This is a genomic window from Lentzea kristufekii (assembly GCF_033949925.1).
GTDB lineage: Bacteria > Actinomycetota > Actinomycetes > Mycobacteriales > Pseudonocardiaceae > Lentzea > Lentzea kristufekii.
The window spans coordinates 1-110,028 of record NZ_JAXAVV010000029.1 but is presented as its reverse complement, the minus strand read 5'-3'; the positions used below and the strand labels follow the sequence as shown (position 1 = coordinate 110,028).

General features: G+C 69.6%; 104 protein-coding genes. 38 read left to right on the top strand and 66 right to left on the bottom strand.

Annotation, left to right across the window (positions count from 1 at the left end; genetic code table 11):
* Positions 1-92 precede the first annotated feature (92 nt).
* Both SK571_RS39880 and SK571_RS39875 read left to right on the top strand, forming a co-directional pair.
* On the top strand, positions 93-1,706 hold the full coding sequence (locus tag SK571_RS39880) for a thiamine pyrophosphate-binding protein (RefSeq protein ID WP_319989303.1): 1,614 nt from the start codon (positions 93-95) through the stop codon (positions 1,704-1,706).
* Positions 1,703-3,091, top strand: coding sequence for an aminobutyraldehyde dehydrogenase (locus SK571_RS39875; RefSeq protein ID WP_319989302.1), 1,389 nt, complete (start codon positions 1,703-1,705; stop codon positions 3,089-3,091). Before SK571_RS39880 ends, SK571_RS39875 begins: the two co-directional genes overlap by 4 nt.
* Here the strand turns inward: SK571_RS39875 and SK571_RS39870 are convergent.
* Positions 3,066-3,854 (bottom strand): oxygenase MpaB family protein, encoded by a 789-nt coding sequence (locus tag SK571_RS39870; protein ID WP_319989301.1) that lies wholly within the window; start codon positions 3,852-3,854, stop codon positions 3,066-3,068. The two genes, SK571_RS39875 and SK571_RS39870, sit on opposite strands and share 26 nt — an antisense overlap.
* Positions 3,855-4,006: 152 nt before the next feature.
* Here SK571_RS39870 and SK571_RS39865 point away from each other — a divergent pair, with 152 nt between their 5' ends.
* Complete coding sequence (locus SK571_RS39865; protein ID WP_319989300.1) at positions 4,007-4,951, top strand: zinc-binding dehydrogenase; 945 nt, start codon at positions 4,007-4,009, stop codon at positions 4,949-4,951.
* Positions 4,952-4,999: 48 nt separating this feature from the next.
* Here the strand turns inward: SK571_RS39865 and SK571_RS39860 are convergent, their stop codons facing one another.
* The 4 genes from SK571_RS39860 to SK571_RS39845 all read right to left on the bottom strand — a co-directional run bounded on the left by SK571_RS39860 (position 5,000) and on the right by SK571_RS39845 (position 8,024).
* Entirely contained in the window at positions 5,000-5,704 is a 705-nt protein-coding gene (locus SK571_RS39860) for an anti-sigma factor family protein (RefSeq protein ID WP_319989299.1), read from the bottom strand.
* Positions 5,701-6,252 (bottom strand): sigma-70 family RNA polymerase sigma factor, encoded by a 552-nt coding sequence (locus SK571_RS39855; protein ID WP_089953784.1) that lies wholly within the window; start codon positions 6,250-6,252, stop codon positions 5,701-5,703. The genes SK571_RS39860 and SK571_RS39855 overlap by 4 nt, the downstream gene beginning before the upstream one ends.
* Before the next feature lie 124 nt (positions 6,253-6,376).
* A complete protein-coding gene (locus tag SK571_RS39850; RefSeq protein ID WP_319989298.1) occupies positions 6,377-7,312 on the bottom strand; it encodes a DUF1996 domain-containing protein in 936 nt (311 codons plus the stop codon).
* A 157-nt stretch (positions 7,313-7,469) separates the two neighbouring features.
* Entirely contained in the window at positions 7,470-8,024 is a 555-nt protein-coding gene (locus SK571_RS39845) for an anti-sigma factor (protein ID WP_319989297.1), read from the bottom strand.
* Between the two features lie 199 nt (positions 8,025-8,223).
* Here SK571_RS39845 and SK571_RS39840 point away from each other — a divergent pair, with 199 nt between their 5' ends.
* The 3 genes from SK571_RS39840 to araD are packed head-to-tail and all read left to right on the top strand — an operon-like array spanning position 8,224 to position 11,496.
* On the top strand, positions 8,224-8,886 hold the full coding sequence (locus SK571_RS39840) for a GntR family transcriptional regulator (protein WP_319989296.1): 663 nt from the start codon (positions 8,224-8,226) through the stop codon (positions 8,884-8,886).
* Positions 8,873-9,778 (top strand): dihydrodipicolinate synthase family protein, encoded by a 906-nt coding sequence (locus SK571_RS39835; RefSeq protein ID WP_319989295.1) that lies wholly within the window; start codon positions 8,873-8,875, stop codon positions 9,776-9,778. Before SK571_RS39840 ends, SK571_RS39835 begins: the two co-directional genes overlap by 14 nt.
* Entirely contained in the window at positions 9,775-11,496 is a 1,722-nt protein-coding gene (gene araD / locus SK571_RS39830) for an L-arabinonate dehydratase (RefSeq protein ID WP_319989294.1), read from the top strand. The genes SK571_RS39835 and araD overlap by 4 nt, the downstream gene beginning before the upstream one ends.
* A 3-nt stretch (positions 11,497-11,499) precedes the next feature.
* Here araD and SK571_RS39825 read toward each other — a convergent pair whose 3' ends face one another.
* On the bottom strand, positions 11,500-12,372 hold the full coding sequence (locus SK571_RS39825) for an alpha/beta hydrolase family protein (protein ID WP_319989293.1): 873 nt from the start codon (positions 12,370-12,372) through the stop codon (positions 11,500-11,502).
* A 101-nt stretch (positions 12,373-12,473) separates the two neighbouring features.
* On the opposite strand from SK571_RS39825, the gene SK571_RS39820 reads away from it, so the two are divergent.
* A complete protein-coding gene (locus SK571_RS39820) occupies positions 12,474-13,034 on the top strand; it encodes a TetR/AcrR family transcriptional regulator (protein WP_319989292.1) in 561 nt (186 codons plus the stop codon).
* Here SK571_RS39820 and SK571_RS39815 read toward each other — a convergent pair.
* Positions 13,005-14,210 carry a glycosyltransferase gene (locus SK571_RS39815; protein ID WP_319989291.1) on the bottom strand — a complete coding sequence of 402 codons (1,206 nt, stop codon included), beginning with the start codon at positions 14,208-14,210 and terminating at the stop codon, positions 13,005-13,007. The two genes, SK571_RS39820 and SK571_RS39815, sit on opposite strands and share 30 nt — an antisense overlap.
* Positions 14,211-14,372: 162 nt before the next feature.
* Positions 14,373-16,445 (bottom strand): PQQ-dependent sugar dehydrogenase, encoded by a 2,073-nt coding sequence (locus tag SK571_RS39810; protein WP_319989290.1) that lies wholly within the window; start codon positions 16,443-16,445, stop codon positions 14,373-14,375.
* A 139-nt stretch (positions 16,446-16,584) separates the two neighbouring features.
* Between SK571_RS39810 and SK571_RS39805 the strand changes: the two genes are divergently transcribed.
* Genes SK571_RS39805 through SK571_RS39785 form a run of 5 tightly spaced genes read left to right on the top strand, consistent with a single transcriptional unit; the run spans position 16,585 to position 21,547 of the window.
* Entirely contained in the window at positions 16,585-17,778 is a 1,194-nt protein-coding gene (locus SK571_RS39805; protein WP_319989289.1) for an extracellular solute-binding protein, read from the top strand.
* Positions 17,775-18,821, top strand: coding sequence for an ABC transporter ATP-binding protein (locus tag SK571_RS39800; RefSeq protein ID WP_319989288.1), 1,047 nt, complete (start codon positions 17,775-17,777; stop codon positions 18,819-18,821). The genes SK571_RS39805 and SK571_RS39800 overlap by 4 nt, the downstream gene beginning before the upstream one ends.
* Positions 18,818-19,693 (top strand): ABC transporter permease, encoded by an 876-nt coding sequence (locus SK571_RS39795; protein WP_319989287.1) that lies wholly within the window; start codon positions 18,818-18,820, stop codon positions 19,691-19,693. The genes SK571_RS39800 and SK571_RS39795 overlap by 4 nt, the downstream gene beginning before the upstream one ends.
* Positions 19,690-20,520: an ABC transporter permease gene (locus SK571_RS39790; protein ID WP_319989286.1), complete on the top strand. Its 831-nt coding sequence runs from the start codon at positions 19,690-19,692 to the stop codon at positions 20,518-20,520. The genes SK571_RS39795 and SK571_RS39790 overlap by 4 nt, the downstream gene beginning before the upstream one ends.
* 43 nt (positions 20,521-20,563) lie before the next feature.
* Positions 20,564-21,547 (top strand): LacI family DNA-binding transcriptional regulator, encoded by a 984-nt coding sequence (locus tag SK571_RS39785; RefSeq protein ID WP_319989285.1) that lies wholly within the window; start codon positions 20,564-20,566, stop codon positions 21,545-21,547.
* Positions 21,548-21,764: 217 nt separating this feature from the next.
* Here the strand turns inward: SK571_RS39785 and SK571_RS39780 are convergent, their stop codons facing one another.
* From SK571_RS39780 to SK571_RS39770, 3 genes are read right to left on the bottom strand one after another with little or no spacing between them, the layout of a single operon-like run.
* Positions 21,765-23,546 carry an AMP-dependent synthetase/ligase gene (locus tag SK571_RS39780; RefSeq protein ID WP_319989284.1) on the bottom strand — a complete coding sequence of 594 codons (1,782 nt, stop codon included), beginning with the start codon at positions 23,544-23,546 and terminating at the stop codon, positions 21,765-21,767.
* Between the two features lie 47 nt (positions 23,547-23,593).
* A complete protein-coding gene (locus SK571_RS39775; RefSeq protein ID WP_319989283.1) occupies positions 23,594-25,732 on the bottom strand; it encodes a molybdopterin oxidoreductase family protein in 2,139 nt (712 codons plus the stop codon).
* Between the two features lie 33 nt (positions 25,733-25,765).
* On the bottom strand, positions 25,766-26,413 hold the full coding sequence (locus tag SK571_RS39770; RefSeq protein WP_319989282.1) for a zinc-binding dehydrogenase: 648 nt from the start codon (positions 26,411-26,413) through the stop codon (positions 25,766-25,768).
* A gap of 168 nt (positions 26,414-26,581) precedes the next feature.
* On the opposite strand from SK571_RS39770, the gene SK571_RS39765 reads away from it, so the two are divergent.
* Complete coding sequence (locus SK571_RS39765) at positions 26,582-27,529, top strand: MASE1 domain-containing protein (protein WP_319989281.1); 948 nt, start codon at positions 26,582-26,584, stop codon at positions 27,527-27,529.
* On the opposite strand, the gene SK571_RS39760 is transcribed toward SK571_RS39765, so the two are convergent.
* Positions 27,526-28,746 carry a serine hydrolase domain-containing protein gene (locus SK571_RS39760; protein WP_319989280.1) on the bottom strand — a complete coding sequence of 407 codons (1,221 nt, stop codon included), beginning with the start codon at positions 28,744-28,746 and terminating at the stop codon, positions 27,526-27,528. The two genes, SK571_RS39765 and SK571_RS39760, sit on opposite strands and share 4 nt — an antisense overlap.
* A gap of 146 nt (positions 28,747-28,892) precedes the next feature.
* On the opposite strand from SK571_RS39760, the gene SK571_RS39755 reads away from it, so the two are divergent.
* Positions 28,893-31,619 (top strand): ATP-binding protein, encoded by a 2,727-nt coding sequence (locus SK571_RS39755; RefSeq protein WP_319989279.1) that lies wholly within the window; start codon positions 28,893-28,895, stop codon positions 31,617-31,619.
* 113 nt (positions 31,620-31,732) lie between these two features.
* Here the strand turns inward: SK571_RS39755 and SK571_RS39750 are convergent, their stop codons facing one another.
* The gene (locus tag SK571_RS39750; protein ID WP_319989278.1) at positions 31,733-33,304 is read right to left on the bottom strand and encodes an alpha/beta fold hydrolase; all 1,572 of its coding nucleotides are present in this window, start codon (positions 33,302-33,304) and stop codon (positions 31,733-31,735) included.
* Between the two features lie 84 nt (positions 33,305-33,388).
* Positions 33,389-33,802 carry a DUF3237 domain-containing protein gene (locus SK571_RS39745; protein ID WP_319989277.1) on the bottom strand — a complete coding sequence of 138 codons (414 nt, stop codon included), beginning with the start codon at positions 33,800-33,802 and terminating at the stop codon, positions 33,389-33,391.
* Positions 33,803-33,909: 107 nt separating this feature from the next.
* On the opposite strand from SK571_RS39745, the gene SK571_RS39740 reads away from it, so the two are divergent.
* Positions 33,910-34,896 (top strand): PHP domain-containing protein, encoded by a 987-nt coding sequence (locus tag SK571_RS39740; protein WP_319989276.1) that lies wholly within the window; start codon positions 33,910-33,912, stop codon positions 34,894-34,896.
* On the opposite strand, the gene SK571_RS39735 is transcribed toward SK571_RS39740, so the two are convergent.
* Positions 34,859-35,437, bottom strand: coding sequence for a hypothetical protein (locus tag SK571_RS39735; protein WP_319989275.1), 579 nt, complete (start codon positions 35,435-35,437; stop codon positions 34,859-34,861). The genes SK571_RS39740 and SK571_RS39735 overlap by 38 nt on opposite strands.
* A 173-nt stretch (positions 35,438-35,610) precedes the next feature.
* Here SK571_RS39735 and SK571_RS39730 point away from each other — a divergent pair, with 173 nt between their 5' ends.
* From SK571_RS39730 to SK571_RS39710, 5 genes are all read left to right on the top strand, one after another.
* Positions 35,611-36,969: a CBM96 family carbohydrate-binding protein gene (locus tag SK571_RS39730; RefSeq protein ID WP_319989274.1), complete on the top strand. Its 1,359-nt coding sequence runs from the start codon at positions 35,611-35,613 to the stop codon at positions 36,967-36,969.
* A gap of 20 nt (positions 36,970-36,989) precedes the next feature.
* Positions 36,990-38,192, top strand: a complete 1,203-nt coding sequence (locus SK571_RS39725) for an MFS transporter (protein WP_319989306.1) — start codon at positions 36,990-36,992, stop codon at positions 38,190-38,192.
* The gene (locus SK571_RS39720) at positions 38,189-39,145 is read left to right on the top strand and encodes a hypothetical protein (protein ID WP_319989273.1); all 957 of its coding nucleotides are present in this window, start codon (positions 38,189-38,191) and stop codon (positions 39,143-39,145) included. Before SK571_RS39725 ends, SK571_RS39720 begins: the two co-directional genes overlap by 4 nt.
* A gap of 111 nt (positions 39,146-39,256) precedes the next feature.
* A complete protein-coding gene (locus SK571_RS39715) occupies positions 39,257-39,562 on the top strand; it encodes a putative quinol monooxygenase (RefSeq protein ID WP_319989272.1) in 306 nt (101 codons plus the stop codon).
* Positions 39,562-40,461: an alpha/beta hydrolase gene (locus tag SK571_RS39710; protein WP_319989271.1), complete on the top strand. Its 900-nt coding sequence runs from the start codon at positions 39,562-39,564 to the stop codon at positions 40,459-40,461. Before SK571_RS39715 ends, SK571_RS39710 begins: the two co-directional genes overlap by 1 nt.
* Here SK571_RS39710 and SK571_RS39705 read toward each other — a convergent pair.
* The 7 genes from SK571_RS39705 to SK571_RS39675 all read right to left on the bottom strand — a co-directional run bounded on the left by SK571_RS39705 (position 40,458) and on the right by SK571_RS39675 (position 47,548).
* Positions 40,458-40,772: a hypothetical protein gene (locus SK571_RS39705; protein WP_319989270.1), complete on the bottom strand. Its 315-nt coding sequence runs from the start codon at positions 40,770-40,772 to the stop codon at positions 40,458-40,460. The genes SK571_RS39710 and SK571_RS39705 overlap by 4 nt on opposite strands.
* Positions 40,773-40,847: 75 nt before the next feature.
* The gene (locus SK571_RS39700) at positions 40,848-42,134 is read right to left on the bottom strand and encodes an ABC transporter substrate-binding protein (protein ID WP_319989269.1); all 1,287 of its coding nucleotides are present in this window, start codon (positions 42,132-42,134) and stop codon (positions 40,848-40,850) included.
* A gap of 13 nt (positions 42,135-42,147) precedes the next feature.
* Positions 42,148-43,248 carry a branched-chain amino acid ABC transporter permease gene (locus SK571_RS39695; protein WP_319989268.1) on the bottom strand — a complete coding sequence of 367 codons (1,101 nt, stop codon included), beginning with the start codon at positions 43,246-43,248 and terminating at the stop codon, positions 42,148-42,150.
* Complete coding sequence (locus SK571_RS39690; RefSeq protein ID WP_319989267.1) at positions 43,245-44,132, bottom strand: branched-chain amino acid ABC transporter permease; 888 nt, start codon at positions 44,130-44,132, stop codon at positions 43,245-43,247. Before SK571_RS39690 ends, SK571_RS39695 begins: the two co-directional genes overlap by 4 nt.
* Positions 44,125-45,960, bottom strand: coding sequence for an AMP-dependent synthetase/ligase (locus SK571_RS39685; protein ID WP_319989266.1), 1,836 nt, complete (start codon positions 45,958-45,960; stop codon positions 44,125-44,127). Before SK571_RS39685 ends, SK571_RS39690 begins: the two co-directional genes overlap by 8 nt.
* Positions 45,957-46,775: an ABC transporter ATP-binding protein gene (locus SK571_RS39680; RefSeq protein WP_319989265.1), complete on the bottom strand. Its 819-nt coding sequence runs from the start codon at positions 46,773-46,775 to the stop codon at positions 45,957-45,959. The genes SK571_RS39685 and SK571_RS39680 overlap by 4 nt, the downstream gene beginning before the upstream one ends.
* Positions 46,772-47,548, bottom strand: coding sequence for an ATP-binding cassette domain-containing protein (locus tag SK571_RS39675; protein WP_442916867.1), 777 nt, complete (start codon positions 47,546-47,548; stop codon positions 46,772-46,774). Before SK571_RS39675 ends, SK571_RS39680 begins: the two co-directional genes overlap by 4 nt.
* 211 nt (positions 47,549-47,759) lie before the next feature.
* Here SK571_RS39675 and SK571_RS39670 point away from each other — a divergent pair, with 211 nt between their 5' ends.
* The 3 genes from SK571_RS39670 to SK571_RS39660 are packed head-to-tail and all read left to right on the top strand — an operon-like array spanning position 47,760 to position 49,428.
* Positions 47,760-48,224: an SRPBCC family protein gene (locus tag SK571_RS39670; RefSeq protein WP_319989264.1), complete on the top strand. Its 465-nt coding sequence runs from the start codon at positions 47,760-47,762 to the stop codon at positions 48,222-48,224.
* Positions 48,225-48,234: 10 nt separating this feature from the next.
* Entirely contained in the window at positions 48,235-48,954 is a 720-nt protein-coding gene (locus SK571_RS39665) for a SigB/SigF/SigG family RNA polymerase sigma factor (RefSeq protein ID WP_319989263.1), read from the top strand.
* Between the two features lie 42 nt (positions 48,955-48,996).
* The gene (locus SK571_RS39660) at positions 48,997-49,428 is read left to right on the top strand and encodes a DUF4383 domain-containing protein (protein ID WP_319989262.1); all 432 of its coding nucleotides are present in this window, start codon (positions 48,997-48,999) and stop codon (positions 49,426-49,428) included.
* Here the strand turns inward: SK571_RS39660 and SK571_RS39655 are convergent.
* On the bottom strand, positions 49,415-50,338 hold the full coding sequence (locus tag SK571_RS39655; RefSeq protein ID WP_319989261.1) for a DNA topoisomerase IB: 924 nt from the start codon (positions 50,336-50,338) through the stop codon (positions 49,415-49,417). The genes SK571_RS39660 and SK571_RS39655 overlap by 14 nt on opposite strands.
* A gap of 49 nt (positions 50,339-50,387) precedes the next feature.
* On the opposite strand from SK571_RS39655, the gene SK571_RS39650 reads away from it, so the two are divergent.
* Genes SK571_RS39650 through SK571_RS39640 form a run of 3 tightly spaced genes read left to right on the top strand, consistent with a single transcriptional unit; the run spans position 50,388 to position 52,605 of the window.
* A complete protein-coding gene (locus SK571_RS39650) occupies positions 50,388-51,455 on the top strand; it encodes a carboxylate-amine ligase (protein WP_319989260.1) in 1,068 nt (355 codons plus the stop codon).
* The gene (locus tag SK571_RS39645) at positions 51,455-52,222 is read left to right on the top strand and encodes an iron-containing redox enzyme family protein (protein ID WP_319989259.1); all 768 of its coding nucleotides are present in this window, start codon (positions 51,455-51,457) and stop codon (positions 52,220-52,222) included. The genes SK571_RS39650 and SK571_RS39645 overlap by 1 nt, the downstream gene beginning before the upstream one ends.
* 20 nt (positions 52,223-52,242) lie before the next feature.
* Entirely contained in the window at positions 52,243-52,605 is a 363-nt protein-coding gene (locus SK571_RS39640; protein WP_319989258.1) for an STAS domain-containing protein, read from the top strand.
* On the opposite strand, the gene SK571_RS39635 is transcribed toward SK571_RS39640, so the two are convergent.
* The 4 genes from SK571_RS39635 to SK571_RS39620 form a co-directional block, all read right to left on the bottom strand.
* Positions 52,606-53,049, bottom strand: a complete 444-nt coding sequence (locus tag SK571_RS39635; protein WP_319989257.1) for a Rossmann-fold NAD(P)-binding domain-containing protein — start codon at positions 53,047-53,049, stop codon at positions 52,606-52,608.
* Positions 53,050-53,071: 22 nt separating this feature from the next.
* Positions 53,072-53,515: a nucleoside deaminase gene (locus tag SK571_RS39630; RefSeq protein WP_319989256.1), complete on the bottom strand. Its 444-nt coding sequence runs from the start codon at positions 53,513-53,515 to the stop codon at positions 53,072-53,074.
* A gap of 136 nt (positions 53,516-53,651) precedes the next feature.
* Positions 53,652-54,476, bottom strand: a complete 825-nt coding sequence (locus SK571_RS39625; protein WP_319989255.1) for a hypothetical protein — start codon at positions 54,474-54,476, stop codon at positions 53,652-53,654.
* Positions 54,473-54,802, bottom strand: coding sequence for a TfoX/Sxy family protein (locus SK571_RS39620; RefSeq protein ID WP_319989254.1), 330 nt, complete (start codon positions 54,800-54,802; stop codon positions 54,473-54,475). Before SK571_RS39620 ends, SK571_RS39625 begins: the two co-directional genes overlap by 4 nt.
* A gap of 83 nt (positions 54,803-54,885) precedes the next feature.
* Between SK571_RS39620 and SK571_RS39615 the strand changes: the two genes are divergently transcribed.
* Positions 54,886-55,158 carry a YggT family protein gene (locus SK571_RS39615; RefSeq protein ID WP_319989253.1) on the top strand — a complete coding sequence of 91 codons (273 nt, stop codon included), beginning with the start codon at positions 54,886-54,888 and terminating at the stop codon, positions 55,156-55,158.
* Here SK571_RS39615 and SK571_RS39610 read toward each other — a convergent pair.
* Positions 55,139-56,674, bottom strand: coding sequence for an FAD-binding oxidoreductase (locus SK571_RS39610; RefSeq protein ID WP_319989252.1), 1,536 nt, complete (start codon positions 56,672-56,674; stop codon positions 55,139-55,141). The genes SK571_RS39615 and SK571_RS39610 overlap by 20 nt on opposite strands.
* 95 nt (positions 56,675-56,769) lie before the next feature.
* Between SK571_RS39610 and SK571_RS39605 the strand changes: the two genes are divergently transcribed.
* Complete coding sequence (locus SK571_RS39605; RefSeq protein ID WP_319989251.1) at positions 56,770-57,555, top strand: hypothetical protein; 786 nt, start codon at positions 56,770-56,772, stop codon at positions 57,553-57,555.
* 5 nt (positions 57,556-57,560) lie between these two features.
* Here SK571_RS39605 and SK571_RS39600 read toward each other — a convergent pair whose 3' ends face one another.
* Both SK571_RS39600 and SK571_RS39595 read right to left on the bottom strand, forming a co-directional pair.
* Positions 57,561-60,149 (bottom strand): CHAT domain-containing protein, encoded by a 2,589-nt coding sequence (locus SK571_RS39600; RefSeq protein ID WP_319989250.1) that lies wholly within the window; start codon positions 60,147-60,149, stop codon positions 57,561-57,563.
* Positions 60,146-60,568, bottom strand: coding sequence for a hypothetical protein (locus SK571_RS39595; protein WP_319989249.1), 423 nt, complete (start codon positions 60,566-60,568; stop codon positions 60,146-60,148). The genes SK571_RS39600 and SK571_RS39595 overlap by 4 nt, the downstream gene beginning before the upstream one ends.
* Here SK571_RS39595 and SK571_RS39590 point away from each other — a divergent pair.
* The 5 genes from SK571_RS39590 to SK571_RS39570 all read left to right on the top strand — a co-directional run bounded on the left by SK571_RS39590 (position 60,530) and on the right by SK571_RS39570 (position 65,251).
* On the top strand, positions 60,530-61,426 hold the full coding sequence (locus SK571_RS39590; RefSeq protein ID WP_319989248.1) for a S8 family peptidase: 897 nt from the start codon (positions 60,530-60,532) through the stop codon (positions 61,424-61,426). The two genes, SK571_RS39595 and SK571_RS39590, sit on opposite strands and share 39 nt — an antisense overlap.
* Before the next feature lie 54 nt (positions 61,427-61,480).
* Complete coding sequence (locus SK571_RS39585) at positions 61,481-62,098, top strand: RNA polymerase sigma factor (RefSeq protein WP_319989247.1); 618 nt, start codon at positions 61,481-61,483, stop codon at positions 62,096-62,098.
* Positions 62,076-62,519, top strand: coding sequence for a hypothetical protein (locus SK571_RS39580; RefSeq protein WP_319989246.1), 444 nt, complete (start codon positions 62,076-62,078; stop codon positions 62,517-62,519). The genes SK571_RS39585 and SK571_RS39580 overlap by 23 nt, the downstream gene beginning before the upstream one ends.
* A 99-nt stretch (positions 62,520-62,618) precedes the next feature.
* On the top strand, positions 62,619-63,419 hold the full coding sequence (locus SK571_RS39575; RefSeq protein ID WP_319989245.1) for an SAM-dependent methyltransferase: 801 nt from the start codon (positions 62,619-62,621) through the stop codon (positions 63,417-63,419).
* The gene (locus SK571_RS39570; protein WP_319989244.1) at positions 63,419-65,251 is read left to right on the top strand and encodes a diguanylate cyclase domain-containing protein; all 1,833 of its coding nucleotides are present in this window, start codon (positions 63,419-63,421) and stop codon (positions 65,249-65,251) included. Before SK571_RS39575 ends, SK571_RS39570 begins: the two co-directional genes overlap by 1 nt.
* A gap of 43 nt (positions 65,252-65,294) precedes the next feature.
* On the opposite strand, the gene SK571_RS39565 is transcribed toward SK571_RS39570, so the two are convergent.
* The 7 genes from SK571_RS39565 to SK571_RS39535 all read right to left on the bottom strand — a co-directional run bounded on the left by SK571_RS39565 (position 65,295) and on the right by SK571_RS39535 (position 72,847).
* Complete coding sequence (locus SK571_RS39565) at positions 65,295-65,810, bottom strand: snapalysin family zinc-dependent metalloprotease (RefSeq protein WP_319989243.1); 516 nt, start codon at positions 65,808-65,810, stop codon at positions 65,295-65,297.
* A gap of 282 nt (positions 65,811-66,092) precedes the next feature.
* Positions 66,093-66,803: a hypothetical protein gene (locus tag SK571_RS39560; protein WP_319989242.1), complete on the bottom strand. Its 711-nt coding sequence runs from the start codon at positions 66,801-66,803 to the stop codon at positions 66,093-66,095.
* Between the two features lie 17 nt (positions 66,804-66,820).
* A complete protein-coding gene (locus tag SK571_RS39555; RefSeq protein ID WP_319989241.1) occupies positions 66,821-67,684 on the bottom strand; it encodes a hypothetical protein in 864 nt (287 codons plus the stop codon).
* Between the two features lie 144 nt (positions 67,685-67,828).
* Positions 67,829-68,425, bottom strand: a complete 597-nt coding sequence (locus SK571_RS39550) for a GTP-binding protein (protein ID WP_319989240.1) — start codon at positions 68,423-68,425, stop codon at positions 67,829-67,831.
* A gap of 16 nt (positions 68,426-68,441) precedes the next feature.
* Entirely contained in the window at positions 68,442-68,864 is a 423-nt protein-coding gene (locus tag SK571_RS39545; protein WP_030468876.1) for a roadblock/LC7 domain-containing protein, read from the bottom strand.
* Positions 68,861-71,632, bottom strand: coding sequence for a sensor histidine kinase (locus SK571_RS39540; RefSeq protein ID WP_319989239.1), 2,772 nt, complete (start codon positions 71,630-71,632; stop codon positions 68,861-68,863). Before SK571_RS39540 ends, SK571_RS39545 begins: the two co-directional genes overlap by 4 nt.
* Positions 71,633-71,851: 219 nt before the next feature.
* Entirely contained in the window at positions 71,852-72,847 is a 996-nt protein-coding gene (locus SK571_RS39535; protein ID WP_319989238.1) for an ABC transporter substrate-binding protein, read from the bottom strand.
* 198 nt (positions 72,848-73,045) lie between these two features.
* Between SK571_RS39535 and SK571_RS39530 the strand changes: the two genes are divergently transcribed.
* Both SK571_RS39530 and SK571_RS39525 read left to right on the top strand, forming a co-directional pair.
* Positions 73,046-74,215, top strand: a complete 1,170-nt coding sequence (locus SK571_RS39530) for a 4-hydroxybenzoate 3-monooxygenase (protein WP_319989237.1) — start codon at positions 73,046-73,048, stop codon at positions 74,213-74,215.
* Between the two features lie 174 nt (positions 74,216-74,389).
* The gene (locus tag SK571_RS39525; RefSeq protein ID WP_319989236.1) at positions 74,390-75,085 is read left to right on the top strand and encodes an IniB N-terminal domain-containing protein; all 696 of its coding nucleotides are present in this window, start codon (positions 74,390-74,392) and stop codon (positions 75,083-75,085) included.
* 211 nt (positions 75,086-75,296) lie between these two features.
* On the opposite strand, the gene SK571_RS39520 is transcribed toward SK571_RS39525, so the two are convergent.
* From SK571_RS39520 to scpB, 8 genes are all read right to left on the bottom strand, one after another.
* Positions 75,297-76,097 carry an ABC transporter ATP-binding protein gene (locus SK571_RS39520; RefSeq protein WP_266040813.1) on the bottom strand — a complete coding sequence of 267 codons (801 nt, stop codon included), beginning with the start codon at positions 76,095-76,097 and terminating at the stop codon, positions 75,297-75,299.
* Positions 76,081-76,848: an ABC transporter permease gene (locus tag SK571_RS39515; protein ID WP_319989235.1), complete on the bottom strand. Its 768-nt coding sequence runs from the start codon at positions 76,846-76,848 to the stop codon at positions 76,081-76,083. Before SK571_RS39515 ends, SK571_RS39520 begins: the two co-directional genes overlap by 17 nt.
* The gene (locus SK571_RS39510) at positions 76,845-77,588 is read right to left on the bottom strand and encodes an ABC transporter permease (RefSeq protein ID WP_319989234.1); all 744 of its coding nucleotides are present in this window, start codon (positions 77,586-77,588) and stop codon (positions 76,845-76,847) included. The genes SK571_RS39515 and SK571_RS39510 overlap by 4 nt, the downstream gene beginning before the upstream one ends.
* 81 nt (positions 77,589-77,669) lie before the next feature.
* A complete protein-coding gene (locus SK571_RS39505; RefSeq protein WP_319989233.1) occupies positions 77,670-80,402 on the bottom strand; it encodes an nSTAND1 domain-containing NTPase in 2,733 nt (910 codons plus the stop codon).
* 115 nt (positions 80,403-80,517) lie between these two features.
* Positions 80,518-83,232 (bottom strand): nSTAND1 domain-containing NTPase, encoded by a 2,715-nt coding sequence (locus tag SK571_RS39500; RefSeq protein ID WP_319989232.1) that lies wholly within the window; start codon positions 83,230-83,232, stop codon positions 80,518-80,520.
* A gap of 172 nt (positions 83,233-83,404) precedes the next feature.
* A complete protein-coding gene (locus SK571_RS39495; protein ID WP_319989231.1) occupies positions 83,405-86,146 on the bottom strand; it encodes a helix-turn-helix transcriptional regulator in 2,742 nt (913 codons plus the stop codon).
* Positions 86,147-86,313: 167 nt separating this feature from the next.
* Positions 86,314-87,048, bottom strand: coding sequence for a pseudouridine synthase (locus tag SK571_RS39490; RefSeq protein WP_319989230.1), 735 nt, complete (start codon positions 87,046-87,048; stop codon positions 86,314-86,316).
* Positions 87,041-87,937, bottom strand: a complete 897-nt coding sequence (gene scpB / locus SK571_RS39485; RefSeq protein ID WP_319989229.1) for an SMC-Scp complex subunit ScpB — start codon at positions 87,935-87,937, stop codon at positions 87,041-87,043. The genes SK571_RS39490 and scpB overlap by 8 nt, the downstream gene beginning before the upstream one ends.
* Positions 87,938-88,032: 95 nt before the next feature.
* On the opposite strand from scpB, the gene SK571_RS39480 reads away from it, so the two are divergent.
* Positions 88,033-89,211 (top strand): RNA-guided endonuclease InsQ/TnpB family protein, encoded by a 1,179-nt coding sequence (locus SK571_RS39480; RefSeq protein WP_319989228.1) that lies wholly within the window; start codon positions 88,033-88,035, stop codon positions 89,209-89,211.
* Between the two features lie 63 nt (positions 89,212-89,274).
* Here SK571_RS39480 and SK571_RS39475 read toward each other — a convergent pair whose 3' ends face one another.
* The 6 genes from SK571_RS39475 to ald all read right to left on the bottom strand — a co-directional run bounded on the left by SK571_RS39475 (position 89,275) and on the right by ald (position 93,755).
* Positions 89,275-90,105, bottom strand: a complete 831-nt coding sequence (locus SK571_RS39475) for a segregation and condensation protein A (protein ID WP_319989227.1) — start codon at positions 90,103-90,105, stop codon at positions 89,275-89,277.
* Positions 90,102-90,425, bottom strand: a complete 324-nt coding sequence (locus tag SK571_RS39470; RefSeq protein ID WP_319989226.1) for a hypothetical protein — start codon at positions 90,423-90,425, stop codon at positions 90,102-90,104. The genes SK571_RS39475 and SK571_RS39470 overlap by 4 nt, the downstream gene beginning before the upstream one ends.
* A complete protein-coding gene (locus SK571_RS39465; protein ID WP_406602101.1) occupies positions 90,422-91,345 on the bottom strand; it encodes a ParA family protein in 924 nt (307 codons plus the stop codon). The genes SK571_RS39470 and SK571_RS39465 overlap by 4 nt, the downstream gene beginning before the upstream one ends.
* Positions 91,346-91,446: 101 nt before the next feature.
* Complete coding sequence (locus SK571_RS39460) at positions 91,447-91,776, bottom strand: ArsR/SmtB family transcription factor (RefSeq protein WP_036014240.1); 330 nt, start codon at positions 91,774-91,776, stop codon at positions 91,447-91,449.
* A gap of 24 nt (positions 91,777-91,800) precedes the next feature.
* On the bottom strand, positions 91,801-92,676 hold the full coding sequence (xerD, locus tag SK571_RS39455) for a site-specific tyrosine recombinase XerD (protein ID WP_454780193.1): 876 nt from the start codon (positions 92,674-92,676) through the stop codon (positions 91,801-91,803).
* Between the two features lie 8 nt (positions 92,677-92,684).
* The gene (gene ald / locus SK571_RS39450) at positions 92,685-93,755 is read right to left on the bottom strand and encodes an alanine dehydrogenase (RefSeq protein WP_319989225.1); all 1,071 of its coding nucleotides are present in this window, start codon (positions 93,753-93,755) and stop codon (positions 92,685-92,687) included.
* Between the two features lie 52 nt (positions 93,756-93,807).
* Between ald and SK571_RS39445 the strand changes: the two genes are divergently transcribed.
* Positions 93,808-94,416, top strand: a complete 609-nt coding sequence (locus SK571_RS39445; RefSeq protein ID WP_319989224.1) for an NINE protein — start codon at positions 93,808-93,810, stop codon at positions 94,414-94,416.
* A gap of 415 nt (positions 94,417-94,831) precedes the next feature.
* On the opposite strand, the gene SK571_RS39440 is transcribed toward SK571_RS39445, so the two are convergent.
* The 3 genes from SK571_RS39440 to SK571_RS39430 are packed head-to-tail and all read right to left on the bottom strand — an operon-like array spanning position 94,832 to position 97,533.
* Complete coding sequence (locus tag SK571_RS39440; RefSeq protein ID WP_319989223.1) at positions 94,832-95,227, bottom strand: DUF2752 domain-containing protein; 396 nt, start codon at positions 95,225-95,227, stop codon at positions 94,832-94,834.
* A gap of 9 nt (positions 95,228-95,236) precedes the next feature.
* Positions 95,237-95,854, bottom strand: a complete 618-nt coding sequence (locus SK571_RS39435) for an NUDIX hydrolase (protein WP_319989222.1) — start codon at positions 95,852-95,854, stop codon at positions 95,237-95,239.
* Entirely contained in the window at positions 95,851-97,533 is a 1,683-nt protein-coding gene (locus tag SK571_RS39430) for a CTP synthase (protein ID WP_406602099.1), read from the bottom strand. Before SK571_RS39430 ends, SK571_RS39435 begins: the two co-directional genes overlap by 4 nt.
* Before the next feature lie 178 nt (positions 97,534-97,711).
* Between SK571_RS39430 and SK571_RS39425 the strand changes: the two genes are divergently transcribed.
* Positions 97,712-98,395 (top strand): hypothetical protein, encoded by a 684-nt coding sequence (locus SK571_RS39425; RefSeq protein ID WP_319989220.1) that lies wholly within the window; start codon positions 97,712-97,714, stop codon positions 98,393-98,395.
* Here SK571_RS39425 and SK571_RS39420 read toward each other — a convergent pair.
* The 12 genes from SK571_RS39420 to SK571_RS39365 form a co-directional block, all read right to left on the bottom strand.
* Positions 98,392-99,330, bottom strand: coding sequence for a copper transporter (locus tag SK571_RS39420; RefSeq protein WP_319989219.1), 939 nt, complete (start codon positions 99,328-99,330; stop codon positions 98,392-98,394). The two genes, SK571_RS39425 and SK571_RS39420, sit on opposite strands and share 4 nt — an antisense overlap.
* Positions 99,327-100,511 (bottom strand): putative cytokinetic ring protein SteA, encoded by a 1,185-nt coding sequence (steA, locus tag SK571_RS39415; protein WP_319989218.1) that lies wholly within the window; start codon positions 100,509-100,511, stop codon positions 99,327-99,329. The genes SK571_RS39420 and steA overlap by 4 nt, the downstream gene beginning before the upstream one ends.
* A gap of 62 nt (positions 100,512-100,573) precedes the next feature.
* Complete coding sequence (locus tag SK571_RS39410; protein ID WP_319989217.1) at positions 100,574-101,014, bottom strand: hypothetical protein; 441 nt, start codon at positions 101,012-101,014, stop codon at positions 100,574-100,576.
* A complete protein-coding gene (locus SK571_RS39405) occupies positions 101,011-101,442 on the bottom strand; it encodes a hypothetical protein (protein ID WP_319989216.1) in 432 nt (143 codons plus the stop codon). Before SK571_RS39405 ends, SK571_RS39410 begins: the two co-directional genes overlap by 4 nt.
* Positions 101,439-102,050 (bottom strand): hypothetical protein, encoded by a 612-nt coding sequence (locus SK571_RS39400; RefSeq protein WP_319989215.1) that lies wholly within the window; start codon positions 102,048-102,050, stop codon positions 101,439-101,441. The genes SK571_RS39405 and SK571_RS39400 overlap by 4 nt, the downstream gene beginning before the upstream one ends.
* Entirely contained in the window at positions 102,043-102,642 is a 600-nt protein-coding gene (locus tag SK571_RS39395) for a hypothetical protein (RefSeq protein WP_319989214.1), read from the bottom strand. The genes SK571_RS39400 and SK571_RS39395 overlap by 8 nt, the downstream gene beginning before the upstream one ends.
* Positions 102,643-102,707: 65 nt before the next feature.
* Complete coding sequence (recN, locus tag SK571_RS39390) at positions 102,708-104,489, bottom strand: DNA repair protein RecN (RefSeq protein WP_319989213.1); 1,782 nt, start codon at positions 104,487-104,489, stop codon at positions 102,708-102,710.
* A gap of 80 nt (positions 104,490-104,569) precedes the next feature.
* On the bottom strand, positions 104,570-105,460 hold the full coding sequence (locus tag SK571_RS39385) for an NAD kinase (protein ID WP_319989212.1): 891 nt from the start codon (positions 105,458-105,460) through the stop codon (positions 104,570-104,572).
* Positions 105,457-106,269, bottom strand: coding sequence for a TlyA family RNA methyltransferase (locus SK571_RS39380; protein ID WP_319989211.1), 813 nt, complete (start codon positions 106,267-106,269; stop codon positions 105,457-105,459). The genes SK571_RS39385 and SK571_RS39380 overlap by 4 nt, the downstream gene beginning before the upstream one ends.
* 6 nt (positions 106,270-106,275) lie before the next feature.
* On the bottom strand, positions 106,276-106,443 hold the full coding sequence (locus SK571_RS39375) for a hypothetical protein (RefSeq protein ID WP_189159503.1): 168 nt from the start codon (positions 106,441-106,443) through the stop codon (positions 106,276-106,278).
* Positions 106,444-106,447: 4 nt separating this feature from the next.
* Positions 106,448-107,242, bottom strand: coding sequence for an HAD-IIA family hydrolase (locus SK571_RS39370; protein ID WP_319989209.1), 795 nt, complete (start codon positions 107,240-107,242; stop codon positions 106,448-106,450).
* The gene (locus tag SK571_RS39365) at positions 107,239-109,938 is read right to left on the bottom strand and encodes a hypothetical protein (RefSeq protein ID WP_319989208.1); all 2,700 of its coding nucleotides are present in this window, start codon (positions 109,936-109,938) and stop codon (positions 107,239-107,241) included. The genes SK571_RS39370 and SK571_RS39365 overlap by 4 nt, the downstream gene beginning before the upstream one ends.
* Positions 109,939-110,028: the final 90 nt, after the last annotated feature.

The following is a 110,028-nucleotide window of genomic DNA, read 5'->3' as shown; positions in this document are numbered from 1 at the left end:
CGTGTGACCATCGAGCGACCATCACTTCTGTGGCAGACAGCGCACATGGTGGCCTACGACCTCGTGAGCCTGCTGGCACTGAAGGAGGGGCAGTGACGCGCAACGGTGGCGATGTCGTCGTCGAGACGCTGGAGGCGCTCGGCGCGCACACGGTGTTCGGCATCCCCGGCCAGCACGCGCTCGGGCTCTTCGACGCGTTGCGCCGGTCCGAGTTGCGGTACGTGGGTTCGCGGACCGAGGTCAACGCCGCCTTCGCCGCCGACGGTCACGCGCGGATCACCGGCTCGGTGACGCCGCTGCTGGTGTCGACCGGTCCTGGTGCGCTGCAGACCCTTGCGGGGCTTCAAGAATCGGCCGCCGCGTCGGCGCCGGTGCTGGGCATCTCGTCCCAGATCCCGGCCGCCGGCCTCGGTGGCGTGCGGGGCGGGTACCTGCACGAGCTGACCGATCAGCTGGCCTCGTTCCGCGACGTGGTCAAGCACGCGCGGGTCGTCCGGCACGCGTCGCAGATCCCGTCGGCATTGGCGGAGGCGTGGGAGATCGCGCTGACCGTGCCGTTCGGGCCGGTGTGGGTGGAGATCCCGCAGGACGTGCTGCTCGGGCCCGCCTCCGTGCCGTCCGTGACGTCCGTGGTCTGGTCGCCGCGTGAACTGCACCCGCGGGCCGAACTCGTCGACGAGGCCGTGCGGTTGCTCAACGGCGCCGACCGGCCCGTGATCCTGGCCGGGGGCGGTGCCCTCGGTGCGTCGGCCGAACTGCTGGAACTGGCGGAGAAGCTGCGGGCGCCGGTCGTGTCGACGTTCGGTGGCAAGGGCAACTTCCCCTGGGAGCACCCGCTTTCCGCGCAGTCGTGGCTGGAGGACTGGCACACCACCGAGTTCCTGGCCGACGCGGACGTGCTGCTCGTCGTCGGGTCGGGGCTGGGTGAGCTGTCGAGCAACTACCGGACGTTCCGGCCGCGCGGCGCCGTGGTCCAGATCGAGGCAGACCTCGGCAAGCTGGAGTCCAACTACCCCGCGCTCGGCATCCACGCCGACGCCCGGCACACCTTGCGCGCGTTGGCCTCCGGCGTGACGGCCCGCGCCGTGGACGGTGCCGCAGAAGAACGGGTGCTGGGGCTGCTGGCGAGTGTCCGGGAACGGTTCTCGGAGCAGGAGCTCGACCTGGAGTGGCAGGTGCTCACCGCGCTGCGGGAGGCGGTGCCGGACGGCACGCCGACCTGCTGGGACATGACGATCCTGGCGTACTGGGCCTGGTCGGCGTGGGATCCGCGCGGTGGTGCGCAGTTCTCCGCCCAGGGTGCCGGCGGGCTCGGCTACGGCTTCCCGGCCGCGCTCGGGGTCGCGGCGGCCGTCGACGGGCCGGTGCTCGCGGTGTCCGGTGACGGCGGCGCGATGTACGGGATCTCGGAGCTCGCGACGGCCGCGCAGCACGGGTCTCGGGTCGTGTGGCTGATCGTCGACGACGGCGGCTACGGCATCCTGCGCGAGTACATGACCGACGCGTTCGGCCAGGCCACCGCCACCGAACTGACCCGCCCGGACTTCGTGGCGCTCGCCGGGGCGTTCGGGGTGCCCGCCACCCGCAGCACCCCCGAGTCGCTGCGCGAGGACCTCGCCAAGGCGTTCGCCGGGGACGGCCCGCACGTGGTCGTGCTGCCCGCGCTGCTGCGCATGTTCGCCCCCACGCACCTGGAGCACACGTGATCGTCGCGAACTTCGTCAACGGCACCTCCGCCACCGCGGAGGAGACCTCACCGCTCGTCGACCCCGCCACCGGCGAGGAGTTCGGCCGTGCGGTCGTCTCCCGGGCAGCCGAGGTCGACGCGGCGGTGCGGGCCGCCGAGGCGGCCTTCCCCGCCTGGTCGCGCACCACGCCCGGCGAACGTCAGCTGACGTTGCTGAAGCTCGCGGACCTCCTGGAGGCGAACGCCTCGGAGATCGCCGACGCGGAGGTCCGCGAGACCGGCAAGATCCGCTCGGTCCTGCTGGACGAGGAGATCCCGCAGTGCGCGGACCAGATCCGGTTCTTCGCCGGTGCGGCACGGGCTCTGGGCACCGCCGCCGCGGGTGAGTACGTGCCCGGCCACACCTCCTACCAGCGGCGCGAGGCGGTCGGGGTGATCGCGCAGATCACGCCGTGGAACTACCCGCTGATGATGGCGGTGTGGAAGATCGCCCCGGCCCTGGCCGCGGGCAACACGGTGGTGCTCAAGCCCGCCGACACCACGCCGTCGTCCACGGTGCTGCTCGCGTCGCTGGCCGCCTCCGTCCTGCCCGCGGGCGTGTTCAACGTCGTGCTGGGCGACCGCGACACCGGCCGGTTGCTGGTCGAGCACCCCGTGCCCGCCATGGTGTCGCTGACCGGCTCCACCCGCGCCGGCGTCGAGGTCGCCCGCGGTGCCGCCGCGACGGTCAAGCGCACGCACCTCGAACTCGGTGGCAACGCGCCGGTCCTGGTGTTCGACGACGTCGACGTGACCGCCGCGGCGGAAGGCGTCGTGGGCGCCGCGTTCTACAACGCGGGGCAGGACTGCACGGCCGCGTCCCGGGTGCTGGTGCACTCGGCCGTGCACGACGAGTTCGTGGCCTCACTGGTGAAAGCCGCGTCGGCGCAGGTTCCCGGCACCGACTTCGGGCCGTTGAACAGCCAGGCCCAGCTGGACCGCGTGCTCGGCCTGCTGTCCCGCACGTCCGGCGTCGTCCACTGTGGAGGGAAGCGGCACGGGTCCTCCGGGTTCTTCCTGGAGCCCACGGTCGTCTCCGGCCTCGGCCAGGACGACGAGCTGGTCCAGGAGGAGGCGTTCGCGCCGCTGATCACCGTGCAGGCGTTCGGTTCCGACGACGAGGCGATCGCTCTGGCCAACGGGGTTCCGCAGGGACTCGCGTCCTCGATCTGGACCCGCGACACCGGCCGGGCAGCGGCACTGACCGCGCGGCTCGACTTCGGCATCGTCTGGGTCAACACGCACGGCCTCGTCGCGGCGGAGATGCCGCACGGCGGGTTCGGCGCCTCGGGTTACGGCAAGGACCTGTCGATGCACGGCCTGGAGGACTACACGCGCGTCAAGCACGTGATGATCGCGCACTGAGCATCGCCCGGTACGGCATCGGGTAGTGCAGCAGGCTCGCCGGGAGGAACGCGGACACCACCCGGATCATCCGGATCCACCGGCGCAGCCTGCGCCCGTCGCGGTCCGTCCACTCCAGACCGAGCTTGGCCCGCAACGCCTCCGGCAGCGTGCCGACGGCGAAGTCCGGCAGCACCTGCGCCGCCACGGGCCGCACCAACGGCCAGAGCGCGCTCGGCACGTGTTCGGCACCCGGCGCCTTGCCGGTCCGCAGCTGGAACGCCTCCAGCAGACCGTCCACCCCGTCGGTGGGCTTCAGCTGGGTGGCGACCACGTCGTCGAGGTACTCCCGCAACGCGGTGAGGTCGCCCGGCATCGTCCTGATGCCGAGCGACTCCCCCGTTTCCCGCCACTCCCGGTACAGCCGTTCCTCGTGGATGGCGGGCAGCCGGGGCCGCAGCAACCGGTACGCCGTGAGCAGCGAGTCGAAGCTGGTGGCGTGCACCCAGCGGAACAACTCCTCGTCCGCGCCGGGAATCCTGGCGTGGGCGCGCACCAGCCGTTCCGCCTCCTGCCCGGCCTGCTCACCACCGAACAACCGCAGCTGCGACGAGGTGATGGTCCTCGTCAGCCGCGCGAACGGATCGGCGCGGTAGCCGTCGCGCACCGCGGCGGCGATGACGGGATGAGCGACCTGCATGAGCACCCCGCGCCCCAGCACCACCAGCTCGAACCGCGTGTACCAGCCCAGCCGCCACGTCACCGACTCAGGTCCCAGCGTCACACCATGATCATTCCCCGAGTCCGGCCACCTCATGAAGATCATCACTCCAAAGAATTACCGGCACTCGTCCGGGATCCGCTCCGGCGGCGGCACGAGTGGAAACCGTTCCGGCACTTGACCTCCAGCTAAGTCGAGCTCCTAGCGTCGGCGGCATGTTCGCGATTCGGCAGTACGAGTTCGGCCCGGCGGAGAACCTGCGCTTCGAGGAGGTCCCCGACCCGGAGCCCGCCGCGGGGCAGGTCCGCGTCACCGTGGCGGCCGCCGGCGTCCACCTGGTCGACACCACGATCCGCAAGGGCGGGTTCGGGCCCGTCGGCTTTCCGATGACGCCGGGGCGTGAGGTCGCGGGAGTCGTGACGGCGCTCGGGGACGGGGTCGAGGCCGAGTGGCTGGGGCGGCGGGTGGTCGTGCACCTCGGCCAGGCGAGCGGCGGCTACGCCGAACTCGCGGTCGCCGGGGTCGGCGCGCTGCACGGTCTGCCCGACGACGTGTCGTTCGAGGCGGCCGTCGCGATGATCGGCACCGGCCGCACGGCCGTCGGGGTGCTCGACGCCGCGAAGCTCACGAAGGACGACGTGGTGCTCGTGACGTCGGCGGCCGGTGGCATGGGCGCGTTGTTCGTGCAGGAGGCGCGCAACGTCGGCGCGCAGGTCATCGGGCTCGCGAGCGGAGAGAAGCTCGACCTCGTCATGGACAACGGCGCGGACGCCGCCATCGACTACACCCGGCCCGGCTGGGCGGACGGCCTCAAGGACATGACCGTGGTGCTGGACGGCGTCGGCGGTGAGGCCGGGGCGCAGGCGCTGAAGACGCTGGGACCTGGTGGGCGGCAGATCATCTACGGGTGGGCGTCCGGGACCGCGACCCCGATCAGCACGGAGACGTTGTTCGCCAACAGTCTCACCGCGACCGTCGCGCTCGGGCCCGGCCTGATGCGGCGCGGGCTGCGGGTGCTGGAGGACGAGGCGATGGCCGGGCTGGCCAGCGGGCGGTTCGCGCCGCTGGTGCACCCGCAGTTCGCGCTGGAGGACGCGGCCGCGGCGCACGTGGCGCTGGAAACCCGTGCCACGGCGGGAAAAGTCGTGCTCAAGCCGTGAGAAAAGGGGCCACGTCCGTCCAGCGGAAGTGGCCCCTCGTCTCCTCGGTCACGCCTGTACCGGCACCTCGACGAACTTCTTGCCCGCGAAGTTCTCGACCACCACGGACTTCACGTCCTTGGGGTCGACCAGCGCGGAACCGTCCAGGTTCGTGCCCTCGGCGGCGCCCTTCTTGGACACCACCCAGGAGCCCGCCTCCTGGCGGCTGCCGTCCTTCGAGACGACGAAGATCCGGCACTTCTCGCCTTCGGGAATGCCGTTGATCGCCATGTTCGTGCGGACCCATCCGGCGGCGGGGACGACCTTCACGGTCATCGACGCCTTGGTCGCCGGGTCGGTGAACGTGGCGAGCCTGGTGCCCGCCGGGTCCGGTGCCACCGTCGGGGTGGGAAGGGCCGTCACATCGGGTGACGTGGCCTTACCGACGAAGACACCGGCACCGAGCACCACCGCGGCCACGACGGCCGCCGCGGCACCGAGCGCGAACTGACGACGCCGTGCGACGCCGCCGCGTTCGGAACGCACCTGGCGCAGGGTGCGCTGCAACAACAGATCGCCGCCCTCGGGCGGCCCGTCCAGCATGGCCTCCGGCGGCACCTCGCCGAGGAAGGCCTCCATGTCGCGGAGCTCTTCGAGTTCACGCGCGCACTCGGGGCAGGACGCCAGGTGCTCGTCCATCTCACGCACCTCCTGCTCGTCCAGTGCCCCTAGAACGTAGGCACCGAGCAGTTGCGGGTCGTGCTGCGTGGTCATCCAGCCACCCCCTTCAGTGCGACCTTCTGACCTCCGAAGGTCTCCCTCAAGGCTCGCAACGCGTAATACGATCTGGATTTCACTGTGCCAGGTGGCACCCCGAGCGCTTCCGCCGCCTCCGTCACGCTGCGGCCGCGGAAGTAGATCTCCATCAGCACGTCGCGGTGGTCGGAGGACAGCCTGTCGAGCGCTTCGAGCACCACCACCGAGTCGACGACCTGGTCAGCGTGGTCGCGCTCGATCGGTGGCGTCGCCGGAGACTCCGCCACCTCCTGAGGACGCGCGGCCTTCGCACGAACCCTGTCGGTGACGATGTTGCGCGCCACCGTCAGCAACCAGCCACGCACCGATCCCTTGCCGTTCACGAGGGCGTCGGGATGGCGCCACGCTCGGACCAAGGTCTCCTGGACCACGTCCTCGGCAGCCGCCCGATCGCCGGTCAGCCGCGTCGCGTACGCCAGAAGCGCCCGGCCGTGCTCCTCGTAGAGCGATCGGATCAGTGCCTCGTCGGCCGCGGTCTCCCGTTTGCGGGAGAACAAAGCCGCCATCCACCCACTCCTCCCCGCCCGCGAACACCTCTGCGGGCGTCCTGTTCAAGACCTCAGCCGACACACGAGCGACAGAGAGCTTCGGTTCAACGGCTTTCCACTGAAAAATTTGGAATGCCGGATGTTAGCGGGAACGGTTGAGGTGTCCGACCAGCTCCGCCATCTGGTCCTGCGACATCGCGTTGATGTACATCCCGTGGTCGGTCGCCGGATCACGCAGCTCCTCCTCGAAGCTGTCGATCGCGAACGGGCGGCCTTCGGGGATGTCGTAGCCCACGGTGATGTGCAGGCGCGGGATCGGGAACGTCTTGGCCGGGCACATGCCGCCGGCCAGCGGGAACACCACGTGCGTGCGGTGCGAGGCGCTGTCGGTGTTGTTGCCGTCCCAGCAGCTGCCGAAGTCGAAGCTGCGCAACGTGGTCGCGCTTCCGCACAGCGGGTACTTCGTCGTGTAGCGGTCCGGCCGGTCCGAGCAGCTCCACCGGGCGCGCGTGTTCGGGCCGTGGCCGTTGGACAACGCCGACGGATCGCCGGTGATCAGGCGCAGGAACCGGGGCATCGGCAGGACGTCGCTCACGGGGTTGCCGCCGTACCGGATCTCCACGCTCTTCGGCCGGAGCACCTCGCCGGTGTTGCCGTGCAGGCCGCCACCGTCCGCGTGCTCGTCGTGCCCCACGCCGTCGGTGAGGCGCAGCACGGGCCAGTAGTAGGTCGAGAGATCGTTCTTCTCGCACGTGGTGGTCGCGGCCGCGAGGGACTCGTCGGTCGACTGGGCGTCGGCCGACCTGTTGCCGACGTACTCGTGCGTGTGGTGGGCGCCGAACGGGATGCCGGGCGAGACGACGGGGTTGTCCGCGTTGAGGTGGCGGTCCTCGTTCGCACCACACCGGATGACGACGTTCGGCGTCTTCGGGTCGGTGAGCACCTGGTCGAGTTCGCTGACGTACTGGTCGGCGGACGGCGCGCCGCTGGACGTGCCGCGCAGCAGCACCGCGGATCCCGTGACGACGAGGAGCGCGACCACCGCGACCGCGAAGGTCACCGGCTTGTTCCGGGCCACGTCCACAGCCTGCCAATCCGTCCGGGCAAACCAAAGTGTGCCGTCTCAGTACGACCGGCACTTCCGGGCACGACGATAGCCCGGCACGTCACGTGGCCGACGCGGGCGGGGACTCGGGGCCGTGGCGTTGCTCCGCGACCCGAGTCCCGCTCCTGCGCTAACTGGCGGTCACCAGCGGCCGGCGGTCGTGGTCGACCACGCTGACCCCGGTCACGTCCCCCGCCCGCACCAGCGCGGACCCGGCCAAGGTCACCTCACCGCCGTGCGCCCTCCACGAGCCGGCGGTGAACGTCCGTCCGTCCTTCGTGTGCACGACCAGCCAGCAGGCTTCCCCGTCCTGCATGCCGTCGACGGTCGCGACCAGCTTCAAGCCACCTTCGGTGTCGGTGACCTGCACGGCCATCCGCGCACCCGCCGGCGAGGTCCCCTGCAGGAGCGCGTCGGCGTTCCCGGTGCCACCGACCCCCATTCCCTGACCCAGCCAGACGCCCCCAGCGAGCACTCCGGCGACAACAAGGGTCGACGACAAGGCCGTGATGCGCCCACGGCGGCGCACGGCCTGATCTCTCTCTTCGCGGACCGTGCCCAGCGTGCGCTGGAGCAGGTGGTCCATGTCCGGCGGAGGCCCGTCGAGCGCGGCCTCCGGTGGCAGTTCTTCCATCAGCATGTCGTTCTCGTTCAACTCGTTGGTGCCCAGGACGTTCGGTGCCATGCGCTGGCGGACGCGGCAATGGACACGGTTACGCGGAACGATGCACTCAAATTTCTCCTTCTCCAGCCCCGCTTGCGGCGGTGACCAACACCCTCAGAACGAGCCTGCGAGGAAGTTGGTTCAACGCAGATACAACGACGTTGTGCAGCCCACACGAAATGGTTGACCTGGGGCTCTACCAGCTCCTAGGCTCTCATATATGATGTATGACCGGCCGGGAGTCCTTCCGGCGTCCCGGACGGACTTCGTTCTGGAATCGATCAAAGAAGCGATTCTTTATGGAAAGCTGAAACCCGGTCAGGCGCTCGTCGAAACCGATCTCGCCGCGACGCTCAACGTCTCGAAGACGCCCGTGCGCGAGGCGCTCAAGACTCTCGCCGGGTCGGGGCTCGTGGTGATGAGCCCGTACAAGGGCGCCACGGTCCGCACGGTCGACGCGGAGATGGCCGCGTCCGTCTACGACGTGCGGCTGTTGCTGGAACCGGAGGCGCTGCGCCGTTCCGTCGAGCTGGGAGCGGACTTCACCGAGGCGAGGTCAGCCCTGGAGGAGGTCCTCGACCTGGCCCAACGGAGTTTGACTCAGCGCAGCCTGGCCAACCGCCGTTTCCACCGCGCGCTCTACGCCGGGTGCGGCAACCCGTTGCTGGTCGGGATCCTCGACGGGCTGCGCGACCAGGCCGCGCTGATCACCGTCGCCGGCTGGGGCATCCGTCCCACCTGGGACGCCGAGGCGGCCGAGCACCGGGCGATCCTCGTCGCCGCCGAGGAGGGCTTCGGCGACGCCGCGGCCGATCTGTTGCGCCGCCACATCCAGACTTTCGCCGATCGAGTGGTCGAGGAGCTTCCCGATGTCGTTCGATGACCTGTCCGAACAGCTGGCTTCCGTGGTGGCGATCACCGTCACACCGTTCGGCGCGGACGGGGCGATCGACGAGAAGAACTACGCCGCGGTCGTGGACCGGATGGTCGAGGGCGGGATCTCGGTCGTGACGCCGAACGGCAACACGAGCGAGTTCTACACGTTGTCCTCCGCCGAGACCGAGCGCGCGCTGCAGATCACCGTGGACGCCGTCGGGGACCGCGCGGCGATCGTCGCCGGGGTCGGGCACGACGTGTCGTCCGCCGTGGCCGCCGCCCGGTTCGCAGACCGGGCCGGTGCTCGCGGGATCATGATCCACCAGCCGGTGCACCCGTACGTCTCGCTGGACGGGTGGGTCGACTACCACCGGGCGATCGCCTCGGCGGTGCCCGAGCTGAGCGTGGTCCTGTACGTGCGGAACCCGCGCATCGGCGGTGCGCAGATCGCGGCACTGGCGGACGCGTGCCCGAACGTCGTCGGCGTGAAGTACGCGGTGCCGGATCCGGTGCGGTTCGCCTCGGTCGCCCGGGACGCCGGGCTCGAGCGGCTGACGTGGATCGCGGGGCTGGCCGAGCTGTCGGCGCCGGGGTACTTCGCGGTCGGGGCCACCGGGTTCACGTCCGGGCTGGCGAACGTCGCGCCGGAGCTGTCGGTGCAGATGTTCCGGTGCCTGCGGGCACGCGAGTTCGGTGCGGCGATGGAGTTCTGGGAGTTCATCCGGAAGTTCGAGGAGCTGCGGGCGGACGGTGAGTCGGCGAACAACGTGTCCGTGGTCAAGGAAGCGCTGGCACAGCTCGGTTTGTGCCGCCGGGACGTGCGTCCGCCCGCTTCGGTGTTGCCGGAGGCCGATCGTTCCGCCGTGGGCGTGCTGCTGGACTCGTGGAGCCTGCTGTGACGTCTGCCCGGAAGAAGCTGCGCAGCGCGGAGTGGTTCGAGGGCGAGGGGCTGCGGGCGTTCTCGCACAACGCCCGCATGAGGCAGCTCGGCATGAACCCCTCCGAGCACCTCGGCAAGCCGGTCATCGCGATCCTGAACACGTGGAGCGGCATCAACCCGTGCCACATGCACCTGCGCGAACGGGCGCAGCAGGTCGAGCGCGGGGTGTGGGAGGCGGGCGGATACCCGGTGGAGTTCCCGGTCTCCACGCTGTCGGAGACGTATCAGAAGCCGACTCCGATGATGTACCGGAACATGCTGTCGATGGAGACCGAGGAGATCCTCCGCTCCTATCCCGTCGACGGCTGCGTGCTGATGGGTGGCTGCGACAAGACGACCCCGGCGTTGCTGATGGGCGCGGCGTCCGCCGGCCTGCCCGCGGTCTTCGTGCCGGCCGGGCCGATGCTGCGCGGCCACTGGCGGGGCGAGAAGCTCGCGTCCGGCACGGACATGTGGCGGTTCTGGGACGAGAAGCGGGCGGGCACGATCTCGTCCTCCGACTGGTCCGAGATCCAGTCCGGGCTGGCCCGCTCCCCCGGCACGTGCATGACGATGGGCACGGCCTCGACCATGACGGCCGCCGCGGAGGCGCTGGGGCTGACGTTGCCGGGGGCGTCGTCGATCCCGGCCGTCGACTCGGCGCACCACCGGATGGCGGCCGCGTCGGGCATGCGCGTGGTCGAGATGGTGCGCGAAGGGCTGACGATCGGCGACGTGCTGTCGGCGGAGGCCTACGAGGACGCCATCCGGACCGTGCTGGCGCTGGGCGGGTCCACGAACTCGTACATCCACCTGATCGCGATGGCAGGGCGGTCGCAGATCCCGTTGTCGCTGGACGACTTCGACCGGTTGTCGCGCGAGGTGCCCGTGCTGGCCTCGGTGCAGCCCGCCGGATCGCACCTGATGGAGGACTTCTACTACGCGGGCGGGCTGCGCGGACTGCTGTCGCGGTTGCGGGAGTCGTTGCACCTCGAGCGGATCACGGTGACCGGGCGGACGTTCGGCGAGGACCTCGAAGGCGCCGAGGTGTACGACTCCTCGGTGATCCGCCCGGTGGACGATCCGATCTCCGCCGAGGGCGGGCTGGCTGTGCTGCGGGGCAATCTGGCTCCTGACGGTGCGGTGATCAAGTACGTGGCGGCTGATCCCGCGTTGTGGCGGCACACCGGGCCCGCCGTGGTCTTCCACGGCTACAAGGATCTGCAGGCACGCATCAACGACCCTTCTCTGGACGTGACGAAGGATTCGGTGATCGTGCTGGCGGGTGGCGGACCGAAGGGCGGGCCCGGCATGCCGGAATACGGGATGCTGCCCATCCCGGACAAGCTGCTGCACGAGGGTGTCCGGGACATGGTGCGCGTGTCCGACGCGCGGATGAGCGGAACTTCTTACGGCGCATGCGTTCTGCACGTGGCGCCGGAAGCCCACGTCGGCGGGCCGCTGGCGTTGGTGCGGGACGGCGACCTCGTGACGCTGGACGTCGAGGCGCGGGTGTTGCGCGTGGAGATCTCCGACGAGGAGATGACGCGTCGCCGGGACGCGTGGACGCCGCCGCCCGCGAAGTTCGAACGCGGGTACGGCGCTTTGTACTACGAGCACATCACGCAGGCCGACGAGGGCTGCGACTTCGAGTTCCTGTCACGCCCCGGAACGAATCCGGAGCCCAACGCGCGCTGAGTCCTACTTGGACTCGATGCGGCCCTGTTCGACGGTCACGTCCTGCCAGTCGGCGGTTCCGAGCAGCTGACCGCGCAGGTAGGCCGTGGTCAGCTGCTGCACGACCGCGACCCGTTCGGGGCTCTCGTCCGTGGTCTCGGCGACGTCGTAGCCGGAGACACCGCCGAACCCGTGCTCCGCACCGAACAGCGTGAGCAGGTCCTTCGGGCCGGGCGCGAGGTGGTACGGATCGGCGTGCCAGTCCGGGCCCATGGTGGTCAGGTGCGCGGAGGCGTCCGCGTCGCCGGCCACCACGAGGGCGGGCGCGGTCATCTCGCTGAAGTCCGTGGTCTGCATGAAGGAGTAGTTCTCCTTCACCACGTCGGTGACCGCGTCGCCGCGGCCGGTCGAGCCGAGCAGCACGCCCGCCTTGATCCGGTCGTCCCTCAGGCTCACGCCCTCGGTCCTCATGCCCAGCAGCAGGCTCGCGGTGTGGCCTCCCATCGAGTGACCGACGACCGCGATCTTCGTGCGGTCGAGGCGGTTCTGCAGCTGCGGCACGGCCTTCTCGATCTCGTCGAGCCGGTCGATGACGTGCGACATGTCCTCGGCGCGCTCCCGCCAGAACATCGGCGCGCCGGGGGTGGTGGCGGGCAGGTTCACCGACCTGCTGCTCAGGTGCGTGGGCTGCAGGACGACGAAGCCCTGCTCGGCCCAGTGGTTCGCGAGCGGCGCGTAGCCGTTCAGCGAGGACAGGTGGTTCGAGTAGCCCTGCCCGTGCGACAGCAGCAGGATCGGCAGGCCGGTGCCCTCGGTCGGCGCGGAGACCTTCAGCTGCAGGTCAACGGGCCTGCCGGGGATTTCGAGCACGACAGGGCTCACCGTGAAGACGGTCATGGGTTTCCCTTCGAGTACAGTCCACTCAAGCGGAGCGACGTTCCGGAACGATACGGAGCACTGTTCCGCTTTGTCAACCGACCGCTCGGGAAGGAGCGCGCGTGCCACCACGCAAGCGAGCCGACGCCGTGCGCAACGAGCAGACGCTGCTCGCCGCCGCGGCCGAGGTGTTCGTCAGGTCGGGCGTCGACGCGCCGATCCGCGAGATCGCCGCCGAAGCCGGGGTCGGCATGGGCACGATCTACCGCCACTTCCCCACCCGCGCGGACCTCGTCGTGGCCGTCTACCGGCACCAGGTCGAGGCCTGCGCGGAGGCCGGCCCCGCCCTGCTGTCCACAGAGGACTCCCCTGCCGCCGCGCTGCGCAAGTGGATCGACCTGTTCGTGGACTTCCTGGTGACCAAGCACGGGCTCGCCGGCGCGATGCAGTCGGACAGCAGCGGCTTCGCGTCGTTGCACGCGTACTTCCTCGACCGGCTCGGACCGGTGTGCGGCTCGCTGCTCGACGCGGCGGCCGACGCCGGCGAGATCCGCGCCGACGTGCGGCCGTTCGAGTTGATGCGCGGGATCGGCAACCTGTGCATCGGACGGGACGACGACCCGCGCTACGACCCGCGGCGGCTGATCAGCCTGCTACTCGACGGGCTTTCGCGCCAGCAATGAACGTGCGGCCACTGCCGCCCCGTCGGTGCGGATCATGCCCGCCGCGGTGGCCGCGCGGTCGCGGGTCCCGGGAGCCAGCGCCGTCGCGAGCGCGGCCGACAGCGACTCGAAGGACGGCACCGGTCCGTCGTGGGCCGCGCCGACGCCCAGCTCGGCCACCCGGCGGGCCCAGAACGGCTGGTCCACGATCTGCGGCACCACCACCTGCGGCGCACCGGCGCGGGCCGCGGTCGTCGTGGTGCCCCCGCCGCCGTGGTGGACGACGGCGGCCACACGGCGGAACAACGCCTGCTGGTTGACCTCGCCGACGACGAAGCAGTCGTCGCTCTCATCGATCTGGGCCAGACCGGCCCACCCTCGCGCCAGGAGCACCCGGCGCCCCTGCGCACGCACCGCGTCGACGACGACCTGGCCGATGTCCGCCGAGGCGTGCATGGGCATGCTGCCGAAGCCGACGTACACCGGTGGCTCGCCGGCGTCGAGGAAGCCCACGAGTTCGGGCGCGAGCGGGCGAACGTCCGGCAGGATCCACGCGCCGGTCTGCTCGACCTCCAGGTTCGTCAGCTCCGGCACCGGCCAGAGCAGCGGATCCGCCGCCAGCAGCAACGTGCCGGAGTAGACGTGGTCGCGGACGTTGTCCACCGGCGGCATGCCGAGCTCCGCCCGGTGCGCGTTCAACGCCGGTCGGTACATCGCGTTCACGTTCTCCGCGTCGATGTCCCACAGCACCCGGTTGTCCATCTCGTCCGGCGGCAAGGGCCTGCCCGGCCGTTGCGACGGCTTGCGGTGCGGCGACGGCAGCGAGATGTCGTGGAACGACGCGAGCACGTGGCGCAGGCCCAGGTGCTCGGCCACCGACCGCGCGCCCGCGGGCATCATCCCGCTCGCCACCAGCACGTCAGCGCCTTCGGCCGCGGCGGCGACCGGGCCGAACCACTCGCCGACCAGCGCGGCCGCGACGGTCGCGGGATCCGGCCGCGCGCTCGTCACCAGTTCGCGCACCGACTGTCCGAACGCGACGAACGGCACGCCGTGGGCGTCCAGCCTGGACACGAACTCCTCGTCCGGCGGCACGCACACCACCGCCTCCGCGCCGAGGTCCCGCACCGCCACCGCCAGCGCGATCAGCGGTTCGACATCTCCGCGCGACCCGAAACCTGCAAGAACAACACGCACTTCGAGACTCCCCAGTTCGCCCGGTTCCCGGCTACGGCGGGGAATTCTGCGTGACGAACGGGGTCTTGCCGCAAGTCCCCCCGTGCGCTATATGTTGAAGTGGGAAGACCCCCGGATGCGGATCCGGGGGTCTTCCGTTGTTCTCGGACTGGTTCGCCGGAACTAGTTCAGCGCGACCTTCAGGATCCTCGTGTTGCTGTTGCCCGCGGTGGAGTCCTTGTCCCCGTTGGAGGTCGTGACCCACAGCGACCCGTCCGGCGCGGGCTCCGGGGTGCGGAGCCGGCCGTAGGTGCCCTGGAAGTGCGACGTCGTGGCGCCGACCGACGAGCCGCTGATCTGCATGCGGTACAGGCGTTCACCGCGCAGCGCGGCGAGGAACAGCACGTCGTTCACGATCGCGAGACCGGACGGGGACGCGGAACCGACCGGGAAGGTCTTCTTCGGTGCCACGTAACCGCCGCAGGAGCCCGACGTGCCCTCGCAGGACGGCCAGCCGTAGTTGCCGCCCTTCTGCAGCAGGTTGACCTCGTCCATGTTCGAGTTGCCGAGCTCCGCCTGCCACAGGCGGCCCTGCGAGTCCACGGCGAGGCCTTGGACGTTGCGGTGGCCCAACGTCCAGACGTAGCGGGCGTTGCCGCCCTCGGCGAAGAACGGGTTGTCGGACGGCGCCGAGCCGTCCGGGTTCAGGCGCAGCACCTTGCCGCCCAGGTTCTGCCTGTTCTGCGCGTTGGCGCCGTTCTGGCCGTCGCCGGTGCCCGCGTAGAGCTTGCCGTCGGCACCGAAGCGCAGGCGCCCGCCGTTGTGGAACTTGTTGCGCGGGATGCCGGTCAGCAGCGTCTTCCAGCCGGTGAGGGAGTTGCCCTCGATCTTCGCGCGCACGATCCGGTTGTCGCCGGAAGCCGTGTGGTAGACGTAGATCAGGCCGTCCGAGGCGAACGCGGGCGACAGCTCGATGCCCAGCAGGCCGCCCTCGCCGTTCGTGCCGGAGACTCCGGGAACCCTGCCCAGCGTGGTCTTCGCGCCGGACGGGGTGATCCTGACGATGTCCTGCGCGTCGCGGCGCGAGTAGATCCCGGAGCCGTCGGGCAGGAACGCGAGGCCCCACGGCACGTCGTTGTCGGTCGCGATCTGCGTGACGGCACCGACCTGGTCGCCGCCGGAGCGGGTCTTCACGGTCAGCGCGTTCGAGGCCGGCGAGGCGTTGCCGACGGCGTCGAAGGCCTTGACGGTGAAGGTGTACTCGGTGTTCGCGCTGCGGCCGCCGATCGTCGCGGACGTGCCGGTCGCGTCACCTGCCTTGGTCGCGCCGGTGTAGATCTCGTAGCGGGTCACGCCGACGTTGTCGGTCGACGGGTCCCAGGCCAGCGACACCGAGTTCGCCGTGACGCCCGTGGACCGCAGGTTCTTCGGCGCGGTCGGCGGCGTCGGATCCTCCTGGGCCGGCGGGGTCTTGAACTCCGCGGTGTTGGAGGCCTGCGAGATGTTGCCCGCGGCGTCCTTCGCGTTGACGTAGAAGCCGTACGTGGTGTTCGGCTTCAGGCCCGTCATCGTGGTGGAGGCCGGTGTGGCGGGCACGGACTTCACGAACTGGCCCAGGTTGTAGATCTCGTACGACGTCACCGCGACGTTGTCCGTCGACGGCGTCCACGTCAGCTTCGCCGAGTCCGGCCGGACGTCCGACGCGACGAGGTTCGCGGGCGCGCTCGGCGGCTCGGCGTCGGCAGGGCCCGTGCTGCCGAAGACCTGGAACTCCTGCAGGGAGTAGCCGTACGACGTGCCGGTGCGGCAGCGCGTGGTGCCGAGGACGCGGACGTAACGGCCGCGGCCGGTGACCGTCAGGTCCTCGACGCCACCCTTGCCGTCGGTGGTGGTGTGGATCGCGGTCCACGTCGAGTCGTTGTCCGAGGTCTCGACGCGATAGGCCTTGGCGCACGAGAGATCCCACTGCAGCCGGACCCGGCTGATGGTCGCGGACGCGCCGAGGTCGACGCGGATCCACGCCGGGTCGGTGTTCGACTTGCTCGCCCAGCGCGTCGCGGAGTTGCCGTCGACGGCGTTGCGCGGCGCGTAGTTCGCGCCGCCGGACGCCGAATCGGTCGCCGGTTTGCCCTGGGACAGCAGGACATCCGCGGCGGCGGCTGGGGGTGCGGCGGAGACGAGCGAACTCAGCGCCACTGCGAGTGCGGTGGCCAGGATGCCGGTTCTCGCCGGCGACCGCCGTGAACGGGGTGCCACAGGAGCCTCCCACTTTCATCTGGGAACGGGGTGTGCGGCGGCGGCATTGCGTTCGGACCGGCGGCGGGTGTACGAGTGTTACAGAAAAACCGTAAACGTTTTCGTGCGCGAGGTCCAGAGTCAGTTAGGGAGCCACGAGATGCGCTGGACAAGGAAGTTACAGCTCGTCATTCCCACCCTGTTGGCCGTCACGGCGTGCGGTGCGCCGCAAGTCCCGCAGCCGCAGAACGCACCCACGTCCGTCCCGGAGAAGCCGTCGAAACCCGTCGAGCTCAACGTGCTCGACGTGGCCGGCAACCTGCAGCTCACGCAGGGCATGATCGACGAATTCGTCCGGACGCACCCCGACGTCGTGACCAAGGTGAACGCCACCAAGGCGACCGCGCCGGACATGCCGGGCAAGCTCAAGGCGGAGCAGAACTCGGGCACCTCGCAGACCCATCTGGTGCTCACCGGAACCGACGGACTGGCGAGCGTCGTGGAGCAGGAACTCGTCCACGCGCTGCTCCCCGAATATTCGGCGAGGCTGCCGAAGCTGGAGGAGGTGTACCTTCCCGCCGCCCACGAGATGCAGAAGCTCGCGCAGAACCAGGGCGTCGCGATCACGTACTACCCGGCGGGCCCGTTGCTGGAGTACGACCCGGCGAAGGTGCCCACGCCACCCGCGTCCCCGGCCGCACTGCTGGAGTGGGCCAAAGCGCATCCAGGCAGGTTCCAGTACGCGCGGCCCGCGAACTCCGGACCCGGCCGCACGTTCCTCATGGGACTGCCGTACCTGTTGGGAGACAAGGACCCGAAGGACCCGGAGAACGGCTGGGACAGGACCTGGGCGTACCTGAAGGAACTCGGTCAGTACGTCGAGGGCTACCCCGGTGGCACGACCGACGTCATGAAGAACCTCGCGAACGGCACGTCGTGGATGGTCGCCTCGACCACCGGCTGGGACATCAACCCGCGCGTGCTCGGCTCGGTGCCGGAGGGCATGAAGATCGCGACGTTCAAAGACTTCCACTGGGTCACCGACGCGCACTACGCCGTGATCCCCAAAGGCGTCTCCGCGGACGTGCTGTCGGCGAACCTCGCGCTGATCAGGTTCATGCTGGAACCGCAGCAGCAGGCCAAGGCCTACGACAAGGGCTACTTCTACCCCGGCCCGGCGGTCAAGGGCGTCACGCTCGACATGGCGCCGAAGGAGTCGCGGGACGCCATAGCGAGGTACGGCCGCGCCGAGTACGACCGGCTGATCGAGGAACGCCCCAAGGAGCAGTCGCTGCCGGCCGCGCAGCAGGTGAAGGCGTTCCAGCGGTGGGACAGGGAGATCGGCCGGAAATGAGGTTCGCGGAGCTGCACCTCGACCACGTGCGACGGGCGTTCGGCGACACCGTCGCGTTGCAGGGCATGGATCTGACGATCAAGGCCGGCGAGTTCGTCGCGCTGCTCGGGCCGTCGGGGTGCGGGAAGTCGACGGCGCTCAACTGCCTGGCCGGACTCCTGCCGCTCACCGGCGGGCGGATCACGATGGACGGCAGGCGGATCGACGACCTGCCACCGGAGAAACGCGGGTTCGGGATGGTGTTCCAGAACTACGCGCTGTTCCCGCACATGTCGGTGCGGCGCAACATCGGGTTCGGGCTGTCGATGCGGAAGGTGCCCAGGGCCGAGCTGAACCGGCGCGTGGACGAGGCCGTGCGGCTCGTGCGGCTGGAGGAGCACCAGCACAGGTTCCCGGCCCAGCTGAGCGGCGGCCAGCAGCAGCGGGTGGCGATCGCCCGCGCGATCGTGCTGGAACCGCCGCTGGTGCTGATGGACGAACCACTGTCCAACCTGGACGCGGCGCTGCGGCTGGAGATGCGCACGGAGATCCGCCGGCTGCACCAGTCGCTCGGGCTCACCACCGTCTACGTCACGCACGACCAGGAGGAGGCGCTGGCCCTCGCCGACCGTCTCGTGGTCCTGCGCCTGGGCGAGGTGCAGCAGGCCGGGTCACCGGAGGAGGTCTACGCGCATCCGGCGAACCGGTATGTGGCCGGGTTCATGGGCTACCGCACCATGATCCCGGTGACCGTGGCCGGCCAGGGCTCCGAGCACGTGACCGTCCACACCGCAGACGGCGTCGAACTCGTTGGCGTCAAACGGGAAGAGCTCGGGTCGCAGGCCGTGGCGGCGGTACGGCCCGAGGACTTCGTCGTGGCAGGAGCGGGCAAGAACGCACTAGAAGCCGTGGTCGAGGTCGTCGAGTACCACGGGCGCGAGCAGGCCGTGGAAGCCAGGCTGCGCAACGGCGATCCGTTGCACATCCGCACGAACTCGCGGCTGGCCCCTGGCGACACGATCACGGTGACGGTGCCGGTCGAACGCGTGCTGGTGTTCTCGTGACGGCCGCGCTGAAGCACCGGCTCGCCGAGAGGGGCGTCGACCGCGTGCTGTGGCTGCTGGTGCCGGGCGTGGTGTTCGTGGCGCTGCTGTTCGTCTACCCGTTCCTGTACGGGCTGCAACTCTCGTTCCAGCCCGGGGACGGCGGCAACCCGTTCCAGAACTACCTCACCTTCTTCCAGGACGACTACCTGGCGGACACGGTCTGGATCACGCTGCGGCTCGGACTGCCCGCGGCGCTGGTCAACGTGCTGGCGGCCGTCCCGATCGCGTTCCGGCTGCGCGGGCGGTTCCGGGGCAAGCGAACGCTGACGACGGTGCTGGTCGTCCCGATCACGCTCGGCACCGTGCTGACGGCGGAGGGCCTGCTCGCGTTCCTCGGGCCGGCCGGCTGGTTCAACCGCGTCTGGCTGGCGCTCGGCGCCGACGAGCCGGCGAGGCTGACGCACAACTACTGGGGCGTGCTGTTCAGCCTCGTCATCACCGGGTTCCCGTTCGCGTTCCTGCTGACGCTGTCGTACCTCTCCGGCATCGACCCGACGCTGGAACAGGCGGCGGCGACGCTGGGCGCGTCGCGGCGGCAGCGGTTCCGGAGGATCACCATGCCGCTGCTGGCACCGGGACTCGCCGTCACGTTCTGCCTGAGCTTCGTGCTGGCGTTCAGCGTGTTCCCCAGCGCGGTGATGGTCGGCGACCCCGCCGGCGAGACGCACGTGATGTCGATCGCCGCGTACGAGACCGCGTTGCGGGACAACGACTTCGCGCTCGGATCGGCGATCGCGGTCTTGATGGCGCTGGTGATGCTGGCCGTCGTCGGCGTCGTGCTGATCTGGCGCACGACCCTGTACCGCGGCGCGACGGGAGGCAAGGGATGAGGCTCGCTGCCCGCCCGGTGGTGTGGCTGACCTGGGGTGCGCTGATCTTCTTCCTGGTCGGCCTGGCCGGCGTCGTCGGCGCGGTCGTCACGAACTCGTTCGCCGAGACGTGGTTCGGCACCTGGCTCCCGGACGGCTACACCGGCAAGTGGTACGGCGAGGCGTGGCGCGACTACCGGCTGCTGGACGTGCTGGTCGTGACGTTCCAGGTCGCCCTGTCGGTCGTGGCCGTCTCGGTGGTCGTCGGGGTTCCCACGGCCTATGTGCTGGCACGCCGCGACTTCCCCGGCAAGAAGCTGCTCACCGTCCTGTTCCTGCTGCCGATCCTGATGCCTCCGATGACGTACGGCATCCCGCTCGCGACGGTGCTCTACAAGTTCCAGCTCGCGGGCAGCACGGCCGGCGTGATCGCGGCGAACCTCGTGCCGGCCGTGCCGTTCGTCGTGCTGACGATGACGCCGTTCATCGAGCAGATCGACACGAAGATCGAGTCGGCGGCGCGGATGTGCGGCGCCTCCACGTTCGCGATCTTCACCCGCGTGCTGGCACCGCTGCTCGTGCCGGGCGTCCTCGCGGCGTCGATCCTGGTGCTGGTGCGGACGGTCGGCATGTTCGAGCTGACGTTCCTCACGGCGGGCCCGACCAGCCAGACCCTGGTCGTGTCGCTGTACGAGGCCATGTCGTCGGCGGGCATCCGGCCCCAGCAGATGGTCGACTCGATGGCAGTGATCTACACGGGATCGATGCTCGTGCTGCTCGTGATCGCCCTCCGATTCGTGAATCCGACTCAGCTCGTGACCCGCCTCGACGACCGGCTCGACACCTGACCCGTCATGATTGGTTCAACCGGCTGGTGAGGGTGAGGTACAAGTGGCAGTCACGATCCGCGACGTGGCACGCAGGGCACACGTGTCGGTCGCCACCGTTTCGCGTGCGCTGACGTCCCCGGAGCTCGTGCGCCCGGAGACCAGGACGCGCGTGCTGGCTGCCGCGACCGAGCTCGGCTACCAGCCCAACAGGGCGGCTCGCGGGCTGATCACGGGCAAGACGGGCAACATCGGCATCGTCGTACCGGACCTCGACAACCCGTTCTTCACCGGCGTGCTCAAGGCCGTGCAGGCACGGGCGATGCAGGCCGACTACGCGGTGTTCGTGGCGGACAGCGACGAGGACCCGGTCGCCGAGGCCAAGCTCGTGCACGCGATGGCGAAACAGGTCGACGGCGTCGTGCTGTGCGCGCCGGGCCTGGAGGACTCGCAGGTCTACGAGGTGGCGGGCGCGACGTCGCTGGTGCTGCTGAACCGGCGCCTGCCCGGCGTGCCCGCCGCGCTGATGGACTCGGCGGGTGGCATGCACGCCGTCATCGACCACCTCGTCGCGCTGGGGCACCACCGCGTCGCCTACCTCAACGGGCCGCGCACCTCCTGGTCCAACCAGGAGCGTCGCCGCGGCCTGATGAAGGCGGTGGCGAAGCACGGGGTCGACCTGGTCGACCTGGGACCGTTCGCACCGCGCTACGAGGGCGGCCTGCAGGCGGCGGACCTGGCCGTCGCGGCCGACACGACGGCGATCGTCGCCTACAACGACATCATGGCGCTGGGCGTGCTGGCCCGGCTGCGCGACCGCGGCATCTCCGTGCCGGGCGACGTGTCGGTGACGGGCTTCGACGACCTCACCTACGCCTCGCTGTGCTCGCCCGCGCTGACCACGGTGGCGATGCCCGTGGCGCAGGCGGGACGCACGGCCGTGAACCTCCTGCTGGACTGGCTGGACTCGGACCACACCGACGTGCCGCAGATCGTGGCGGAGACCCAGCTGATCGTGCGCGGGACCACGACGCCACCGAAACGCTGACACGATCCCGATCGGTCGCCGGCGCGACCACAAAGGACGGAGATGCAAGGCGGCCCCGGCTGGGCGTCTGGGGGGAGTACGCCTTGAGCCGGGGCCGCGAAGCGGCTGGGCCCGAGGGGGGAGGGGGCCTAGCGCCGCTTGGTGTCCCACTCTGCCCTGACTGCGCCGAAACCGCCAGGGTGGATGTACCTGTTTTTGGATTTCTCGTACGTACGGGTTACTCGTAGAGCCCTTCGTACAACTCAGAGTGAAGGCGGTGTACAACGTTGCGTTTGACCTTCAACGTCGGTGTGAGCTCACCTTCCTCCTGGGACAGATCGCGGGTGAGCAGCACGAACTTCTTCACTTGGGAAACACTGGCGAAGTGCGAGTTCGCTTCGTCGACAACTTCCCGCACGAGCGTTCGCACGTCTGGGTGACCCACCAAAGATTCGATGTCGGACGGCAAGCCACGAGCCGTCGCCCACGGCACGATCTCGTCGGCGTCCAGTGTGAGCAGCGCCACACAGTAAGGCCTGCGGTCGCCGAACAACACGGCGTGCGAGATCCAGCGGGACTGGCGCAGCACGTTCTCCACGTTCGCCGGCGCGATGTTCTTGCCGCCCGCGGTGATGATGATGTCCTTCTTGCGCCCCGTGATCGTCACGAAACCGTCCGCGTCGATCTCGCCCAGGTCGCCGGTGTGCAGCCAGCCGTCCCGCAGCGTCTCGGCCGTGGCCTCCTCGTTGCGCCAGTAGCCCGCGAAGACGTGCGGGCCGCGCATCAGCAGTTCGCCGTCCTCCCCCACCGACATCTCGAGGCCGGCCACACCGGAGGCGCCGACCGAGCCGAGCCTGAAGCGGTCCAGCGTGTTGATCGTGCCGACCGCGGTGGACTCGGTCATGCCGTAGCCCTCCAGCACCGGCACCCCGGCCGCGTGGAAGAACTGCAGCACCTCGGGCGAGATCGGCGCGGCACCGGACAGTGCCTGCACGAGCCGGCCGCCGAACACCGCGCGCACGTTGGCGAACAACGCGTCGACCTGCTCGAACGCGGCCGCCATCTCCGCGGGCACGGGTTCGCCCGCCGCCCGCCTGCGCCGGACCTCCAGGCCGAGCGCCACGGCCTGCGCGAGCTGTTCCGGGGGAACGCTCGACGTGACGAACGTGTAGATCTTCTCGAAGATGCGCGGCACCGACGGCAGGAAGGTCGGCCGGACCTCGGCCAGTTCCGGCACGATCGCCTTCATGTCGCCGCCGAAGTACGCCAGCGCCCCGCCGCGGTACATCGTGCCGAACATGATGATCTGCGCGAAGACGTGCGCGAGCGGCAGGAACAGGTAGACGACGCCGGTCATCGCGTCGATGCGGGCCTCTTCCGCGACCCGGCACAGCGCGACCCAGTTCGCGTTGGTCAGGACGCAGCCCTTGGGCGGTCCGGTCGTGCCCGAGGTGTAGATGATCAGGCTCGGGTCCTCCGGCCTGATCGCGGCCCGGCGGGAGTCCAGCACGGCGGCCAGCGGCGAGGTGCGGCCGGTGTCCTGCAGTTCGGCGATGCGCGGGCGGTCACCGGCCGGGTCGATCGAGAAGACCGTGCGCAGCTCGGGAAGTTCCGAACCGACTGCCTCGACCTTGAGGCACTGCTCCTCGTTCTCGGCCACCACGATCGACGCGCCGGAGTCGCCGACCACCCAGGCGATCTCCTCCGGGGCGCTCGACGGGTAGATCGGCACGACGATGCCGCCCGCCGCCAGCACCGCGAGCTCGACCGCCGTCCACTCCGGACGGGTGTTCGCGAGCACGCAGACCCGGTCGCCCGCCTTCAGTCCTGCGTGGACGAACCCGGACGCGAGGTCCAGCACCACCTCGGCGACCTCGGCGTAGGTCTGCTCGTGCCACTGCCCGTCCTGCTTGAACCGCCACGCCACCGCGTCGCCGTAGGCCTGCTCCGCGAGGAACGGCAGGTCGGCTATCCGGCGGATGGCTCGCACCGCGTTCGGGCTGGTGACTCCGGCGGTCATGGCGGCTCCTAGGCGCACTGAGTCTTTTCAGACGGGGAGGGGGTTCTTCAGGCGGGCACGACCTGCACGCGGGTGCCGTTCAGCACGGCGGTGCCCGAGAGCGGGTCGATGCGCAGGTCGTCGGTGAGGAGGTTGACGTTCACGCCGGCGTGCTCTTCGGCGACGGAGAGCCGCGTGCCGGGCTGGTCGTGGCCCCAGCCGTGCGGCATCGAGACGACGCCGGGCGCGATGTCCGCGGTGACCTCGACCAGCACCTCGATCTTGCCGACGCGCGAGGTGACCTGGGCGGTCCCGCCGTCGGCCAGGCCGATGCGGGTCGCGTCGCCGGGGTTGACCAGGAGCGTGCACAACGGCTTGCCCTTCACCAGCGAGGGCACGTTGTGCATCCAGGAGTTGTTGGTGCGCAGGTGCCTGCGGCCGACCAGGACCATGCCGGGCTCGGGCGTGCCGAGGGCGGCGAGCACGCGCGGCAGGTCGTCCATGATCGGCTGTGGCGTCAGTTCGATCCTGCCGGACGGCGTGCGCAGGATCTCCGGCAGGCGCGAGGTGAGCGGGCCGAGGTCGATGCCGTGCGGGTGGTCGAGCAACTGCCGCAGCGACACCCCGTACGCGCCGGTGCGGAGTTTCAGGTCCAGCAGGCGTTCCTCGCGCGTCTCGCCCTCGGGTTCGAAGTCGGCGCCCGCCTTCTTCTTCAGGTCGGCGAGCTGGAACGCCGCGATGGCGTCGAGGTCGGCCGCCGGGCCCATGCCCGCGAGGATCGTGGTGAGGCGGAAGAAGATGTCCGTCTCGTCGACCCTGCCTTCCTCCAACGGGATCGCCGCGCGCGAGTACTTCACGACGTTGCGCACGGAGTTGTTGAGGAACGCGATGTCGTAGTGGTCGCGGCGGGACGGCGGTGGCGTCGGCAGGACGACGTCCGCGTGCCTCGTGGTCTCGTTGAGGTACGGGTCGACGCTGACCATGAAGTCCAGTGAGGACAGCGCGGCGTTCACCCGTGCCGAGTTCGGCAGCGACAGCGCGGGGTTGCCGCCGATCGTGAACAGCGCCCGCACCTGACCCTCGCCGGGCGTCTCGATCTCGTCGACCATCGTGACGGCGGGGTACTCCCCCATCACCTCGGGGTGGCCCTTGACCCGGCTGTGCCAGCGGCCGATGGTGAACCCCCTGCCGCTGCCGGTGCCGCGCCTGCTGTGCGCGGGCAGCGGCCACATCACGCCGCCGGGCCGGTCGAGGTTGCCGGTCAGGACGTTGAGGGTGTCGACCGCCCACGACGCGACCGTGCCGAACTCGACGGTCGTCGTACCGATCCGGCCGTAGACCGCGGCTCGTTCGGCCTCGGCCAGCTGCCTTGCCAGCGCACGGATCGTGGCCGCGTCGACGCCCGTGCGTTCCTCGACGGCCTCGGGGCTGAACTTTTCGACGTGCTCCCGGATCACCGTGTGGTCCGTGACGTGCCCCGCCAGGTCACGGAGGTTCACCAGGTCCTGCGCGAACAGCTCGTGGATCAACGCCAGCAGCAGGAACACGTCCGTGCCCGGCCTGATCACGACGTGCTGGTCGGCGGCCTGGGCGGTGCGGCTGCGGCGCGGGTCGATGACGACGAACCTGCCGCCGCGCTTCTGCAGGTCCCTGAACCGGCCCGGCGCGTCCGGGACCGTCCACAGGCTTCCGTTGGACGAGAACGGGTCGGCGCCCAGCACCAGCATGAAGCCGGTGCGGTCGATGTCGGGCACGGGGATGGAGAAGATGCCGCCGAACATGTGGCCGACCTGCACGTGCTTGGGCATCTGGTCGACGGTGCTGGCGGTGAAGACGTTGCGGCTGCCCAGCGCCTTGCGCAGCGGTCCGGCGTAGAGGCCGCCGGCGAGCGAGTGGACGACCGGGTTGCCGAGGTACATCGCGACGGTGTCGCGGTCCGGGAAGTCCTTCAGGCGTTCGTCGACGTAGGCGAACGCCTCCTCCCAGGTGGCCTCCTGGAACTCGCCGTCGCGCTTGATCAGCGGGGTGCTCAGGCGGTCGGGGTCGGCGTCGAGCGTGCCGAGCGAGGCGCCCTTGGGGCAGATGAACCCCCTGCTGAACTCGTCCTCGCGGTCGCCGCGCACCTTCGTGATGCGGTCACCCTCGACCGTCAGCTCCAGCCCGCACGTCGCTTCGCAGAGCGGGCAGGTCGTGAACACGGTCCTCATGGGTCCCCTTAAGCGGCTTGTTACTAACGGGTACTAGCTGGCTGCCGCCGGACGCAATCGCCCAGCCGAGGTCAACCCGAACAGCTCACTGACAGCCCTGGCGATCATGCCGGGCCGGTCGAGGGTGTGCTCGAAACGGAACCCGATGATCGCCCGCGAGCCACCGAGCAGACCCGTCAGCTTGATGGATTCGTCCTGGTCGGTGCCGTAGCAGACGATCCGGCCGAACGGCGCCAGCACGTCCAGCGAGGCCTCCAGGAAGCCGCCGGGATCGAGCACGACGTCGACCTGGTCGCCCTCGTTCGCCTCGATCACCCGCTGCGCCAGACCCTCTCGCCCGGAGTCGACGGCGACGTCCGCACCGAGCCGGACGGCCGTGCGCCGGCGGGACTGGCTCGACTCGGTCGCGATGACCCGCCCGGCCGCGAAACTGCGGGCGAGCTGGACCGCGATGACGCCGACCTCGCTCGCGGCGTTGTGCACCACGATCGATTCATCCGGCCTGAGGTGCGCGCACGTGCGGAGGAGGTGCCACGCCGTGGTGCCCGCTCTGGCCAGGACCAGTGCCTGGTCGTCGGTGACGCCCGCGGACACCGGCAGGCGCAGGCGGCCGGCGACCTCCACCACGCGGCGCCCGCCGTCCTCCACGAGGATCGCGTCGGCGGTCTCGGCTGTGCGCATGAGGTCCATCTCAGTGCGTGGTGACCGACGGGCTGTAGTGCGGCTTCCACAACAGCTAAGGATCCGCGCCCGCGGAACCGGCCGGTGTCTACCTACGGAGTGAGTCCAGGTGGGTACGCCATGTGGCGAGGTATGGCCAACGTGTGGGCACAGGTGCAGCATGTGGCGGTGAACGCCACACTCCGCACCGTCGCCACGATGGCCGCGGTCGCGCTCGCGTACTACGCGACCGCGCAGGTCGGCCTGGTCCTGGCCCTCATGAAGGGTCAGGTCACTCCACTGTGGCTGCCGACGGGGATCGCCGTGGCGGCACTGCTGATGGCGGGCCGCGGGGTCTGGCCGGGGATCACGCTCGGAGCGTTCGCCGTCAACGTCTCCCTGAGCGCGCCGCTGTTCTCGGCGTTGCTGATCACCGCGGGCAACACGGCCGCGCCCCTGCTCGCCTGGTACCTGTTGACGCGCTTCGGCTTCCGTCCCGCGCTCGACCGCTTGAAGGACGCGCTGCTGCTCGTGTTCGCGGGAGCCCTGGGGGCGATGTCGGTCAGTGCCCTGGTCGGCGCGGCGGCGTTGAAAGCCGGTGGCGTCATCCCGTGGCACGAGGTGCCGGCCGTGGTGTCGGTGTGGTGGACGGGCGACGCGATGGGCGTGCTGGTGTTCACGCCGCTGCTGCTCACCGTGCCGCACCACTGGACGGCCTCGCCGCGCCGGCTGGCGGAGGCGGCCGCGCTGCTGCTCGCGACCGCCGTGCTCGCTTCCTTCGTGACGACATCGGAACTGCGCCTGCTGTTCCTGGTGTTCCCGATGCTGATCTGGGCCGCTCTCCGCTTCCAGCACGCGATCGCGGCCCCGTGCGCGGTGATCATCTCCGTGGCCGCCGTGATGTCCGCGGCCAGCGGCCAGTTCGCCGAAAACGACCTGCCGACCACCATGATCGTGCTGCAGGCGTTCAACGGCTCGGTGGCACTGACCGGGCTGATCCTGAGCGCCATCACCAGCGAGCGCAACGAGGCCAGGCAGGCCATCGAGAGCGCGTGCGAGCAGCTGGCCGAAACCGTTGCGCGCTACCAGCAGGACGGCGTGCGCAAACGGCTCGGCCGGGTCGTACCGCCTGGTTAGGCGAACCAGGTTCCGCCACCCGTCCGGCGGTACCCGAGTGCGCGGTAGACGGCGTCCACAAGGGACTGGCCGCGCTCGTTGACGCCGAGCCCGGGCCCCTGCCGGTTCATCGCGTAGCCGAACGAGACCTGTGCCTTGGGGTCGGCGAACCCGAGTGAGCCGCCCATTCCGTTGTGCCCGAACGCATCTTCCGGCAGGAGCAGGCCCTCGCGGTCGTTCGGCGGCAGATGAGCGTTGTCGATGGCCTTCTGGAAGCCGAGCGCGAACCGCGTCGGCACTCCGACCACGGAGTCCAGGCCGGCGACGGCCACGTTCGACATCTGCGGGAGCTGCTCCGGTTCGACCAGGCGGACGCCGTCCCAGGCGCCGCCGAGAGCCAGCGGGCGGTACAGGCAGGCGAGGCCGCGGGCGTTCGAGATGCCGCCGACCGCGCCCATCTCGGCGGCGTGGGCCGCGCGGGAGTCGGACTCGCCGGGGGCCATGTACCCGCCGTTGTTGAGCAGCATCAGGCCGGGCGGCGACTCGGGCCGGGTGAGCGCCGTGGCGTAGAGCGACGGCAGCAGAACACCCGGCTGCGTCGGGTCCACCGGGATCGTGTGGGCGACGTGCGGTTCCAGGTCCTCGGGCAGGCCGATCCAGAAGTCCAGGCCGAGCGGGCCCGAGACCTCCTTCTCGAAGAACCGGCCGAGCGTCAGGCCCGTGACGCGGCGGACGATCTCGCCGACGAGGAAGCCGAACGTGAGGCCGTGGTATCCGTGCCGCGTGCCCGGTTCCCACAGCGGCTGCTGCGCGGCGAGCGTCGAGGTCATCAGGTCCCAGTCGTAGAAGGCGCCGGTGGGCAGCGGCGCGGTGACCGCGGGCAGTCCTGCCTGGTGCGACAGCACGTGCCGGACGAGCGTCGCGTCCTTGCCGTTCGCGCCGTACTCGGGCCAGTACCTCGTGACCGGCGCGTTCAGGTCCAGCTCGCCGCGCGAGGCCAGGACGTGCGCGGTGAGCGAGGTCGCGGCCTTGGTGCACGACCAGACGTGGACGACGGTCTCCTCGGACCAGAGGCGGCCGGTGGCGGGGTCGGCGACGCCGCCCCAGAGATCCACGACGGGCGCGCCGCCGAGGGTCACGTGCACGGACGCGCCGACCTCGCCGCGCTCGGCGAAGTTGCGTTCCAACTCGGTGCGCACCTCTGCGAACTGCGGGGCGCAGGTTCCCTGGATCGTCATTGACCCTCCTTGGCGGCGGTTGCCCGCAGCACATCACCTGGAGGAACCACGTATCAGTAGGGAACCCTCAACGACTAGGCGCCTCGTGGAAGACTCGGAGCAGCCGAATCCGCCAGGAGGCCGTCATCGCCGACACTCCACTGCTCGTGGGCCGCGAGCCGGAACTGCGCGCCGTGCTCGGCCGCGTCGACCAGGCACCCGCGACCGGGCTCGTCGTGGTCCAGGTCAGCGGTGAGCCGGGGATCGGCAAGACGTCGCTGCTCGCGGAGATCGCGCGGCGGCTGCGTGATCGGCGGTGCGTGGTGCTCGCGTCGGCGTCGGACGTGCTGGGCAAGCGCATCCCGTACGGCGCGGTGACGGCGCTGATCCGGTCGTTGCCACCGGACGAGATCCGAGCGGACGCCCTGGCGGCGCTGGAGATCTCGGTCGCCGAGGACTCCGGGGCGTGGTTCGGGCGTGCGTGCGACCGGGTGGTGCGGCTGCTCACCGAACTCACCGCGACGCGCCCCGCGGCGTTGCTGATCGACGACCTCGACCACGTCGACGACGACTCCCTCGCCCTGCTGACCCTGGTGCTGCGGCGGGTGTCGGCGGCGCCGCTCGTGCTGGTCACCGCGAGCCGATCGGCCGACCCCGGTCTGCTGGACCGCGTCGAGCAGCACGCCGAGGTCGTGCGCGTCGAGCTGGCTCCGTTGTCGGGCGCGGACGTCACGCGCATCGTCGAGGCCGTCCTGCAGACCGCCGTGGACGAGGGTCTTGCCCGCGAGGTGCGGCAACGGTCCGACGGCAACCCGTTCTTCGTCACGGAGATCGCGCGCTCGCTGCGCGAACGCGACCTGGTGACGATGGACGGCAACCGCGCCAGGCTCGCCGTGCCGCCCGACGCCATCCGGCTGACCCGGCGTGAGGCGTTGCTGCGCCGTGTCGCGCCGCTGGAGAACGACACGCGGCTCGTCGCACGGGCCGTGTCGGTGTTCCGGCGCGTGCGGCTCGACCAGATCCCCTTGCTCGCACGGGTGTCGTCGTTGCCTGAGGAGACCGTCGTCGCGGCGTTCGACTCGTTGCTGAGCGCGCACATCGTGGTGCACGACGACAACGGCTACCGGTTCTCGCACGCCCTCGTGGGCGAGGCGCTCTACCACGAGGTCGGCCCGGCGCAACGCCGTCACCTGCACTCGCTGATCTCGGCGCGGCTGCTGGACGACCGCGCGCAGGGCCTGCCCGTGGACCTCCTCCAACTCGCTTGGCACCTGGCCGAGTCGGCGGCGCCCGGCGACCGCGTGGCCGTGGGCGTGCTGGCCGAGGCCGCCACGTCTGCCCGTGCCTCCGCTCCCGAGACGGCTGCCGCGCTGTGCGCCCGGGCCCTGCAGTTGCTGCCGCGCAACGCTCCTGAGCGCGCCGAGCTGCTGGCGTTGCAGTGCCGGGTGCTGGCCCGCGCCTCACGCCCTGCGCTGGCGATCGAACCGGGCCTGGCCGCCCTGGAGTCGCTGGCACCGGGTCCCCTGCGGTTGCGGGTCGCCACCGCCGTGATCTCGTCCCTGTTCTCGGTGGGCCGCACGGCGGAAGCCCTGGAACTGGTCGACGCCGAGGTGGCGCGGGGCCCGGTGCCCGCGTCCCTGGAGGCCCAGCGCGCCGTGCTCCTCGTCTACAACGACCGCCACGACGACGCCGTCGCCGAGGTGGCCCGCATCGAGGCACTGCCGATCAGCTCACCGGCCGAGGGCGTGATCGTCTTCGAGCACCTCGCGATGCTGGCGTCCCTGCTCTTCCGCCACGACCAGACCGTCGAGTACGCGAACCGGGCGCTGGCGTGCAGCGACGGCCGGCCGATGCTCGAACTGCAGGCCCTCTCCGTCTGCGCCTCGACCACCGCGCTGGCAGGCCTCGTGCACGACGCGTCGTGGCGGGTCCGCCGCGCCGAGGAACTGGCGGACCAGGTCGGTTCCCACGGCTTCCGCGCCGAACGCGCCGCGTCCAGGGTCGCGCTCGACTGGCTGGGCGGCCGCTGGGACGCGGCCCTGGACGGCATCGGCCGCTGGCTCCCCGACGTCGAGGCCGCGCAGGCCGACCAGGCCCTCGGTGTGCTGCAGGCGATCGAGCTCTCCATCCGCACCTGGCGAGGCGAACTCGACGTGGCCGCACGCCTCGCCGCGCTGCCCGCCCCGCGTTCCGTGAACATCTCGCGCCTGCACGCGATCTCACTCGCCGAGTACCTGATCGCCCGCGGCGAGGCCGACGAGGCGTACAAGCTGCTGGCCGGGAACGTCGGCGCGCAGTTCGAAGCCGCCTACTCGTGCGTGCTCGTGGCACGGATGATCGAGCTCGACCTCGAACGAGGCCGGGCCTCGGAAGCCGACGAGGCTCTTCGCCGGCTGTCCGTCGTGTCCGCGACCAGGGTGTCGCCGTGGTCGCGCACCACGGTCCGCCGCGTGACCGGCGTCGTCCGCCAGGACGCCGATCTCCTGCGGGAGGCGGTGTCCGAGGCGTCATTGGGCGGGCTGGAGTTCGAGAAGGCCCGTGCCCAGCTCGCGTTGGGCGAGGTCTGCACCGACGAGGTGCCGGCGCTGGTCGAGGCCTACACGGCGTTCCAGCGCCTTGGGGCACACGGGTTGCGGCGCCAGGCGGGCAACCGCCTGCGTGCCTTGGGGGCGAAGGTGCCTCGCGCGCGGTCGAAGGCGCCGGGCCTGCTCACCGAGGCCGAGGAGAACGTGGCACGGCTGGTGCAGCAGGGGATGCGCAACCGGGACATCGCCGCGGCGCTGCACTACAGCCCGCGCACGATCGAGGTGTACCTGTCGCGGATCTACGCGAAGCTGCACGTCTCGTCCCGGCTGGAACTCGCGCGCGTGCTGGACGCGATGCAGCAACGCTGAGTGCGGCACCGCGATCTACACGGCATGCAGCAACGCTGACGCAGGGGTCCCCTTGAGCTGGGAACCCCTGCATCTCACCGTACTCACGAGGTCCGACAAGATCGTTCACACGATCAGAACGGCTTCGTCTCCGCCGCGATCTCACCGAGGATGTCGCTCAACGGCCGAGCCGACTGCACACCCAACGCCGCCGCCTGCCCAGGAGGCACGGTCTCCGCGATGTCCGTCCCGGCACACGTCACCCGGGACGCCGGCAGGATCCCCGACACCAGGTACTTGTTGACCAGCGTGTCGACGCAAGCGTTGCGGCGCAGCGCGTAGTGGCCGTGCTGGCCGTCGTTCGCCACGCTGATCAGCGGCTGGTTCAGGTGCTCCGCCATGACGCGGCCGTTGGCCAGCGGGGTCTGGGTGTCGCCGTCGGAGTTGACCACCAGGCCGGCCGGGTACTTGCGGGTGATGGCCGGGATCTTCTCCGGGCGCTGGAAGGCGCGGAACGTGCAGTTGGTCGGCGCCATGTAGTCGACGGTGCCGCCGTACGGGTTGGTGTCGCGCCAGCGCTTCATGTCGTTGTAGTAGGTGTTGACGTCGGAGAACCAGTCCCACTCGCACACCACGGCCTGGAACGTGCCGGGCGAGGTGGGTTCGATGTCGCCCTTCTTCAGGGCGGCCACGATCGCGGAGGCCTCGGCCGGGTCCGCGGCGCCCGCCTTGATCGAGGCGATGTGGCGGGAGAACGCGGCCCAGGAGCGGCGGTAGCGGGTGGCGCCCACCGCGTAGTCGAAGGAGGTCACGTCCGCGTAGCCGCCGTGCGGGCCCGTCTTCAGGCGCTCGGCGATCGCGTCGAGTTCGCCGCGCACCGCTGCGGGGGTGGTGCCGAGGCCGTAGGTGCCGTTGCGGGCGGCGGTCCACTCCGTCCACTTGCGGAGGTTGTCGGTGATCGCGTCCACGACGTCGACGTCCTGCTCGTGCCACGTCTTCAGCGGGTCCAGGGCGGAGTCGAGGACGCTTCGGTCGAGGCGCGTGGGGAACATCGAGCCGTAGACGGCGCCGAGCTGCGTGCCGTAGGAGTAGCCGACGTAGGAGATCTTCTTCTCCCCCATGGCTCCGCGGATGACGTCCATGTCGCGCGCGGTGTTCATGGTCGAGATGAACCGGCGCATCTCACCGCCGCCGCGCTGGCAGTTCGCCTCGACCGCGCGGGCGTAGTCGGACCAGTTCGCGAGCTGCGAATCCGTTGGGCGCGAAGGGAACTCGTCGTCCGACGGGGTCGAGATGCACCGGATCTGCGTCGACCTGCCGACACCGCGCGGGTCCATGCCGATGACGTCGTAGATCTTCAGGACGTCGGTCTGGGCGTTGAACCAGTGCACGGCACCGAGACCCGAGCCGCCGGGGCCGCCCGGGTTCGTCATCAGCACGCCTCTGCGGCGCGACGGATCTGTGGCCTTCTTGCGCGAGATGGCGATTTCCAGGTTGCCGTTGCCCGGGTTCTTGTAGTCCATCGGCACGATGACCGTGGCGCACTCGACCCCCGTCGAGGGCGAGACCCAGCCCGCAGGGCACTCGGCCCAGGCGATGGTCTGCGTGTAGTACTCGTCCAACGGTCCCGGCGCCGCCTGGGCCGTTCCCACCAGGGACATGAACAACGGAGCGACCAAAGCCGCCGCGCCCCAACGCTTCCTCACGCGTACCCCTCACGATCGTCGGCCAGCGACAGAACGCTTCCGCAGTCACCGTCCCGGTCGACACCCCCGAAGGTCGGGTGAAATTCACCGCACCTCGCACACCTCGTAGGTCAGCGTCAGTCCGTCCAGGACACCCTTCGCGACGGCCTGCACGCGGTTCAACCAGCGGTAGCGGTCGTCGCCGGTCTCGAACAACGGCGCGGCGTACAGCGGCGCACCGAAGCCATTCGAGACGTCAACCCGTCCTGAGTAGTGCAGATACACGTACGCGTCGTCGTTAGTGCGCAGCACGGAACGCACGTCGAGGGTCGCGGTGCCGTCCGGGCCGACGGTCAGCCAGTCGGCGCTCGACGACCCGTGCATCACCGCGGAGAGCCGGTCACCGGCGAACGTCCCGGACTCGACCTCGTAGATCAGCCGGTCACCGGCGGGCGTTTTCGCCAGCTTGTAAGGCTTTCGCAGCTGCGCGGTCATGACGCCGAGAGGGATGAGCTCCATCGCGCCACCGTAACCACGGCCGACGGGAACGCCACGACCTCCGCTTATCTGTCGGGGAACCCCGTACACCGCGCCGCGCGGACACCGCGGATGAGGTAGGAAGAGGTATGGATCCGGTCAAGGCGTTGAAGCAGGTGGCCTTCCACCTCGAACGGGCGGGCGAGCCGACCTACCGCGTCCAGGCGTTCCGCAACGCGGCCGCCGTCCTCGCCGGCCTCGACCCCGCCGACGTCGAGAAACGGGCGAGGCTCGGCACGCTCACCGACCTCAAGGGCGTGGGCAAGTCGACGGCCGGGGTCGTCGTGGACGCGCTCGCGAACCGCGAGCCGGCGTACCTGGCGAAGCTCCGGCACGTCGACATCACCGGCGGCGAGGAGATGCGCGCGAGGCTGAAGGGCGACTGCCACGTCCACTCCGACTGGTCCGACGGCGGCAGCCCGATCAGGGACATGGCCGAGGCGGCGCGCGACCTCGGCCACGAGTTCATGGTGCTGACGGACCACTCGCCGCGCCTGACCGTCGCGAATGGACTTACCCGCGAACGGCTGGAGAAGCAGCTCGAGGTCGTCGCCGAGCTGAACGCCGAGCTGGCGCCGTTCGTGGTCCTCACCGGCATCGAGGTCGACATCCTCGACGACGGCTCGCTCGACCAGGACGAGGACCTGCTGGCACGCCTCGACGTCGTGGTCGCGAGCGTCCACTCGAAACTGAAGATGCCGCGCGCCGAGATGACCCGCAGGATGGTCAACGCGGTCAGCAAGCCGCACGTCGACATCCTCGGCCACTGCACGGGCCGCCTGGTCGTCGGCAAGGGCCGTCCGGAGTCCCAGTTCGACGCCGTGCGGGTCTTCGAGGCCTGCGCCGAGCACGGCACCGCGGTCGAGATCAACTCACGGCCGGAACGGCTCGATCCCCCGCGTCGGCTCCTCAGCCTGGCCGTCGACGCCGGGTGCACGTTCTCCATCGACAGCGACGCCCACGCGCCCGGCCAGCTCGACTGGCTGAACTACGGCTGCGCGCGAGCGGAGGAGTGCGGGGTCGAGCCGGAGCAGGTGATCAACACGAGAACCGCAGCTCGGCTGCTGTCCGGGTGAGGTGCTCGTACCAGGACACGAGCGGCCCGGTGTCGGCCAGCGCGCGGCTCAGCGCGACCCGGCACAGGTCCCGGACGGGCTCGGGGTCCCACGCGGCCACCAGGTCGTCCAGCGACCCGAGTGAGCCGAGCGCGTACCGCTCCAGCCCGGCGCAGATCGGCACGACCGTCCCGTCGGCCTGCACCACGAGCGGATCGACCCGCACGAACGCCGTGGGATCGGCCTGCAGCAACGCGGCCGACGTGACGTCGAACTGCACCTCCACGGCGTCGTCCTGCGCGACCCGGTTCAGCTCCACCGCCGCGTAGACGAGATCGACCCGGTCGACGCCGTGCGGCCGCACTCGCACCTTGCGAGCGCCGTCGCCCACGGCTTCGGCGGCCAGCCCTCGCAGCATCGACACGTTGTCCGGCACCAGGTCGATCAGCACCGTCACCCGGTGCCCGTCAGCGGCGTGCCCACTCACCTCGTCCAGCGCGACCACCAGCTCGGCCCCCGGCACGGCCGTGAGCCAGCGAGGGTCGCAGACCTCGACTCCCATGTTCTTGAGGAGCAGGCAGCAGCCGCGGAAATACCGAGCCCGCCCGGCACTCACCCCCTGGAGGGGTTTTCCCACCGTTCACCCAACCGCCGCCGAACGATCATTGGTGACCGAACCATCCCGCCCCTACTCTTCGCGACGGCCCATGTCCGCCCACCACCGCAAGGACAGGCATGTCACGTCGCAGGGCTCCCTTGGCCGTGCTCTCCACCGTCATCGTCACGGCGGCCACACTCACCGCCTCCACCGCAGCTCACGCTGCCACCACCACCTTCACCCCCACCGCCGACACCTACGTCGACAACGGGTCCACCGGCACGAACTACGGCACGTCCGGACAGCTCGGCGTCGACAACTCGCCGATCAAGCGAACGTTCCTCAAGTTCACCGTCTCCGGGATCACCGGCAGCGTCAGCAACGCCAAGCTGCGCATCCACACCGACGACGTCTCCGGCGCGGACAGCCCCAACGGCGGCACGTTCAAAGCGATGTCCAACGTCAGCTGGACCGAGACCGCGGTCACCTGGAACAACCAGCCCGCGATCGACGGCGCCACGGTCGGCTCGCTCGGCTCGGTCGTGCGCAACGCCTGGTACGAGGTCGACGTCACCAGCTACGTCACGGGCAACGGCACCTACAGCATCGGCATCACGTCGAGCAGCACGGACGGCGCCGACTACGACTCCCGCGAATCGGGTTCCACCGCACCGCAGCTCGTCGTCACCGACGGCACGATCCCGCCTCCCGGCGACCCGGTCTGGGTCGGCGCGGGCGACATCGCCGACTCCGGTTCCGGTGACACGGCCACGGCCGCGCTGCTGGACAACATCCCCGGCACCGTCTGGACCACCGGCGACAACGTCTACCCGGACGGCACCGCGAGCCAGTTCTCCACCTACTACGAGCCCACGTGGGGCCGGCACAAGGCGCGCACGAGGCCTTCGCCCGGCAACCACGACTACCACACCAGTGGCGCCACCGGTTACTACAACTACTTCGGCGCGCAGGCCGGGCCGTCGGGCCGGGGCTACTACTCCTACGACCTCGGCAACTGGCACATCGTGTCGCTGAACTCCAACATCAGCATGGCGGCGGGCAGCGCGCAGGAGCAGTGGCTGCGGCAGGACCTGGCGGCGAGCACGAAGCCGTGCACGGCGGCGTACTGGCACCACCCGCTGTTCACCAGCGGTGCCAACCACGCGCCCTCGACGGCCACCAGGCCGTTGTTCCAGGCCCTGTACGACGCCAACGCCGACGTGGTGGTCTTCGGTCACAACCACCAGTACGAGCGGTTCGCCCCGCAGAACCCCACGGGCGGGCTGGACAACTCGCGCGGCATCCGGACGTTCGTCGCGGGCATGGGCGGCGCGGGCGCCTACGGCTTCGGCACGATCAAGCCGAACAGCGAGGCCCGCAACACCGGCACCCAGGGCGTGCTGAAGCTGACGCTGCACAGCAACAGCTTCGACTGGCAGTTCGTCCCCGTGGCGGGCAAGACCTACACCGACAGCGGCACCACCAACTGCCACTGACGGACCGCTGGAGGCCGATGATGTACCTGTCCACGATCGACAAACCCAAGACGGCGAACTGGAAAGGGCTGAGCGGCAACGTCTTCGCGCTCGGCACGGTCAGCCTCATCACCGATGTGTCGTCGGAGATGGTGGCCGCGATCCTGCCGCTGTACCTGGTCATCGGCCTCCAGCTCAGTCCCGCCGCGTACGGGCTGATCGACGGCGTCTACACCGGCGCCACCACGCTCCTCAGACTCGCGGGCGGCTACCTCGCCGACCGGACGAACAAGCGCAAGGCCGTGGCGGGCTTCGGTTACGGCATCTCGGCGGTGGCCAAGCTCGGACTCCTCGCCGCCGGCAACTCCCTGACCGCGCTGGGCTTCGTGATCACCGCCGACCGCGCGGGCAAAGGCCTGCGGACCGCCCCGCGCGACGCGCTGATCACCCTCTCGACGCCCAGGGGCGACCTGGGGCGGGCGTTCGGCGTGCACCGGGCGATGGACGGCATCGGCGCGTTCGCCGGGCCGCTGGTCGCGATGGCCGTGCTCGCGGCCTCCGCCCAGTCGTTCGACGCCGTGTTCGTCACCAGCGCCTGCATCGCCGCGTTCGGCGTGCTGGTGCTCGTGCTCTACGTGCGGGACCGGCCGGAACCCCTGGCACGCAAGGAACCTCTCAAGCTCACGCTGCTCAAGGACCCGGCCGTCCGCAGGATCGTGCTGGCCGCGTCACTGCTCGGCCTGGTCACCATCGGCGACGGCTTCGTGTACCTGTTGCTGCAGAAGCGCGAAGGGCTGGCGTTCGGCTGGTTCCCGCTGCTCGCGGTGGGCACGAGCCTCGTCTACCTGCTGCTCGCCGCACCACTGGGCGCACTCGCCGACAGGATCGGCAGGCTCAAGGTCATGCTGGCCGGCTACGTCGCGCTGACCGTCGTCTACCTGCTGCTGCACGGACCGCTGGGCGGCTGGCCGCTCCTCGTGCTGGTCGTGCTGCTCTACGGCGTCTTCTACGCCTGCACGGACGGCGTGCTGATGGCGCTCGCGGGCCCGGTCCTGCCGGAACGCCTGCGCACCACCGGCATCGCGCTGATCCAAAGTGGACAGGCGCTCGCCTACCTCGGCTCCTCCGTGCTGTTCGGCCTCGCCTGGCAGTTCTGGAGCCCCGAGGCAGCCACCCGGATCGCCGCCGTCGCCGTGGTCTGTGCCCTGATCGCCACCGCCGCACTGCTGGGACGCCGCCCATGAACAAGCGCCTGCTGATCACCCTGACCGCCGCCGTCCTGCTCGGAGGCGTCGCCGCCGGCTACACCGCGCTGTCCGGTGCCACACCGGACGACGCCGCGCAGTCCGTTCCGGCCGGCGCCGGGCCGCGGCTGATGGTCCTGAGCAACGGCAAGCTCTCCACGGTGTCGCGGACCGACCCGGCCGGTTCCCGGGAGGTCACCGAACAACGCTGCGACCGCGTCTACTCGGCGGCGGGCACGATCTCCTGCCTGCGGCCGGTCGGAGCGCTGAAGGCGAGCGAACTGGCCGTCCTCGACCGTGAGCTGAAGGAACTCAGGACGGTCCCGCTGACCGGGTTCCCGAACCGCACGCGGGTGTCGGCCAGCGGCCGGATGGTGGCGTGGACGCTGTTCGTCGACGGGCATTCCTACGCCGCCAACGGGTTCTCCACCAGCACGGGCATCCTCGACACGAAGACCGGCACGCTGGTGACGTCGCTGGAGGAGTTCGCGGTCGAGGGCATGCCGCAACGGCCGGTCGACACGAACTACTGGGGCGTCACGTTCACCGCCGACGACAACCGCTTCTACGCCACCATGTCCACCGGCGGCCACCGCTACCTGCTCGAGGGCGACTTCGCGGCACGCAGGGTCCGCCCGCTCACAGAGCTGGACGACGTCGAGTGCCCGTCGCTCTCCCCTGACGGCACCCGCATCGCCTACAAGAAAGCGGTCGGCGGCGACCCGCAGAAGGGCTGGCGGGTGTCCGTGCTCGACCTCGCGACGCGCGCGGTCACCGAGCTCGCCGAGACCCGCAGCGTCGACGACCAGCCGGCCTGGGTCGACGACAGGACCGTCGCGTACGGCATCCAGCGCGACGACGGCCTCAACGACGTGTGGGCGGTGCCCGCGGACGGGTCGGGGACACCCGCGATCCTGGTGCCGGAGGCGAGCTCTCCCGCGCCGATCAGCTGATCCGACAGGATTGGGCAAGAGCGCGGCAGCATTGATCTCCTATCAACCCTGTTCAAGCTGATCTGATGGGTCCATCGCCAGAACAGCGGAACGAACGGAAGGTAGGAACAGATGAGTGTTGAGCACGGTTTCCACGCCACCTTGACCACACGACCCGGCAAGGGCGACGAGGTCGTCGAGCTCCTGCTCGACGCCCCGTCGCTGACCAACGACGACTGCGTGGTCTTCCTGGTCGGCCGCTCGACGACCAACCCCGACGTCGTCCACGTGACCGAGGGCTGGACGACGGCCGAGGCCCACCGCGCCTTCTTCGCGAGTGAGCAAGCCCAGGCTCTCGTCGCGAACCTCCAGAGCCTGCTCGACGGCGAGTCCACGTACTCCGACGAGCTGCCCGTCGGCGGCAAGGCGGCGTTCTGATGGCCCGCCCGGCGTTCGACCCCGAGCTGAGCGCACTCCTCGCCGAGATGCCGCTGTCCACCGAGCTCAGCCACGAGATGCTCCAGCAGATCCGCCGGATGCCGTCACCGCCGTTCAAGACCGACGCCGAACGGCACGACGTGACGGTCGGCGAGATCACACTGACCGTCTTCCGCCCCAGGGGACTCGAACGGCCCGCGCCGTGCGTCTACTGGATCCACGGCGGCGGCATGATGATGGGCGACCGCTTCTCCCAGATCGACATCCCGTTGCAGTGGCTGGAAGAGCTCGGCGTCGTCGTGGTCACGGTCGAGCACCGGCTCGCACCCGAGGCGACCGGGACGACACTCGTCGACGACTGCTACAACGGTCTCTTGTGGACGGTCGAGAACGCCGGGGAGCTCGGGATCGGCAAGATCGTCGTGGCGGGCATCAGCGCCGGCGGCGGCCTGGCCGCCGGAGTCGCGCTGATGGCCCGCGACCTGGACGGCCCGGAGATCGCCGCCCAGGTGCTGATCTGCCCGATGCTGGACCACCGCAACGACTCCACGTCCAGCAGGCAGTACTCCGGCGATCCCGGCGTGTGGACGCGCGAGATGAACGAGTTCGGCTGGCGCTCGGTGCTCGGCGATCGCACGGACGTTTCCCGTTACGTGTCACCGGCTCTGGCCGAGGACCTGTCCGGGTTGCCCGCCACGTACGTCGACACCGGGACGGCGGAGGTGTTCCGGGACGAGGACGCCGCCTACGCCTCCCGCATCTGGGCCGCGGGCGGTGACGCCGAACTGCACGCGTGGGCAGGCGGGTTCCACGGCTTCGACGCGATCTTCCCCGCCGCCGGGCTGTCCGTTCAGGCCAGGCGCACGCGCACCGATTGGCTCGCGCGCCGGCTGGTCTAGACGGGAAGGGGCCTCATCCTGTCCGGCATGTGCGCGCGGAGCGTGTCGTGCAACGCCGACACCTCGTCGGCGTCCAGGAGGACGGACCCCGTCTCGCACGCCAGCACCGCCTCACCGGTGCGCTGGTCGGGCACGTACCGCAGTGCCACGTCCGGCACGGTGCACGACTCCGCCTGACGAATCGCGGTCAGCAACTCCGACACCCGTTCGTACCCCAGCCGCGCGCTCCAGCGCGACGCGGCCGGGGGACGGACGAACAACCGGAGGCCTCCGGTGGAGCGGCGAACCTCGACGCACGACAACACCGTCACAACCTCCTACCCAAGCCTCAGCAGCGAGACTAGTCGGCGATGTCCGGTTTCAGCGTCGAGTGTCACCCGTTCGGTTCATTGGTAGCAGGGCTTCTCGAACTTGAAATCTTTTGCCGTGGAGCCGGTGAAGAAGTCCTCCACCAGCGTCACTCCGGTCGGAGCGGCGTCGTCGGGCCGGTAGAGGGTCGTCTGACGGAACAGGGCGTCCTGGGGCGAAGCGGAGAAATTGCCTGCACCCGAAGGAAGCATGCCTTCGTAGTCCACGGACGTGAGCTGGCGCACGGCGGCGAGCACACCGGCACGCGTCAGGTCCTTGTTCGCCGCCGCCTTCTCGAGCGCGGCCTTGAGCGGGTACGCCCACACCCAGCCCGCGGTGTAGCCGTCGTTCGGCGTCACGCCGGGCAGTGCCGCGCGCATCGCGGTGTGGCCGACGGACTCGGTGCCCCACGACTTCCACGGCGCGGTCTGCATGTACAGCGCCTTGATCGCGGGAGCGGCCGGCGACTTCAGCAGGCCGGGGTTCCACGTCGGCGAGGTGCCGATGAACTTGCCCTTGAAGCCACGGGCCGCGGCCTGACCGATGATCACGGCCGCGTCGGTCGGTCCGGTCGTCAAGATCACCAGGTCCGGCTTCTTCGACACCACGGCGTCGATCGCTCCGCCCTGGTTGTCCTGGCCGGCCGTGGTGGTCACGTTCTCGAACGTCAGCCCGCGCTTCTCGGCCGCGATCTTCGTCCCGGCCGCCGCGTCGTCGCCGTAGTCACCGGCGTTGTGCACGGCCATGACGGACTTCACGCCCATCTTCTCGGTGGCGTAGTCGACGGCGTTCATCGACTCGACGCAGTAGTTCGCGCCGGACTCCAGCACGACCTCCTGGTGGCCCCACAACGAGGTCCAGGACGCCGGCACGGAGACCATCGGGGTCTTCTCGAGGTCCGGCAGGATCGCCACGGTGGTGGGCGAGCCCAGCGTCTGCGTCAGCGCGAGGACGCTGCCCTTGATCTCCTGGTAGACCTGGTTGTGGATCTGCGGGTTGTACTTGTTGTCCTTGACGTACTTGGTGACGTCGACCTCGTAGCCGCCGATGCCGCCCTTGTCGTTGACGCGCTTCCAGAACGCCTTCTGCGAGTCCGTGATCGGCACGGCCAGCGTCTTGAACGGGCCCTCGGTGAGGTCCGAGATGGTGCCCAGGTAGATGCAGCCCTTGGACTTGTCGACGGCGTTGGGGCACGCCTCCTTCGTCACGCCGGCGTCGACCTTGATGCCGCCCGTGCCCTCCTGAGGTGCCGCGCCGTCCCCACCTCGACAGGAGGCGAGGAGCAACGCCCCGGTGAATATGACTGCAAGTCTCTTACCAGACATGGAGATTCTCTCCTCAGTACGAGAACGGCCAGGTGCGCCAGTAGTTGCGGACGCGGACCCAGATGCCGAACAACCCGCGTGGCTCGACGATGAGGAACACGATGATGAGCACGCCGTAGAGCACGGCTTCCAGCTGGAAGACCGTGATCACGCCGGTCGCGTCACCACTGATGAACGGCAGCACCGCGGGCAGTTCCCTGGTGATGCGTGGCAGCAGAGTGATGAAGAGCGCGCCCATGATCGCTCCGGAGATGGTGCCCGCGCCGCCGATGAGCACCATCGCGATGTACTGCACTGACAACAGCAGGCTGAACGAGCCGGGATCGAAGAACCCGTTCACCACGAACAACAACGCGCCGGCGACACCCGCGTAGAACGAGGACACCGCGAACGCCAGGACCTTGTACCTGGTCAGGTCCACGCCGATCACCGACGCGGCCAGGTCCCGGTCCCGCACCGCCGCGAACGCCCGCCCGACCCGCGAGCGCACGAGGTTCCGCGCCAGCACACCGAAGATCACCAGCAGCACGAACATCAGCAGGTACAACTGCTGCGCCGCCGTGAACAACGCGCTGTCCTGGTCCAGCCGCACCCCGAACAGCTCGGGCACGGCCGCGGGCCGGCCGACACCGGGCCCGCCGGTCAGCGACGTCCACTCCCGGAACACGTGCTCTCCCAGGAAGACCAGCCCCAGCGTCACGATCGCGAGGTAGAGCCCTCGCAACCGCACCGCCACCGGCGCCACCAGGACGCCGAACAACGCGGCCACCAGACCTGAAGCCAGCAGCCAGATCGGCAGCGACGTGATGCCGAACCCGATCACCCGCCCGGTCTCGGGACCGCTGAGAGCCGCGGCCGTGTACGCGCCGATCGCGAGGAAGAACGCGTGGCCCAGCGAGACCTGGCCCGCGTACCCCGTCGCGATGTTCAGCCCGATCGCACCGATCGCCGCCACGAACCCGGTCGCGAGCAGCTGCAACAGGTCGTCGGTGATCATGAACGGCATGACCAGGGCAAGTACGACGAGGCCGCCCGACCACGCGCGTTTGGGACGCGTGTTCAGGAACCCCATGTCCTGCCCGTAGGAGGTGTACAGCTCAGGACGACCCTTCACAGCCGTTCCACCTCTCTCCTGCCGAACAGTCCGTACGGTCTGACGAGCAAGACCAGCAGCATCAGGGCGTACGGCGCGACGAGCGCGAAGTTCGACCCGAGCCACGGCGCGAAGTCGCCCTGGTAGGTGCCGACGAGCGACTCGACGACACCGACCGCGAGCCCGCCGACCACCGCGCCGCCCAACGACTCCAGGCCGCCGAGGATGATCGCGGGCAACGCTTTCAGCGCCACGATCCAGAGCTGCTGGTCGACACCGGCGCCCGTGGCCACGAACACGCCGGCGAGAGCGGCGAGCCCGCCCGCCAGCGCCCACGACAGCGCGAACACCGATCCGACCGAGATGCCCTGTGCCAGCGCGACCTCCTGGTCGTAGGCCACCGCCCGCATGGCGAGCCCGATCCGCGAGTAGCGGAAGAACAGGAAGAGCAGCGTCGTCACGACCGCGGTCGTCGCGATCATCACGAGGTAGCGCTGCTGCACCTCGGCTCCCAGGAAGCTGACCGTGTTCAACCCCCACGGATCACCGACCTGCCGCACGTCGAGACCGATGAACGCGTTGGTGACCACCCTGACCACGACGTCCACGCCGATGGTGATGATCGCGACCACGAACACCGGTTTGCCGACCATCGGCCGCAGCACCGTGCGTTCCACGCCCAGCGCCAGCACCGCGATCACCACGGCGGCGACGAGAACCGCCCCGACGAACGACACCGCGGGCGAGAGGTACGAGACCAGCACCGCGCCCGCCAGCATGAACGCCGGCTGCGCGAAACTGATCACCTGCGTCGACTTGTAGATGATCACGAAGCCGAGCGCGAGCAGCGAGTAGATCGACCCGGTGCCGAGACCCCGGATCAACGACTGGAGAAACTCATCCATACATGCTCTCCACGAGGTCGTCGAACATCTTGCCCAGCGCGGATCTCTTGACCTTCTGGGTCGCGGTCAGCTCGCCGTCCTCGTGGTCGAGCTCCTTGGGGAACATCCGGAACTTCTTGATCTGCTCGACCGTGGCGAACCTGCCGTTCACCTCGGTCACGATCTTCTGCACCAGCTCCTGGACCTCGGGCTTCTCCGACAGGTCCCGGTAGGTGGTGTAAGTGATCTTTCGTTGCTGCGCCCAGTGGCCGACCGTCTCGTACTCGATGCCGATCAACGCCACGAGGTAGGCCCGCTGGTCGCCGATCACCACGGCCTCCTTGATGTAGGGGGAGGTCTTCAGCGCGTTCTCCAGCTCGGACGGCGAGATGTTCTTGCCGCCCGCGGTGATGATGATGTCCTTCATCCGGTCGGTGATCTTGACGTGCGTGCCGTCGACCCACTCGCCGACGTCGCCGGTGTGCAGCCAGCCGTCGTCCAGCACGCGTTGCGTGGACTCGGGATCTCGCCAGTAGCCCGCGAACGTGCCGCCGTGCCTCGTGAGGATCTCGCCGGTCTCCTCGTCGATGCGCAGCTCGATGCCGGGCTGCGGTTCGCCGACCGTGCCGATCTTCACCCGTCCCGGCCGGTTTCCCGTGGCCACGGCGGTGTTCTCGGTCATGCCGTAGACCTCGTGCATCGGCACCCCGATGCCCATGAAGAACTTCAGCACGTCCGGGGCGATCGGCGCGGCACCCGAGGCCGCGTACCGGACGTGCCGCATGCCGATCCTGGCCTTCAGCGCGCGGAAGCAGAACAGCCAGCCGAGCGCGTAGACCACCCGGCTCTTGCCCGTGTGCCTGCCACCGTTGTGCACCAGCGTTTCGCCGATGACTTCGGCGCGCTTGAGCCAGAACCTCGTCGTCGTGCGCTTGAGCCAGGACGCGGACGACACCCCGATCGTGACGCCGGCCAGCACCTTCTCCCAGATGCGGGGTACGCCGAACAGGATCGTCGGCTGCACCTCGCGCAGGTTCGGCTGCACCGTCTCGATCGACTCGGCGAAGTGCACCTGCACGCCGCTGGCGGCGCTGAACCACGTCGTGAAGATGCGTTCGGCGACGTGGCACAGCGGCAGGTAGGACAGCGTGACGTCGGAGGAGGACGGCGGTGGCGAAGTGAATCCGCCGCCGTCCACCAGGACGTGGACGGCGAACTCGACGTTCGCCACGGTGAGCATCGCGCCCTTGGGCGGCCCGGTCGTGCCGGAGGTGTAGATGAGCGTCATGACGTCGTCTGGTTCGACGGCCGCCATGCGTTCGGCGAGCTCGTCCGGGAACGAGTCGCGGTGCTGGGCGCCCAGCGCCAGGAAGTCCTCCCAGGCCAGCAGCTTCGGGTTGTCGTAGCGACCCTTGATGCCGCGGGGTTCGACGTAGACGATCCACTCCAGGTCGGGGGTGTCCTCCAGCACCAGCAGCGCCTTGTCGACCTGTTCCTGGTCCTCGGCGATCAGGATCCGCGAACCCGAGTGGGACAGGAGGTAGGCGACCTCGGACGCGGGGTTGGTCGGGTAGAGCCCGACGGTGATGCCCCGGGCGGCGACGATGCCGAGGTCGGCGTAGAGCCACTCGCGCCGGTTCTCGGAGTGGATCGCCACCCGCTCCCCCGGCTGCAGGCCCAGCGCGAGCAGCGCGTGGCCGACCAGTTCGACGTTCGCCCAGTAGCCGGACCAGCTGACCTCCTGCCAGATGCCGAAGTCCTTGGCGCGCAACGCGATCTGGTCAGGCGTGCGCTCGGCGCGGTCCTTCACCCGCGTGACCACGGTCGTGGTCGTCGTCGATGTGGTCATGGCGTCACGCTCTTGTGCTGCTCGCCGAGGTACGCCCGGATGACGTCGGGGTCCTGCTGCACCTCCGCGGGCGTGCCGGTGCGGATCGGGCGGCCGAAGTCCATGACCATCACGCGGTCGGCCAGGTCCATCACGAGACCCATGTCGTGCTCCACCATGATCATCGGGATGTTCAGCTCCTCCCGGACGTCGAGGATGAACCGGGCCATGTCCTCCGTCTCCTCGACGTTCATGCCGGCGACCGGCTCGTCGAGCAGCAGGAGCTTGGGCTCCATGGCGAGCGCCCTGCCCAGTTCGACGCGCTTCTGCACGCCGTAGGGCAGCAGGCCGACCGGGAACCTGCGCCACTGCTCCAGTTCCAGGAAGTCGATGACCTCCTCGACCGCGGCCCTGTTCTTCAGCTCCTCGTCACGGGCCTTGCCGAGCCAGAAGAACGCCGACAGCGCGCCGTACCGCATGTGGTTGTGGCGGCCGAGCATGAGGTTGTCGACGACGGTGAGGTGGGAGAACAGCTCGATGTTCTGGAACGTGCGGGCCATGCCCTGCGCGGCGATGCGGTGCGGCCGCATGCCGATCAGGTCGAGGTCGCGGAACCGCACGGTGCCCTGCTGCGGCCGGTAGACACCGCTCAGGACGTTGAAGATGGACGTCTTGCCGGCGCCGTTCGGGCCGATGACGGCGAAGAGCTCGCCCTCGCCGACCTCGAACGACACCCCGTCGACCGCCACGACCCCGTCGAACGCGAGCCGGACGTTCTCGACCTGCAACACGGCGGTGGACGGCGCCTCCGCCGAGGTGCGCACGTCGGCACTCATGACAGCCACCGCTTCCTGCGCTTGTAGTGCTTGACCGCACGGAACGAGGAGGTGCCGAGACCGAGGTAGAACTCGCGGATGTCGTCGTCGGCGAGAAGTGCCTCCGCCGGCTTGTCCATGACGACCTTGCCGGTCTCCAGCACGTAGCCGTGGTCGGCGATGGAGAGCGCCATGCTGGCGTTCTGCTCGACCAGCAGGACCGTGGTGCCCTGTTCGTTGATCTTCACGACGAGGTCGCGGATCTGCTGGACCAGCAGCGGCGCGAGGCCGAGGCTGGGTTCGTCCAGCAGGAGGTAGGACGGCTCCGACATCAGCGCCCGCCCGATCGAGAGCATCTGCTGCTCGCCACCGGACAGGTAGCCCGCGCTCTGTCTTCGCCTTTCGAGCAGCCGCGGGAAGAGCTCGTAGCAGCGGTCCAGGTTCTGCTTGAGCCGCTTGGGTCTCGCGTGGCCGCCGACCTTGAGGTTCTCCTCGACGGTCAGTTCGGCCAGGATCCGGCGGCCCTCCAGGGCCTGCTTGATACCTCTGTCAGCGATCTTCGCTGGTGAGAGGCGGTGGATCGGTTCACCGTCGAGCGTGATCGAGCCCTTGGTGACCTTGCCGTCGTGCACGTCGAGCAAGCCGCTGAAGGCCCTCATCAGGGTCGTCTTGCCCGCCCCGTTCGCACCGAGCAGGGCCACGACCTTGCCCTGGGGCACCTGCAGGCTCACGCCGCGGAGCACCAGCATCACGTCGTCGTAGACAACCTCGAGGTTGTTCGCTTCGAGCACCAGCGCCTCCTATGGGCCCCTGACATACCGCGCAGTATGCAGCCCATGAGACTTGGATCACAGAGCGATTTGACCACTGTGGGTGATTTCGTGATGTGCACATGGCAAGTGGTTGAGCACTCTGCGTGACCGTCCAGAGTGGACACATGTCGGATGTGTAACGCGGCGTCGCTCGGGTACTCACCTTCCGACACCAATCGAAGGAGGAGGTTTCGTGACCACCATTGAGAAGTCGGTGGACGTCCACGTGCCCGTGAGCACGGCTTACAACCAGTGGACCCAGTTCGAATCCTTCCCGGCGTTCATGGACGGGGTCGAGAAGATCGACCAGATCACGCCGACCAGGACCCACTGGACCACGAAGATCGGCGGGGTCGTCCGCGAGTTCGACGCGGAGATCACCGAGCAGCACGCGGACGAGCGAGTCGCGTGGACCACGGTCGACGGGCCGCCGCAGGGTGGCGTGGTGACGTTCCACCGCCTGGACAACGACACGACTCGGGTGCACCTCCAGATGGAGTACGACCCGGAGACCATCACCGAGAAGGCCGGAGCGGCGCTGGGCGTCGTCGGCCACCGGGTCGAGGGCGACCTGAAGCGGTTCAAGGAGTTCATCGAGAACCGGGGTACCGAGACCGGCGCCTGGCGAGGCGACGTGACGCCGCCCCCACAGGTCTGATCGGTGCACGTTGACGCCAGACCAGCACGCGGCGTTCGAGGAACTCGCCCGCACCAGCCGTGACTCGCCGCGTTACTACGTGTTGCGGGACCAGCTGGTGCGCGAGTACCTCCCGCTCGCCCGGCACATCGCCCGCCGCTTCAGCGAACGCGGCGAGCCCATGGAAGATCTCGCTCAGGTGGCGGCGGTCGGACTGATCAACGCCATCGACCGGTTCGACGTGTCACGGCAGACGGACTTCCTGTCCTACGCCGTGCCGACGATCACGGGCGAGGTGCGGCGTCACTTCCGTGACCAGTGCTGGGCGGTGCGCGTGCCCCGCAGGCTGAAGGAGCTGTGCGACTCCATCGACGGCGCGACCGCCGAGCTCTCGCACAGGACCGGGCGGTCTCCCACTCCCTCCGAGATCGCCCGGCACCTCGGGGTGTCGCTCAGCGACGTCTACGAGGGCCTGCGCATCGAGAAGAACGTGGCGTTCGCGCCTCTCGACTCACTGGAGAGCTCGACCGTCGACGATCCAGCGCTGGAAGGCGTGGAGATCCACGAGGCCCTGCAGCCGATGCTGCGGGGCCTTCCGCGCCGGGAGCGGACCATCGTGGTCCTGCGCTTCTTCGGCCGGTTGACCCAGACGGAGATCGCCCGCCGCGTGGGCATCTCGCAGATGCACGTGTCGCGCCTGCTCACCAAGTCCCTGGAGCAGCTGCGGCACGATTTGCTGGCGGAGGAGTGAAATGAACGAGCGGGAATGCCGGGTTCTGGCGATACTGGGGTCATGAACCGGTTGCGGTGGCCCCAGAAGCTGGCGATCGGCACCGGGGTCCTGCTCGTGCTCTGGGGCGTGGCCGGGTTCTTCGTGACCGGCTTCGCGAAGTTCGCGGGCGAGGCCGACACCTGGGTCCTCGGGTTGCGCGTCAACCCGCTGCAGAACGTCATCCACCTGGTCTTCGGCGCCGCCCTGCTGTTCGCGGTGCCGCGTCTGAAGGCGCTGAGCGGGACCGGGCTGCTGCTGGCGGTGCTGTTCCTGGTGATGTTCGGGCTCGGCCTGGCCCGCTACGACGACGAGGTCGTGAACTTCCTCAACGTCAACCCCGGTTCGAACGCGCTGCACTTCCTCGCCGGGTTCGCCTCGCTGGCGACGGCGCAGGGCGCGGCGTGGTGCCGCCAGTGCGACCGCGCCGCTGCCGCCGCCGTCAAGCCTGCTTGAGCAGTGTGCGCACGGCCCGTTCCGGGTCTCCCGCGCCGATGACGTTGCCGTGCTCGAACGCCTCCACCAGACGCGGGTCCACGTAGGACTTCCTCGCCACGGACGGCGTGTTGCCGAGGTCCTGCGCGACCTCCTTCATGACCGCGCTGATCGCGCGCTTCGACGGCTTGCCCCGTTCGCGCAGGGCCTGTGCGAACGCCTGGGCGGCGAAGACCGTGGCGTGCCAGGTGCGCAGGTCCTTCACGCTGAACTCGTCGCCGACCAGTTCGCGGAAGCGTTCGTTGACGTCGTCGGCGGTGAGGTCGAAGACGCGGCAGTCCGGCGTCCGGTCGTGCAGCAGCGACCGGACGGCCCTGGCGAGCGCGCGATCGGTGATCTCCTGGTCCACCTCGACACCGTGCTTGGCGGGGAACCGGAAGCGGATCCGGTCGCCGGTGACCGAGAGGTGTTCGCAGAGCAGGGTCGCGACGCCGTGCGTGCCGTTCTCCTCGGCGTACTCCTCGTGGCCGACGCGGAAGACGCCGAGGTCGAGCATCCGCAGCGAGATGGCGAGCAGCCGCCTCCGGCCGCGCGACCTCATGTCCTTCTCGATCTGCTCGCGGAACTTCCCGAGCTTCGGGGCGAGCTTCAGCACGCGGGCGAACTTCTCCGTGTCGCGGTCGGCCCGCCACTTGTCGTGGTAGAGGTACTGGCGGCGGCCGGCGTCGTCGTACCCGACGGCCTGGATGTGGCCGTTCGGGTGCGGTGAGATCCACACGTCGCGCCAGGCGGGAGGGATGACGAGGGCCTTCACCCGCTCGACGTCGCTCGCGGACAAGGCCCCGCCCTCGGCGTCGAGGTACCGGAATCCCTTGCCGTGTCTGCGCCGCGTCCAGCCTGGACCTGCGGTGATGCTGCGCCGCAGTCTCATGTGGCCACTCCGGGATTGATCAGCATGGAACGCGGGTACCCGCTCGCCGATGAATCACTACACGGTCGGTGTGGAACAGGAGTTCCTCCTCGTGGATCCCGATTCGCGGCGGCCCGTAGCACTGGCACCCCGGGTCAGGGAGATCTCCAGCGCGCCGGGAGACCTCGACGTGCAGGGCGAGCTCACGCCGTTCCAGATCGAGATCGCCACCGGCGTCACCTCCTCGTTCGACGAGCTGTCCGAGCAGGTCCGGCTCGGCCGCCGGGTGCTCGTGGACGCCGCCGACGAGGCGGGGTGCCGGCTCGTGGCGACGGGCATGCCGCCGATCGGCGAAGCCGGACCCCCTCCCGGATCGGATGACCCCCGCTATCACCGGATCGAGTACTCCCATCGGAGGCTCGTGACCGGAACGGGTGCCTGCGGACTGCACGTCCACGTAGGCGTCTCCTCGGAGTCCGAAGCGCTGGAGGCCTCGAACAAGCTGCGTGCGTGGCTGCCGACGTTGCTGGCGCTGAGCGCGAACTCCCCGTACTACCAGGGAGAGGACACCGGGTACGCCAGCTGGCGGTCGATGGTGTGGTCGCGCTGGCCGGTGAGCGGGCCGCCGCCGCACTGGCACGGTCCCGCCGACTACGACCGGGCCGTCGAGGCGCTGATCAGCTCGGAAGCGTTGATGGACAGGGCGATGGTGTACTGGGACGTCCGCCCGTCGGCCGATCATCCGACGGTCGAGGTGCGCGTCGCGGACATCCCGCAGCTGGCAACGGAAGTCGCGGTCCTCGCCGAGCTGATCCGGGCCCTCGTCGTGACGGAACCCTCCGAACAGCGGGTGGACGACTCCGTGCTGCTGGCGGCATATTGGCGGGCGTCGCGCGACGGGGTCGACGGACTGGCCGCCGATCCACACACCGGAAAACTCTCCCCCGCGTTCGACCGGGCGGTGTCGCTCGTGGAGCACGTCTCGGTCGCGCTGCGCGATCGCGGCACTCTGTCTACTGTGGAGCAGCAGTTGGACTGGTTGCGCCACAACGGCTGCGGTGCCACTCGGCAACGACGCTGCCCGGACCCCGAGTCCCTTGTGGACACGCTGATCGCCCGAACGCGTGAGGAAACCTGATGCGCCTCCCCGCTCCCCGCGGCCACATGAGTTCAGCCCTGGTCACAGCGCTGCGCCTGCCGCCCTCGCCGCGGCCCGCGCTGCTCGTCAGCGGCGGCACCAGGGAAGCCTGGCAGGACGACGACCTGCAGCTGTCGCTGTGGATCTGCTACGAGCTGCGGATGCGCGGCTTCGACGACGTCGCCACCGGCTGGGAGGACCACCCGGCGCTGGCCCAGTTCCACGCGGCACTGGAAGCCCGCTGGGAGGAGGCGCTGCGGTCGCTGACCGAGGTCACCTCCCCCGCCGCGCTGCCGGACGAGGGACGTGCCGAGCTGGACAGGCACCACGCGTTCTGGCAGCCGCGCCGCGAGATGCGCTCGGTGCTGCGCGACATCCACGGCGACGCCTACGGCACGCGCTCGGCGCGCACCCATTCGGTGCTGTTCACCGTGACGCTGCGCGACCTGGACCCGTTCGCGGGGGTGGACGAGATGCCCGCCCCGACCCTCGCACTGGCGAACGCGCTGTCGTTGTTCGGCCTGCACCGCCGGCTCGTCGGGGCCCTCGTCGGCTTCCTGACCGCGGTCGACACGATCGGCGGCGACCCGTTCGCGCAACTGCTGCCCGTCCAGTGCCCGCCGGAGGACGTCCGCCTCGGCTTCACCGCGTGCCACGAACTGCACGCCCGCCTCACTCAGCACGTCCAGGCTTCCCTGCGGGCGGGTCGCACCTCGCTGAGGGGCCGTCGACCGCAGCTTTCCAGCCGGGCTAACGTGGGGTGCTGACAGCTGACGAAGGAGATCACGTGCCTGACCCCACTGCTCTGGCCACCGTGGTCGTCGACCGGCTCACGCCCGACGTGGTCGTGCTGCGCGTGTCCGGTGAGCTCGACACCACTTCCAGCGGTTCGCTGACCGGCCCGCTGGAAAACCACGTGACGGAAGGCCTGCGGGCCGTCGTCGTGGACCTCGGCGGCGTCCGGTTCCTGGGGTCCGCCGGGCTGGAGGCCCTGGTCCTGGGACAGCAGCGCGCGTCGAAGACCGGCGTCGAGTTCGTGGTGGTGGCGTCCACCCGGGCCGCGTTGCGTCCCATCGAGGCGACCGGGCTCGACGCGGTGTTCACGATCGTGAGGTCGGTGGACGAGGCGGCGCAGCGCTTCTCGTCCTGATCACCAGGGCGGGGCGCCCGTCGCGTCGAAGTAGGCGCCGGTCGGCCCGTCCTGTCCGATCTGCGCCATCTTCACGATGGCGCCGATGTCCTGCTCGACGGCGTTGATGCGCATCCGCGGGAACGTCTTCGCGTACTGCACGGTGACGAGGTTGACCGCTGCCGCCGACGGCGAGTCCTGGGGGCCGCTCACGTTCACCACGACGGCGGAGGCGGACCGTTCCAGCAGCGGCAGGTAGGTCTGCAGGACGCGCGCGGTGCCCTCGACGGCGCCCTCGAACGTCTCCTCCCCGGCTCCGCCGGTGTTGACCAGCACGTCGAGCGAGTCCAGGGACTCGGCCGAGGCGCCGTCGAGTGGCGCGAACCGGACGGTGTGACCGGCGAGAACGAGCCGGCGCGCGATCTCCGCGTCCTCGGTCGCGCCGGTGATCAGCACTGCAGCCATGCGTCCCACGATAGTGCCGCGACTAGTCCTGGCCGATGTCCTCGAACCAGAGTTCGGGGCGTTCGGCGATGAACGTCGTCATCAGCTCGATCAGCGCCGGGTCCTCGACGACGGTGATGCCGACGCCGTGCTCCGCCAGCCAGTCGTGTCCGCCGTGGAACGTCGTGGCCTCGCCGATCAGGACGTGCGAGATGCCGAACTGGCGGACCAGGCCGCTGCAGTACCAGCACGGCGACAGGGTGGTGACCATCGTGGTGCCGCGATAGCTGCGCTGGCGGCCGGCGTTGCGGAAGGCCGAGGTCTCCGCGTGCATCGAGGCGTCGCCGTCCTGCACGCGGCGGTTGTGGCCGCGGCCCAGCAGACGGCCGTCGCCGTCGAAGAGTGCCGCGCCGATGGGGATTCCGCCTTCGGCGAGTCCCATCCGCGCCTCTTCGGAGGCGACAGCCAGCATTTCTTCAGCAGTCATGCACTTGACGCTACTTCGTCCGAACGACTTCACGGTCGTCGACGTGCCGCCCTGGGTCGTTCTCCTCCTTGGCCTGCGTCGCACTGTCCTTTGTGTACTTCCCGTGTGGGTCGAAGAGCCGGGCGTCGCCGGCAGCTCACCAGACGAGCAGGTAGGGCTCCTCGAACACAGCGGTCTGGTCCTCGTCGTGCAACAGCGGTTGGAGAGCGACGATGTCGCCGTTGTACTCGAGAACGAAGTGCAACCCAGGGTCCCCGTGCGTGCGCTCCGCTACTTCCTTGCAGAGCTTCCTCACATGCTCCGGCAACGAGGGCAGCGTCTCGGCGTGCGGGACCACGACCACCACGTCGGGGTCCCCTACGAGAGCGAGTTGCCGAGCGATCTCGGCGTCGCCCGGTGGCGCCAGAATCACCCACGGCACCGAGTGCCGCCGCCAGAGCCGGAACGGGTAGACCCGAGATTCGATCTCGTCCAGCGCGTCCTCGGCGGCGCCTCCGAGCTCGGGATCGTCGAGCAGTTCTTCCAGCCGCGCCACCACCTCGGGCAGCACCTCGCGGTCGAGCCTGCCCATGTGCCCCAGACAGGTGACCGCGAGCTCGCGCAGCTCGGGTTTCGTCGTGCAGCCGAGCAGGATTCGTTGCAGTTGCTCGCGTTCCGGGTCGTGGTGGACCAGTGCCAGCATGGCCCGGTGTGCGTCCGGCCCGAGCGCCCGGAGATCCTCGTGCCACCTGGCCACGCACTCGGCGATCACGACGTCGGCCGCACGACGGGTCACGTCGGACAAGTCGGCGTGGTCCGGCACAGCCGCCCAGCCGTCCTCGACGCGCACCCGCAGCACGCCGTTCTCGACGCCGGCGAGCGCGTCGCCGTCCCACTCGAACACGACGCCGCCGGGCATCTCGACCTCGCGCATCGGGCCGAACCCGCTCAGCGCCTCCCGGACCCGTTCGACCAGGGTCACTTCGGCGGCAGCGCTTCCACGAACTCGCGGCAGCGCGCGATCCAGTCGTCCAGCGCCTCGTCCTCCGCCACGGCCTCCCCGGCGACGACCACCCAGCCGTTCATCGGCCGTCCGGTGAAGTCGAAGACGCGGGCGCCCGGCTGGGCCAGCGCGTCGGCCTGCGCCTCGGGCCCCACGCGCGCTATCAGGTCGGAGTTCAGCACTCCTACCAGCATGTTTCCGCGCCACATGAACACCAGGCTGCCGAACATCTTCTTCGTGCTCAGGTCCGGGAGGTCGCCCAGCGACTCGCCCAGACGGTGGGCCAGGCCCTCGTCGTACGCCACACGCTGAATACTGTCTCAGCGAGTTGCCAGGCGCCTCTCAGTTTCGTGTGGCTTCATGGACGTACAGGACGAAGGAGGCCATTTTGTTCGGCTTGGTCGGCTGGCTGCTCTACTGGCTCTTGACGCTGTTCATCCTCGTGATGATCGGCCGGATGATCGTGGACTGGGCGGTCACCTTCCAGGCGCGCGGCGACTGGGTGTGGAAGGTGCGCCGGGTGACCCACGGCGTCACCGAGCCGGTGCTGGCGCCGGTGCGCAAGGTGCTGCCGCCGGTGCGGTTCGGCGGGTTCGGGCTCGACCTGGCGTTCACGCTGGTGTTCATCGCGGCGCTGATCCTCAGGTCGGTCGTGGCGTGAGGACACCGGGGTTGAGCAGGCCCTGAGGATCCAGCGCGGCCTTGGCACCGGACAGGGCCGCGCCGAAGACGTCCGGCCGTTGGCGCGTGTACCAGGGCATGTGGTCGCGGCCGACGGCGTGGTGGTGCGTGATCGTGCCGCCTGACGCGATGAGCGCCTCGGAGACCGCGGCCTTGATCTCGTCCCACTGCGCGGTGAGGCCGCCCCAGCGCCCCGGCGCGTAGATGCCGTAGTAGGGCGCGGGGCCGTCCGGGTAGACGTGGGTGAAGCGGCACGTGACGACGCCGATGCCGCACATCTCCCGCAGCGCCCTGGTCGCCGCCTCCGTCACCGTCGCGTGCAACTCGGGGAAACGGTCCCACGTGCAGGCCGTCTCGAACGTCTCGGTGATCATCCCGTGCTGGGCCATCGCGTCACGCTGATAAGGCATGCGCAGGAACGACTTCCGCCACTGCTGCGCCGCACCCTCGACGACCTCGCCACCACCGCAGAGCTCCAGCGCTCGCGCGAGTTTCACGTCGACCGGGTGGTCCGCGGACTCGAAAGCCAGCACCAGCACGGCCTGTGCCGAGCCGGCGTTGAGGAACGCCTCCGCCGGGTCCAGCAATCGGCAGTTCGCCGGATACAACCCGGACTGCGCGATCAGCCGAGTCGCCTCGACGGCCCGTTCCCACGAAGCGAACCGCACCGAGGCCCCCGCCCGGTGCGCCGGCGGCTCCTGGAGGCGCATCCACGCCTCGGTGATCACACCCAGTGTGCCTTCGGAGCCCAGGAAGAGCCGGTCGGGCGACGGCCCCGCACCCGACCCCGGCAACCGCCGCGACTCGCTGATCCCCTGGGGCGTCACGACCCTGAGCGACTCGGTCAGGTCGTCGACGTGCGTGTAGAGCGTGGCGTAGTGGCCGCCCGCGCGCGTGGCGAGCCAGCCGCCGAGCGTCGAGAACTCGAACGACTGCGGGAAGTGCCGCAACGTCAGATCGTGCGGCTTGAGCTGGGCCTCCAGCGACGGCCCCAGCACCCCCGCCTGGATGCGGGCGGCACGGCTGGTCGGGTCGACTTCCAGCACCCGGTCCAGACGTTGCAGGTCCATAGTCACGGCGCGGTCCAGGTCGCGCGGCTCAACGCCGCCGACCACGGAAGTGCCGCCGCCAAAGGGAATCACCGCCACGCCGTTCGACCCACACCAGTCGAGCACGTCGACGACGTCCTGCTCGGTGCGCGGACGGGCGACGGCATCGGGCAGCTGGCCGACGTCGCCGGCGAGGTTGCGGGTGACGTCGCGGTAGGCCTGGCCGCGAGCGTGCGCGAGCCGGTCGACGGGATCGGTCGAGTAGATCTCGCCCGGCGGCTGGATGCGGGACTCCGGCACCTCCAGCGAGGCAGGGTCCGGCGGCGAGTGGAACGTCAGGTCCGCGTCCGGCAGCACCGCCCGGACCCGCTCGACCAGCGCACGGCGTTCCTCCGGGGTGACGGCGTCCTCGACGTTGCCCCAGCCCCACCACGACCTCGTTGTCATGGCGAGCAACCATAAGCGAAACGCCATCGTTCTGGAATGACCTTGAGTACATCTACTCGCGCGCCCGCGATGGTCGTCCGGCTAGCGTCACCGTCATGAAGTCCTGGGGGATAGCACTTCTGGTGATGGCGCTCGCGGTCACCGCGTACTTCGCCGCCCAACCGGACGGCAACAGGGCCACCGACGAGAAAGCCAGACAGGTCGCCGAGCGCATCGGCTACCCGCGCGGCACCGACGCCAACGCCTACGCCCGTTCCGCGCTGTGGGGCAACACCGACCAGAAGTACTTCGCGGTCCTGGAGATCACCGACAGCCCGACCAGCGACCCGCAGAAGGTGCACGCCAGCCTGCTCCTCCGCGTCCACGACCCCGGCACCTCCGAGTCCCCGCCGAGCTTCCGGCTCTGGGACGAGGATCCGGTGACCGCCTGCTACCTAGCCGGCTTCAACCACTACGGCGTCACCGGCGGTGGCCCCGACCGGGTCCGCTGCCCGGCCGGCGCGCGGCCGGTCGTCCCGCCGCCCGCCCAGCGCACAGGCGTGCCGGAGGACTACCTCGAAGCCTTCAAGACGATCCTCACCTCACTGCCGCCCAACCCGACGGCGGACGAGGTGCTCGCGGCGTTGCGCGCGAAGCTGCCGCCGGTGCCGGTGGACTCGGAGACCAAGCTGCCCTGGGTCGAGCCCCGCCTCGACGCCTTCGTCAAGGACGGCGCCGTCGGCATCGTCGCCGGTGGCGGTGGCTCCTGCCTCAACGGGGTGCGGCTCGCCGACGGAACGGTCGAGGCCTGGTACCCGCCGCGCGTGCAGACCCAGCCGGGAGAGATCGGCTGTTCCGGCGAAAGCGCACTGGTCCTCTACAGCACGCCGCCACCGAAGTAGGACCACTAGCCCGCGCCGAAGCAGACGAAGCCGACGGCGGCCGCGTAAGCCGCGTCGTCCACAGCGGCACGCTGGACCGCAGCCAAAGCCTCGGCCGGAGCCATCCCTGCAGCCAGCTTCTGGTGCAGCTCCACCATGACCGGCGCAGTTCCGTCGGTGGGCACCGGCACCACAGGCGCGATCAACGTCCGCGTGCCCAGCCCGAGAAGCGCCGCCGTGAACCCCATCAACTCGTCACCAGGACGAACGGCCGACTGCCCGGTGTCGCACGCTGACAGCACGACCAGCGTAGGCGGCTGACGCAGGCGTTCGATGTCGTAGACGGTCAACGGCCCGTCGGCCAGCTCCAAAGCGGAGAACAGCGGGTTGTCGACGCGGAACGAGCCGTGGGCGGCGATGTGGGCCAGCGCGGCACCGTCCATTGCGGACGCCACGGCGCTCACCGTCGCCTCGCCGCCGACCAGGACGCGGCCCGGCACGTGGGCGCTGATGGCCTTGATCTCGGCGGGGGCCGCGGCCATGCGCGGGCCCGCGGCCAGCACGGACTCGCCCGAGGCGTCCGGCACCGAGGTGGCGCGCAGCCAGACGGACGCGGACGGCGCGACCGTCACCTGGCGGTTCAGGACCGCCCACGGCAGGCCGTTCAGCGCGCCGGTGGGCACGACGACCAGCGGGCGGCCGTCGATGCGGGAGGCCAGCGGGTCCAGCAGGCGGCGGGCCAGCAGTGCGGCGGCGTGGGACGCCGACGAGCGGGCCACGGCCAGGTTCGGCAGGTTGGGCGGCAGGGTGACCAGGCGGTGCAGGGCGAAGCGGAGCAGGCGGATCTCGCGGACCACGCCCTCCGCCGGTCCCAGGGAGTGCAGGGAGGCGCGGCCGCCGGCCAGGACGACGGCCATCAGCGTGCCGTCGTCCTCCACGAACTCGATCAGCGCCGACGAACCCAGGGCGGAGACCAGGGACGGGACCGACGGCGGCTTGAAGACGGAGACCTCGCCCGACACCTGGCGGGTCAGGTCGCGGACGCGTTGCTCGGCGCGCACCAGCTGGGCTCGCAGGGCGCCCGCGGGTTTTCCGGCCAGCACGGCGGACTCCACGTCGGCCGCCACGGCGCGCAACGACGCCAGCGCGTCCTCCAGGCGTGGATCGTCGGGAGGCGACACGGACTTCATCCGCAGCGCGCCGGCGCGCCAGCTCTCGGTCCACGACAGCACGCGGGCGGCGTTGCCGGAGGCGACGGCCAGCCGCAGGCCCTCCAGCGCGAGGGCCTGGCCCTGCACGCCGGCCGACGCGCGCAGTTCGGCGGCGCCCAGGGACACCCGGTACTCGTCCAGCAGGCCGATGCCGCGCCGGAGAGCGGACGAGGTCCCCCGGACGTCGCCGGAGAGCTTGCGGCGCAACGCTTCCGCGTACCAGCCGCGCACGCGCAGACCGGCCGGGCCGCGCAACCGCGCACCGGCCGCCACCGACAGCTCCGCGACGGCACGCACGCGGTGGCCCAGGTCCGCGGCGACCAGGCCCGCGTCGATGCGGGCCTCCAGCGCGGGCAGCCGCCAGTCCATCGCGTCCAGCTCGGTGGCGACCCGGGACAGCGCCAGGCGCAGTGGACGCGAGCGGTCGCCGCGCAGCACGGCCGCGTGCAGTTCCAGGTAGCGCGCACCAGCCGCCCACAGCAGGCGCTGCTCGCGCCGGAAACGGCGGCGTGCCTCGGCGGCGAACGAATGCGCCGCGGAAGGATCGTCGTCCAGCAGGGCGATCCGGGCGCGGAAGTACAGGGCCTCGGAGACGCCCAGCGGGTTCTTCAGGGTCTTCAGCTCGGTGATCGCGCGGTCGGCCGCGGCGCGGGCCTCGTCCAGCAGCGGCACCGAGACGAGCAGCTCCAACCGGTTGACCAGCAGCACCGGGCGCATCACGTCGAGGCGGCGGTACACCTCCTCCGCCTTGTCGAACAACGTCAGCGCGGCGGGCACGTCGCCGCCGCGCGTCGCCATGATGCCGGCGTTCCAGTGCACGTCGGCGACACCGAGTTCCTGGCCGAGCTCGCCCAGCAGGGACGCCGCCAGCGAGAAGTCGGCCGACGCCTCACGCATGTTCCCCACGTACGCGCGCACGAGGCCGCGGTTGTTGAGAGCGCGCGCCTGGACCAGCTGGTCCCCGACGCGGCGCGCACCGGCGATGGCCGCCGTGTAGTCGCGCTGCGCGTCGTCGTAGCGGGTCAGGTAGTGGAAGACGACGCCGCGCTGCATCAGCGCGGCCACCGAGTCCGCGCCCGTCAGCTCCGGCATGGCGTCGTCCAGCAACGTCAGCGCGGCCTTCTGCCTGCCCGTGTAGGCGAGCACCCACGCCAGGCTCATCTGGGCCAGCGCGGCCAACCGGGGCAGCGACGCCTCGGAGGCGATCCTGATCGAGCGGCGGAGGTGCCGGGCCGCGCCGGGGAAGTCGTGCATCTCCCGCAACGCGAGGCCGATCGCGCGCTCGGCGATCGACCATTCCGAACGATCTTCCGTCGCGCGAAGGACAGCGCGGGCCATCTCCACGGCCGCGCGCGGGTTGCGCTGCCTGGCCTCCAGCGCGTCCTCCGCACAAAAGTCGGTCACGGCAACACTTTATCCGCTGTGGTAGCTTGATCAAGCTCGGTCGGGGTGCCCGTCAACGCTGCTTTAGTGAGGCCGTGGTGTCGAAAACGCCAGAAAGCGCGGAGCTTTACCAAAGAGCTTTCCTGCAGCTCATCGCCGACGACAAGACCATCAGCTTCCACGCCGAACGCGGGCGTGAATTCCTTTATCGACCCGGCCAGCTGCTCGTCGCCGCCGAGGACGAACAACGCGTGGTCGAAAAGCTCCGGGAAAACAACATCATCGCCCGGCCAGGCGAAGGATTCGCCGGTTTGGCACGATTGACGTTGCCGGACAACGCGGAGGACATTCCCCGCATTGTCCGCCTGCTGCGCGACCAGCGGAACTGGCCGAACGAGCGCGTGCCGCTGGTGCAGCCGCACCACGTGATCGTCGGTCACGGCGGCCTCGTCATGGGCAACCCCGGCGACCGGCCCCACCCGGCCGACCCGGTCTCCGCGCCGAAGTTCGACGAGCGCCTCAAGGACGTCCGCGTCGGCATCATCGACACCGGCATCTCCTCGGGCGCCGACAGCGACCACTCCGACTGGTTCGACGGCCGCTACGCCAAGGAGGCCGACGACGTCGACGCCGCCTACAGCAGCGGCGACCACTTCGCGCTGCAGGGCGGGCACGGCACGTTCGTCGCGGGCGTCATCCAGAACGCGGCGCCCGGCGTCACCTTCGACCCGGAGATCGGCCTCGACCCGAACGGCTTCGGCGACGAGGAACGGATCTGCCGCAAGATCACCGAGCTGGGCCGGAAGAAGATCAACGTGCTCAACCTGTCGCTCGGCTGCTTCACCGCGGACGACGTCGCCTCAGAACCGTTGCGGCGCACGATCGAGGCGCTGCCCGACGACATCGTCGTGGTCGCCTCCGCCGGCAACCAGGGCACGCAGCGGCCGAGCTGGCCCGCCGCGCTGTGCGGGGTCACCGCCGTCGCCGCCGCCCAGCAGGAGCGGGACGGGTCGATCGGCCCCGCCTTCTACTCGAACTTCGGTCACTGGGTCGACGCGTGCGCGATCGGCAACCGGGCGTCGACCTACCTCAAGGGCGAGTGGCAGCTGCCCGGCGAGGCCGCGGCTACGCCGTTCGCGCTGTGGGCGTACTGGTACGGCACGTCGTTCGCCGCTCCCCTGGTCACCGGCCGGATCGCCGCCACGATGGTCTCGGACGGCATCGACGCACGTCAGGCGCGTGACAAGCTGCTGGCGGGGCCGGAGTTCCACCCCGGCTACGGAGTTTTCGTCAAATAGTTGTATCTGGGAGGCAACCTCCGCCTCCGCCAGTTGTGACCGCAAGGAGTCGACGTGAGTTCTGCATCCCCGATCGCCGCGCTCGTGAGCGCGGCGGCCGAGGGCGATCAGTCGGCGTGGAACGAGATCGTGGACCGTTACACGCCGCTGGTGGTGTCGGTGATCTACAAGCACCGGCTGCGCCCTTCGGATGCGGCCGACGTGAACCAGACGCTGTGGCTTCGGCTCGTGGAGCAGATCGGACGACTGCGCGAGCCGGAGGCGCTGCCGGGCTGGATCATGACGACCACCCGCAACGAATGCCTGCGCGTGCTGCGCGTGCAGCAGCGGACGCACCTCTACGACCCGTTGTCGGAGTCCGACGCGCTGGAGTCGGAGCAGGCGGACGCGGACGTGGAGGCGGACCTGCTGGCGGTGGAGCGGCGGCAGGCGTTGCGCGACGGGTTCGCCGAGCTCACGGACCAGTGCAAGCGGTTGCTGCAGAAGCTGATGACGGACCCGCCGCCGAGCTACCAGGTCGTGAGCGAAGAGCTCGCGATGCCGGTCGGCAGCATCGGCCCGACGCGGATACGTTGCCTGGAGAAGTTGCGCAAGACCCCTGCGATCTCGGCCTTCCTGGGCTCGCCGGCGAAGAGAGGAGGTGTGCTGGGTGCGGCACGACTGGGACAGTGACGAAGTACTGCTCGACGCCTTGCGCGACGCGTTGAGCACACCCCAGGACGACGTCCCGCCGGAGTTCGTGGAGGCCGCGAAGGCCGCGTTCACCTGGCGGAACATCGACGAGGAGCTGATGCTCATCACGTCGTACGACTCCGTGCTGGACGACACGCTGTTCGCCCGTGCGCGGTCCACGGCCACGGCGCGGCAGCTGGTGTTCGACGCGGACGGCGTGATGCTGCAGGTCGAGGTGTCCGCGGCGGGGGTGACCGGCCAGCTGATGCCGGCGACCGGCCCGGTCACGCTGGTGACGCCGAACGGCGACCACGAGACCGCGACGGTCGACGAACTGGGGATGTTCGTGATGGGGGTCGCGCCGCGAGGACCGGTGAAGTTCCGGTTCGCCAGTGGTTGCACCGATTGGTTCATCCTATGACTGACATTCGTGTGATGGCGCAATTCATTCGTTCGGTCTACATCCGCGGCCAGTAGGGTTGTCGACGCTCAGAATTCGCATCGCGAGAGGTGTGCCGCTGTGGCCGATCGAGTCAGCTGGGTTCCGGAAGGTGTCAACGTCGACGTCCCGAGTTCCGCTCGGATCTACGACTACCTGCTCGGCGGCGGGCACAACTTCGAGGCGGACCGCGCGACGGCGGAAGCCCTGATCAAGGTCCTCCCGGTGCGGGGCATGGCGCGGCTCAACCGCGCCTACCTGCGCCGTGCGGTGCTGGAGCTGACGAGTCTCGGGATCAGGCAGTTCCTCGACCTCGGTTCGGGCATCCCGACCGTCGGCAACGTGCACGAGGTGGCGCACGAGGTCGCTCCGGAGTCCAAGGTCGTGTACGTCGACTTCGAGCCCGTCGCGATCACGCACGCCGAACTGATGCTGGCGGGCGAGCCGAACGTGACGGCCCTGCTGGCGGATCTGCGCGAACCGGAGAAGGTCGTGGCGCAGGCCGCGCAACACCTGGACTTCTCCCAGCCGATCGGGCTTCTGGTCGTCGGTGTCCTGCAGTTCATCCCGGACTCGGACGACCCCTGGGGCGTGTTGTCCCGCTACGTGGAGTCTCTCTCGTCCGGGTCGTACCTGGCGCTGTCGCACATGACCGCCGACAGCATGCCGGCGGCGATGGCGGCCGGTGAGGAGATCTTCGCGAAGACCGCAGAGCCGATCACGCCCCGCACCAAGACCCAGGTCGCGGACATGCTGACGGGCATGGAGATCATCGAGCCCGGCATCGTGTTCACGCCCCAGTGGCGGCCGGAGACCCCCGAGGACGTCGGCGACGAGCCGTCGAAGGCGAACCTCTACGCAGCGGTCGGCCGCAAGCCCTGATGTCCTCCTCGCCCCTCGCACAGCGCTGGGCGGCTGCTCTGATCGAGAGCGCGTACTCGCCGATGTCGCGGCGAAAGCTGACGCAGCACCTCGACGAGCACGCCGCCCGACTGCGTGCTGGGCAGGCGGCGGTGGCCATCGGCGAATGGCTGGTGCGCAAGCGCTTCACCGGGCCCGACTCGTTGCGGTGCACGCTGGAGGTGCTCGGAGGGGAGTTCTCGCCCGAGGTCCTCGGCGCGCTGGCGTCGGGGTACGTGCGGGCGACGCGCGACCAGTTGTTCGCCGAGCAGGAGAAGGTCAAGATCGCGCTGCTGAAGGCCGTCGAGGACGCGCGGCGCGACCTGCACGACAGCGAGGCCCGGTTCGCCCAGGTCTTCGCGACGACGGCGGTGGGCATCGCGATCTTCGACCTGCAGGGCGCGGTCGTGGACGCGAACGAGGCGCTGGCCGCCATCCTCGGCCACGAGGAGATGCCCAAGGAGCTCTTCGCCGAGCCCGATGCCGTCGCGCTGGCCGCGGCCTGCGACCGGATGCTCGCGTCCTCTGCGGACACCGATCGGCGGGAGTGGGAACTGTCCCGCGGCAACGGGGACACGGTGTGGGCGAACGTCGTCCTGTCCGTGCTGCGAGGCTCGGACGGGCTGCCCAAGTTCCACGTCGCGCTGATCGAGGACGTCACCGAACAGCGCATGCTCCAGGAGTGGCTGCGGCACCAGTCGCTGACGGACCTGCTGACCGGACTGCCGAACCGTGCGTCGTTCACCGACAAGCTGGAGTCCGCGCTCGCGTCCGGCGAGCCGCACACCCTGGGATACCTGGACGTCGACAGCCTCACGATCGTCAACGACGGCCTCGGTTACGCGGCGGGCGACGCCGTGCTGGTCGAGGTGGCGCGACGGTTGCGGTCGGTGCTGCCGGACGCGGTGGTGGCACGGGTCGGCGGCGACGAGTTCGTGGTGCTGATCCACGGGTCACCCGACGTCGCGGCGCTGGCGGCGATGATCGACGAGGAGCTCTCCGAGCCCGTGTACCTGGAGGGCGCCGGTGTCGCGGTGTCGACGTCGATCGGGTTCGTGCACACCTCCGGTCCCGGCGTGGATCCCACGGCCGTGCTGAGACGCGCGCATTCGACGTTGCGCAGAGCCGAGACGGGCGGCAAGAGGCAGTGGGGCATCTACGACCACGAGGCCGACGCCGCCGACCGCACCCGGTTCGCGCGGATCGCGGCGATGCCCGGTGCCTTCGAGAACGGCGAGATCTCCGTGGAGTACGCGCCGGTGTCGTGGGTTTCGGGACCAACGGCCTTCGTGGAGGCGTCCCTGCGCTGGGGCGCCACCCGGCACGACGACGTCGTGGCCTACGCCGACGCCCTCGGCCTGGCGTCGCGGCTCGGGCAGCTGGTGCTGCGGGACGCGTGCTCACGCGGCGAGCCGGTGCTGATCCGGTTGTCCGGGGACCAGTCGCGGGATCCGGACCTCGCCGCGCACGTGCGGTCCACGCTGCGGGCCAGTTCGTTCCCGGTCTCGTCGTTGTTCCTGGCGCTGGACGTCAGGTCGATGCCGGACAGCGAGGAGAACCTGGAAGTGTTGCACGACATGGGTGTGCACGTCCTGCTGCACGAGTTCGGCGGCGGTTTCGCCGGGCTGTCCACTGTGGATCGCAGTCCGGTGTGGGGCGTCCGGCTGGCCAGGCCGCCCTCGGAGCGGCTGGCGCGGCAGGGACTCGCGCTGATGGTGCCGCTGCTGCGGTCGGCCGGCGTGCACGTGATCGGCGGGCCGGGCGATCCGGACGAGCTCCAGGCGCTGGGCGTGGACCTGGTGGTCTCGCCGTGAGTGGTTGTGGCCGTCAGGGGGACCACAACCACTCACCCGCTGATTAGGCGGCGTCCGCGAAGGTCGTCGGCTGGACGGTCACCAGCGAACGGAAGTTCGCCTCGACCTCGGCCTTCTCCTTGGCGTTCGGGTTGGGGTTCTTGCACGACGTGCCGGCGCTGGCACCGGACATCAGGTCGGTGCACAGGCCCGTACGGCGGTCGGGCAGACCGAGCAGGTGCCCGAACTCGTGAGAAGAGATGCGCACGGTGTCGTGGCCCTCGTTGACCGCCTGGCGGCCCATGACCCAGCTACCGCGGCCGAGGCTCGTCACGTAGGCCCGGGGCCACTGGTTGTCGACGCGCACGGTGATGTTCGCGGAACCGGGCACCTTGCGCAGCACCACGTTCGTGACGCTGCTGTTCCACACCTGGGCGCCCTTGTCGATCGCGGCCTGGAACTCGCCGGTGTTGCTCGAGTTGTAGGTGACGACGCGGGCCGCGGCTTCCGCGGTGCCGATGACACTGCCCGAGAGGGCGGCAGCCGTGGCGAGCACGGCAATTGTTTTGCGCAGGGACACAGGAATCTCCTCGCAATGCAGGGTAATTGCACCCCGACTGTATCGCCGACCCGTTGGCGCACAAGAAGGGTCAAGTGTGAACCGGCACTGACACGGTCAAGAGCGTTCGTAGGTGATCAGCCCGCCACCAGGCCCGGCGTGTGACCTGGCGAGCGGAAACGTGCCCTACCAATGGATTCTCCCCGTTCTGCGACCTCGAACAGGGCGCCGCCGAACGGGCGAATAACTGTTCACACGCGTCTGGTTCTGATGGACCGGATGGTTGAACGCGATCAGCACGGTTCATGGTGAAGCGGCGAAATAGGCGGTGACGACACGCATGTCGACGGGTGGCGGAAAACTCGCGTTGTCCACACTCAATCCGCCGACCTTCACCATCCACGCCGGCTTCGTCCGATCCGTCAGCGGAGCTGCGCCCCGGAGAACGAACTCCGCCCCTTCATCGCATGAGTACGCCCCTTCCAGACCATCAGCACGGCCTGGCCAGTGAGAACCTCCGTTGCGACGGTGGCATTTCGCGCCGTTGGCGAGCTCCATGCCCCAGGGTTGCGCCTGCTCGTTCAACGGCGTCAGGTCAATCTGGTCAGTCGTGTTCCGCGTCAACGACCTGGTCCACGGCCCGTCGCCGCACAGCAGCACTCGCGGTGAAGGCGTAGTCCAGCAGACGTCGGCTCTCGCACCACCCGGTAGACAACCGAGGACACCCTCGTCGACCGCGGACGAAGAGGGGCGGCAGTTGGCCACCTCGACACCGTCGGCGACCCGATAGTCGGCAGCCGGGTTTCCCGACTTGTCCACGGCGGTCACGTTGACCACCTTGGTGGGCTGGTCCGGATCCGGATCGACGAACTCCCGAGTCGCTGTGGTGATGGTGCTCCCAGTCACCGGAGGCGCTGACGTTCCAACCGTCTGCACCACGACGCCAGGAGTGTCCGGTGCGTTGACCGTGCGAAAGACGTAGATCCCACCGGCCAGCACGACCACGACGATCACCGCCGTCCACGCCCACTTCACGACGACCGTCCGATTTCGGCGAGCACTGACCGCACCTTCTCCGCCGAGCAGTCGAACAAGTCGTCGAATGACTCGTTGGTCGGATGCCACTTGGTGAATCCCACCGGGTAGAGCACGCACTGGAACTGGTTCTTCGTCCGTCCGGGCGCCACCACCAGGCGCGCGTACTTCCCCAGGCCGATGCGATCGAACTTCCCGGCATCCTCACCGTTCAGCGGGAGGGAAACGGTTTCCTTGGTCGTGCCGGCCGACACGTCAGCGACGATTCGCCCTGAGTATGAATAGGTGTCGTCGCTCGTCATCCGGAGTTCGAGGTTGCCCTGCTCGCCGGGCTCGAGGTTGAACGCGAAGGGACGCGTGCCCGCCGGCGAGTCGGCAACGAGTTCCTGTGCCTTGCGGTCCCGATCAAGCCTGAGTTCGAGGACCGCGGCGTCGGCGTTGCCGCCGTCCGGGCACTGGAAGTGCATGACGGGCTGAGGTTCGTACCTGTTCACATCCACCGCGCGGAGGTTGTCGACGACCAGCATCGACCCGTCCTCCGCCGCGCTGCGAATGGATATCCGCTGGTACGGCGGGACTTCTGTGCCGAACCTCCGCAACCACTCGATCATCCCCGTATCGCAGTAGAAGCCGGCATCCGTCTGCGGCATTTGATCGATGGGAGCGTTGAGAGGCAGCGCGAAGTCAGTCACGAACTGCTTGTTGACCGGTTCGGCGACGAGGCTCGTCGCCTTCGTGCGGCTCTTGCTCAGCTCGGGAACCGAGCCGGTCAGCGCTGCCACGAGGCTGAGGATCGCGACGATGCCGCCTACGATCAGGAACCACGGGCTTTTGACTGCCGTGGTCAACCGGGTGCTCATCTGGCTCACTCCCTCCGAGTTCGGCGACTGGAGGGGTCATCGGGCATCGCACCGGAAGAGTTACGGCGCAACAGGTCCATACACCCGAACGGGGCCGGTGCGCGTGGCACCGGCCCCGTTTCCGCGGGAGGCGGGTAAGGCGTTCTAGGCGAACGAAGGCTGGCGCAGCGCGTGCTCCACCAGTGCGATCAGGATCTGCTTCGTCGACTGCCGGTTCCGCGCGTCGCACGGAATTATCGGCACCGCGGGCGAGATCGTCAGCGCGTCCCGGATCTCCTCCGCCCGGTGGTGCATCAGGCCGTCGAAGCAGTTCACCGCGATCACGTACGGCAGGTCTCGGTCCTCGAAGAAGTCGATGGGCGCGAACGCCTCGTCGATCCTGCGGGTGTCGACCATGACGACGGCACCGATCGCACCGCGGACCAGGTCGTCCCACATGAACCAGAACCGGTGCTGACCGGGCGTGCCGAACAGGTACAGGATCAGGTCCTTGTCCAGCGACACCCGGCCGAAGTCCATGGCCACCGTCGTGGTCACCTTGTCCGGCACCGCTGACAGGTCGTCGACTCCTACCGAGGCCTGGGTCATCACGGCCTCGGTCGTCAGCGGGGTGATCTCGGAGACCGACCCGACGAACGTCGTTTTGCCGACACCGAACCCACCCGCGACGACGATCTTCGACGACATCACGTTCAGGCCCGCCCCAGGTGACCCCGGGCGACCCGGAGCACCGTTGCTCATGGGAACTTCTCTCTACTCAGGCTCGCATGGAGACGTGCAGCTGGGCCCGGATCTCCGGCGTCAGCTGAAGACCGACCCGCTCCACCAGGCGGGTCATCGCGTAGCCGATGAGCCCGATGTCGCAGTTGGGTGCGGCGAGTACGGCGAGGCAGGACCCGTCGCTGATGGACATCAGGAAAAGATAGCCCCGTTCCATCTCGACGACGGTCTGTTTGACCTCACCGGCCTCGAAACAGCGTGCCGCGCCGAGGTTCAGCGAGACCAGACCGGACGAGACGGCGGCGAGTTGCTCCGCGCGGTCGTGCGGGAGCCGATCAGACGATGCGAGCAACAGGCCGTCGGCGGAGACGACGATCGCGTGCGCGACACCGGCCACCCTGCTGACGAAGTCCTCGACCAGCCAGCTGAAGTTGTCCAGTTCCTCAGTCGCGGTGGTCACTGGCGTTCCCTTTCTGCGATCACGGGGATGCCTCCGACGGCGGAGTCGAAGAGCGACTCGCGGCCCATCTGGACACCCTTCTGGTACGTGGCGAACCGCTGGCGCAACCGGTCGGCCGACCGGCCGGAGATGACGGCGGTCGCCAGCTGGGGCGCCGGCGATGACGGCTTGGGCAGCGAGCCGGGAACCAGGCGCGCCTTCGGGACGCGCTTGGGCAGACCGTTCTCCGTCGTCTGCGCGGCCGCGCCCTTGTCCAGCGCGCCCGCGGCCTTCCAGCCTTCGTCCGCCGCTCCCCAGTCGGACTCGGCGTAGTCGGCGACCGCGCGCGGCACCGCCGTCGGCGCCTCGATCTTCACGGTGTCCGCCGAACGCTGCCGCTTGGGCAGGCCGTTCACGGTGGCGGGCTCCGCGTCTTCCTCGTCGTGGTGCTCGGCGCGTTCCGGCTCCGCTGGCGGAACGTCCTTGACGGGGGGTTCGGGGGCCGAGGGGGTCTGGAACCACCTCGACAGGTCGTCGTGCGAGATCAACGGCTCGTCGACGATGGCGGGGAAGATCTCCGTGGCCGGCTCGTTGGGACGCTCGACCGGCGGCTCGTAGGAGTACCCGTCCTCGGCGGCCTCTTCCGACGCCTCGATCCGCGCGGTGAACAGGCCGTCGGTCGACGTCTGCTCGATGCGGTGACGCCCGGAGTTCTCGTCCTCGGTGGCGGGCGACGGCACATGGAGCGGGTGCTCCGGCGTCCACTTCGGCACACCGGACAGGGCCTCACCGGTGCTGGTGGACTCGGCCGAGGAGGGCAGCGGCGCGGCCGGCAACGGCAGCGCGGGCGCCGATCCCTTGTGCAGCAAGGAGATCGGCAGGATCACCTGTGCGGTGACGCCACCCTCTATGTCGTCGTTGTTCGCCAGCGTCACGCGGATCTCGTGGCGCTTCGCGAGCTGACCGACCACGTACAGGCCCATCTCGCGGGCCACCGAGACGTCGACCTCCGGCGGCTCGGCGAGCTTCGCGTTGAACTCGACGACGTCGTTCTCCTGCATGCCGACACCGCGGTCGTGGATGCGGATCGCGACCTCGCCCCTGCGGGTCTCGATCGTGCGCACCGTGACCTTGGTGGTGGGCTTGGAGAACGCCGTCGCGTTGTCGAGCAGCTCGGCGACGAGGTGCGCGAGGTCGTTGACCACGCGGCCCTGCACCATCAGCTCCGGCGTCGGCGCGATCTGGACGCGCGCGTACTTCTCCACCTCGGACACCGCGGCGCCGAGCACCTCGGCGATGGCGACCGGGCGGGTGACGCGGCGGTTGACCGTCGTGCCGGAGAGCACCAGCAGGTTCTCGCTGTTGCGGCGCATCTGCGTGGCGAGGTGGTCGAGCTCGAACAGCGACGCCAGGTGGTCCGGGTCCTGCTCGTCCTGCTCGAGCCGGTCGATCACGCTGATCTGCCGCTCCACCAACGCCTGTGAACGCCGCGACAGGTTGATGAACATGTCGTTGACGTTCGCGCGCAGTGCCACCTGCTCGACGGCGAGGCGGACGGCTTCGCGCTGCACGAGGTCGAACGCCCGTGCCACCTGGCCGACCTCTTCGGTCGTGTTGAGCGGCACCGGGACGATCGCCTCTTCCGCGGCGCGTTCCGGGTCGCGGTGCGAACGGATTCGCTTGATCGCCTCGGGCAGCTGGTTGCGGGCCACGTCGAGCGCACTGCGGCGCAGCACGCGCAGCGGCCGCAGCATCGACTGCGCGACCATCGCCATCAGACCGAACGCGATCAGCAGCGAGACGGCGACCAGCGCCGCGTCACGCCAGGCGTCCGAGCGAGCGGCGCCGGCGAGACGCGTGGTCGTCGCGTCGGCCTGGGTCTCCAGGTCGGTCGTGACCTCGCGAACCAGGTTCGCGGTGTCCTGGCCGATCTTGAGGACCTCGGCGTCCGTGATGGACACCGGCTTGCGCTCGAAGTCCTGCGCGAGCGCGAGCCGCACGAGCCGGTTGCGACCGTCCACGGACGAACCGGACACGATGTCCTGGAACTTCTGCCTGTTCGCCGGCGACGCCGCGTCGTTGAACTCGTTGAACGCCGCGTCCAAACGCGACTGCGCGGCACGCAGCTCGTCCGCGGCACCGGGCGCGAAGCCCCGGCGCAGCGCGGTGGACGTCAGCAGCGAGTTCTGCTGGCCGAGCTGCTCCTGCGCCGTGTAGAGCGCCTGCGCGGCGGACACCAGCGGAACGATCTCCGGCTCGCTCAGGCTGGAGATCGCGGCGCGGTGCACCGTGCTGAGCGAGGCGATGATCTGGTTGTACGCACTGATCACCGCGACGTCGGGGTACTTGGTGCTCAGCAACGTCACGCGCAAGCTCGCCAGTCCGTCGAGCGACTGCAGCGACTTGGTGAACGACTCCTGCAAGGGCGCGCTCAAGGCCGTGGCCGTCGCGCCCGAATCCCGGTACTTGCCCAATTCCGTGTCGGTGAGACCCGTCCTGGCGGCGTGCTCGGGGCACGCGTTCTGCCTGCCGGCGGCCACACACTGCACTGCCCAGTCACGTTCGACCTGTAGAGCGTTTTCCACCTTCGCGGCCTGGTGGCTCACGGCGAGCTCGCGCTGGACGTTGCCGAAGAGTTCGACGTCGTCGAGCTGGGTGTTCAGCCGCAGCCCCGCGAGAGTCGCGGTGCTCAGAGCCGGAACTAGCAACACCACCGCGAGCTTGCTCCGCAACCGCCAGTTGCGTAGGCGGAACCGGTCGATGCCTCGCTGGTCCTCACGACCGCGCACCGTCAACACTCCCCGCCCCGTTTAATAGCTGCAAACCTGGTGGATCTTGGAGTAAAACGCGCTGTTCTCATACCGCCGTTCGGACGACAAAACAGTGGTTCGAGAATCAACAACTTTGACCTGCGCGGCTAAACGGCCGTCGCACGATAATTCATCTGGCGGAAACGATCGCGCGGGTGACCGCGATCACGGCCTGATCACAGCCACCCGCGCTGTTCGTCAACTACCGGAGGGCTGGATGAGCATCGGCTTGACGTCGAGCTCCTTGTCCAGCATCTGGTACCGCTGCATCAGCTGGACGACGCGCTGCAGACGCGTCGCGTCGAGCGTCGTCGGGAAGGCGCCGAAGTGGACAAGACCTGCGGTTTCCTTGTCGACCTTGGCGTACTCGACGAGCAGCGGCTCGACCGTGGGACGGTCGGCGGCGTCGGCCTGGCCCTTGGCCATCGCGCGCTGGAAGGCGGCGACGGTCTTGGGGTTCTGCTTGGCGAAGGCACCGGTCGTCGCGTAGCCCGCGATCGGGATGTTGTCCGTCGGGCCGGCCGCGGCGTCCAGCACCTTGATCTGACCGGCGGCGCGCTGCGCGCGGGTGATGAACGGCTCGACCATGAACGCCGCGTCAACGGTCTTGTTCTGGACCGCCGCCTGCATGTCCGGGAACGGCATCTCCTTGAACTTGACCGAGTTCACGTCCACGTTCGCGGCCTCGAGCGTGGCCTTCGCGGTGAGCTCCGCGATGTTCCTGAACGTGTTGATCGCGATGGTCTTGCCGGCGAGGTCGGCAGGACTCTTGATGGCGGAGTCACCGGCCGCCAAGATCAGGAACATGTCGGGCTTCGCCTGGTAGCCGTCGGAGATGAGCTTGATTCCGTCGACCGCCTTCGCGGCGTCCTTCGACTGGGCGGCGAAGAACGAGACCCAGTTGCCGAACGTGAAGTCCAGCTCCTTGCTGACCAGGCCGGGGATCGCCGCGGCTCCACCCTGGATGACCTTCAGGTCGACCTCGAGGCCTTCGTCCTTGAAGTAGTTCTTCTTGATCGCCACGTGGACGGAGGCCACGTCGAGGATCGGCAGGACCCCCAGGGTGATCTTGGCCTTCTCGACCGGGCCGCTGCTGTTCGCATCGGCCGGGGGTGCTTGCTCTTTGCCGCCGAGCGCACCACAGCTCGCCACGGTGGCGAGCAGCGTGGCAAGGGCGATGCCACGGATGGCCATACGGCGGACTCTTCGAGTCATCGGGAGCACTCTCCTGTCGGAGCGGTGTCGTCGTTGCGGGGAAGGATCGCGACGGTCAACCACTCAGAGTAATGGCGCTGCTCCAAAAGACCCCAGTTGACCGACACGAGCAGGTTCCAGTCAACTACCTGCGGTGAGCATCTAAGCACAGCAGGTCTAGGGCTAGGAGAACCCCAGTTGAAGCGCTCCGTGACCGTTGTCGGCGCAGGGCCGGCCGGTCTGACCTTGGCAAACTTGATCCAGCAGTCAGGTATCGACTGCGTCGTGCTCGAAAAAGCTAGTCGAGCCCAAGTGGAAACACGTGCACGGGCAGGAGTCCTAGAGCACCGCTCCGTGACCATGTTGGAGTCACTTGGTCTGGCAGATCGTTTGCTGATGGAAGCAGACCGTCACGGAACGTGTGAATTCCGCGTGAGCGGCCAGGCGTTCCAGGTGTCGTACAGCGACCTCTATGGCGGCCGCGAACACTACGTCTACCCCCAGCAGGAAGTGGTCAAGGACCTCATCGGGGGATTTCTGGACAGAGGAGGTGACATCCGGTTCTCGGTCAGCGACGTGGAGTTGCGGGAGCTGACGTCCTCCCATCCGTCAGTAGCCTTCACCAGCGCAGACGGGGTCCGGGAGACGATCACGAGCGACTTCGTCGCCGGGTGCGACGGGTTCCACGGCGTGAGCCGTCCGTCCATTCCTGTGGGAGCGCTCTCAGAATTCACGCACCAGCACGGGATCGAGTGGCTGGCCATTCTCGCGGAAGCCCCTCCGTCGACTAAAGCCATCATTTACGCACTGCACGAGGACGGATTCGCGGGACACATGTTGCGGTCCCCGACGGTATCCCGCTTCTATCTTCAGGTACCGGTCGGAACCAAGGCTTCGGACTGGTCCGACGAACGTGTCTGGGAAGCTTTGCACAAACGTTTCACACTGCACGACTCGTCTTGGGCGCTGACCGAAGGAAAGATCATCGAGAAGCGCGTTCTCGACATGCGCAGCCATGTGGTCGAGCCGATGTCCTACGGCCGGCTCTACCTGATGGGTGACGCAGCCCACATCATCACTCCGGTCGGCGCCAAGGGCATGAACCTCGCCATGAACGACGCCGCAACCTTCGGACGTGCGCTTATCGACTTCTACGCCACCGGATCCGAGACCGGTCTCAAGACCTACTCGGAGGACTGCCTGCGCCGCGTCTGGCGGGCACAGGAATTTTCCCAGTGGATGGTGAACATGATCCACACCGACGTGAGCTCGCCGTTCTTCGGACGGTTGGCCCAGGCGAGGCTGGAGCACCTGGCGGAGTCCCCCGCCTACAGAGCCACCTTCGCGGAGAACTACGTCGGCCCCTGATGGGTAAAAATCAGCCCTACAGGGTGAGATCCCCGCTCCCCTAACGAGTGAAGCCGATCCCCTAGGGACCTCACCACGTCACGATCTGGGGCCAACTCCCGATGCCGGGGGATGTCGTTCATCCATACGGTTCATCACGACATCCCCCGATCCACCTACAGGAGCTTGAGTTCCATGGGCACCCAGCAGACGCTGCACGACTTCACCCTCACCCTGCTCGGCGACCTGGACGCCCGCGAGGCGTTCCAGCTCGACCCGGAGGGCACCCTGGAGGCCGCCGGGCTGGGCGACATCTCCCCGGTCGACGTCCACGAGATCCTGCCCCTGGTGCTCGACAGCGCGTCCGTCGTGAAGATCGACGCGATCGACAAGGTCCTGGTCGAGGCGGGCGACCTGACCGCCGTCGACAGCCTCAAGCTGATCACGGGCGACCTGGAGGGCGTCACGGGCATCGCCGACGTCGCCGCCCCCTCCGCGATCACCGCGCTGGTCACGGACTTCGACGGCATCGGCGACGTGACCGGCACCCTCGACGCCGTGAACGCCAACGAGGTCGTCGCGCACGTCACCGACGTCGCCGCCGTGCACGACGTGACCGGCGTGGTCGTCCAGGACCTCGACACCGACGTGCTGGTGAAGGACGTCGTGGACACCGACGTGCTCGTCGAGGACGTCGTCGGCTCGGTGGACGTCGACGTCAAGGACGTCCTCGACGTGACCGACAACGTCACCGGCAACGTGGTGCAGGACGTCGCGCAGGTCGGCGACGTGCACACCGACCTCGGCCAGGTCATCGGTGACGTGAAGTTCGGCGACGTCGACGTGCTCGACGGCGGCGTCGGCAACGGAGACATCGACATCCACCTCTAAGCCCCTTGTGGGTGCGCCAGGCTTCAGCCGAGGGGGCAAGACCTGGCGCACCAGGAAGAGCGTGCAAACGCCTTGTGGGGCACGGTGAGGCATCAGCCTGGGTTGGCGCCCCGGCGCTCGCTTGGGCAACGCCCTGGCTGTACTGGTTACTCGTTCAAAACACAGAGCCCCGGACCGCGGCGGTCCGGGGCTCTGCTGCGCGTTGCGACTGTCAGGACGAGACGGTCTCGCTGAGCGATTCCCGTTCCGCCGCAGCCCACTTGTCCACGTCCAGGGTGGGCTTGCCGCCGACGTTCAGCAGCCGGGCCACCTTGGACCGCAGCGCCACGAAGGCCTCGTCCGTCCGCGTCGTCACCTGGTCGCGCTCGGCGGGCAACGGCACCTCCAGGTCCGCCACCAGCTTCGCGGGCGAGCCGGAGAGCACCAGGATGCGGTCACCCAGGTACACCGACTCGTCGATGTCGTGCGTCACCACGAGAACGGTCGTGTCGTGCTCACGACGCACTCGAAGCAACAGGTCCTCCAGCTCGAACCGGGTCTGCGCGTCGACGGAGGCGAAGGGCTCGTCCATCAACAGCAACGCCGGCCGGTACGCCAGAGCGCGCGCGATCGCCACACGCTGTTGCATGCCACCGGAAAGCTGCCACGGCCGCTTCTTGGCGGCCGCCGAGAGACCGACCCACGCCAGGGCCTCGGCGGCACGCGCACGGCGTTCGGCGCGCGGCAGGGAACGCAGCGGGAACTCGACGTTGCCCTGCACCGTGAGCCACGGGAACAGCGAGCGCTGGTAGTCCTGGAACACCACCGCGAGGTGGGATCCGTGGAGGGACACGTCACCGCGGGAGGGCGCGATGAGTCCCGAGATCGTGCGCAGCAGTGTGGACTTGCCGCACCCGGAGGGTCCGACCACGCACACCAGCTCTCCGGCGCGGACGTTGAACGTGAGGCCGCCGATGGCCTCGTAGTCACCGTAGGTGTGGCCCAGGTCGGCCACCTCAAGCATGTTGCTCATCCCTGCTCCTCGGTTGCCAAGCCAAAGCCCTGCGTTCCACCGCCAGAAGCACGGTGTTGAGTCCGTAGCCCAGCACGCCCAGCAGGACGATGCCGGCCCACATGCGCGTGTAGTCGAACTCGCGCTGTGCCGTCATGAGTTGTGAACCGATGCCGTTGTCCGTGCCCACGAGCTCGGAGATGACCATCAGCACCAGGGAGAGCGACAGCGACACCCGCAGCCCGGCGAAGATCTTCGGCGACGCCGCGGGCAGCACCACCCCGAGAACCCACTGGTGGCGAGGGATCCGGAAGACCGCGGAAGTGTCCACTTTGGTCACGTCGACGGAACGGGCACCGTCCACGGTGTTGAGCAGCACCGGCCAGATCACGCCGAAGACGATGGTCGCGAGCTGCATCGACGTACCGCCCCTGAACAGCAACAGGAACACCGGCACCAGCGCGGGCGGCGGGATCGAGCGCAGGAACACCAGCAGCGGTCCCGCGTACTCCATCGCCCGGTCGGAGCGGCCGAGCAGCAGGCCCAGCGCCACGCCGACGACCGAGGCGATCGCCCAGCCCGACAGCAGCCGGCCGATCGACGGCAGGATGTGCTCGGTGACGTTCTGCGGCTCCAGGACCCACCACTCCCAGGCCGCCGTCACGATGTCGGACGGTGGCGGGAAGAACGGGTCGTCGGCCGCCATGCCGGCCAACTGCCACACAACTACGAGACCGGCGAAGACGGTCCACCGTTGGAGAAACTTGTTCACCAGGCCACCCAACGCCGGCGGACCCGCTCGAGACCGCTGTTCAGCAGGACGCCGATCGCGCCCGCGACCACGGTGCCGACGAGCACCTGGTCCATCCGGCCGGGCCCGCTGCGGGCGTCCATGATGAAGTAGCCGAGACCGATCTGGCTGCCCGCCATGAGCTCCACGCTCACCATCACGATCAGCGCCGTCGTCGCCGCGAGCCTGATTCCGGTGAGGACGAACGGCAACGCGCTCGGCAACGCCACCCGGAACAGCACGCCGACACGTCCGGTGCCGAAAACCCGTGACGTCTCAACGAGCAGCGGGTCCAGCTCGTCGAGCGCGTAGATGGTGTTGAACAAGATCGGCCACAGTGCCGCGTAGACCGCGAGCGTGATCTTCGTTTCCGGGCCGAAGCCCAGTACCACGAGCGCGAGCGGAATCAGTGCCACAGAAGGGATGGGACGGAGGAACTCGATGACCGCCCTGGTCGCGTGGCGCACGGCCGGAACGCTGCCGAGGACGAGTCCACTCGGCACCGCGATGGCGATGGCGATCGCGATGGCGATCAGCACCGCCAGAACCGTTGCCACGACATGACTGATGAACTCGGGGGATGTCAGCTGCACGACCAGCTCACCGAACACGAGGGACGGTGGTGGCAGCGCATCCGCAGGTAGAAGGGGAGAGCGTCCTAAGAGCTCCCAGAGCGCGAGGAACCCGGCAATGCCGATGAGTCCCCTTGTGAACGCACGCACTCGGTCACCCTAGAGAGTGGATCTCCAGTTCACAATGCGTGCACGCTCAACTCCGGGTTGTTTGCCACACATCGCGGCGGTTCAGCAGACCTCCACGCGCGCCACTTCGCCGAAGCTCTTCACCCATTCGGAGTCAGTGAGCCTCGCTCCGTCTTTTTCACACATCCTCTTGATGATGCGGCCGGTGTCGAGGTCGTACGGCAGCAGCTCGGGATCCTGGCCCCCGCTGCGCACGAGGAAGTCGCGGTTCTGCGGCCGGTACACCGCGCGCGTGGAGTTGCCGTGCCCGACGACGTACACGAGCCGGTCCGCCGGACGGTCGCTCGTGTAGAGCTGGTGGACCTCGAAGACGTTGTCGCGGACCACGGCCACGCGGCCGTCGTCGGAGAACGTGACCCGGGCTCCGGCCCGCAACGCCGTGTCGAGCCGTGCGCGCAGCACGGGCGTGCCGCTCGGCACGCGCTGCCACACCTCGACGATCGACTCCGGCGCGGAGTGCTCGACGGCGAGCCAGCGCCCGTCGCCGCTGTAGGTGATGCTGCGGGCGTAGGCGTGCTGGGAGATCGGCGGGCCCGCGGACTCGACGGTGCCGCCGATGCTCCAGAACTCGATCGTCGTGGTGCCGGTGACCGAGTCCCAGACGCCGGTCGCGAGCTCACGGCCGTCCTGGCTCAGCGCGACGGTGCCGGGGTTGCTCACCGGCATCGGGAGCTTGCGGGGGTTGCGCGGGTCGCTCAGGTCGTAGAGCTCGGCGTACTCGGACTCGTCCGGCGTCGGGAGCCCGACCTCGACCGAGCTGCCGACCTTGCCGACGAGCCGGGAACCGTCCGGGCTGAGGTCGAGCGTGCGGAACCGGCTGGGCAACGCCGTCAGGTAGGTGATGTCGTTCGCGTCGTTGACGGCCCACAGGTGTTCCTGGCCGACGAAGTCCCTCGTGACGGCCCGGCGTTCGGCGAGCTTCACGACCCGGTGGCGGTCGGCGAACTTCTTGCCGGGCGACGCCTTGCCGTCGTCGATGCCCCACATCCGGTCGGTGCCGTCCTCGTCGGTCACCGCCGCCATCTCCCCGCGCGGGGCGACCACCACGTCCGCGTCGTCCTTCGGCGTGCCGGTGAACGGGATGCCGCTCGCGACCGCGTTCGCGAGCCGCAGCACCTTCTCGGCCTCGGCCGACGGGCTGACCTCGTACCCGACCAGCGCGTACTTGTCGGCGTACGGCCGGCGTTGCTCCAGCAGCGCCTCGGACTGCGACAGCGCCTTGCCGCCCAGCGCCCTGTCGCTCATCTCGGTGAGCTTGCGTTCGTTCGAGAGCGCGTAGACGACGGTGCCGGGCACCAGCGCGATCAGCACCGCCATGACCGCGATCAACGCCGTCGAGCGGCGCGTCTCGCGTCTGGTGCTCATGTCGACGAACCGGCGCTCCTGGACCGTCAGGAACTCGCCGAGCTCCTTGGCCTTGCGCAGCCGCACACCCCGGTAGAGCGCCAGCGGGTCGCGGTCGCTCGCCTCCCACAGCTCGATCGCGGTGACGAGCTGCTGGTGCGTCCTGAGGTTCTCGCGTTCCTCGTCGATCCACCTCGCGAGCCTCGGCCAGCGCAGCACGGCGTCGTGGGTCAGTTCGACGCCGTCCTCGGTGAGCGTCACCAGCCTCGCCTTCACGAGGAGGCCGAGCAGGCGGGCGTCGACGTCCAGCAGACGGTTGCGGCGTTGCGCGATCCCGTTGCGCGGCACCGAGACGAGCCTCAGGAACAGCTGCCTGGCGGCGCGCTGGCCGGCCTCGCCGAGGCCCGCGAAGAAGCTCTCCGCGGACTGCGCGACGACGTGTTCGATGCCGCCGGACTCCTCGAAACCGGCGAGCGACAGCGTCATGCCGCGCTTGCGCCGCCACGTCTCGACCAGGGCCTGCTGCACCAGCGGCAGCGCGTGCTGGTTCGCGGCGTCGGCGACCAGTCGCGCGATCACCGCCGTCTCGACGGTGGCACCGATCTTGGCCGCGGGTTCGGTGATCGCGCGGCGCACCTGGTCCGCGCTCATCGGCTCGATGGTGATCTCGGCGCCGCCGACGCCCTTGTCGTGCCAGCGCCGCCGCTCGTCGGCACGGACGGAGAGCACGACGTGGGGGCAGCGGGTCACGGCGGCGACGAAGTCGTCCGCGTCCAGCGCCCGCTCGAAGTCGTCGACGAGGAGCACGAGGCCGGGGCGGTGCTGGCGGATCCGCAGCCTGAGGTGCTCGGGGTCCTCCCGGATCTCCTCGGCCAACCGGCTCGCGGTGGTGTTCTCGAAGACCTCGGCGAGGGCCTCGGCGAGGTCCCGGACCGGGTCCTGCCCCGGCGTGACCACCACGGCGTCGTCCAGGGCGGGCAGCAGACCGGCCCGCAGCAGCGACGTCCGGCCCGATCCGGAGGCGCCGAAGACGACGGTGACGGGCGTGGCCCTGACCGACTCGACGACCTGCTCGACGAGGCACTCACGCCCGAAGAACCGCTTCGCGTCGGCCTCGGTGTAGGGCTCGCCGCCGGGGTACGGCGTGTTCGGGTGCAACGGCTGGGTGTGCTCGGCGGCGAGTTCACGCCATCGCTTGGTCCAGGAGGCGGGATCGGCCTCGCAGGCCCGCACGAACGCGAGCGTCAGCGCGAGTGACGGCAGCTTGCGTCCGCCGGCCGCGTCGGACAACGCGGTCGGCGAGTAGTTCGCGCGCCGGGCCAGTTCGCGATAGCTCGGTTTGCCTGCCTGGTCACGCAGTCTGCGCAGGTCACCGGCGAACCGCAGCAGCGCGGTGTCCTCCGGGCCCAGCGGACGTTCCCCTCTTGGCATGCCGCCTCCTGGCCGGATTGTCCACCAAGGGTTCGCCCGCCGTCTAACGGCCCGCTAATCGCTCACCATCCGGACGTGCGCTTCGTGATCGTTCCACCACTCCGGTGCTGGGACTTCAGTCACGGCACGGCGGGGTGAAGTCCAGATCGCCGAAGTACTGCTCCCACTCCTCCCGGCTCATCCGCGGAACTGCCTGCTCACAGATCCTGACCGCCGGGTCGCGCGGGTCGGCGTTCCACAGCCGCACCGCCCGGTCCGCACCCCCGGTCACGACCTCGTCACCCCTGGGTGTGAGGCCGACCGCGGTGACCGGTCCGACGTGCCCGCGCAGCAGGGCCTGCTCGACCGGTTCGCCGTCCCCGAGCTGCCAGAGCCGCACCAGGCCGTCGTCGGTGGCGACCGCGACCTGTCCGGCGGCGAGCCACGCCGACGTGACCTCGCCTCCCCCGGACCGGATCGCGGCGCGCAGGACCGGGTCACGCGGGTCGGTGGTGTCCCAGAGGTGCACGGCCCTGCCCGCGGTGGTCATGAGGCGGTCCTCGCCGGCGAACTGGGCGCCGCGGGCGAACTCCCTGGTCAGCGACAGGAGCTTGACGTCACGCGGATCGGTGACGTCGACGAGGTGCACGGCGTGGCCGGTGGTGACGGCGGCCAGGACCTGGCCGTCCGGGCGGAACGACATGCCCGCCAGCGGTCCCAGGCCGGGCTGCACGGTGGTGAGGAGCCTCGGGCGTTCGCGGCGCAGGTCCGTCCAGAAGCTCAGGGCACCGTCCGCGCCCGTGGTGACGAGAGTGCCGCCCTGCCAGGCGATCGCGGTGGCACGCACGGGCAGCGGGGCCAGTTCGCGCGGTTTGCCGAGGGAGACGTCGACGACGTGCACGGTGCCGTCCTCGGCGGCGGACGCGACCAGGCCTCCGGTCGCGTCCATCGCGAGCGCGGTGACGGCCCCGGAGTGCCTCGTGGCGTCGTAGGAGGTGCGCGGGGACGGCAGGTCGTCCAGCGCCGTCAGCACGACCGTGCCGTCACGGTGCCCGGTCGCGACCTGCTGCCGGGTCGGGCCGACCGCCAGCGCGGTGACCTCGGACTGGGCTTCGCGCAGCACCTGGGACGGCACGTCCTCCTGCCTCAACCCGTTGCGCGCCTGGGGCAACGGCACGAGCCGGTAGGCGGCGAGCGCGACCTGCTGAGCCAGGGCGGGGTTCGTGGAACGCAGAGCGGCGGCCTCCCCCACGGCTCTCAGCACGGCCGCGTTGGCGCGCTGCTCCTCGGCGGCAATGCCTGCCCGCAAAGCGAAAACGGTCGAGCTGGCGGCGATGACCACGAGTGCCACGAGTGCGGCGAGCAGCTGGCGTTGACGGCGGGTGCGTCTTCGGGCGCTCGCCGAGACCTCTTCCTCCGCGGCCAGGCTCGCCGCGAGGAAGGCGCGTTCGCCGGCGTTCAAGGAAAGTCCTTCGGGGACGTTCACCAGGCGGCGTCCCCGCCACAGCACGCCGGGGTCGCGGTCGAGCGACTCCCAGGTCTGCGTGGCGTGCGTGAGTTCGCGCTGCGCCTTGATGTTCTCGCGGTCCTCCTCGACCCAGCGCTGGAACGTGGGCCAGCTGCGGATCAACGCCTCGTGCGCCAGTTCGACACCGTCGCGGTCGATCACGACGAGTCGCGCCGCGGCCAGCGCGAACAGCACCTCGTCGTCCGCTTCGAGTTCGGTCTGGTGCGCGCGGCGTTTGGTGTCGTCGGCGGTGACGAGCCGCAGCAGGATCTGCCGCGCCTGCTCCTGCCCTGCCGGGGAGAGGCCGTCGAACACCTCCTGCGCGGTGCGGGCGACGGCGTGTTCGAGACCGCCGACCTCCTCGTACCCGGCGAGGGTCAGCGTCATGCCGCGCCGGTGCTGCCAGGTCTCCGCGAGCGCGTGCGACAGCAACGGCAACACGGCCGCCTGCCCCACCGCGTCGGCCATGAGCCTCGCCAGCAGCCCGGTCTCGACCTTGGCCCCCACGGCCGCGGCGGGTTCGGTGATGGCGAGGCGGAGCTCGTCGGACGTCATGGGGCCGAGGAGGAGCTGCGCGCCTTCGAGGGCGTCGACCAGATCGGGATGCTGCGCGCAGTGGCCGTAGTAGTCGGCGCGCACTCCGATGACGACCTTCGGGCAGCCGAGGAGCGCCCCGATCAGCCACCGGCGGAGCCCTTCGTTGCGGCACAACGTGAACAGCTCCTCGAACTGGTCGACGACCACGAGGTGCGGATGCCGGCGGCAGAGTTCCCGGGGGTCCTCCAGCTCGCCGGCGAGCGCGGACGCCTCCCCGCCGATGAGCCGGGCGAGCGCGATCGCGCACTCCTCCACGGGGTTCGCGCCGGGCGTGAACAGCAGCACCGGCTCGCGGGTGCGGGCGATGAGACCGGCCCGCAGCAACGAGGACTTGCCCACACCGGACGGTCCGAAGACACCGGTGAGACGGTTCCGGGTGGTGAGCAGTTCGGCCGTCAGCCGCTCGCGCCCGAAGAACTTCGGCGCGTCGTCGGGCTGGAACATCGCGAGCCCCACGTACGGGTTGTCGTTCGCCTCACGGGGTTCGGACTCGACGACCGCCCGCCACCGCCGCGCCCATTCCTCCGGATCGGCGTCGCAGGCCTTCGCGTACGCCTTGGTGACCGCGAGGCTCGGCAGCTTCCGTCCACCGGCCGCCTCCGACAACGCCGCCGCCGAGTAGTGCGCCCGCCGGCTCAGTTCCCGGTAGGTGGGGCTGCCCGCACGCTCCCGCAGCCGGCGCAGATCCGCCGCGAACCGCAGGAGACCGCTCTCGCCCTCGTCGAGAGGGCGTTCCCGTCTCGGCATTCCGTCATTGTTCAGAGAACTTTGTTCAGCGGCCAACACATGACCGTGAACAACCCGTTCGCCCTAACGTCGAGGCGGACACATCTACGGGGAAGACCCGGTGCTCGCGCCCCGAACCGGCGCCGGAGTGGCCGTGGGCGGCCCGCGCACGCGCCGCCCACGGCTCACCCGCTCAGCACACGGGCACCCTTGCCACATCAGGGAAGTAGCGGCGCCACTCGTCGTCGGTCAGCGCGATCTCCCGTTCCCGGCAGAGCCCGTTGCGGACCTTCTCCACATCGGTGCCCAGCAGCCAGGCGGTCCGGCCGCCGTCGATCACGGCGAAGGACCTCTCCCGCTTCCGGTAGCGCAGTCCCAGCGGGTCACGGAAGCCGCCGAACGATCCCGCGTTGACCGCGTCCCCCTGCGCCCCGACGTCCCAGACGTCGGCCCCGAACTGGCCCTGCACGGCGATCTGCCGGTCGTCGTCGCTGAACGCGAACGAGGCGGCGAACTCGCCCTGCACGCGCGGTACCGTCGCCCACACCCGCGGTTCCCCGGCCGAGATGTCCCAGACGACGACCTTGCTGGAGGAGCGCAACGCCAGCAGCCGCCCGCTGTTGCTGATCTCGGCTTCGAAGAACTCCCCAGGCACCCGCCACGTCGTCCGCAGGCGCGGGTCGCCGTCGCCGACGGACCAGATCTGGGCCGACATCGTCTCCGTGGCGCCGTCGCGCACCAGCAGGGCGACCTCCCGGCCGGTCGGGGCGACGGCGGCGTCCGCCACCCGGTCCGGCGGCAGCTCGATCTTCTTGGGCTGTGCGGGGTCTCGCAGGTCCCAGACAGACGTCCGCGCACGGGGGCCGTTGTCCAGCAGCGCCGTCGTGACCGCCGTCGTGCCGTCGCGGTTCACGCTGAGCCAGGCCGTCCTCCAGGCCAGCGGCAGCACCCCGGCCTGTTTCGGGAGCGCGGGATCGGTGATGTCCCAGATGCCCGTCGTCCCGGACCTCTCGAACGCGAAGACCCGCCGGTCATCGGTGGTGATCACGACCTCGGCGACGTCGGTGCCGATCACCGGACCCTCCCGTCCCGCGTCGTGCACGGCCACGATCCTCGCCGGACCTGACGTCCCGGTCGCGACGAGCAGCTCGCTGTCCGTCTGCATCTTGAAGAACGCGTTCGCGAGTCCGGGCCCGACCGACACGGTCCTCGTCTGCCTGGCGGCGTCGGCGTTGAGCAACGCGTCTCGCGTCGCCTGGCCGGGAGTCACCGCGTACGCGGCAAGAGCGAGGCGTGCGGCCTGCGTCGGGTCGGCCGAGATCAGCCGCATGACCTCCGTCGCGGCACGGCCGGCCAGCGCGTCGTTGCGCTGCTGCGTCGCCTCCTGTGCCTTGGTGGCGGCGAACACCGCGGTGCCGGCCAGCAGCAGCACCAGGACCGACAGGACGCTGATGACCGCGCGGGCCCGGCGGGTGCGGCGACGGCCGGCGGCCTGACTCGCGGTGAGGAAGGCGCGTTCGGGTTCGGTCAGGTCGGTGGTGTCGAGGTCGGCCGCCTGGGCCAGCCGCGCCCCCTTGTAGAGGAGATCGCGATCGCCGTCCCACCCGGCGGCGGCCTCGGTGAGCCGGTGGTGGACGCGCAGCTTCTCGCGGTCCTCGGCGATCCAGTCGCGCAGCCTCGGCCAGGAGCGGATCAACGCCTCGTGGGTGAGTTCGGCGTGCTGTTCGGTGAGCGTCACCAGGCGGGCGTTGGCGAGCCGGTCGAGGACCTCGGCGTCGAGGTCCTCGCGGTTCGCGCGTCGTTTGGTGTCCTCGGTCCCCTCGCCGAGTGCGATGAGGCGCAGGAACGTGCGGCGGGCGGTCTGCTGCTGTTCTTCCGTGAGCTGCTTGTACACGGCCTCGGCGGTGCGGGCGATGGCGTGCTCGACGCCGCCCGCCTCCTCGTAGCCGACGAGCGAGAGGGTCATGCCGCGGCGGCGGTGCCAGGTCTCGACCAGGGCGTGCTGCACGAGCGGCAGGGCGGCCGCCTGGCCCGCGACGTCCGCGACGAGGCGGGTGACCAGGGCGGACTCGACGGTGGCGCCGACGTGCCGGGCCGGTTCGACGATGGCCCGGCGCAGTTCGTCGGTGGTCAGCGGGCCGACGAGGAGCTGGGCGCCTTCGAGCGCCTCGACCAGTTCGGGATGGCGGCCGACGTGACCGTAGAAGTCGGCGCGGACGCCGATCACCACGTGCGGTGCCGCGACGAGGGCCTGGACGAACCAGTCGCGTTGCTCAGGGCTCGCCAGCGTGAAGACCTCCTCGAACTGGTCGACGACCAGGACGAGGTTCTCGTCGTGCTGCCTGACGAGCAGGCCCAGCGCCGCGGGGTCGGTGAGCTCGCTGTGCAGGACCACCGCGGAGTGCCCGGTGAGCTGGGCGAGCCGGACGGCGCACTCGTCGAGCGGCTGCACGCCGGGAGTGAAGATCAACGCCTGGTCGAGCCGAGGCAGCAGGCCCGCGCGCAACAGTGACGACTTGCCCGAGCCACTGGCGCCGAAGACACCGGCGAACGGACGCGTCCGCGTGAGCTCGACCAGCTTGGCGGTGAGTTTCTCGCGGCCGTGGAAACGCTCGGCGTCTTCCTCCTGGAAGGCCTTGAGACCCACGTACGGGGCTTCTGCCGTGGGGTGCGGCGGGGCAGCGATGTCACGCCAGCGCTGTTCCCACTCCCGCACGTCGCCATCGCAGGCTTTCACGTAGGCGAGCGTGACCGCGAGACTCGGGAGCTTCTTGCCGCCGGCGGCGTCGGACAGCGTCGCCGCCGAGTAATGCGCCCGTGAAGCGAGCGCGCGGTAGGACGGTGTGCCCGCCCTGTCGCGCAGTTTCCTCAGATCGGCCGCGAACTGGCCGAGCTCCGTGTCCGCGCTCTCCAGCGGGCGTTCGGTGCGTGGCATGTCGATCTCCCCCTGAGACCGATTGTCCACACCCTGTTGTTCAATCCGCACTGCCGACCCCTTACAACGTCGTCGCCGTAGCGTTCTCGTCGCAAGGTGAATGGGGATTCACCGCAGGTCGCCCCTCCGGTTCGGGGCCGGAGGGGCGAGCGGGGTTCAGATTCTGATCACAGACCGACGAGCTTGTACAGCCCGCCGACCTCCTGGCGGTTCAGCACCCGCATCGAACCGGGACGCTGGTTGCCGAGCGACACGTCACCGACCGCGACGCGGACCAGCGACTGCACCGGGTACCCGGCGGTCTCCATGAGGCGGCGGACGATGTGCTTGCGACCCTCGTGCAGCACGATCTCGACCAGCGCCTTGCCGGGCACGGCGCTGATGAGCTTGAAGGAGTCGACCTTGGCCGGACCGTCCTCCAGCTCGATGCCCGCCTTGAGCTTCTTGTTGAGACCCTTCTCGACCGGGCCGGGGACCTCGGCGAGATACGTCTTCTTGACGTTGTAGCTCGGGTGCATCAGCCGGTGCGCGAGCTCGCCGTCGTTCGTGAGGAGCAGCAGCCCCTCGGTCTCGGCGTCGAGGCGCCCGACGTGGAACAGCCGCTCCTTGCGGTTGCGCACCAGGTCGCCCACGCACGGCCGGCCCAGGTCGTCCTCCATCGTGGAGAGCATCCCGAACGGCTTGTTCAGCGCGATCGTGACGACGTCCTCGCGGATCTGCACCCGCAGTCCGTCGACGTGCACGACCGCGGTCTCGGGGTCGATCCGCCGACCCTGCTCGCGCACGACCTGGCCGTCGACCTGCACCCGCCCCTGCTCGATCAGCTCTTCGGAAGCGCGGCGCGAGGCGATCCCCGCTTGCGCGAGCACCTTCTGCAGGCGCACGCCCTCGTTCTCAGACATCGTCGATCGCATCCACTTCGGGCAGCAGCGGGGCGATTGGCGGCAAGTCGGCAAGTGACGACAGCCCCAACCGCTCCAGGAACAGTTCGGTCGTGCGGTACAGGATCCCACCCGTGTCGCTGTCGGTGCCCGTCTCCTCGATGAGCCCCCGTGCGACCAGGGTCCGGATCACACCGTCCACGTTGACGCCCCGGACCGCCGCGATCCGCGCCCTCGTCACGGGCTGCCGGTAGGCGATCACCGCAAGCGTCTCCAGAGCCGCGCGGGTGAGTTTCGCGCGCTGGCCGTCGAGCAACAGCTTCTCCACGAACGGAGCGAACCGGTCTCGCGTGTAGAACCGCCAGCCGTCCCCCGCCCTGCGCAGGTCGATGCCGCTGCCGGACTCGGTGTACCGGGTGGAGAGTCTACGGAGTGCCTGCTTGATCCGCTTCACCGGCTGCTCCAGAGCGCTGCTGAGAGCGTCTTCGCCGATCGGGCTGTCGACGACCAGGAGGACCGACTCCAGTGCCGCCTCGAAGGTGGCGTCGTCGGTGAGGTCGGGCAGGCCGCTGTCCTCGATCGCCTCTTCCGGGGCGGCGGCGAGGAGCTGGGCTTCGAGGGTGGCGGCGTCCTCGGTGTCGACCGGGTCGGGCTCCGCGACCTCGGGCTCGTCGAGCACGACAGCGGCGGGGGCGGCGTCGTCGAGCGCGGCATCGGGCTCGGCTTCCGGTCCGGACCGGGCGTCGCCCGGCTCGGCCACGGCCTCGGCGGAGGGCGTGGGCACCTCCAGCTCGACAGCGGCGGGAGCGGCGTCGTCCAGTGCGGCGTCAGGCTCGGGCCCGGCACCGTCGAACGCCGGCCCCGGCTTCTCGATCTCCGCCGCGTCCGGCCCGACCAGTGGCTCGCTCATCGAAACTCCAATTGGAGGAAATCCCAGCCTGGTGACCAGGAGCCGGCAGATCCCTCGGAATCAGCCCCAGGTCGTTGTCTGCAAGAATATGAACTGTGAGCAGGGGGCTGGTGAGGCGGGCGTTCAAATACCGCTTCTATCCGACCGTCGCGCAAGCAGCAGAGCTGTCGCGCACGTTCGGGTGTGTGCGTCTGGTTTACAACATGGCTTTGGAAGAACGCGCCGCCGCGTGGGCTCACGAACAGCGGCACGTCACCTACGGTGACACTTCGGCCATGCTCACGACGTGGAAGAAGACCGAGGATCTGGCGTTCCTGGGCGAGGTGTCCAGCGTCCCGCTGCAGCAGACTCTGCGGCACCTGCAGAGCGCGTTTGGTCAGTTCTTCGCCCGGCGTGCGCGGCATCCGCGTTTCAAGTCGCGCAAGAAGTCCCGGGCTTCGGCGGAGTACACGCGTTCTGCATTTCGCTGGCGGAATGGCCGGCTCCTGTTGGCGAAGATGCCGGATCCGCTGGCGATCAGGTGGTCCCGGCCACTTCCAGAAGGAGTCGAACCGTCGACCGTCACTGTGTCCAGGGACAGCGCCGGACGCTGGTTCGTGTCGATCCTGGTGGAGACCATTGTGGATCACCACGTGCCCACGGCTCGAGCTGTGGGCGTGGACGCGGGTCTGACGGCGTTGGTCACGCTCTCCACCGGGGAAAAGATCACCAATCCGCGACACGAAAGAAAGAACCGGCACAGGCTCGCCAGAGCGCAACGTGCGCTGGCTCGTAAGCAGAGGGGCTCTGCCAACCGGGAGAAGGCACGTCGCACGGTCGCGCGCGCATATGCCCGTATTGCCGACCGACGGCGCGATTTCCTGCAGAAGCTCAGTACTCGACTCGTTCGTGAGAACCAAACGATCGTGATCGAGGACTTGAACGTTTCCGGCATGCTCCGCGGCCGACAGGCACGTGCCATATCCGACGCATCGTGGTCGCAGCTGCGGTCCATGCTGGAATACAAGGCCGCGTGGTACGGCCGGGAAGTGATCGCGATCGACCGGTGGTTCCCGTCGAGCAAAGCCTGCTCGGCCTGCGGGACGCTGACCAGCTCGATGCCGCTGGGCGTGCGGACGTGGGCGTGCCGATGCGGCGCGATCCACGACCGTGACGTGAACGCGGCGAAGAACATCCTGGCCGCCGGGCTGGCGGTCACAGCCTGTGGAGACGGTGTGAGACCGACCCGGCATGTACCGGCGAGGCAACCGTCACAACCTCCTTGCAAAGGGTGAAGAAACAGGAACTGCCGGGCGCGAGCCCGATGGGCTTCCCTGCCGACCAGGCAGGAAAGAAAGTCAACCGCCGTATTCCTCGTCCTCGTCGCCGGCGTGCACCTGCGCCTGCGCGTCCTCCAACGTCCCGCCGACCCACGTCACCTGCAGCGGACCGAGCGGGTCCTCCTGCTCGAAGGCCAGCGACTTCTCGCGGTACAGCTCCAGCAGTGCCAGGAACCGCGCCACGACCTCCATGGTCTCGGTGCACTCGGCGACGATCTCCGAGAACGACGCGGTGCCCTTCTCGATCAGCATCGCGCGCAGGAGGTCAGCGGTCTCGCGGATCGACACGCGGTGCTGGTGGATGTGCGCGACGGACAGGGTCCGCTTCTGCTTCGGGCGGAAGGCCGAGGCCGCGATCAGGGCGAACTTGTCGGGGGTGACGCCGAGCATCACCTCGGGCAGCAGGCCCTCGAAGCGCGGTTCCAGTGCCACCGAGCGCGGGTAGCGCCGGTACGCGCCCTGCTCCAGCTCGGCGAACAGGGCCGCGACCTGCTTGTAGGCGCGGTACTGCAGCAGCCGGGCGAACAGGAGGTCGCGCGCCTCCAGCAACGCCAGGTCGTCCTCGTCCTCGACGTCACCGGTGGGCAGCAGCCGGGCGGCCTTCAGGTCCAGCAGGGTCGCCGCGATCACCAGGAACTCGGTGGTCTCGTCGAGGTCCCACTTCTCGCCCATGCCGCGGAGGTGCGCGATGAAGTCGTCGGTGACCGTGTGCAGCGCCACCTCGGTCACGTCGAGCGTGTGCTGGGAGATCAGCTGCAGCAGCAGGTCGAACGGGCCTTCGAAGTTCGTGAGCCGAACCTTGAACTTGCCGTCGTCAACCGGGGTCTCAGCAGGGGCTTGCTCTGTCACTGCTCGCGCAACCTGCGTACCAGCAACGACGCGTCACCGTGCGTTTCGAGGTCGTCCAGCACGATGGCGATCGCCTCGCGCACCACGCGCCCGCGGTCGACGCCCAGCGAGTGCGAACCGCGCAGCACGAGCCGCGCCTGTTCGAGAGCGAGCAGTTCCTCGTCGGACACGTAGACCGTGATCTTCGTGGTGTGCTTGGTGCGGCCGGAACCTCGGCGTTGCTGCGGAGCGTCCTCGGTCGAGGAGACCTCGGTGGAGGGCGCGGCAGCGGTCAGCCTGAACAGTTCCGCGGCACCCGGTAGCGTCGGGCGGCGGTTCACCGGGCGATCACCTCACGAGCCAGCGCGCGGTAGGCGTTGGCGCCGGACGAGCGCGGTGCCCAGCGTGTGATCGGCTCGCCGGCCACCGTGGTCTCCGGGAAGCGCACGGTGCGGTTGATGACCGCGTCGAACACGATCTCGCCGAACGCCTCCACGACGCGGGCCATGACCTCGCGCGAGTGCAGCGTGCGCGGGTCGTACATCGTGGCGAGGATGCCGGTGATGTCGAGCTTGGGGTTCAAGCGTTCCTTGACCTTCTCGATGGTGTCGATGAGCAGCGCCACCCCGCGCAGCGAGAAGAACTCGCACTCCAGCGGGATCAGCACACCGTCCGCGGCCGCGAGGGCGTTCACCGTGAGCAGGCCGAGCGAGGGCTGGCAGTCGACCAGCACGTAGTCGTAGTGGTCGATGACGGGACGAAGGGTGCGCACGAGCGTGTGCTCGCGGCCCACCTCCGACACGAGCTGGATCTCGGCGGCCGACAGGTCGATGTTGCTCGGCAGCAGGTCCATCCCGTCGATCATGGTCTTGCGGATGACGTCGGGAACGGCGGTGTCGTTCTCCATGATGACGTTGTAGATCGTGGTTTCCAGCTGGTGCGGGTGCACGCCGAGGCCCACCGAGAGCGCGCCCTGGGGGTCGAAGTCGACGAGCAGCACCCGTCTGTCGTGCTCGGCCAGCGCCGCACCCAGGTTGATGGTCGTCGTCGTCTTGCCGACGCCGCCCTTCTGGTTGCAGATGGCCAGGATCTTCGCCGGGCCGTGGTGCAGCAGCGGCGGCGGATCCGGGATGCTGCGGCGCGTGCGGCCTGTCGGCCCGATCCCGTCGACCTGTTCGTGAGCGACGTCGTCCACCGGCGCGGCGTGCGGGGCCATGTTCAGATCGGCACGGGGCGCGAAAACGTGCTCCGGTGTCGACATGGCTGGCGTTCCCTCACTGGTCGTAGTCGTCTCTCCGGGCGCAGCCTAGGCCGCACCCGTGCGAGCGGCAACGCGCCTCGCCGGGTTTTGTCAAGACTGAGTTAGACCGCGACATCCGTTCGTGTTCGCCGGTCCGCCGCGGACAGCACCACGTCCAGCAGGCCCGGGAAGAGAAGATCCAGGTCATCGCGACGCAGTGACACCCAGCGCTGGTTGCCACGGCAGCGTGTTCGGGTGATACCCGCTTCGCGCAGCACGCGCAGGTGCTGGGAGAGGGTCGACTTCGCCACGTCCACCTCGAAGGCCCCGCACAGCCTCTCGCCGCTCGACTGGATCTGGCGCACGACCGCGAGCCTCGTCGGGTCACTCAGCGCGTGCAGCACAGCGGCTAGATCGATGGCCTGCGGGGACGGCTCGTCCAAGTTCGGCACCTGCCCACCGTACCCGTGGAAGCCTCATGTTCCAGTGGCCCGAGGGTGTGCAGTTGCGTAGACCTCCCTCAAAGTCGTAACGGTTACCAGTGTGTACACCTGAGTGGTCGTAACGGATGCGTGCCCGAGGAGCTCCTGCACCACCCGAACGTCAGCACCCCCTTCGAGCAGATGGGTGGCGAACGAATGCCGCAACGTGTGAGGGGACACCACCGAGGTGATTCCAGCCTGCTCCGCCGCGGTCTTCAGAACGGTCCACGCGCTCTGCCGTGAAAGCCTTCCGCCACGCGCGTTCAAGAACAACGCGGGCGTGCCACGTCCCTTGGCCGCCAGCGCGGGACGTGCTCGAACCAGGTAGGCGTCGACCGCCGCCAACGCCGGCCGCCCGACCGGAACCAGCCGTTGTTTCCCGCCCTTGCCGTCGAGCAGCACCGTCCGCTCGGAAGCGTCGATGTCGTCCACGTCCAGCCCGACGACCTCGGAAATTCGCGCTCCCGTCGAGTACAGCAGCTCCAGCAGCGCTTTGTCCCTGAGGTTTCCCACAGTGTCCAGGAGGGTGAGAACCTCATTGATCGGCAATGCTTTCGGCAGCCTCTTCGGCGGTGACGGCGGATGCACGGCCCGTGCGGCGTCATGTGGCACAACGCCTTCACGGTGCGCGAAGCGGTGCAACCCGCGCACGGCGACCAACGTCCGTGCTGCAGACGACGCCGCTAGCCCGCTTTCGCGCAGCACGGCAAGGAACTCACTCACCTGCAGTTCCGTCACCGCGGCCAAGTCCGTGACACCTGTGGACTCCAGGTGTTCGGTGTAGCGGCGCAGGTCGCGGGTGTAGGAGTCGAGCGTGTTGCGGGCGGGGCCGCGTTCCACGGCGAGGTGGTCGAGATAGGTCGCCACCAGATCGGCAATCACTCCAGCCCTTCCAACACGATCTCTCCAGCACGCGCGTTGACACCCTTGGCGAGCGCCGGGTCATCCGCGACAGCACGATCAAAACCCTTGTCCGCCAACGCGATGACGTACGGCAGCGTCACGTTCGTGAGCGCGTACGTCGACGTGTTCGGCACGGCACCGGGCATGTTCGCGACGCAGTAGAACACGGAGTCGTGCACGCAGTACGTCGGCGCGTCGTGCGTGGTCGGCCGCGTGTCCTCGAAACACCCGCCCTGATCGACCGCGATGTCCACGAGCACGCTGCCGGGCCGCATCCGCGACACCAGGTCGTTGCTGACGAGCTTCGGCGCCTTCGCACCCGGCACCAGCACCGCGCCGACCACCAGATCCGCCCACTGGCAGGCCTTCTCGACCTCGTAGACGTTCGAGGCGATCGTCTGCAGGTGGCCGCGGTAGGTGAAGTCGATCTGCCGCAACCGGTTGACGTTCTTGTCCAGCACGACCACCTCGGCCTGCATGCCCACGGCCATCGTCGCCGCGTTCATCCCCGCCACGCCCGCGCCGATCACCGCGACCTTGCCCGCCGCCACTCCGGGCGCCCCGCCGAGCAACACCCCGCGCCCGCCTTGGGCTCGTTCCAAGCAGTGCGCGCCGACCTGGGCGGCCATCCGCCCGGCGATCTCGCTCATCGGCGCCAGCAACGGCAACGACCCGTCGGGCAGCTGCACGGTCTCGTAGGCGATGGCCGTGATGCCGGAGACCGCGATCGCCGCGGTGCACGCCGGCGAAGCCGCGAGGTGCAGGTAGGTGAACAGCACCTGATCGCGGCGCATGCGGTGGTACTCGGGCTCGATCGGTTCCTTGACCTTGAGAACCAGGTCCGCGGACCCCCACACCTCGTCGGCCGACGAGGCGATCCGCGCGCCCGCAGCCACGTACTCGTGGTCGGGGAACGACGAACCCGCACCGGCGTCGCGCTCGACGACGACCTCGTGCCCGCGGCGCACCAGCTCGACCACTCCGGCGGGTGTGATCGCGACGCGGTACTCGTGGTTCTTGATCTCCTTTGGGACACCGACCAGCATCGCCGCAGCGTATTCCCGATATCGATCTGCTGCATCGGATACCGTGCGAGCCGTGTCAGAAGCATTCGGGCCTGAGCAGCAACGCATCGGCAACCAGCAGCGCGAAGAGGCGATCACCGCGCTCAACGACCACTTCGCGATGGCGCGGCTCGACATCGGCGAGTACCAGGAACGCGTGAACCGCGCGTCCGGCGCGCAGAGCTACGCCGAGCTCGCGGAGCTGTTCCGCGACCTGCCGCAGCCCCACCCGCCGTTCCTCGCGCCGCCGTCGGTGCCGTTCGCCGTGCCCCCGGCCGCGCCCGGCTACCCGCCCCAGCCGACCCAGCCGTACTACCCGCCGCCCACGGGCCCGCAGCCGCAGTACGCGGTCCCGCCGCCCCCGCCGGGCATGCTCCCGCCCGGCTACGGCAGCCCCGGCGCCCCGTACGGCTACGACCCGATCACCGGCGTGCCGCTGTCGGACAAGTCGAAGGTCGCGGCCGGCGTGCTGCAGCTGTTCCTGGGCAACCTGGGCATCGGCCGCTTCTACACCGGTCACACCGGCATCGCCGTCGCCCAGCTGCTGACCTGCGGTGGCTGCGGCATCTGGTCGCTGATCGACGGGATCATCATCCTGGTCAACGGCGGCACGGACGCGCAGGGCCGCAAGCTCAGGGACTAGTAGAGCGTCGCAGCCATCTTTTGGATGGTGACGGGTGGGAGTGATGCCGACAGTGGCCGCGCTTCGATCGTGAAAATCGCGCTCTCGTGGCTGCCACCTGCAGAGTTGGCGGTAGTTGGAGTGATCGGCAAACGCTTGCGCCAGTACTTTTCTACCGCCAACTCAGCGGCGACCTAACGTGAGAGCGCGGCCAGACCGCCTCGTACCCTGCCCGCCCGACTCAGCGGAGCACAACTGAGCCGCGACGCTCTACTAGTGGTGCGACCCGGAACGTCGGCTGGGTAATTCACGCTCAGCAGGGCGCCTCGCGGCACCGCCCCCACGCCCCCATACGTCCAGTACGAGGACGTGGGGGCGGCACCACGATGCACCCGTCTGACCGCGAATTCGCCCGGCAACGTTCCGGGCCACACCACTAAACCCCCGCGAGGTTTCTACCCACGCCCCACACGGCGGCAACGACGAGAACGGCGACACCGACCGACTTCGGCACGGATCGCCGTTCGTCATTCCACCGGTCGCGAGTCCAGCGCGCGAACAGCCACACGGCCAGAGGCACGCCCAACGCGAGCAACACGGCGTTGAAGTGGAACGCGCCGACGACATCCCCGTGCAGCAACGCGTGCACCATGCGCGTGGCACCACACGCGGGGCAGCTCAGCCCGGTCAGCCAGTTGATCGGGCACTTCGGCAGCAGGTTGCCCGGCTTGTTCGGATCGACGAACAGCAGCAGCACCGCGCCGGCGCCACCCAGTGCGAGAACGCCGAAGGGCGCCTTCAACCGTGCGAAGGCACCCTTCAACGTCTGCATGAGTCCAACTTACTTCTTGCGCGCGGCGAACCGGGTCGGCTTGTCGCGGAACGGTGCGTCGGCCGGGCGCGGTTCCGCCCGCCCCGCCAGCACCTCGTGTGCCGCGAGCAGCCCGGCCACGGCCGAGGAGTTCACGATCTCCCCCGCCAGGACCATCCGCACGGCCTCGTCGAGCGGGAAGCGGTGGATCTCCAGATCCGCCTCCTCCTCACCCTGCACCTCACGGTCCACTTCGGACAGTTCGCGCGCCAGGTACACGCGCACGACCTCGTCGGTGAAGCCGGGGGACGCGGCCGTGTCGACCAGCGTGTCCCAGCGCGCCGCGTCGAGCCCGACCTCCTCGGCCAGCTCGCGGCGCGCGCCGATGACCGGCTCCTCGCCGTCGTGGTCGAGCAGCCCGGCCGGCAGCTCCCAGAGGTGCCGCCCGAGCGCGTGCCGGTACTGGTGGATCAGCACGACCTCACCGGCGTCGTCCACGGCCACGACCGCGACGGCGCCCATGTGCTCGACGATCTCGCGCTTGGCCGTGCCACCACCGGGCATCTCGACCTCGTCGATCCGCAGCGCGACGACCCGTCCGACGTGCAGGTCCTCGCTGGAGACCGTCCGGAAGTCGTGCCGGGTCACTTGGACGCTCCGGCCTTCAGGGGCAGCCGGTCGGCCACGCGGTAGTCGATCGCGGCCTTCACGAACGCCGCGAACAGCGGGTGCGGCTTCGTGGGACGCGACTTGAGCTCCGGGTGCGCCTGCGTGCCCGCGTAGAACGGGTGCACGTCCGACGGCAGCTCGACGAACTCGACCAGGCGGCCGTCGGGCGACGTGCCCGAGAAGACCAGACCGGCCTCGGCGAGCTTGCCCCGGTACGCGTTGTTGACCTCGTAGCGGTGGCGGTGCCGCTCGGACACCTCGGTCGTGCCGTACGCCTGGGCGACGACCGACCCCGGCGTGAGCTTCGCGACGTACGCGCCGAGGCGCATCGTGCCGCCCATGTCGCGCTGACCGGCCACGACGTCCTGCTGGTCGGCCATCGTGGAGATGACCGGCGTGCCGCCCTCTTCGAACTCGCTGGAGTTCGCGTCCTCGATGCCCGCGAGGTTCCGCGCGGCCTCGATCACCATGCACTGCAGGCCGAGGCACAGGCCCAGCGTCGGCACACCGCGCGTGCGGGTGTACTTCAGCGCGCCGAGCTTGCCCTCGATGCCGCGCACGCCGAACCCGCCGGGGATCAGCACCGCGTCCATGCCGGACAACGCCCGTGCCGCGCCCTCGGGCGTCTGGCACTCGTCCGACGGCACCCACTTGATCTCGACCTTGGCGTGGTGCGCGAAACCGCCCGCACGCAGCGCCTCGGTGACCGAGAGGTACGCGTCGGGCAGGTCGACGTACTTGCCGACGAGCGCGATCTTCACCGTCTCGGACGGGTTGTGCACCCGCTCCAGCAGGTCGCCCCACACCGTCCAGTCGACGTCGCGGAACGGCAGGTCGAGGCGGCGCACGACGTACGCGTCGAGGCCCTCGGCGTGCAGGACCTTCGGGATGTCGTAGATCGACCGGGCGTCCACGGCCGCGACGACGGCGTCGGTGTCGACGTCGCACATCAGGCCGATCTTGCGCTTCAGCGCGTCCGGGATCTCCCGGTCCGCGCGGCACACGATCGCGTCGGGCTGGATGCCGATGTTGCGCAGCGCCGCGACGGAGTGCTGCGTCGGCTTGGTCTTCAGCTCGCCGCTCGGCGCCAGGTACGGCACGAGGCTGACGTGCAGGAAGAAGACGTTGTCGCGGCCGACGTCGTGACGCACCTGACGGCACGCCTCCAGGAACGGCAGCGACTCGATGTCGCCGACCGTGCCGCCGACCTCGGTGATGACCACGTCCGGCGTGACGCCGTCGGCGTCCGGCTCGGCCATCGCCCTGATGCGGCGCTTGATCTCGTCGGTGATGTGCGGGATGACCTGGACCGTGTCGCCCAGGTACTCACCACGCCGTTCCTTGGCGATGACCTCGGAGTACACCTGGCCGGTGGTGACGTTGGCGTCGCCGCTCAGGTCACGCGCGAGGAACCGCTCGTAGTGGCCGATGTCGAGGTCCGTCTCCGCGCCGTCGTCGGTCACGAAGACCTCGCCGTGCTGGAACGGGTTCATCGTGCCGGGGTCCACGTTCAGGTACGGGTCGAGCTTCTGCATCGTCACCCGCAGGCCGCGCGAGGTGAGCAACTGGCCGAGGCTGGAGGCGGTGAGCCCCTTGCCCAGGGAGGACGCGACGCCTCCCGTGACGAAGACGTGCTTGGTCGTACGTGCCTGCTGCACCAACGGGGCTCCCGTGAAAATCGTGGGGGCCGAATCCCCCTATCCACGGGCCATAACGCTAACACGCCGCCGGTCACTCAGCGCACCACGACCCGGCAGATCACATCACCCGATCGGCGCAGCGAGGGGTTTTCCCGAACCTCCCACGGCACAGGCCGGCATCAGGAAAAGTTGTCACGTGACCTTCGACGTGGCAGGGGAAGCCGCAAAAGCCGTGCGCGAACGCTCCGGGGCGTGGCGTTTCATCGAGGGTTTCGCGGCCGCGTGGGCCGAGCCGATCGAACCGCAGGACGGCTGGAACCGGGCCGATCTCGCCGCCGCCGAGGAACAGCTGCTCGTCCGGCTGCCCGAGGCGGTGAAGGAGGCGCTGTCGCTGTTCGGCAAGCGCCCCGACCTGACCAGCAACCAGGACCGCCTGCTGACGCCGTCCGAACTGCGCGTGGACGACGAGGTCCTCGTGTTCCGCGCCGAGAACCAGTGGGTCGCGGCCTGGGGAACGACGCTGGACGGCGACGACCCCGAGGTCCTGATCAAGCTCGACCTCGTGGACAGGACCGAGGAGCGCTGGGACACGTGGCTGCCCCGGTTCTCGCTGGCGTGCGTGGAGATGGTGCTGTCCGAGTCGCTGTTCCGCGACGGGGCCGGAACAGCGGACAGGGAGACGTCCGAGGCGGACGTCTCCCTGCTCGAGGACCACTTCGCCCTGCTGCCGCTGCACAGTCCCGGCACCCGCTGGTTCGTCGCGGACGACCTGGTCGTCCGCGAGGACGACCGCCAGTGGCTGTGGGCCCGCGCCCGCACCCCGGACGCCTTGGACCAGCTGCTGAAAGTCCTGCCCGGCGAGTGGAACACCGATTACTAGCTGGCTGTGCCCGGCGAGGACGCCTCCGCGTTGCCCGCGACGCCGTAACGGCCGGAGCGGCCCTCCAGCTGTTCGCTCAACGCCATCACCACGACGACCTGGCCCGCCGGGGTGTCGGAGTTGTCCACCGTGGACAGGATCGACGTCGCGGCGGTGTCCGCGCGGACCACGCCGATCGCACCCGTGCCGTTCGCCGAACCGTTCGCGCCCGCCAGGACGACACCCGCGCCGGCCCGGTCGAGCTGGGTGGCGAAGCGCGCGACGGTCGAGGCGCGGTCCGCGGCCGAGTCACCGATCGCGGCGCCACCGGTCAGCACGATCGCGAGCTGCGCCGGCTTCACCCCCGAGGTCGCCTTCACGAACCCGGCGTTGGTCAGCCCGGCGAGCGCGGAGGCCGTCTCGTCAGGCGTGGCCTGCGGTTGGTTGTTGGACGAGTTGAGCAGCAGCAACGCCCCGAACAGGCCTCCGGCGCGCGTGCCGGGGTCCGCGGCCGTGGGCAGCTGCGAGCCGGCGGGCTGCAGCCGTGCCACGAGGTCGCGCAGCTGGTCCCCTCGCGACGGGTCGGTGAACGCGTCGGTCAGCTGGATCTCGCCGGTGACGGTGGCGCTCGCGGACTTGAGCAGCCCGGTCAGCGCGTCCCGGTCGGACGGGCGGGCGTCCGCTGTCGTCACGATGACGACCGTGCGGTCGGTGAGCCGGTCCTTGACCGCGAGCGGGCCGACGGACGAGGCGAACTTGTCCGCCTCGGTCAGCTTGGCGTTCATCGCGTTGCGGTCGTTCTGGAGGTCGTTGACCTGCTGTGCCAACGAGTTCTTCTCGTCGCTCAGCCCCGACAGCAACCGCCCGCTGATCGCGGTCGACCCCAGCACGACACCGACCGCCAGCGCGAGGAACACCGCGGTGATCGAAACTATGTGGTAGCGCAGCGTGATCACGAGAAGAACCCCTTGATCCAGTTGACGACGGATTGCCAGCCGTCGACCACGATGTCGACGTAGACGTGACCGACACCGGAGACCGCGAGGGCCGCCGCCATGGCGGCGATCGCCGCGGTCACCAGCAGGACGATCACGCCCAGCGAGACCCGGCTGCGGTGCAAGGTCGCGACGGCCTCCCCGTCGACGAGCTTGCTGCCGAGCTTCAACCGGGTGAGGAACGTGGAGGGGTTGGAACCGGAGTGCCCGCGGTCGAGGAACTCACGCAGCGTCGCGCGCAGGCCCACCGTGACCACCAGGGACGCCCCGTGCGCCTCGGCGAGCAGCAACGCGAGGTCCTCCGCGTTGCCCGACGCGGGGAACGTCACCGCGCCGATGCCGAGGTCCTGGATCCGCTGCAGGCCGGGCGCGTGGCCGTCGGTCTGCGCGGGCACGACGACCTCGGTGGCCGCGCGCAACGACGCGGTGCCGATGCCGTCGGGGTCGCCGACGATGATGTCCGGCTTGAGCCCGGCGTCGTGCAGCGTGTCCGCGCCCGTGTCGACGCCGATCAGCACCGGCCGGTACTCGCGGATGTACTTGCGGAGCTTGCGCAGCTCCTCGGCGTGCGACGGCCCGCCGGCGACGACGAGCACCTGCCGGTCGCGCATCGGCACGTACACCTCGGGCACGCCGACGCCGTCGAGAACGAGCGCGCGTTCCCGGCGCAGGAACTCGATGGTGTTCGCGGAGAACGCTTCCAGTTGCGCCGACATGCCGGCCTTCGCCTCGATCATCGCGTCGGCGATGCTTTCGGCGTTCTGCTCGATCCCCTTGGCGAGCTCGCGTTCCCCGGCGTACACGACACCTTCGTGCAGCCGGATCTTCGTGCCTTCCTTGATCTCCCGCAGCGCGACGGCGCCGACGTTGTCGATCAGCGGAATGCCGGCCTCTATGAGCAGTTCCGGGCCGAGGTTGGGAAACCGCCCGGAAATGGACGGTGACGCGTTCACGACGCCGACGACCTCGGCCGCGACGAGCGCTTCGACGGTCCGCCGATCGAGGTCGACGAGGTCCATCACCGCGACGTCACCGGCACTGACGCGCCGAACCAGGTCGCTCGCGCGCCGATCAACCCGCGCGACGCCCGTGACTCCGGGTAGTTCGTGGTTGGTGCGGCTCAGCAGCCCGGAAAGCTTCATGGGCCGATAGTGACTCACGGTGCGCACGCGACAGGTGAGGCACGCCGGGCAATTCCGGCTGGTCAGTCGTCGGGGTGAACTACTACGGCTCCAAACGCGAGAACCACTGCGGTTATGAGCACCCAAATACCGTTGCCGAACCCGGCTTCCAGCGCCGGATCGATGGCGATGTTGCCCTCCTCGTGAAAGCTGATCGCGTTCAGCAAATACACGAACAACATTCCGGTGACGCCCGCGAGTGCGGCCGCTCCGGCGAAGGCGACCTTTCGCCACCGCATCCCGGCCAGCACGGCGGCGGCCGCCACCACGATCGGGATGCCGAACAACGGCCCGTGCTCGTCCGTCGTGCCACCGAACCGCGTGCTCCACCCCGTGGTGACGTACGCGGTCTGCGGCTGCCCGGGAGCCAGTTTGATCAGCAGTTCCGAGAACGGCAGGAACGTGGCCGCGACCGCGGCCGCGGCGGCGAGTCCGAGCAGGACGACGCCCACGATCTTCCTCACGCCGCCTCCCGTTGCACCGCAACGGCTCCGGCCAGCGCGACCAATGTCCCCACCGCGAGGAACACCAGCCCGAACCCGACCGCGAAGTCGCCCTGCTGCTCGACCGCGTGCCCGCGCTCCGACACCACGAGCGCTCCGATCACGCCCACGGCGCCGAGCTGCCCGGCCGCTCCCGCGAGCGCCGCCCGGCTGATCCAGACCCCGGCGACGAGCAGCACGGCGGTGACCACGACGGGCACCCCGTACCAGGGCGAGAGCTCTCCCGCGGGCCAGTCGCCGGGCTTGTTGAGGATCTCCGTTCCCCACGCCCGGACCACGACCTCGACCCCGCCGGCGTAGGCGGTCGAGTACCACGGCAACACCATCGCCGTGGCGGTCAGCACCACTCCCGCCGCGATCAACGCGATCGCCGTAGGTCTGCCGATCACGGAGTCTCCCGCTGCTCGTCGTCGTGCGGAATGGCGAGGCCGAAGGGCGGCGTGTCGTCATCGCCGTCGAGCTGGTGCACGACCACTCCCTCCTGCTCGTCATCGTCCTGTGCCACCGGCTCGGGACTGCGCCGCTGGGCCAGCACCGCCCCCGCGAGTCCGACGACGGCCGCGACCACCAACAGGTAGAAGCCGCCGTGGTAGCGCAGTTCGTCCTTGCTGGAACCGGCCTGCGGCTGCGCGTTGATGAGCCTGCGCAGTTCCCAGACCTGGACCACGTAGAGGAGCACGACCCCGGCCAGCAGCCCCGCCCCGCCCATGGCCAGCGGCCTCCCGACGAACGCGGTCCGCTCGCGCACCCCGAACGCCACGGCGACGGCCATCACGATCGCCGACACCACCACGGGCCACCCGGCGGCGAAGAGAGCGGACTGACCGGCGGGCCCGTCCTGCGGGTTCGACTCGGTGGCCCACAGGGTCCAGGTGACGATCAGATCAGACCCGAACCCCTTGTAGACCGTGCTGAAGACCTCCTCGAGCGACGCGACCACCGACAGCACGGCCCCCAGCGCCAGCAGCACCCATGCGATCTTGCGGCGGTCAATCACTCTTCGGCTCCACGATCACGGGGTATCCGTACGGCGGCGTGTCGGTGTCGTCCGCGTCGTCGTCGATCTGGTGGACGACCACCCCGTCACCGCTGGGCTCCACCTGGTCCGCCCGAGGCAGCTCCTGGTGCAGCACGGCCGCCACCACGGCCACCCCCGCGGCCACGATCAGCAGGGTGACCCCTTCGCCCTGCTCCACCTCGATCGGCACGCGCGCGTTGAACTCACCCATCAACTTCAGCAACCCCTGGATCCGGGAGACGGCGGCCCACGCCACCCCGGCCAGCAGCCCGGCCCCGAGCAGCGACCCGACCCGCAGTGCCGGAATCCGGAACGCCAGCACGGCTGCCAGCGCCATGACGAGCGCGGCCCCCACCGCGGGCTCACCGAGCTCGAAGGGTTCGAGCGGCAGCAGCTCGCGGAAGTCGTCCCGCCCGACCGCCCAGAAGCCGGCCTCGTAGCGCAACTCCCGGCCTCCGAGCACGATCTGCACGGAGTACGCGGACAGGAACGTGGCCGCCACGGCCAGTCCGGCCGCGACGACCACCAGCACCGCCCCGAGCACCCGGCGCGTGGTCAAAGTTCCTGTCACGCCTCCATCATGCCGAACCCGGCCGGGAACAGCGGAAGGAGCAGCGACCGGAACGGCCGCGCCGGTCAGGCCTTCTTCTTCTTGCGCCGGACCACGGGAGCAGCGGACTTGTCCGCCTTGGCCGCGGCCAGCAGCTCCTCGGCGTGGGCCCGGCCGGTGTCGGTCGAGTCCATGCCTGCCAGCATCCGGGCGAGCTCGACGACCCGCTGCGTCTCGTCCAGCTTCCGCACCGCGGACCGCGTGAACGTCCCGTCGGCGGACTTGTCCACCACGAGATGCCGGTCGGCGAACGCCGCCACCTGCGGCAGGTGCGTCACGACGATCACCTGGTGCGACCGGGCGAGCCGAGCCAGCCGGCGGCCGACCTCGACCGCTGCCCGCCCGCCCACACCGGCGTCGACCTCGTCGAACACCAGCGTCGGCACCGGATCCGAGTGCGACAGCACCACTTCCAGCGCCAGCATCACGCGGGAGAGCTCACCACCGGAGGCGCCCTTGTGCACCGGCAGGGCGGGTGCCCCGGGGTGCGAGATCAACCGCAGCTCGACGTCGTCCACGCCGGACGCACCGGCGTGCAGGACCGAGCGTCCGACGGTCAACGCCTGGGCATCACCGGACTCGGCGTGCCGGGGCCGGACGGCCAGTTCGACCGAGGCGTGCGGCATGGCGAGCCCGTCGAGCTCCTCGGTGACGGCCTTGCCCAGCTCCAGGGCGGCCTCGACCCGAGCGGCCGTCACCTGGGCGGCGAGCGTCGCGAGTTCCGCGGCCAGCTCGTCGCGGCGGGCGGCCAGACCGGTCAACGCCTCTTCGGAGGTGTCCAGCCCGCCCAGCCTGGTGCGCGCGTCCTCGGCCCAGGCGATCACGCCGTCGACGTCGGCGGCGTACTTGCGGGTCAGCGCCTTGAGCTCGGCCTGCCGCTGCAGGACGCTCTCGAGGCGGCCGGGGTCGGCCTCCAGGTGGTCCAGGTAGCCGGAGATCTCGGCACCGACGTCGGCCAGCAACGTCGCCGCCTCGACCAGCCGCGGCTCCATCTCCCGCAGCTTCGGGTCCTCCGACGTCGCCAGCCTGCGGGCGGCCTCGGAGATCAGCCCGAGCGCACCGGGGTTGTCCGGGTCGCCCTCCAGCGATCCGGACACCGCGAACTGCGCGCCCTGGGCGGCCTCGCGGAGCTGGTCGGCGTCCGCGAGCCGCCGCGCCTCGTCGTGGAGTTCGGCGTCCTCGCCCAGCTTCGGGGCGACGGCGTCGATCTCGGTCAGGCCGTGCCGCAGCAGGTCGGCCTCGCGGGCCAGTTCACGGGAGCGCTCGGTGCGTTCCTTCAACTCCGCCGAAACGCGCAGCCACTCCTCACGAACGGCCTGATAGGCGCGCAGAGGTGAGCTCACGTCCTCGCCGGCGAACCGGTCCAGCACACCGCGCTGCTCGGTCGGCCGCATGAGCCGCAGCTGGTCGTTCTGCCCGTGGACGGCGATGAGCTGCTCGGCCAGTTCGGACAGGACGCCGACCGGCACGGAACGGCCACCGACGTGGGCGCGCGAACGGCCGTCGGCGCCGACGGTGCGGATCGCGATCAGCGATCCGTCCTCGTCGGCCTCGCCGCCGACCTCCTCCGCCACCTTCGCGGCAGGGCTGCCCGCCGGAGCCTGGAAGCGGCCTTCGACCACCGCTTTGTCAGCCCCGGTGCGCACCCGCGATGCCTCTGCCCGGCCACCGCCGAGCAGGTGCAACCCGGTCACGACCATGGTCTTGCCCGCGCCCGTCTCACCCGTCACTACGGTGAACCCGGGGTCTAGTTCAAGGGTGGCCTCGTCGATCACGCCAAGGCCATTGATGCGCATCTCGGCCAGCACAGGGCGAACCTTACTTGTCGAGTCCGACATTTCCTCGCGGGCACCATAACGGGCAAGTGCCGACGCACCGAGCGGCGCGATCAGCCTGCCGATGGCCCCCGCCATCCCTTCACCGGCAGGTCGAACTTCTCGACCAGCCGATCCGTGAACGGTGCCTGGCGCAGCCGCACGACCTTGAGCGGCACCTCGCCCTCCACGATCTCGATCCGCGCACCCGCGGGCAGCTCGAACGTGCGCCGCCCGTCCGCGGACAGCGCCGCCGGGTGCCCGGTGGCCTCGATCTCGAACGCCACGTGCGACTTCGGCGAGACGACCAGCGGCCGGGCGAACAGCGCGTGCGCGTTGCTCGGCACCACCAGGATCGCCTGCACGTCCGGCCACACGACAGGGCCACCGGCGGAGAACGCGTACGCCGTGGAGCCCGTCGGCGTCGCGCACAGCACGCCGTCGCAGCCGAACGCCGACACCGGGCGTCCGTCGACCTCGACGACGACCTCGAGGATGCGTTCGCGGATCAGCTTCTCGACGCTGATCTCGTTGAGCGCCCAGGTCTTCACGACGACCTCGCCGGCGACCGTGGCCACCAGGTCGAGCGTCATGCGCTCTTCCACGAAGTAGTCGCGTTCGAGCACGTGGCCGACGGCCTCGTGCAACGCGTCCGAGTCGGCCTCCGCGAGGAACCCGACGCGGCCCAGGTTGACGCCCAGCACCGGCACCCGAGCCGGGCGGGCGAGTTCGGCGCCGCGCAGCAGCGTGCCGTCACCGCCCAGCACCAGCACCAGTTCGGTGCCCTCGGCCGCGTGGTCGTCGGCGGGCACGACCTTGGTGCAGCACGACGGGCCGAGGTCACGCGCCTCGTCGTCGAGCACCCTCGTCGTGACGCCCCCGACCGCGAGCCTGCCGGCCACCTGACGGGCGAGATCGATGTTGCTCTGGTGACCGGTGTGGACGACCAGCAGGACTTCCCTCATTGGGGCCCTTCTTCGACGGCGGTGCGCACCATCTGCGCAACAGCGTCCGATCCACCGGGGAGGGGATCCGCTTTGCGCAGCCAGAGGAAGTACTCGACGTTGCCGGACGGGCCGGGCAGCGGGCTCGCGACGACCCCGTGCACGGCCAGACCCAGTCCGGTCGCCGCCCTGGTCACGTCGAGCACGGCTTCGACCCGGAGTTCGGGGTCGCGCACGACGCCACCGGAGCCGAGGCGCTCCTTGCCCACCTCGAACTGCGGCTTGACCATGGGCAGCAGGTCGCCTTCCTCGTCGAGGCACGCGGCCAGTGCGGGAAGCACAAGCCTCAACGAGATAAACGAAAGATCGGCCACCACGAGTTCAACATTGCCCCCGATGTCCTCGGGCGTGAGGGTGCGGACGTTGGTCTTGTCCTTCACCACGACCCGGTCGTCGGTCTGCAGCTTCCAGTCGAGCAGACCCCTGCCGACGTCGGCCGCGACGACCTGCCGTGCGCCTTTGCGCAGCAGCACGTCGGTGAAACCACCAGTGGACGCGCCGGCGTCGAGGCAACGCTTGCCGGTGGGGTCGATCGCGAAGCCCTCGAGCGCGCCGATGAGCTTGTGCGCGCCGCGTGATGCCCAGTTCGGGTCGTTGCCGATGTCCTTGACGACGACCGCGTCGGAGGTCTCCACGGCGGTCGCGGGCTTCGTCGCGACGGTGCCGCGCACCTTCACGCGACCGTCCGCGACGAGTTGGCTGGCGTGCTCACGGGACCTGGCAAGCCCCCTGCGCACGAGTTCGGCGTCGAGCCGCACCCTGCGAGGCACTGTGCATCACACCTTGTCGATGCTCGACAGTGCGTCGGTGAGCGTCGCGTGCACGGCGTCGAACCGGGCAACGTGCTCGTCGAGGGGGACGTTCTCAAGCCCGTCGAGCCTCTCCAGCGCGCCTTCGATGGCGTCAGCCGGGTTGGGCGGCGGTCCGGGCAGGGGGTAGCTCACGGTCTTACGGTAGCCGATGGAGTACCGACAGGTCCGCGCCGACATACGTGGGCCTTTGCTCACCCGGAAGCGCTTGCGCCTCTTGTTCGGTGGACACACCCGTGAGGACGAGCAGGGAGTCCATCCCGGCGTTCACGGCGCCCAGGATGTCGGTGTCGAGGCGGTCGCCGATCACCAGCGGGCGGTTCGCGCCGAGGTCCTTCGCCGCCTGCTGCAGCAGCGGGGTGGCGGGCTTGCCGGCGACGAGCGGTTCCTGGTCGGTCGCGGTCTTCAGCGCCGCGACGAGGCTGCCGTTGCCGGGCAGCAGACCGCGTTCGGTGGGCAGGGTGGCGTCGACGTTGCACGCCACCCACAGCGCGCCGCCGCGGATGGCGACCGCGGCCTCGGCCAGCTGACGCCAGCCGAGGTCCATGGACAGCCCCTGCAGGACCGCCACCGCGCCTTCTGCGGTGTCGGTCGGGATGAGTCCGCGCTTGAGCACCTCGGCCTCCAGGGCCTTGGTGCCGAGCACGAGCACAGTGGATCGCTTCGGCAGGCGTTCGGCCAGCATGGCCGCGCCCGCCTGCGAGGAGGTGCTCACCTCGTCGACGTTCGTCTCGAACCCGAGCTCGACGAGGTGATCAGCGACCATCTGCGGTGAGCGGGAAGCGTTGTTGGTGACGTACCGGATCCCGACGCCCTTGCTTCTGGCAGCCGCGATTGCTTCGGCTGCACCGGGCACGGCCTCGGACCCTCGGTAGACGGTGCCGTCGAGATCGATCAGCAACGCGTCGTACCTGTCGACCAACGTCTCGCTCACTGCTCCGGGGTCTCCTCCTGGGTCAGCTCGAACGCGCGCTCGGCGGCGTCCGTCTCCCCTTCGTCGTCAGCCTCGGCGGCGTTGAGGAACCACTTGACGGATTCCTCGATGCGACCGGCCGCGGCCAGGTTGTCGGCGTAAGCGTAGAAGAGCCGCGCGGAGTAGGGATTGCGCTGCCCCGGATCGAGGTCGGGCCCCTGCAGCGCCACGACGGCGGCGTCGAGCTGGCCCATGTCACGACGAGCTCCGGCCGCGACGATCCGCAGCTCGATCTCGTCCTCCTGGCTGAGGTCCTTGACCGCCGGGTCCTTGGCGAGGTCGATGGCCCGCTCCGGCCGGCCCAGGGCCCGCTCGCAGTCCGCCATGATCGCCAGGTGGCCGGGGCCGGTCATCATCCGGCGGGCGGCCCGCAGCTCGCTGAGAGCCTCGGCCCACTCGTCCGCGAAGTAGGCCGTCAGACCGGCCGCCTCGCGCACGACACCGACACGAGCAGCCTTGCTCCGCGCGTACCGCGCGTGCTCCAGCGCCAGCTCGGGGTCCTCGTCGATGAGCAGCCCGGCCGCGGCCAGGTGCTTGCCGATGATCTCCGCGAGGCCCTTGGGCAGGCTGCGGAGCTCGAGCTTGATCTCCGGGTCGAGCAGCGACAGGTCGGCCTCGTCCGGCAGCGGCGGCCGTCCGCCACGGGGCGCGGGCGCCTCGTCACGCGGCTCGTCGTCGCCGGCCTCGCTGCTGACCTCGGCCGCGACGGCGTCACCCTCGGCGGGGGACTCGTCAGCCTCGGTCTTCGCCACCTCGGCCGCGTCGCCTTCAACGGCGACCTCGGTCTCGGTCTCGGTGTCGGTCTCGGCGGCCGTCTCACGGCCGGCCGCGGCACGAGTGGCCGCGGCACCGTCGCCCAGGCGGTAACCGGCGCGCTCGGCGGCCGGCGTCACCTCAGCGGCGACCGGCGCGTCCTGGCCGGCGGCCTTGACGTCGGTGCCGTCCTGACCGGTGCTCTCCTGGTCGGTCTGACGCTCCTGGAACCGCGCCGCACGCTCACGGCTGCGCTCGTCCTTGCGACGGTCGTCGCGCGGCGGGCCGGAACGCTCGTCCTTGCGGTTGTTCGAGTCGTCCCTGCGGTAACCGCCGCGGTCGCCCGAGTCGCTCTTGCGGTAGGCGGGACGGTCGCCGGAGTCGCTCTTGCGGAAGCCGCCGCGGTCGTTCGAACGGTCGCTGGAACCGCGGTACCCACCACGGTCGCCCGACTCGTCCTTGCGGTACGCGGGACGGTCGCTGGAACCGCGGTAGCCACCGCGATCGCCCGACTCGTCCTTGCGGAAACCGCCACGGTCGCTGAAACCCTGCCCGCGGGAGCCGCCACGGTCGTTCGAGTCGCTCTTGCGGAAGCCACCGCGGTCGCTGGAACCCTGGCCGCCGCGGTAACCACCGCGATCGCCTGAATCGTCCTTGCGGTAGCCGGGACGGTCGCTCGAACCGCGGTATCCACCACGGTCACCGGACTCGCTCTTGCGGTAGCCACCGCGGTCGCCCGAGTCGTCCTTGCGGAAGCCGCCGCGGTCGTTCGAACGGTCGTTGGAACCGCGGTACCCACCACGGTCGCCGGAGTCGTCCTTGCGGAAGCCGGGACGGTCGCTGGAACCGCGGTAACCGCCACGGTCGCTCGAGTCGCTCTTGCGGAAGCCACCGCGGTCGCTGGAACCCTGGCCGCCGCGGTAACCACCGCGATCGCCTGAATCGTCCTTGCGGTAGCCGGGACGGTCGCTGGATCCCCGGTAGCCACCGCGGTCGCTCGACTCGCTCTTGCGGAACCCACCGCGGTCACTGGAGCCGCTGCGCTCACCGGAGCGGAAGCCGCCACGATCGCCGGACTCGCTCTTGCGGTAACCGCCACGGTCGCCGGAGTCGTCCTTGCGGAAGCCGCCGCGGTCGTTCGAACGGTCGTTGGAACCGCGGTACCCACCACGGTCGCCGGAGTCGCTCTTGCGGAAGCCGCCGCGGTCGCTGGAGCCGCTGCGCTCACCGGAGCGGAAGCCGCCACGGTCACCCGACTCGCTCTTGCGGTAACCGCCACGGTCACCCGAGTCGTCCTTGCGGAACCCAGGACGGTCACTGGAACCGCGGTAGCCACCGCGATCGCCGGAGTCGTCCTTGCGGTAGCCGGGACGGTCGCTGGAGCCCCGGTAGCCACCGCGGTCGCTCGAGTCGCTCTTGCGGAAGCCACCGCGGTCGCTGGAACCCTGGCCGCCGCGGTAACCACCGCGATCGCCTGAATCGTCCTTGCGGTAGCCGGGACGGTCGCTGCGGAAACCGCTGCGCTCACCGGAACCCTGACCGCGATAGCCGCCTCGGTCACCCGAGTCGCTCTTGCGGTAACCACCACGGTCGCTGGAGCCGCCGGAGCTGCCGCGGTCGCTCGAACGGTCGCCGCGATAACCACCGCGGTCGCCGGAGTCGTCCTTGCGGTAGCTGCCGCGGTCGCTGGATCCCTGACCGCGGTAACCACCGCGATCGCTGGAGCCGGCGCGGTTGTCTCGACGGTCACCGCTGTTGGAGCGGTCGCCGGAGCCTTCACCGCGCTGGGGGTTGTTGCTGCTGCTGAACTTGCGATCGCCTGATGGACGGCCACCGTCGGAATGGCGCGGTCGGTCTCCCTGGCCACGCTGACGGTCGCCGGGACGATCCCCGAACCTTGACACCAAATCCTCCTACTATGGACACGCTGAAAGGGGCCTGTGAGCGAAGCACTGTAATTGTGCCCCGCGATCACAAGCCCCTTCAGGGAAGTA

Bases quoted from the DNA above. Each gene is read 5' to 3' on its own strand.
- SK571_RS39865 (WP_319989300.1), top strand. From the start codon at position 4,007: ATGTTCGCGATTCGGCAGTACGAGTTCGGCCCGGCGGAGAACCTGCGC.
- SK571_RS39860 (WP_319989299.1), bottom strand. From the start codon at position 5,704: ATGACCACGCAGCACGACCCGCAACTGCTCGGTGCCTACGTTCTAGGG.
- SK571_RS39855 (WP_089953784.1), bottom strand. From the start codon at position 6,252: ATGGCGGCTTTGTTCTCCCGCAAACGGGAGACCGCGGCCGACGAGGCA.
- SK571_RS39845 (WP_319989297.1), bottom strand. From the start codon at position 8,024: ATGGCACCGAACGTCCTGGGCACCAACGAGTTGAACGAGAACGACATG.
- SK571_RS39840 (WP_319989296.1), top strand. From the start codon at position 8,224: ATGATGTATGACCGGCCGGGAGTCCTTCCGGCGTCCCGGACGGACTTC.
- SK571_RS39835 (WP_319989295.1), top strand. From the start codon at position 8,873: ATGTCGTTCGATGACCTGTCCGAACAGCTGGCTTCCGTGGTGGCGATC.
- SK571_RS39825 (WP_319989293.1), bottom strand. From the start codon at position 12,372: ATGACCGTCTTCACGGTGAGCCCTGTCGTGCTCGAAATCCCCGGCAGG.
- SK571_RS39805 (WP_319989289.1), top strand. From the start codon at position 16,585: ATGCGCTGGACAAGGAAGTTACAGCTCGTCATTCCCACCCTGTTGGCC.
- SK571_RS39800 (WP_319989288.1), top strand. From the start codon at position 17,775: ATGAGGTTCGCGGAGCTGCACCTCGACCACGTGCGACGGGCGTTCGGC.
- SK571_RS39790 (WP_319989286.1), top strand. From the start codon at position 19,690: ATGAGGCTCGCTGCCCGCCCGGTGGTGTGGCTGACCTGGGGTGCGCTG.
- SK571_RS39780 (WP_319989284.1), bottom strand. From the start codon at position 23,546: ATGACCGCCGGAGTCACCAGCCCGAACGCGGTGCGAGCCATCCGCCGG.
- SK571_RS39775 (WP_319989283.1), bottom strand. From the start codon at position 25,732: ATGAGGACCGTGTTCACGACCTGCCCGCTCTGCGAAGCGACGTGCGGG.
- SK571_RS39770 (WP_319989282.1), bottom strand. From the start codon at position 26,413: ATGCGCACAGCCGAGACCGCCGACGCGATCCTCGTGGAGGACGGCGGG.
- SK571_RS39760 (WP_319989280.1), bottom strand. From the start codon at position 28,746: ATGACGATCCAGGGAACCTGCGCCCCGCAGTTCGCAGAGGTGCGCACC.
- SK571_RS39745 (WP_319989277.1), bottom strand. From the start codon at position 33,802: ATGGAGCTCATCCCTCTCGGCGTCATGACCGCGCAGCTGCGAAAGCCT.
- SK571_RS39740 (WP_319989276.1), top strand. From the start codon at position 33,910: ATGGATCCGGTCAAGGCGTTGAAGCAGGTGGCCTTCCACCTCGAACGG.
- SK571_RS39735 (WP_319989275.1), bottom strand. From the start codon at position 35,437: ATGGGAGTCGAGGTCTGCGACCCTCGCTGGCTCACGGCCGTGCCGGGG.
- SK571_RS39730 (WP_319989274.1), top strand. From the start codon at position 35,611: ATGTCACGTCGCAGGGCTCCCTTGGCCGTGCTCTCCACCGTCATCGTC.
- SK571_RS39725 (WP_319989306.1), top strand. From the start codon at position 36,990: ATGTACCTGTCCACGATCGACAAACCCAAGACGGCGAACTGGAAAGGG.
- SK571_RS39720 (WP_319989273.1), top strand. From the start codon at position 38,189: ATGAACAAGCGCCTGCTGATCACCCTGACCGCCGCCGTCCTGCTCGGA.
- SK571_RS39715 (WP_319989272.1), top strand. From the start codon at position 39,257: ATGAGTGTTGAGCACGGTTTCCACGCCACCTTGACCACACGACCCGGC.
- SK571_RS39710 (WP_319989271.1), top strand. From the start codon at position 39,562: ATGGCCCGCCCGGCGTTCGACCCCGAGCTGAGCGCACTCCTCGCCGAG.
- SK571_RS39700 (WP_319989269.1), bottom strand. From the start codon at position 42,134: ATGTCTGGTAAGAGACTTGCAGTCATATTCACCGGGGCGTTGCTCCTC.
- SK571_RS39690 (WP_319989267.1), bottom strand. From the start codon at position 44,132: ATGGATGAGTTTCTCCAGTCGTTGATCCGGGGTCTCGGCACCGGGTCG.
- SK571_RS39685 (WP_319989266.1), bottom strand. From the start codon at position 45,960: ATGACCACATCGACGACGACCACGACCGTGGTCACGCGGGTGAAGGAC.
- SK571_RS39680 (WP_319989265.1), bottom strand. From the start codon at position 46,775: ATGAGTGCCGACGTGCGCACCTCGGCGGAGGCGCCGTCCACCGCCGTG.
- SK571_RS39660 (WP_319989262.1), top strand. From the start codon at position 48,997: ATGAACCGGTTGCGGTGGCCCCAGAAGCTGGCGATCGGCACCGGGGTC.
- SK571_RS39655 (WP_319989261.1), bottom strand. From the start codon at position 50,338: ATGAGACTGCGGCGCAGCATCACCGCAGGTCCAGGCTGGACGCGGCGC.
- SK571_RS39650 (WP_319989260.1), top strand. From the start codon at position 50,388: ATGAATCACTACACGGTCGGTGTGGAACAGGAGTTCCTCCTCGTGGAT.
- SK571_RS39645 (WP_319989259.1), top strand. From the start codon at position 51,455: ATGCGCCTCCCCGCTCCCCGCGGCCACATGAGTTCAGCCCTGGTCACA.
- SK571_RS39635 (WP_319989257.1), bottom strand. From the start codon at position 53,049: ATGGCTGCAGTGCTGATCACCGGCGCGACCGAGGACGCGGAGATCGCG.
- SK571_RS39630 (WP_319989256.1), bottom strand. From the start codon at position 53,515: ATGACTGCTGAAGAAATGCTGGCTGTCGCCTCCGAAGAGGCGCGGATG.
- SK571_RS39610 (WP_319989252.1), bottom strand. From the start codon at position 56,674: ATGACAACGAGGTCGTGGTGGGGCTGGGGCAACGTCGAGGACGCCGTC.
- SK571_RS39605 (WP_319989251.1), top strand. From the start codon at position 56,770: ATGAAGTCCTGGGGGATAGCACTTCTGGTGATGGCGCTCGCGGTCACC.
- SK571_RS39570 (WP_319989244.1), top strand. From the start codon at position 63,419: ATGTCCTCCTCGCCCCTCGCACAGCGCTGGGCGGCTGCTCTGATCGAG.
- SK571_RS39555 (WP_319989241.1), bottom strand. From the start codon at position 67,684: ATGAGCACCCGGTTGACCACGGCAGTCAAAAGCCCGTGGTTCCTGATC.
- SK571_RS39550 (WP_319989240.1), bottom strand. From the start codon at position 68,425: ATGAGCAACGGTGCTCCGGGTCGCCCGGGGTCACCTGGGGCGGGCCTG.
- SK571_RS39535 (WP_319989238.1), bottom strand. From the start codon at position 72,847: ATGGCCATCCGTGGCATCGCCCTTGCCACGCTGCTCGCCACCGTGGCG.
- SK571_RS39525 (WP_319989236.1), top strand. From the start codon at position 74,390: ATGGGCACCCAGCAGACGCTGCACGACTTCACCCTCACCCTGCTCGGC.
- SK571_RS39520 (WP_266040813.1), bottom strand. From the start codon at position 76,097: ATGAGCAACATGCTTGAGGTGGCCGACCTGGGCCACACCTACGGTGAC.
- SK571_RS39505 (WP_319989233.1), bottom strand. From the start codon at position 80,402: ATGCCAAGAGGGGAACGTCCGCTGGGCCCGGAGGACACCGCGCTGCTG.
- SK571_RS39500 (WP_319989232.1), bottom strand. From the start codon at position 83,232: ATGCCGAGACGGGAACGCCCTCTCGACGAGGGCGAGAGCGGTCTCCTG.
- SK571_RS39495 (WP_319989231.1), bottom strand. From the start codon at position 86,146: ATGCCACGCACCGAACGCCCGCTGGAGAGCGCGGACACGGAGCTCGGC.
- SK571_RS39490 (WP_319989230.1), bottom strand. From the start codon at position 87,048: ATGTCTGAGAACGAGGGCGTGCGCCTGCAGAAGGTGCTCGCGCAAGCG.
- scpB (WP_319989229.1), bottom strand. From the start codon at position 87,937: ATGAGCGAGCCACTGGTCGGGCCGGACGCGGCGGAGATCGAGAAGCCG.
- SK571_RS39465 (WP_406602101.1), bottom strand. From the start codon at position 91,345: ATGTCGACACCGGAGCACGTTTTCGCGCCCCGTGCCGATCTGAACATG.
- ald (WP_319989225.1), bottom strand. From the start codon at position 93,755: ATGCTGGTCGGTGTCCCAAAGGAGATCAAGAACCACGAGTACCGCGTC.
- SK571_RS39440 (WP_319989223.1), bottom strand. From the start codon at position 95,227: ATGCAGACGTTGAAGGGTGCCTTCGCACGGTTGAAGGCGCCCTTCGGC.
- steA (WP_319989218.1), bottom strand. From the start codon at position 100,511: ATGAAGCTTTCCGGGCTGCTGAGCCGCACCAACCACGAACTACCCGGA.
- SK571_RS39385 (WP_319989212.1), bottom strand. From the start codon at position 105,460: ATGAGGGAAGTCCTGCTGGTCGTCCACACCGGTCACCAGAGCAACATC.